The sequence below is a fragment of the Pseudomonas sp. NBRC 111132 genome (genome assembly GCF_001320565.1).
Lineage (GTDB): Bacteria > Pseudomonadota > Gammaproteobacteria > Pseudomonadales > Pseudomonadaceae > Aquipseudomonas > Aquipseudomonas putida_P.
On the sequence record NZ_BCBI01000003.1, the window covers coordinates 56538 to 169656 of the forward strand.

Below are 113119 nucleotides of genomic sequence, written 5' to 3' on the forward strand. Positions count from 1 at the left end.
GCCCTCGCGGAACTCGGCATCGACCAACACCGGGACGCCCGCTTCGTCATGGCGTTGCAGCCAGCGCACGGAGTAAGAACCGTCGCCCGCCGCGCTGGCAATATTGCTGCGCTGCGCTGCGGGCGCGGCATCGAGGATGCGAGTCACCGCTGCTACTTTCTCGATCACGCCACTCTCCAGCAGTGGCGGTTGCGCCCACACGCTCAGCAGCAGGCTGAACAGCATCTTGAGTAGCAGCAGGAACAACATCGCCGTCAAGGTGGTCAGGGCAATCCAGCGGGCAATGGTGATTCTTGGCTGCGGCACAGCCTGGCGCAGCCGGGCGAACAGGCTCATCGCCTGGCGACCACGGGTGTGAACAGGTAGCCGACGTTGCGCAGGGTGCGGATCAACGGCTCATTGCCGCTGTCGGTTTCAAGCTTGCGGCGCAACCGGCTCACTTGCACGTCAACGCTGCGGTCATAGGCGTCGTAGGCTTCGCCACGGGCCAGGTCCAGCAACTGCTGGCGGCTGAGCACCCGGCGCGGATGTTCGGCAAACACCAGCAACAGCTCGAATTCACCGTTGGACAAGGGAATCATGACGTTTTCCGGCGAGCGCAGCTCGCGCCGCACCACATCCAGTTGCCAGCCGGCAAATTCGAGGGCCGAGGCATGGCTGGTTGCACCTCCCGCCCCCTCGCCGGCCCTGCGCAGCACTGCCCTCACCCGTGCCAGCAGTTCACGGGCGGCAAACGGTTTGGTCAGGTAGTCGTCCGCCCCCAGCTCCAGGCCCACCACCCGGTCACTCAGCTCACCCATGGCGGTCAGCATGATCACCGCCACCTTGTAATCGGCCAGCAGCCGCTGGCACAGCACCAGGCCACTGTCACCAGGCAACATCACATCGAGGATGACCAGGTCCGGCACGCGCCGCTCAAGCGCCTGCCAGAGCGCATTGCCATCACAGGCCACATCTACCTCGTAGCCATGCTGGCGAAGAAACTTCTGTAACAGGTCGAGCACCTCGACATCATCGTCGACTATCAGCAAATGGCTCACAAAAAAGCACCGCAAACAAAGTAACCAAGCGGTACTTTACGGCCATCGCCACGCGGCCGTCATATATTTCAACCCTGTAACAATGTGTCCGAGCAGAGACAATCCAGACATTCCCAGGCAAGAAAAACCGGGCAGCATCGCCGCCAGTTCTTGCCAGGAATGCACCTATGTCCCGTTCATCCTCCACCTCCCGCTCCGCGCGCTCTGCCGCGCTGGCATTGTCGCTGCTCATGGCCGCAGGCTGCAGCCAGCGCGCCCCGGCCAGCATGGCCTGCGGCCCTGTTGCCTATCAGGTCAGTGACCCGGCGGAGCCCGCAAACCGTGTGGTGTTTGCCTTCAATCGCACGGTCGATGACTACCTACTGACCCCTGTCGCCCGGGGCTACTCTGCGCTGCCAGATTTTGCCCAGCAGGGCGTGCACAACTTTGCCAGTAACTTCGGGGAGCCCAAGGTGTTCGCCAACGACCTGCTGCAAGGCAATGGCGAACGGGCAATGACCAGCCTTACCCGCTTCATCTTCAACACCACGCTCGGTGTGGCGGGGTTGGTCGATGTGTCCGGCAAGATGGGGCTGAGCCAACACCGCTCGGACTTCGGCCAGACCTTCGGCGTTTGGGGCATCGGCAATGGCCCCATCGTCGAGCTGCCGCTGCTGGGCTCGCACAATCTGCGTGACGCCACCGGCACGGTCTTGAGCATGGCGGTGGACCCGTTCGGCGATCACAGCGATACAGTCGATACACTCACTACCGTGGCCACTGCCGGGCACGTCGTGGACGGCCGCGCTGCCGCGCTACCGGTGACCGACTTGCTGCACACCTGGCCCGATTACTACCTGGCAATGCGCGATTACACCGCGCAACAGCGCAGTAACCTGGTGGCGCAAGGCAAGGCAGGCGAACCTGGTACGTGGCAAGCCAAGTGCCCGCAGGTACCCGGCCATGAATGATGCCCACGCCGCCATGCTGCTGTTCCGGCGCCTGGAGGGTGCCGCCCGGCAACCGCTGTTGCTGCACGAACTGGAGGCCCGGGTGTCTGCCGATGGCCGCAATCTGGTCCTCAGCCGCTATCGCGAACGCTATACCGCCGAGGGTGAGCCCTACCGGCACGAGGCTCACCGCAGCGTACCGATCGCTGCGTTGCTGCGCTGGATGGCAAGGCACGAACGGTAAAAAGGCCTTACGGGCACGGATGCCGCACGGATGCCCGAAACGCGGCAGTGGCTGCCTGTTCGGCGTGAGACAGGCAACCCAGGCACTGGCTAACCTGCGGCGGCAATGCCTTGCTCCCTTGCCACAGAAGAACCTTGCCCATGACAACCTCTACCGCCTCCATGGCCACCGCCACGCCTGCCGACCAGCCTCAGGGCTTCGCGGTCCGTATCGTCGGTGCCGCCGCATTCGCCCACTTGCTCAACGACTTGATCCAGGCCGTACTGCCGTCGATCTACCCGATGCTGAAAAGCGATTTCGCGCTGAGCTTCGCCCAGATCGGCTGGATCGCCTTGATCTACCAGGTGACCGCCTCGCTGCTGCAACCTTGGGTCGGCATGTTCACCGACAAGCACCCACAACCCTACCTGCTGCCGGCCGGCATGTTGGTGACACTGGTGGGCATCGCCCTGCTCGCCTTTGCCGGCAGCTATGAAATGCTGCTGGTGGCGGCCGCCGTGGTCGGCGTGGGCTCGGCGACCTTCCACCCCGAAGCCTCGAGGGTGGCCAGGATGGCCTCCGGCGGGCGCTTCGGCACCGCGCAATCCGCCTTTCAGGTCGGCGGCAATACCGGCTCGGCCCTCGGCCCGCTGCTCACCGCCGCCGTCGTCATTCCGCACGGCCAGCCAGCCATTGCCTGGTTCATGCTCGCAGCCGCGCTGGCGGTAATGGTGCTGCTGCGGGTGACCGGCTGGAGCGTGCGTCACGGCCAGGCCCGGCTCAAGACCTTCGCCAGCCAGCAGGCGCCCGGGTTGTCGCGCAACGCCATGTGGCGCGCGGTGGTGGTGATCGCCGTGCTGATGTTCGCCAAGTTCGTCTACATCGCTTCGTTCACCAACTTCTTCACCTTCTACCTCATCGAGCATTTCGGCCTGAGCGTGCAACACAGCCAGCTGTACCTGTTCGTGTTCCTCGCAGCCGTGGCGCTGGGCACCTTTGCCGGCGGCCCGGTGGGTGACCGTATCGGGCGCAAGGCAGTGATCTGGGTCTCGTTCCTCGGCGTGGCGCCCTTCGCACTCGCCCTGCCCCATGCCAACCTGGCCTGGACAGCGGTACTGGCAGTGGCCATCGGTCTGGTGATGTCCTCGGCTTTCGCAGCGCTGGTGGTGTATGCCCAGGAGGCAGTGCCAGGCCGGGTCGGCATGGTCTCGGGAGTGATGTTCGGGCTGATGTTCGGCATCAGCGGTATCGGTGCCGCCGGCCTCGGCGAGCTGGCCGACCGGTATGGCATCGAGTGGGTGTACCAGGCCATCGCCTTCCTGCCGCTGCTGGGGCTGGCCACCGCACTGCTGCCGGCTACCCGCTCACAAGCCCGGCCCAGCCGTTGCTGCTAAAGTGGCGCTGCCAGGCTGCATCTAGACGAGGACACGATGGTAAAGCCGCAGCGTGAATTGCTGGTGGAGGTCGATGGGTGGACCTGGGAAGTGGGTAGCCGCGCGACGGACTACCCGAGCGACTGGTTCATCGAGCCCCATCACCATGCCAAGCATCAACTGATCTATGCCATCAAAGGCCTGATGATCGTCGAGTCCGGCAACGAATGCTGGACTGTGCCGCCCAGCCGCGGTGTATGGATGCCTTGCGGCCAGGTGCACGCCATCCGCTGTGTCGGTGATGTGAAAATGCGCAGCGTGTTCGTGCGCACCGACGCGGCGGCGGGCCTGCCCCTGCAGAGCAAGGCCATCAGCATTTCGCCGCTGCTCAGTGAGCTGATCAAGGCCTCGGTGGGCTTTACCGCGCCGTTTGCCGAGGACTCGCGCGAAGCCCGGGTGATGCGCCTGATCCTCGACGAAATCTGCGTACTGCCCACCTTGCCGCTGAAGCTGTCGCAGCCCAGCGACAAACGCTTGCGGGTGATCTGCTCGGCGTTGCATGAACGGCCCGACGATAATGCCACCGTAGCCGACTGGGGCCTGTATCTGGGGGTGGACGAAAAGACCATCCAACGGTTATTCCGCAAGGAAACCGGCATGACCTTCGGCCAGTGGCGCCAACAGGCGCGACTGATGCAGGCGCTGGAACGGATTGCCCTGGGCGAGCGGATCATCGATGTGGCGGGCGCACTGGGGTATGACAGCCCCAGTGCCTTTGCCAGCATGTTCAAGCGCCAGTTCGGCACTACGCCGAGCCAGTTCTTCAAATAGCCTGCAGGCTATAAAGCCATCCTCAGTCAACAGCCTGGGGCTCGAACACAGTCACCGCCCGCGCATCCACCGGTTTGGGCAGCAGCCCTTCACGGTAGAAGGCATCGGCAATACGCTGCTGCTCACCCAGGTTGTCCAGTTGCACCGGCTGCACGTCATAGCTGCGCCGGCCATTGGCCTGCTGCACCGTGGCGCTGTCCAGGTTGCCCCACAACGGTCCCAGCACCCGGGCCGCCGCTGCAGGGTTGGCCTTGGTCCAGGTACCGATCTCGCGCAGCGCCTGATACACCTGCTGAAGCACTTCAGGGTGCGCCGTGGCGTAGTCGCTGCCGGCCAGATAGTAACGCTGGTAACTCGCCAGCTCGCTGCCATCGGCCAGAATGCGTGCATTCTGCTGACGCTGGGCACTGGCCACGTAAGGGTCCCAGGTGACCCAGGCATCAACCTTGCCATTCTCGAAGGCCGCGCGGCCATCGGCAGGGATCAGGTACGCCGGGGTGATGTCCTTGAAACTCAAGCCGGCCTTGGCCAGGGCCTGGATCAACAGGTAGTGGCTACCCGCCGCCTTGGTCACCGCCACGCGCTTGCCCTTGAGATCGGCCAGTGTCCTGAGCGGCGAGTCGGCCGGAACCAGGATGGCCTGGGCCGAAGGGGACGGTGCCTCACGGGCAAAATAGGTGAGCTTGGCGCCGGCTGCCTGGGTGAACACCGGCACTGTATCGGCCACGTCCGCCGACAGGTCGACATTGCCCAGGTTCAGTGCCTCCAGCAACGGCAAACCACTGGGGAACTCGTGCCAGCTGACGCGAATGCCTTCGGCTTGCAGGCGCTGCTCCAGCGTGCCGCGTGCCTTGAGCAAGGTCAGCAGGGTGGAGGATTTCTGGTAACCGATGCGCAGGGTCTGCTCGGCGCTGGCAAGCGACGGCAGCAGGCCACCGAGCAGCAGGCCCAGGGCCAGGTGGCGCAGGCGTTTGCGGTGCAGCATGGGGTGTCTCCAGGTCAATGTTGGGCCAGTGAGTCAGTGGCGGGCACGGTAAAGCCAGTGGCGAAGGTCGGGCCAACGTCCAGGCGCTGATTCATAAGGCCGTGGGCGTGGTAGAAGTCGGCGGTTTCCTGTTGTTCACTGATGGTCTTGGCGTCGATGACCTGCCAGTGCAACTGACGGCGTTCAAACTGCAGCCGCGCGGCGCCCTCCGGGAAACCAATGATCGCCGCCAGGGTTTTCGAGTAGCTGTCCAGGTGTTGGTAGGCCCACACCTGGGCACCCGCCAGGCGGGCCAGGTAGTCCTGCAGTGCAGCGTGCCGAGCCGGGTCGTCCAGCGCCTTGTCGGTAGCGGCCAGGAAACTGTTGCCGCTGGACAGCCCACGGCCGTTGACCAGCACCCTGCCCTGGCCGCTCAGCTCGGCCAGAGCGGTGTAAGGCTCCCAGGTTGACCAGGCATCCACCGAGCCGTTGGCCAGGGCGATCTTGGCGTCGACCGGGCCGAGAAAGCGGAACTCCACGTCTTTTTCGCTAAGGCCGACCTGATCCAGTGCCTTCAGCGCCAGGTGATGGCCAATAGAGCCGCGGCCGGTGGCGATGCGCTTGCCCTTGAGCTCGGCGGCGCTTTGCAAGGCTGCATCGGGGCGCACCAGCAGCGCTGTGCCGTAGGGGTCGGACTTGTCCACGGCAATGGCCTTGACCGGCGCCCCGGAGGCCAGCACGAACAGCAATGGTGCGTCACCGATGATGCCGGCATCGATCGCCCCGGCGTTCAGTGCCTCGGCCAGGGGGGCGGCTGCGGGGAATTCGGCCCAACGGATATCGTAAGGCAAGTCGCGCAAGGCATCGGCCGCCTCCAGCTGGGCACGCATGTTTCCTTTCTGGTCGCCGATGCGCAGGGTCAGGCGTTCGCTGGCGAAAGCCTGGGTGGTCAGCAGCGTAGCGGCTGCGAACAGCAGCAGGCGAGATCGAATGGACATCCGCAGTTCCTTGCAGGTAAGAGAACGCTGAATGTAACGGGCAAAATCAGATAAATGAAATTGATTTTAGAGCTAAGCTAATATGCAAAAAATATAGATACTTATCTGACCAACGCTGGCCGCGGCAGCTCGATCACAGCCTGCCCGACAAAAGCGCGCACGAACTTGTCCCGTCACATTCCGATACCGCCATGTCATGCAAACAGACGCAACAACCCTGCCAAGCCGTGTACAGTACCCTTACAACAATACCCGCAAAGGAGCCCGGCACATGACCGTGACGCTGTCCCCCCTGCAGATCGACTGCGACTTCGATTCCGGCAACATCCAGGTGCTGGATGCCAGCAACCCGGCCCAGGTACACCTGGCCATCCGCCCGGACACCCACAGCGGCCACTACCAATGGTTCCATTTCAAGGTCAGCGGGCTCACCCCGGGGCAGGTGCATCGCTTCAGCCTCGACAACGCGTCTGGCTCCTCGTACAAGAACGCGTGGAGCGGCTACAACGCGGTGGCCAGCTACGACCAGCAGAGCTGGTTCCGCGTGCCCAGCCAGTTCGACGGTACGGCGCTGTCGTTCGAGGTAAAGGCTGAACAGGAACATATCTGGTTCGCCTACTTCGAGCCCTTCTCTCGCGCCCGACACAACCAGCTGATCGAACGTGCACGGCAACTGCCGGGGGTCGAGTTGCTGGCCAGCGGCCGCAGTGTCCAAGGCCGCGATATCCCGCTGCTGCGTGCCGGTGACGGTGCAGATGGCAAGCGCAAGCTGTGGCTGATTGCCCAGCAACACCCAGGCGAGCACATGGCCGAATGGTTCATGGAAGGCGTGATCGACCGCCTGCAGGCCAACGATGCAGTGGTTAAGCAATTGCTGGCCAAGGCTGACCTTTACCTGATCCCCAACATGAACCCCGACGGCGCCTTCCTCGGCCACCTGCGTACCAACTTCAAGGGCAAGGACCTCAACCGCGCCTGGCAGGACGCCAGCATCGAACTGAGCCCAGAGGTGTTCTTTGCTCAGGCGCAGATGAAGCAGTACGGCGTGGACGCGTTCATCGACGTGCATGGTGACGAAGAGATTCCGCACGTGTTCACCGCCGCGTGCGAGGGCAACCCAGGCTACACCCCGCGACTGGAAAAACTCGAAGCGCAGTTTCGCAATACCTTGTGCAGCGTGACCCGCGACTTTCAGACCGTGCACGGCTATACCCGCGACGAGCCTGGCCAGGCGAATACGACGCTGGCCTGCAATGCCGTGGGCATGGCACATGACTGCCTGTCGCTAACGCTGGAGATGCCATTCAAGGACCATGACGACGCGCCCGATGCGGTAACCGGCTGGTCGGGGGCACGCTCGAAGGCCCTGGCCGGGGCGGTGCTGGAGACCCTGGCAAAAATGGTGGGCGATTTGCGCTGAGCCAAGGCTGACGCGGCCCTACAGGGGCCGTGTCAGCGGCAGGCATCAGGCTCCGTCAGAGCTGCATCAGAACTGCACATCCAGTATCACACTGTCGGTATAGGTCGCTGCAGGCGGTGTCGCCTGGTCGGTATAGACCTTGGCGTTGTAGTTGAACACCTGGCTACCCGTACCAGTCCCCACACCGGGGTTGACGTCGGCATCGGTGCTGGAGCGCCTGGCAGCCCCGGTCGCGCCCCAGCGCACCGTCCCAGCACTTTTGAAAATGTCATAGGCCAGGTAGTTGTTGGCCGCCGACTTCATCCGCCGCCGCCCAGCGGACACGTTCTGCCCGTCATCCAGCCCCACCGTGTAGCTGCTGCCCTTGGTGCACGACACGTTTATACCCTGGCTCACAGTGCCGAACCCTGCCACCACCGGCGCACTGGCGAAGCTGATGTTGGGGGTGGTGATCTGGCAGTCGTTGGTCACCGTCAGGCTCACGTTCAAGGTCTGGCTACCTGAACCGATGTCACGCCCAAGGCATATCCCTAACGCGCCAATCCCCGAACAATAGTTCCAGCTCCAGGCCACGGTCAGGTTCTCTTGGTACACCCCTGCCGCGACATTGCTGCCAATCTGGGTACGCATGTAGATAGGCACCGCTTTGGGCGTGGTGCCGCCGAGCAGCCCTAGCAGGTCGATGATACCGTTGCGAGCGAAGTCGTAGGCCAGACCGCGGGTGATCGGGTAGTTGGTGCTGTTGTCGGCATACAGTGTGTAAGAGATGACATCGCCTGTCGGGCCGACCAGCCCGCCCGAGGCGGGCGTGATGGTTGCGTAGAAATGATCATTGCTGCTGAGCAAGGTGAGTAGCGAGCCGGTGCACTGCAAACCGGAGTTAAGGGTGGAAGCCGTCTGTACCGTGGTGCGAACCTGCGTTGAATTGAGGCTGCCAAACGCCGCCGGCAACGTGGCTACCGACGAACAAACCGCCCAGGCCGTACCCGTCGGCAACAGCAGCACGCTCGCCCACAGACCACGCACCCAGGCATTCATCGGCACACCAGCGGGCCAATCAAGGGCACCGAGCCTTGTGACTCAGGCAGGTCGAATGCCACCTCGCAATGCCCGCCGCCTTCAATTTCCACCTGCAAGCGGTTATGCGGCGACAAGTTCTCCAGGTACACCAACCCGTCCCAACCCACCACCGCCTGGCCGCCACTTTCTGTGTGGGTCACACGGCTACCCAATTTGAGCACCTGCTGGTTGCCATCCACCAGCTCGACGCTGGCCGCCATGACCCGCTTGAGCGGGAACTCCAGCAAGTAACCGCTGCCCCGTCTTACCGCCACACGCTGCTCCACGTCTGGCGCCAGCACATCCGGCGGCAGGTCCATGGGGTCGATTTCGTACTTGCCACGGTAGTAACCGCTGCTGTACGGCACCAGTAAGTGCCCCTTGGCATCGGTGCGGCCAACGTCCTGGTTTTCGTAGCGCACCGGCACATCGGCGTAGCCCGCGGTACTGACCACTACGAAGGCATCATCGATGCGGTTGGCTGCGAACACCCCGGCATCCATCCACACCAGAGAACCACTGGCGTCAGCCCAACGGGTCATTTCACCGCTACTGCCATACACACCCGCCTGCAACTGCACCGATTGCAGGCGCCAAGTGACGTCGGCCTGGCGATAGGCATCCCGGTCGCTGCCTGCGGCATAGCCTAGGTTGTAACCAACGCCGACACCCGCTGGCACCGCGTGGCTGTAGTTGACCCGCTGCAGTGTCTCACCTTCTTTACTTCGCTCCATGCCCAGCGCCAGGGTGCCGTGCAGGTCGAACGGAATCACCAACTGCGCCTGCACCGCCCACTGGCTGTCACCCACTTCGCGGTTGGCCGACAAGTACACGCTGCTGCTGCCCCACAGCGGCTTGCTGTAGCTCAGGTTGATCAGCCGAGTACGCGTGCCGTCACCGGCGCGTACATCGAAGTAGCCGGCGCCAATGCTGCCGTACTCGTTCAGGTTCAGGCTGAGGGTGACCTGTTCGCTGCGCTTGCTCAACTGCATGTCCGGAAGGTCGACCCGGGTCAGGTCGGCATAGTCACCATGGCGTTGCAGGCGCTGGTAACTGAAGCCGATGCGCTGGCTGTTGTACTGGTACCCAAGGGCGACCTGGTGGCCCTTCTCGCCATCGAACTGGCTTTGCGCCAGGGCGGCATTGAGCACGCCGAAGTTGCCCAGCCGCATGTTGCCACCCAACCCGCCCAGCATCAGCGACTCGGCAGTTTCGGCGTGGGTTTCGAGGGTGAAGAAGTCACTGAGCCCATAGCGCAGGCTGCCCGAGGCCACACCCGGCCCATAGCTGAAATCGCGCACGCCGTAATCACGGCGCAGGCTGCCGGCGGCCACCGAGTAGTCCGTCAGGCCCTTCTGCAGCAGGCTGCTGGTGACATAGAACGGCAAGGTCGTCGACACCTGCCGGCCAAGCGCATCGGTGGTGACCACCACCGCCTCCCCGGCGCCGTTGATGAACGGCACGTTGGTCAGGGTGTACGGGCCTGGCTGCAGCTCGGTAGTGCTGGACTTGAAACCGTTTATGAACAGGTCGAGCGACGTCGGCACCGCCGCTTCGCCTGCGAACGCCGGTAACGGGTAAGTGACCAGGTCGGGGCGCGCAGCGAAGTCACGCGACAGCTGCACGCCGCCCACCCGCACCGAGCTGCTCCAGGGCAAAGCGCCAGTCACGAAGTCACCGGCTTCATAAGACAGCAGACGCTGCTCGTCAGTGAAGCGCCAAGTAGTGTCATAACGCATGAAGCCTTGGCGCGTATCATCCGCCTGTGCGCCGTTGAATGACTGGCGCCACTGCCCGGTACTGGAGAAAGTGCCCCAGCTGTCAAACAGGCGCAGCTCGTTCCAGGCGGCCAGGTAGGTACCGCCTTCATCGGTGTCATTGAGGTACAGGTCGTAGTTGAACAAAGCGCCGAAACTGCTGCGCGCATCACTGGCCGGGTACAGGTTGCGGTCACCCACTTGCTGGTCTGGCAACCAGGCCGGCGGCACCTGCAGCAGCAGGCGCTGGTTCTGGCTGTCGTAGTCGGCATGCAACCCCGCGATGCTTTCCAGGGCCACCTCGCCCTGGGGGCTGCCAGGCAACGAAATACCGGCTGACCGCAAGATGTCGCTGTCCAGGTACAGCTGCCCGGCCCGCTGCTGCACCGGGACCAGTTCAGCCCTGGGCATCTGGTTCACTACCAGGTCGAGGTACAGGGTGGCTTCGGCGATGGCGGACATCTCCGTGGGCGGTGGGGGCAGGTCGTCGGCCAACGCCAGCCCTGGGCTGACCATGACCAGCCCCAGGCACCAACGGCGAGTCGTCGCCGAAAGCTTTTTCACACACGGTTTCCGACCATTGCCGGGTACTCCCTGACCCCTGCACTGCATTCATTTGCTGGCTCATTGGCCTTGGCGAATAGCGTCCGCCGTACCCTGCCCATTGACCCTGCCCTTGAGCACGCTACCGCTGCTGGACACCTCGGGAGCAGGCCAGCGCATGCTGGCGCCCGGCAGCACATAGCCCAGCAGCCCCTCGGCCAGTGGTTTGCTCTGGCTGCCTTGCTGCACCACTACATCGGTCAAGCGCGCATGCACGGGGCCAGTGTTGCGCAGTTCAACGTAAGGCTTGCCCTGCACGGTAACCGGGCGCCAGCTGAGCTGCGGCTTGCCCACACCCTCGGCATTGCGCTTGCCGTCAGGGTCGGCCTTGCCCCACAGCCCTTCGCCATAGACGAACAGCGGCACCGAATAACGCATTTGCAAACGAATGGCCGCGGTAGCGCCGGGGTCGGCTTTATCGACCGGGATGGCGGGCGGGATCTCGTCGATGATGATGCGGTAGGCCTGCTCCTGGCCGGCGGGTGATGAGCCAGTACGGGTCAGGCGAATCAGCTGCTTCTGCCCTGGGGCAATGTTGGCGACCGGCGGGCTGCCGATGATTTCACGCTGCGCCTGGAACTGTTCCTGGTAATCACCCTGGCGCCAGGCGAATACCCGCACCTGCAAGTTGGCCGGCGCAGTACCGCGGTTTTCCAGCCACAGGGCGCCCGCCTTCTGGTCGGCCTCCAGCACCGGGTCGATCGGCCAGATCAACACCGAGGTGGCCGCCCCGGCTGGCAAGCTTGCCAGCCACCACAACCCAATCAATCCTCGCGCCCACTTCGCGCCTACCCGCATGCAGCTCTCCTTAGACACTTGTCGTTGGTGGCGCTGGTGTTCACCAGGTCACCGTCACTTGCACCACATCGGTGTAGGTCCCTGCCGGCAGCGTGCCGGTCAGCTGAACCCGCCCGTACACCGGCAGCTTGATCGCCGTCGGGTCGGCATAGCTCACGGCCACGCTCTGGCCGATTCCCAGGCTCTGGCTGTAGGCCGCGTCCCGGTACAACTGGTAGGCCAGCACTTGCGTGCCGTTCGATCGTTTCAGGTTGCGTGTGCCGCTGGCACTGTTCTGCCCACCATCCAGGCTCATGCTCATGGCCACGCCTGGCGTGCACTGGAAGGTCACGGTAGAGCCACCCAACGACGTGCTGAGCAAGCCCGTGGACAGCGCGGACTGCGAGCCATAATCGAGCGTGCCGTAGCTGGTGACACCCCCCACCACCAGGCAACCGGCGACAATCTGCGCCGTCACCGTGAATGTACTGGTGGTCACCGCCCCCAGCGGGGCCGCCAACAGCATGCCGATTCCGCTCAGGCCACTTGCCAGCCAACCGCGCATGGTTCAGAACGACAGCTCGACCGAAATCGTGTCGCTGTAGACCCCTGCGGGCAGGCCCGCCTTGCCCACGGCCTTGCCGTAAAGGTTGACGGTCTGGGCCGCGCCAGTACTGGTTGGCAGGGTGATGGTGCCGTCAATGGCCAGCAACGTCGTACGGCCGGAGTCGGTATAGAGGTCGTACGGCACGAAGTTGCCAGCGCCATCGGCGAGCGCACGCGTGCCACCGCTCGACTGGCCGTCATGTAGCCCTGCGCGCACTTTGATGGCAGGCACCGTACCCGCCGAGCACAGGATGCTCATGGCACCGCCCCCACCACCCAGCACCTGGGCATTGGCAGTGGTGAACAGGGCATCCTGAGTGCCAAAGTTCAGAGCGCCGAAGTTCAACCCCGAAGTGCCCGAACTGCCGTTGACCTGGCACGCGGCAATCAGGGTCAGCGTCGAGGTGATGTTCCCGGTCACCGTGGCGGCCTGGGCCTGGGAAGCCAGTGCCAGGCCAAGGCCTGCGAGCATGCAGCATGAAAGGTTCGTTCGCATCGGAGTCTCCTTGCGTGGTTACCAGTCCAGGGTCACTCTGAGGGTGTCGCGGTAAAGCCCGGCGGGCAGCGCGCGCGGCTGCGCCACCACCACGCCGTAGATGGGAATCGGCACTTGCTGGCTGCTGCGAATGGTGAAGGCGCGCGCCTGGCCGATGCCGTAGCGGCTGTTGCCGCCAGGGTCGACTGCCAGCTGATAAGGGATCAGTTCACGGCCATTGCTCAGACGCCGTATACCGTCGTCGCCATTCAGGCCACCATTGATGCGCACATTGAAAGCCCGGACTTCGGGCGTGCAACTGATCTGCAGGCTACCCTCGCCGCCCACTTCGTCCACCCGGCTGCGCAGTGGCTGGTCCCAGCTCGGGCCGCGCTCGCCAAAATCCAGCACCCCCGGGTTGCCCAGCACGGCCGGTTGTGTCTCGTTGCTGCTGATCTGGCAGGCCGCGCTGATCACCAGCCGCGCCTGGATGAAACCTGTGGTGCTGCCATGCGCCTCACCACCAGGTACCAGCAGCGGGCCGAGGGTAAGCAACAGGATCGAAGTGCGGTTCATGGCATGGCGTCCTTGTGCATGGTGGCGTCCCTACCAGGTGACTGTGACTTTGAGCAGGTCGGCATACAGCCCTGCATTCGGTACCCAGGCCAGTTTGTCGATACGTGCGTACAGAGGCAGCTCAACCGAGCCACTGTCCGGCACCCGCGCCGACTGGGCCACCCCCACCGCCAGAGGCTCGCGCCAGGCAGCATCGCGGTACAAGCGATAAGGAATGGGCCGGGCCGCGCGGTCGCTGCTGGCCAGGTAGCGCAATTCGCCGACGCCACCATGCTGGCCGCCATCGACGCGTACCTGGTAGGGGGTGCCAGGGTTGCACTCAAGTCGCGGTGGGCGCTGGCTCAGCAGTACCCCGCTCAAGGGCGCGCCAGGGCCATCGAGGCGTGCCGACACACCCAGGTCGATCCTCCCCAGGGCTTGGGCTCCCGCGTCGCGTGTCTGGTTGACCAGCATGCAGCCACGCTGCACCAGTACCCGCACTTCCACGAGAAAATCCGCTGCCACGGTACTGCCGCTGAACAACAGGCCCAACAGCGCGGCCAGATAGCGCTCCGTCACCTTGTTATCCTTGTCGAAACGTCTTGGTTTGAGCGTAGCAGCGAGGCAGCGCAACCGTGGTGGCATCAAGCCATTTTTTTGTATTAGCGATAAAGCGATAGCGCCCCATCAAAAAAAGCCTGAACGGCACAGAACCCCAGGGCACCGGCGTGCCTCCAATGGCGAGAGCCGGTAAATGTGCCGGGTTTCTGTTAGGGTGAACCAGTCTCATCCTGCCCCAGGCACCTATGCCATACATGGACGGACATGACAGGAGCGCTTTCATCGATGACTGCAGACAACACGCTGGCAGACGCCATGGAGCGCTGTGCCCAAGAACCGATCCACCTGCCGAGCAGCATCCAGCCTCATGGCTTTCTGCTGGTACTGGACGCCACCGACCTGCGCGTGCTGCAGGCCAGTGAAAACGTCGAGCACTGGCTGGGCTTGCCGGCCCAGGAGCTGATCGGTTGCCCCTTCGCCAATCTGGTCAGCGACGGTTTCGACCTGCACGCGCACCTCGCACGGCTGCCCGAAGATGAAATTTTCCCCTTTCACATCGGCGACGTGCGCTTGCGCCAAGGCGCGCCCCACAGTGAGCCGCTGCACTTGCTGGCCCACTGTCACGACGAAGTACTGATTGCCGAGTTCGAACCCCCGCGCCTGCCACCGGAGCTGGCCGGGCAAGGCGACTACTACCCATTGGTGCGCAACTTCGTCGGTAGCCTGCAACTGGCCACAAGCCTTGAGGATCTGCTGCAACAAACGGTGGTGCAGCTCAAACGCATCACCGGCTTTGGGCGGGTCAAGGCGTACCGGTTCGATGCCGATGGCAACGGTCAGGTGCTGGCGGAGGTGGCCGACCCTGGCTACCCCAGCTATCTGGGCCTGTGTTTCCCGGCCGCGGACATCCCGCGCCAGGCGCGCGAGCTGTACCGGATCAACCGCATCCGCGTGATCGAGGATGCCAACTATCAGTCCTCCCCCCTGTTACCGGCCGCCAACCCTCGCACCGGCAAGGCACTGGACATGAGCTTCGCTGCACTGCGCAGCGTGTCGCCGATACACCTGCAGTACATGCGCAACATGGGCACGCTGGCCTCGATGTCGCTGTCGATCGTGGTCGATGGCGAGCTGTGGGGGCTGGTGTCGTGCCACCACCATCAGCCACGCCCGGTGGACTTGCGTACCCGCACAGCCTGCGAGTTGCTGGCCAGCGTGCTGTCGTTGCAGATCGAGTCCCGCGAGGCCCATGCCAGCACGCGCAAGTTGCTGGCACTGCGTCAACACATCGTGCGCATGATCTCGTCCATGGCTGACCACGACAGCGTCAGCGACGGCCTGCGCGAACTGCCTCAGGTTTTGTTGGCCTTTGCCGGTGCCCAAGGTGCGGCGGTAATCTCGGCCGAACGCTGTGATCTGATCGGCCAGACCCCACCCGAAGCCCAGGTGACCGCGCTGGTGCACTGGCTTGGCCAGCGTGGCGAAGACAGCGTGTTCCAAAGTGACAACCTGCGCCGCGACATCACAGACCTGCCCGAACTGGCAACCCATGCCGGTGGTGTGCTGGCGGTGGCCATCTCGCAAATCCACTCGCACTACCTGCTGTGGTTCCGCCCCGAGCAAGTGCGTACGGTAAACTGGGCCGGCCAGCCGACCAAGCAGGTGGGGCCACAGGGCAACCTCCACCCACGACACAGTTTTGAACGCTGGCAGGAAGAACTGCGCGGCTATTGCGAGCCCTGGGACCCGCTGGTGATCGAGGGCGTGATGGAACTGCGCACCGCGGTGCTGGGCATCGTCCTGCGCAAGGCCGAAGAGCTGGCGCAACTGGCGGGCGAGTTGCGCCGCTCGAACAAAGAGCTCGAGGCGTTCTCCTACAGTGTTTCCCATGACTTGCGCGCGCCCCTACGGCACATCGCCGGCTATACCGAGCTGCTTGGCGAAATCGAAGGCCAAGGCCTGAGCGAGCGCGGCAAACGCTTTTTGCAGCACATCGGCGAAGCGGCGCACTTTGCCGGCAGCCTGGTCGACAACCTGCTCAACTTCTCGCAGATGGGCCGCTCGGCCTTGCGCTTGTCCGACGTCGACCTCAACGCACTGGTCGAGGCCATTCGCAGCGAATTGACCCCAGATTACGAAGGCCGCGCAATCGTTTGGGACATCGCCCCGCTGCCCAAGGTGATCGGCGACCCGGCGTTCATCAACATGGCATTGCACAACCTTATCGCCAATGCCATCAAGTACACGCGCGGGCGTAACCCAGCCCGCATCGGGATCAGTGCCGTACAGCACCCTGGCGAAACCGAGGTCTGCATCCGCGACAATGGCGTGGGCTTCGACATGGCCTATGCCAACAAGCTGTTCGGCGTATTCCAGCGCCTGCACCGCATGGAAGACTTCGAAGGCACAGGGATTGGCCTGGCGAGCGTGCGCCGTATCATCGAGCGCCATGATGGCAGGGTCTGGGCCACTGGCCAGATCGAGCAAGGCGCCAGCTTCCACTTCACCCTACCCCGAAACACTGCTACCTGAGGCATCGCTACCATCATGCTCAAGCCCATCCTGCTGGTCGAAGACAACCCCCGGGACCTGGAACTGACCCTGCTGGCCCTGGAGCGCAGCCAATTGGCCAACGAGGTCATCGTGCTGCGCGACGGTGCCGACGCGCTCGACTACCTGCTACGCCGCAACGCCTATGCCGAGCGCGATGACGGCAACCCTGCCGTGCTGTTACTGGACCTGAAACTGCCCAAGGTCGATGGCCTGGAAGTGCTCAAGGCTGTGCGCGCCACCGCCGAACTGCGCAGCATACCCACCGTGATGTTGACCTCCTCGCGCGAAGAACCCGACCTGCTGCGCGCCTATGAGCTGGGGGTGAACGCCTATGTGGTCAAGCCAGTGGAATTCAAGGAATTCGTCGCCGCCATCTCGGACCTCGGGGTATTCTGGGCCGTGCTCAACGAACCACCACCCGGCTCACTGCGGCTAAACCGTCGCGGTAGTAACTGAGGCCGCCGCAACGATGCAACAAACGCCGTTGAAACTACTGATGGTCGAAGACAGCTCGATGGATGCCGAGCTTACCCTGTTGCGCCTGGAACGCAGCGGGTTGCAAGTGCAATCACAGCTGGTGTTCGACCATGCGGGCGTCGAACATGCCCTGCGCGAAGCCCACTACGACCTGATCCTGTGCGACTGTGTGCTGCCAGGCTCGTCCGGCACCGAGGTGCTGGCCATCGCCCAGCGCCTGGCACCGGACATCCCGTTCATCTTCCTGTCCGGTATTTACGGCGAAGAACACGCGGTGGAAATGATCCGCCTGGGCGCCACCGACTATGTGCTGAAAAAAAACCTGCCACTGCTGCCCAAGGCCGTGCGCAGGGCGCTGACCGAAGTACAGGAGCGCCAGCGCCGGCGCCGCGCCGAAGAAGCATTGGCGGACGTTGAGGCGCGTGCTCGGATCGCCATCGACGCTGCCGGCATGGGCACTTGGGACCTGCGCCCGCAGGAAGGCCTGCTGGTTTGGGATGACCGCTGCAAGACGTTGTTCGGCCTGCCTACCAGCACCGAAATGAGCCTTGAGGTGTTCCTCGGTGGCATATACCCCGATGACCTGGCAATGGTGCGTGACGCGGTGGAATATGCCATGCGCCCCGAAAGCGGTGGCCAGTACCGGGTAGAGTTTCGTATCGCGCCAGTCGATGGCCAGGAGCCGCGCTGGTTGCTCAGCAGTGGCCAGAGCCAGTTCGTCGACGGCCAATGCGTGCGTTTTTCCGGTGTGCTGCAGGACATCCACACGCAACGCCTGGCCACCCAGGCACTGCGCCAGCTGAACGAGATGCTCGGTGAACGGGTCGAGCGACGCACGCGCGAACGCGATCGCGCCTGGGAGCTGTCGCAAGACTTGCTGGCCGTACTGAACAAGGACCTGACCCCGGTCGCGCTGAACCCCGCGTGGGAGGCCAGCCTGGGTTTCTCCCGCGAGCGCCTGAGCCAGTCGTCCCTGCTGCACCTGCTGCCCGAGCCCGATCAGGAACTGCTACTCACCGAACTGGCCGCCCTCGCCCATGGCCGCACCAGCGCCCGCTTTGTCGGCCGCATCCTGCATGCCGGCGGCCAGCAGCGCTGGCTGTCGTGGGTGGTGGTGCCGGAAGACACCCTGCTGTACGTGGTGGCACGCGACATCACCAGCGAACGTGAAGCCGCCCTGGGCCTGGCTGAAGCCAACGCCCGCCTGCGCGAGCAGATCAACGAACGCGAGCGCATCGAGGCTGCCTTGCAACAGATGCAGAGGCTGGAGGCGGTTGGCCAACTGACCGCAGGCGTGGCCCATGACTTCAACAACTTGCTCACGGTGATCCTCACCGGTGCAAGCTTTCTTGAGCGTGACCTGGCCAAGGCCGACCTGGACAAGGCCCGCACACGCCTCACGCATATCCGCGAAGCGGGCGAGCGTGGCGCCAAGCTGACCTCGCAGTTGCTGGCTTTCTCCCGTCGCCAGCGTCTGGAGCCGGTAGCGCTTAACCTCAACCGCACCTTGGCCGGCCTGGAAGAGCTGCTGCGCCGTACCCTGGGTGGCAACGTCTCGGTGCGCCTGGACCTGGACCAGGCCCTGTGGCAGGCAATGACCGACCCGACCCAGACCGAGATGATCATCCTCAACCTGGCGATCAATGCCCGCGATGCCATGCCCGAGGGCGGACAGCTGACCCTTACCACCCGCAACACCCGTATCAACGGGCGCCCGCATCGCCCAGAAGACCCGGACCCCGGCGAGTACGTGATGCTGAGCATCCGCGATACCGGCTGCGGCATGAGCGACGACGTGTTGGCCAAGGTGTTCGAGCCGTTCTTCACCACCAAGGACATCGGCAAAGGTTCGGGCCTGGGCCTGGCCCAGGTGTTCGGCTTCGCCAAGCAGTCCGGGGGTGGCGTGCGCATCGATACCACACCGGGGCGCGGCACCGAGGTGGCGGTGTACCTGCCCGCAGTAAAGGAGGAAGTGGTGGACGAACCTGCCGCAGCGGTGCTCAGCCAGTCGAGCAGCGAGAGCGGCCGTAACCGCACGGTGCTGCTGGTGGACGATGACCACCTGGTGCGCGACATGCTTGGCGATGTATTGCGCCAGTACGGCTATCAGGTGCGCCAGGCGCACAGCGGCGAGCAAGCATTGGCATTGCTGGATGACGAGATCGACCTGCTGCTGACGGATTTCGCCATGCCCGAGTTCAACGGTGCGCAACTGGCGCTGGCGGCGCGTGAGCGGTACCCGCGCCTGCCCGTGGTGTTCCTTACTGGGTATGCCGAGCTGCAGGGGCTGGAGCTGCCGGGCAGCCTGGTGATTCAGAAGCCGGTGCAGGCCGATGAACTGGCCAGGGTACTGAACGAAATGCTGGGCATTGCCGGGTAACTTGAGACGACGCAAAACCCGTGCAGGAGCGGCCCATCGCGACACAAGGCCGCTTCTACAGGCATCGCATTACGAAATTAAATACGGAAACGACAAAACCCAGCGCTCATCTTTCGAAGCACCGGGTTATAGACGTTTGAAACTGGAAAATGGCAGGGGCGGCTGGATTCGAACCAACGCATGGCAGGATCAAAACCTGCTGCCTTACCGCTTGGCGACGCCCCTGTATCGGATGCAGTGTTTGCTGCTCTGACAATTCCAACTGAGTGACAACTGGGTTGTTGTCTTGGAATGCGCGGCACTTTAACAACAAACTTTCGGTCTGTGAACCCCCTGATGAAAAAAAATTGCTAAAAAACAGCGGGTTAGTCATTTCGGCGTTGGCCCATCGACCATCCGTCGCTTTCCTCCCGCTTCGCTTCAACAGAATCGCATTCCTTCCTTCCAATCAGATGAGCCCACTGCATCGACCAAGGAGGACCTCATGCCTGTCTCCCACGACCTCTACCAGGACCTGCACTACCCGCGCGAAATCGTCCAGCAACGCCGCCAGCAGGACAAGGCGCTGGACCGCCTGCTGGACGAGTACATGGACATCGACAACCAGGTGCTGGCTGCCGAGTCGATCTCGGCCGGCAACTTCGTTGACGAAGACCTGCGCCACCTCAAGGAGCGCCGCCTGGCGGTGAAGTACATGATCGAGCGCCAGCTGGAGCGCAAAGCCTAGGCAATGCAGGTGCGCGGCCAGACGTATCGCATGAAGTGATCATTGCCGGTCACTTTCTGTATTAGTCAAAATGGCCGCCCTCGGGCAAGCTGCACGCTGACCCGCCATCGCCCAAGGAGCGTTGCTTTTGTCTGCCTGGATCCCTGCCCCATTGCGCCAGCTTGGCCAGCGCCTGCGCGGCACTGCCGCCAACGAGAGCGAACTGCTCGATTGGTTCGAGGACAAAGCCCGAAGCCGGGGTTATCAGCTTAGTGACGGCCAGCGACGGGTGATCCACTGCATGGCCGAACAACTGGCACTGCTCGAACAAGGGCAGCCACGCAGCCTGTACCTCTACGGGTCGGTGGGACGCGGCAAGAGCTGGCTGCTGGACGGTTTCTTCCAGGCGGTACCGGTCGAGGCCAAGCGCCGCCTGCATTTTCATGACTTCTTTGCTCGCCTCCACCGAGGCATGCACCACCACCGGGCGCTGGACGATGCGCTGGGCGCAACCCTCGACGAGCTGGTGGGTGGCTGCCAAGTGCTGTGCTTCGACGAATTCCACGTGCATGACATCGGCGATGCCATGCTGCTGACACGCCTGTTCAACGCCCTGTTCGCACGCGGCGTGTTCCTGCTGGTGACGTCCAACTACGCGCCCGAAGGGTTGTTGCCCAACCCGCTGTACCACGAGCGCTTCCTCCCGGTAATCCGCCTGATCAACAGCTCGATGCAAGTGCTCGAAGTGGACGGCGACACCGACTTTCGCAGCTTGCCGGCCAACCGTGAGCATCAACGTTTTACCCAGGGCCATTATGTCTGGCCGGGGAATGCAGCGCAGCGCCAGGCGCTGAACGTGCCGAACGAACAGCCGGTGATGCTGGAAGTGAACAAGCGCCCGCTGCGTGCGCTGGCCATCGATGGCCGGCGGGTGGTGCTTGGCTTCGATGACTTGTGCGAGAAGGCCACGGCGGTCATTGACTACCTGGTGCTGGCGGCGCAATACGATGAATGGATCATCGACGGGCTGGGTGACCTGGCGGAGTGCTCGCTGGCGGCTCAGCAGCGTTTCGTCAACCTGGTGGATGTGTTGTATGACCAGGATCGGCAGGTGGTGGTGATAGGTAAACGGCCACTGGAAGAAAGCCTGGGCGGGCCGCTTGCCGACCTGATGCGTACCCGCAGCCGCTTGGGGCAATTGCACCAGATAGCCCCTTGAAACTGCATCGCCTCGACAGGCCTCTTCGCCGGTAAACCTGCGAAGAGGCCTGTAATGTCAAAGCATCAACCGGCTCTGGGTAAATCCGCCAGCACCGCCTCGATCTCCCCCAGCACCGCCGGGTCATCCAGGGTCGAAGGCGGCGCATAGTCCTGCCCGTCGGCGATCTTGCGCAGCACCGCACGCAAAATTTTCCCCGAGCGGGTCTTGGGGAGCCGCTTCACCAACCGAACCCGGTTGAAACAGGCCAGCGGGCCAATCGCCTCGCGCACACTGCCCACCAGGTCCACCAGCAGTTGCGCCTCGGCAATGCCCTCGCCGTCCTTGAGCACAACAAGTGCCAACGGCACTTGCCCCTTGATTTCATCGTGCACGCCAACCACCGCACACTCGGCCACCGCCGGGTGGCAGGCCACCAGGTCCTCCATTTCGCCGGTAGACAACCGGTGCCCCGACACATTGATCACGTCATCGGTGCGCCCCATGATGTAGACGAAACCGTCATCGTCCAGGTAGCCGCCGTCACCGGTGTGGTAATACCCCGGGTAGGTGCGCAGGTACGCCTGCAGGTAGCGCTCGTGGTCGCCCCACAGTGTCTGGCTACAACCAGGTGGCAATGGCAGGGCGATCACGATCGAACCCTGATGGTTGGGCCCGAGCAAGCGGCCTTCGTCGTCCAGCACGCGAACGTTGTAGCCGGGTACCGCCCGGTTGCTCGATCCCGGCTTCGCGGCGCTCCCCTCCAGCCCGACACACGGCGCAGTGACCGGCCAGCCGGTCTCGGTCTGCCACCAGTGGTCGTGCACAGGCTTGCCACTGACCCGTTCCAGCCATTCGTGGGTGCTGGAATCGAGCTTCTCACCCGCCAGGAACAATTGGCGCAGCGAGCTGAGGTCATGTTTGCGGATCAGCTCGCCTTCCGGGTCTTCCTTGCGGATGGCACGCATGGCGGTGGGCGCACAGAACAACGCATTGACCTTGTATTGCTCCACCACCCGCCAGTAGGCCGAGGCATCCGGGGTGCGGATCGGCTTGCCTTCGTAGAACACAGTGGTACAGCCGCTCATCAACGGCCCGTAAACGATCAGCGAATGGCCGACCACCCAGCCCACATCAGATATGCCCCACCACACATCGCCGGCCTGCATGCCATAGATATGGCGCATGGCATAGCACAGCGCCACGGCATTGCCACCGTTCTCCCGCACGATGCCTTTGGGTTTGCCGGTGGTACCCGAGGTATACATGATGTACAGCGGGTCGCCGGCATCCAACTCGACTGGGGCCACCGGCTCGGCGCCGGTCAAGGCCGCCTGCCAGTCCAGGTCGCGGCCTGGCTGCAGGTCGGCCTGCACCTGTGGCCGTTGCAGCACCAGCACATTGCGCGGTTGGTGCCGGGCCAGTTGCAGGGCGCGGTCGACCAGCGGCTTGTACGCAATCACGCGATCGAACTCCAGCCCGCAGGAGGCCGTCAGCAGCAGCGTGGGCCGGGCATCATCGATGCGCAAAGCCAGTTCGTTGGCGGCAAAGCCACCGAACACCACCGAATGCACCGCACCAATCCGCGCACAGGCCAGCATGGCCATGGCTGCCTGCGGCACCATGGGCATGTAGATGATCACGCCATCGCCCTTGCTCACCCCCAGCTGGCGCAGCAAGCCAGCCAGGCGCGCCACTTCATCGCGCAACTGGTTGTAGGTATACGCCTGCTGCACGCCCGTCACCGGCGAATCGTAGATCAGCGCCAATTGCTCGCCACGGCCTTGCTCGATCTGGTAATCGAGGGCCAGGTAGCAGCTGTTAAGGCGGCCGTCTGCGAACCAACTATGGGTACCGTCGGCGTGGTCTTGCAAAGTCAGGGCAGGCTTGCGGTGCCAGGCCAGGTGTGCGGCCTGTTCCGCCCAGAAAGCGGCAGGGTCGGAAATGGAATGGGCGTAGCTGTGCTGGTAGCTCATATCGAAAGAAACCCGGTACTTGTTGTTATTGAAGGGCGAAACCTGAGTATGGACCGCTACACCCACGCCGCCATGGGACTAAAGTCACAACCGACCTGCAAATTTGCAGACAACGCAAAAACGCCCCATAACGGTGCAAAGCCTCTAGAATAGGCCACCCCTCAGCCACCGAGCAGCCCATGGATATCGATCAGGCCCGAACCTTCCTGGAAATCGTGCGTTGCGGCAGCCTGGTCGCCGCCGCCGAGCGCCTGTTCGTGTCACAGACCGCGATCACCGCGCGGGTACAGCGCCTGGAGCAGCAACTGGGTTGCCAGCTGTTCGTACGCAGCCGCAACGGCGCCAGTTTGACCAGCGATGGCGAAGCGTTCGTCAGTTATGCCAACCAGCTGGTACAAACCTGGGAAGCAGCGCGCCGCGACCTGCCGCTGCCTGAAGGCTGCCAGCAGGTGCTGCATGTGGGCGGTGAGGTGAGTTTGGGCAACCCGATGCTGCTCGACTGGGTCAGCGCCCTGCACCGTGAACTGCCCAGCCATGCCATCCGCAGCGAGGTCAGCGACGGTGAGTCACTGCTGCGCAAGGTCGAGATGGGCCTGCTGGACGCCGCGCTGGTCTATCAGCCGACCTACGGCCCCGGCCTGCAGGTGGAGCAATTGATGGAAGAAAAGCTGATCCGTGTGCGCCGGGTCGCCCAGCCCGAACCGTATATCTACATTGACTGGGGCGAGGCCTTCCGCCGCCAGCACGATGCGGCCCTGCCCGACTGCGCACGCCCGGCACTGAGCTTCAACCTCGGCCCATTGGCCCTGCAGTTCATTCTTGACCAGGGGGGCAGCGGCTACTTCCGCACACGCGTGGTGCAGGCCTACCTGGACAGCGGGGTGTTCGAGCGGGTACCGCAGGCGCCTGAGTTCACTTACCCAACCTTCCTGGTGTACCCGCGCAAACGCGACAGCGAAGCCCTGCAACAGGCCTTCGCCATCCTGCGCCGGCTGGTGGCTGCCGGCGCAAGCGATTGGTCACAACGCTGGGACCCGGTTATCTGATGCCTCGGCCTTGCTAAGCAGCTGACGTTTGAGGCCGGCGATCAAGTCGGTCTGGGTGATCACCCCTACCAGCTTCTCGGCATCGAGCACCGGCAGGCAGTGCAGGCCCTGTTCGCACAACAACGGCAGCAGCCGCTCCAGCGGGTGCTGGCTGCTGACACTGACTACCCGCCGACTCATCACTTGCTCCATGCGTACCGCTTTGCGGCCAAACAAACCGCGCCAGCTGAAACGGCCACGCTGCATGGCCGGGCCGACCAGGTCGCTGAGGCTGACGATGCCCACCAGCTTGCCGTGCTGCAGTACCGGCAGGGTTTTCAGGTGATGGCTGGCGAGCATTTTCCAGGCCTGTTCCAGCGTGGTATCAGGCGTGGCGAACTGTACATCGCGGGACATCACCGAGGCCGCGGTGATACCGCCCAGGCTACGCTGCAGGGCGTGCTGCTCGGTGGCGAGGATGATGCGCTCCAGTTCGTCACGGGTAACGTCGACGAACTCACCAAGCTCCTCCAGCGCCTGGTCCAGATCTTCACTGCGAATGCCGACGCGCTCGCCGGGCAGCGGGTCATGGGTGTGGTGCAGGTCTTTGCGCGGCACCGCGCCTTTCGGATAGCGCACGCCGGTCAGGCGGTTGTAGACGATTGCCACGGCCACCAGGATCAACGCATTGAGCAGCACCGGTTCCAACAGGTGATCGCCCATGGCGGTCAACCCGGAGTCGGCCAGCACCGCGCTCACTGCCACCCCGCCACCTGGGGGGTGCAGGCAGCGTAACAGGCACATGATCAGGATCGAAATGCCCAGAGCCGCAGCCGCCACCCACAGCTCGGCACCGAAACCTTCGCGCATGGCAAGGCCAACTGCGCCAGCCAAGGCGTAGCTGCCCAGCACCGGCCAAGGTTGGGCCAATGGGCCGGAATGTACGGCGAAAACCAGGACCGCCGAGGCCGCCAGCGGGCCCAGCAGGTGCAGGGCAATGCCAGGGCCATAGGCCATGCTGGTCAGCCAGCCAGCGAGGAACAAGCCGAGCAACGCACCGATACCGGCACGCAACCATTCTTTGGGAGGGATATTCAGGGGCGCCGGCAACAGGCGCTGCAGACGGCTTTCGGAACGCGAGGCAGACATTGGTATTCGGGGTCTTTGGTTTTTCTGATTAAAAAGAAAGCCCAGCCGAGCTGGCCTGGGCCTTGTATTGCGCGTGCAATACCACAAGGGGCTCCGTCCATGGAGAGATGGAAACCGCAGGGTTTCGTGAGGGGGATTTTGCCGGGTGGGGTGCGATTGGGCTAATTCAAAAAACTGCGCCTGTACTGCATTTTTTTTGCAGTACTGACATTGCCATGGGGGCTCGCTGCCACAGAGGGTTTCGGCGCCTGCATCATCGGGCCTTGCGCGGCAGGTCGATGCTCACCCGCAATCCGCCCAGCGGGCTCTCCAGCAAGGCCAGTCGCCCGCCCCATGCCTCGACGATATCGCGCACGATGCCCAACCCCAGCCCATGCCCGTCCACCTGTTCGTCCAACCGCGAACCACGCTCCAGCACCTGCTGCCGCCGGCCTTCAGGGATACCGGGGCCATCGTCATCGACCCACAGCCGGTAGCCCTCGCCGTTCGGCGCTATTCCCAGGCGCACCTCGCTGTCAGCCCACTTGCAGGCGTTGTCCAGCAGGTTGCCCAGCAGCTCCAGGAAGTCCTCGCGGTCCCAGGGCAACAACAGCCCAGGCGGCACATCACTTGCCAATTGCAAGCCCTCGCCATGGATCATGCCCAAGGTCTCCAGCAACCCCGGCAGCTCGGCATCACAATCGAACTGCGCGCCCGGCAAGGCATCCCCTGCCAGCCGTGCACGGTTCAGCTCGCGCGCCAGGCGTTGCTGAATCTGCTCCAACTGCTCGCGCATCTGCGCGCGGACTTCGGGCAGATCTTTCAGGCGTTCGCTGGAGGCCAGGCTCAGCAGCACCGCCAGTGGCGTCTTCAGTGCATGGCCGAGGTTGCCGAGGGCATTGCGCGAACGGCGCAGGCTGTCTTCGGTATGGCTGAGCAAGTGGTTGATCTGCCCCACCAGCGGCGCCAACTCGCTGGGCACCTCGGCATCCAGTTGCGAGCGCTTGCCCTGCTGCAACTGGGCAATCTGCTGTCGCGCCCGCTCCAGCGGCCGCAACGAGCGGGTAACGGTGATGCGCTGCAGCACCAAAACCACAATCAGTGCCACCAACCCCATGCCCAGGCCGATCTGCTGCAAGCGCCGGAAACCTTCGCGCACCGGCGAATAATCTTGCGCCACGCTGATCGAAATATCCTGGCCCAGGCGCCGGTAGTCGGCACGCAGGGCCAGCAGTTGCTGGCCTTCCGGGCCGAGTTCATGGCTATCGGAAAGCCCAGGCGCGGCGGGCTTGGGCATGTCCAGGTCCCACAGCGAACGGGACCGCCAGGTACCTTGGTCGAAATCGATGCGGAAGTAGTAACCGGAAAACGGCCGTTGATAAGCAGCCGAAATACGCCGCTCGTCCAGCTGCAGGCCGGAAGGCCCACGCACCAATGCCACCAACAGGTTCTCGCTTTCCTTGCGCAGGCCGTTTTCCAGGTACCGTTGCAGGCCGGCTTCGAACAGCCACAAGGTCAATTGTGCCAGCACCACGCCGACCACCACCAGCACGGCCACCAGGCCCAGACTCAGGCGCGCCTGTATCGACTTCACTCGCCGCTCCCGGCATAGATGTAGCCTTGGCCGCGGCGGGTTTCGATGACACTGCGGCCCAGCTTGCGGCGCAAATGGTTGACGTGCACTTCCAGCACGTTCGAGTCGCGCTCGGTTTCACCGTCGTAAAGGTGCTCGGCCAAATGGCTTTTGGACAGTATCTGCTGCGGGTGCAGCATGAAATACCGCAGCAGGCGGAACTCGGCGGCGGTCAGTTGGATGTCCACACCATCACGGCTCACGCACTGGCGGCTTTCGTCCAGGTGCAGGCCGGCCGCTTCCAGCTTCGGTTGGTTGGCCAGCCCACGGGCGCGGCGCAACAAGGCCTGGATGCGCAGTTGCAGCTCTTCGGGGTGAAAGGGCTTGCTCAGGTAGTCGTCGGCCCCGGCCTTCAGCCCTTCGATACGCTCGGCCCAGGAGCCGCGCGCGGTCAGGATCAGTACCGGCGTGGCCAGGCCGGCGGCGCGCCATTGGGCCAGCACGTCCAGGCCCGGCAAGCCAGGCAGGCCAAGGTCCAGGATGATCAGGTCGTACGGTTCGCTTTGCCCCTGGTACACCGCATCACGGCCATCAGCCAACCAATCCACGGCATAACCCTGGCGCTGCAGGCCGGCGGTCAGTTCATCCGCCAGCGGCACATTGTCCTCGACAAGCAACAGGCGCATTCAGTCGTCTTCCTCGTCTTTGAGCAGGGCGCCGGTGCTGGCATCGAGCTTGATCTCGCGCACCACACCTTCAGTCGTCAGCAACTCGACTTCATATTCGTAGCGATCGTCGTCCTCTTCCAGCTCGGCCTCCAGCAAACGCGCCCCGGGGTAACGCCCCAAGGCGGTTTCCAGCAAGTGCTCGAGTGGCAGGATAATGCCCTTCTGCCGCAGCTTCAGGGCTTCGTCCTGATCGAGGTCGCGGGCAGCGGCCAGCGAACACACGGCCAGCAGCGCCAGCGCGAGGTAACGCGCCGGCCGCGGTAAGTGGATCATCAGTTGTCCCGCTCGTCCTTCAGCACTTCACCGGTCTTGGCGTCCAGCGCCACGTCCCATTCGACGTTCTGCGTGTCGCGCAGCTCGACCTTGTAGATGTAGCGGCCGTATTCGTCTTCAAGTTCCGAATCGGTGACGGTGGAGCCTGGGTGCTTGGCCACGGCGGCAGCCTTGAGTTCGTCCAGCGACTTGATGGTCTTGGCGTTGACCAGTTTGACCACTTCGTCGGGTTGAACATCCTTGGCGAAAGCGGCATTGGCGCCCAGAGCGAGGGCAGCGGCGGTGAACAGGGCAGTCAAGGTTTTCATCGTTCTTCTCTCCTGAGAACTGTGCAAGTTGTCTACGGGGTTAAGATTAACCACTGGTCCTTAATTCAACCTGAAAACAGCTGGCGGCATGATAGCGCAAGTCAAGACCGGGCCATCCTCAAACCCTTTATAGTGAACCGCGTACTGCCCAAGAGATCCCCCGCATGAGCGCCATCCACATCAAATACCCCGCCCTCACCTTCAAGGCTGGCCAACGGGCCCTGCGACATATCCGCGAGCGTGGCCTGCAGGCCGCCGATGTCGGGGTCTTGCCGGGCGCGGCGGGTGGGCCGAAGCCGCTGGGCATTCAAGGCCTGGACCTGGCGCTGTTCGGTGAGTGGCTGCCCTCGGCACCGCGCCCGCGGGCGCTGATCGGTGCCTCGATTGGTGCCTGGCGCTTCGCCAGCGCCTGCCTCGACGACCCGGTCGCAGGTATCCGCCGCCTGGGCGAGCTGTACACCGAGCAGGATTTCGCCAAGGGCGTGACCCCGGCCGAAATCAGCCGCAGTTGCCAAAAAATGCTCGATGACCTGTTGCAGGACCGTGACGGCCAGCTGCTGGCCAACCCGCACTATCACCTGAACATTCTGGTGGTGAAGAGCCATGGCCAGCTTGCCCACGACCATCGCGGGCGCCTGGGCTTGGGCCTGGGCTCGGTGGTCGCCAGCAACCTGCTCGGCCGTTCGCGCCTGGCCCGCCACTTCGAGCGCGTCATCCTGCACGATGAGCGCGCCGCCCCACCGCTCGAAGCGCTTACCGATTTCCCCTCGCGCTACTTGCCACTGGGCCTGGCCAACCTGCGCCACGCCCTGCTCGCCTCGGGCTCGATCCCCATGGTCATGCAGGGCGTGAAAGACATCCCCGGCGCTGGCGCCGGCACTTACCGCGACGGCGGCCTGCTCGACTACCACCTCGACCTGCCCTATCGCGGCGACGACCTGGTGCTGTACCCGCACTTCACCGACAAGGTGGTACCCGGCTGGTTCGACAAGGCCTTGCCCTGGCGCAAGGGTGATGCCACTCGCCTGCAGAATGTGCTGCTGATGACCCCTTCCCCGCAGTACCTGGCCGCCCTGCCCTACGGCAAGCTGCCCGATCGCAACGACTTCAAACGCTTCATGGGTGATGCGCCTGGCCGCAAACGCTATTGGTACAAGGCCATTGCCGAAAGCCAGCGGCTAGGTGACGAATTGCTGGAGCTGATTGCCACCGGGCAGCTGTGTGAACGCCTGCAAGCCTTGTAGCGGCCATGCCTGCGCGACTACCGTTCCGACCCCTCCGCGGCGTTAATATGTCGTTTTGCCAGCATCAGGGGATCTGAGGGATGAAAGCGGTATTGGGCATCGGCGCTGCGATAGCGATTGCGGTGGCGGGTTGGTTCGGATGGAACCATTACGAAAGTGGCAAAGAACATGATGTAGCGGCAGCAGCTGTGCAGGTATCCGTCACCCAAGCTGAACGACAGATGAAAGCGCAGTCAGAGGATGGAATCACTTTCGCGGAGTACTTCAAGCGAAGCGATACCGTGATTGACAATCTGGACAAGGAAATTGCCAACCTCGAGGGCCGAACCTGGAAACACAGGCTTGCCGAAAAGGATGCAGCCATCGCATTTATTGATCAATGCAAGGCTATTTTACGTGCGGATCAAACGGAAACCAGACTCCTGATGAAGGAGGGCAGCGCCCGAGAAGCGAATGACGAAGCCAAAAAGGAACTGAATGAGGCGGATTCGTCCGTTGCCAGAGAATGGGCATACAAAAGGTACAAGCGCACCAGCGATGCGCTGATTGATGTACTTGGGAAACTCATCAGCAATGCGGAAGAAAGCAAAGGTAAAATTGAGCGTATGCTGGCTGCGGATAACGCCGTGAAATCGACGTTTGGGGAGGGTCATGGACTCTCTCAGGGCACCGCAGAGCACTTGAAGAATCTGCTGAAACCGGCCGCCCCGGAAAAACCAGCGCAGAGCTGATTACAGCATCTTCAAAAGCCCGCCAGCAAGCGGGCTTTTTCATTGTATTTACAATGGCACAAGCTCTTCCACTTACTACCCAGGATCCTACCCCGCAACCGCGAAAATGCGACCGGCCGGAATACCTTCTATCGCAGATTCCGTGAAGCCCCCCCTAAAAAACAGGTTAAGATAGCGCCCAATTTGGTTGCCTGGCGCCAGCCGGCCATCACTCAGTGAATGACCTCTTTCACCCCAGCGACGACCAATCAGTACATTGAGCAGTACATTGAAATACCAATTTCCGCTCAAGCCCTTACCCCACCAGCTATACAGGTCCACCAGTGGAAATCTTCAAGGAATTCACATTCGAATCGGCCCACCGCCTGCCCCACGTCCCTGAAGGGCACAAATGCGGCCGCCTGCATGGTCACTCGTTCAAGGTCGGCCTGCACCTGACCGGCCCGCTCGACCCGCACACTGGCTGGATCCGCGACTTCGCCGAGGTCAAGGCGATCTTCAAGCCGATCTACGAGCAGCTGGACCACAACTACCTGAACGACATCCCTGGCCTGGAAAACCCTACCAGCGAAGTAATCGCCAAGTGGATCTGGGACCAGGTCAAGCCGTTGATGCCAGAGCTGTCGAAGGTACGCATCCACGAAACCTGCACCAGCGGTTGCGAGTATACCGGCGACTGATTCAGGCTCTACGTCGGCCCCTTCGCGGGTAACCCCGCGAAGGGGCCGGTAGCTTCACCCACTCAGCGTCAACCTTGCCCCGTCGCCAAGGCATCTCGCAGGAAGCTGGGGGCGATGTAGCGCTGATAATGCGCCTCTGAAAGCAGGAAAAACTCGCGATCGATGGCATCGCGCAACTGCGGCAGTTCCCAGTCGCGAAATTCCGGCAACAGCACCATACCGTAGGCCTCCAGGTCACGGATCATCCGCGCCCCGCGGGCGATAAGCTGGTAAGCCCAGCAATATTCCGACTGCTGCTCGACAAAGCGGATCGAGCGCTGCTCCAGTTGCTGGCGCAGCAGGCTTTTGTCGAACACCTCAAGCTTGGCCATCATCACCTGCACCAGCAGTTGCTCAAGGCGCAACCACACGGCGCGCTTCTGCGTGTCGTCGTAACCGTTCCAGTTGATCACTTCGTGGTGAAAACGCTTGCAGCCACGGCACACCGTGTCTCCGTACACCGTGGAGCACAGGCCGACGCAAGGGGTTTTGATGGACTTGTTGGACATGAAAAACAACAGCTTGGCGGTGGAACACAGGCCCATGTTAGCCCTTTGTCTAACCAGGGTCACTCGTTAAAGTCATGTTCACCGCCTTACCTTCGGGCTTTTTTTGCCGTAGAATCATCCGGCCTTTTCAAAGGCAACAATGTCCGTTGGAAGCTGTTTTCAAAGCGTCACGAGCACAGTTAATCCGGTAGAACGGCGTTGGCCCGGGTCATGCTTCCCTCGCATGCCCGCGCCAACCCTCATCAGCCCCCGTTCTGCAGGCGTAAAACTTTGAAAGCAGCTTCTGTAAGGATTCTTTGCGACTCTGGCTGGGCGGCCCACAAAGCCGTGGCAGCGCATGGGTGCATTGAATGCTGGATAAGCGTCCCGGACCCCCTTTAGGGACCACTGATGAGGGAAATAACTGTGCTTGAAGCCTACCGCAAACACATCGAAGAGCGTGCCGCCCTGGGCATCGTGCCCCAGCCGCTGAACGCCGAACAAACTGCAGGCCTGGTCGAGCTGCTGAAAAACCCGCCGGCCGGCGAAGAAGCCTTCCTCGTAGACCTGATCACCAACCGCGTACCGCCAGGGGTCGACGAAGCTGCCTACGTCAAGGCCGCTTTCCTCTCCGCCGTCGCCAAGGGCGAAGCCAAGTCGCCACTGATCGACCGCAAGCACGCCACCGAACTGCTGGGCACCATGCAGGGCGGCTACAACATCGAAACGCTGGTCGCACTGCTGGATGACGCCGAACTGGGCGCCGTCGCGGCCGAGCAGCTCAAGCACACCCTGCTGATGTTCGATGCCTTCCACGACGTGGCCGAAAAAGCCAAGGCCGGCAACGCGCATGCCAAGGCCGTGCTGGAATCCTGGGCTGCCGGCGAGTGGTTCACCTCGCGTCCGGCCATCGCCGACAAGTACACCCTGACCGTGTTCAAGGTACCTGGCGAAACCAACACCGACGACCTGTCCCCAGCCCCGGACGCCTGGTCGCGCCCAGACATCCCGCTGCACGCCCTGGCCATGCTGAAAATGGCCCGCGACGGCATCGAACCGTCGCAGCCTGGTTCGGTCGGCCCGCTGGCCCAGATCGAAGCCGTCAAGGCCAAGGGTTTCCCGGTTGCCTATGTGGGTGACGTGGTCGGTACCGGCTCCTCGCGTAAATCCGCTACCAACTCGGTACTGTGGTTCTTCGGCGACGACATCCCGTACGTGCCGAACAAACGCGCCGGTGGCTTCTGCTTCGGCACCAAGATCGCCCCGATCTTCTACAACACCATGGAAGACGCCGGCGCCCTGCCGATCGAATTCGACTGCACCAACCTGGGCATGGGCGACGTCATCGACGTTTACCCGTACAAAGGTGAAGTACGCCGTCACGGCAGCGACGAACTGGTCACCAACTTCGAGCTGAAAACCGAAGTGCTGCTGGATGAAGTCCGCGCTGGCGGCCGTATTCCGCTGATCGTCGGCCGTGGCTTGACCGAAAAAGCCCGCGCCGAACTGGGCCTGGGTGCTTCCGACCTGTTCAAGAAACCAGAGCAGCCTGCCGATTCCGGCAAGGGCTTCACCCTGGCGCAGAAAATGGTCGGCCGTGCCTGCGGCCTGCCAGAAGGCCAGGGCGTGCGCCCAGGTGCCTACTGCGAGCCGAAGATGACCACCGTCGGCTCCCAGGACACCACGGGCCCGATGACCCGCGACGAGCTGAAAGACCTGGCGTGCCTGGGCTTCTCCGCTGACCTGGTGATGCAGTCGTTCTGCCACACCGCGGCCTATCCGAAGCCGATCGACGTCACCACCCACCACACCCTGCCAGACTTCATCCGCACCCGTGGTGGCGTGTCGCTGCGCCCAGGCGACGGCATCATCCACAGCTGGCTGAACCGCATGCTGATGCCTGACACCGTGGGTACCGGTGGCGACTCGCACACCCGCTTCCCGATCGGTATCTCGTTCCCGGCCGGTTCCGGCCTGGTGGCTTTCGCCGCCGCCACCGGCGTCATGCCGCTGGACATGCCAGAGTCGATCCTGGTGCGCTTCAAGGGCAAACTGCAGCCAGGCATCACCCTGCGTGACCTGGTGCATGCCATCCCTTACTACGCCATCCAGAAGGGCCTGCTGACCGTCGAGAAGAAGGGCAAGAAAAACGCCTTCTCCGGCCGCATCCTGGAAATCGAAGGCCTGGACGAACTGACCGTCGAGCAAGCCTTCGAGCTGTCCGACGCCTCGGCCGAGCGTTCCGCTGCCGGTTGCACCATCAAGCTGCCAGAGAAGGCCATCGCCGAGTACCTGACCTCCAACATCACCCTGCTGCGCTGGATGATCGGTGAAGGCTACGGCGATGCCCGCACCCTGGAGCGTCGCGCCCAGGCCATGGAAGCCTGGCTGGCCAAGCCTGAGCTGCTGTCGGCCGACGCCGATGCCGAGTACGCCGAAATCATCGAAATCGACCTGGCCGACGTCAAGGAGCCTGTGCTCTGCGCGCCGAACGACCCGGATGATGCCCGCCTGCTGTCCTCGGTACAGGGCGAGAAGATCGACGAAGTGTTCATCGGTTCGTGCATGACCAACATCGGTCACTTCCGCGCTGCCGGCAAGCTGCTGGACAAGGTCAAGGGTGGCATCCCAACCCGTCTGTGGCTGGCTCCGCCAACCAAGATGGACGCTCACCAGCTGACCGAAGAAGGCTACTACGGCATCTACGGCAAGGCCGGCGCACGCATGGAAATGCCAGGCTGCTCGCTGTGCATGGGTAACCAGGCACGTGTGCAGACCGGTTCGACCGTGGTTTCCACCTCGACCCGTAACTTCCCGAACCGTCTGGGCGACGCTACCAACGTGTACCTGGCATCGGCCGAGCTGGCTGCTGTTGCTTCGATCATCGGCAAGCTGCCGACCGTCGAAGAGTACATGCAGTACGCGAAAGACATCGACAGCATGGCTGCCGACGTTTACCGCTACCTGAGCTTCGACCAGATCGCCGAGTTCCGCGAAGCGGCAGCCAACGCCAAGATCCCGGTGGTGCAGGCGTAAGCTGAGTCACAGGTTGTAAAGAAAGCCCTGGCAGTGATGCCAGGGCTTTCTTGTTTCAACCCCACTCCGGCCTCAGATCACGAACAAATCCACGAACCCGTGCACCGCTGTGCGCTCCAGCCGCTGCTGGTCCTTGCACAGCTCTCCAATCTCGCCACACCGCTGCCGCGCGAAACGGGTCGCCAGGTTGGCCCTGAACTTGGCCTCCAGCAACGGTATGCCTTCTCCACGCCGCCGCCGATGCCCGATCGGATACTCCACCAGCACTTGCTCGGTGCTGCTGCCATCCTTGAAGAATACCTGCAGCGCGTTAGCGATCGAACGCTTGTCCGGTTCCAGGTACTCGCGGCTGAAGCGCGGGTCTTCCACCACCTCCATCTTCTCGCGCAAACGATCGATGCTCGGGTGGTTGGCATGGAAGGCATCCTCATAATGCTCGGCCACCAAATGGCCGAAGATCAGCGGCACCGCCACCATATACTGCAGGCAATGGTCGCGGTCGGCGGCGTTGGCCAGCGGGCCGCTTTTGGAAATGATGCGGATCGCCGACTCCTGGGTGGTGATGACGATGCGGTCGATTTCGTGCAGGCGGTTTCGTACACGCGGATGCAGGGTGACGGCCGCCTCACAGGCGGTCTGAGCATGAAACTCGGCAGGAAAGCTGACCTTGAACAGCACGTTTTCCATCACATAGCTGCCCAAGGCCTGGGGCAGACGCAGCTCGTACTGCCCAGCAGGCTTGAGCGCCAGGTCCTTGTTGGTATGGCTGAACGATACGTCGTAGAAGCCCCATTGCGGCGCCGTAAGCACACCCGGCACGCCCATCTCGCCACGCAAGGCGATATCGGCCAGGCGCACGCCCCGGCTGGACGCATCACCCGCGGCCCAAGACTTGCGTGAGCCCGCGTTGGGCGCATGGCGGTATGTGCGCAGGGCCTGGCCGTCGACGAAGGCGTGGGACAAGGCCGAGAGCATCTGCTCGCGGTTGGCCCCCATCAGCCTGGCGCACACGGCGGTCGAGGCTACCTTCACCAGAATCACGTGGTCGAGCCCAACACGGTTGAACGAGTTTTCCAGCGCCAGCACACCCTGAATCTCGTGGGCCATGACCATGGCTTCGAGCACATCACGCATCAGCAACGGCGCTTCACCAGCGGCCACGCGCTTTTGTGACAGGTGATCAGCAACGGCCAGGATGCCGCCAAGGTTGTCTGAAGGGTGAGCCCATTCGGCGGCCAGCCAGGTGTCGTTATAGTCCAGCCAGCGCACGGCACAACCGATATCCCAGGCAGCCTTGACCGGATCGAGGCGGTAGGCGGTGCCAGGAACGCGAGCCCCATGGGGCACCACGGTACCTTCCACCAATGGCCCCAGCAGCTTGGTGCACTCAGGGAAGCGCAAGGCGAGAAGACCGCAGCCCAGGGTGTCCATCAGGCAGTTGCGCGCGGTGTCCAGGGCTTCAGCAGAATCGACCCGATAACCGAGGGCGTAGTCGGCCAGGGTTTGCAGCACCCGGTCGTAGTCCGGGCGGTCATTGAGGTCTACGTTGGCGCTCATATCCAGCTCCCTTCAGAATTGCCGGGGCTGCACAGCAGCCCCAACTGACTAAAGCCGAGCGCCGCTGGTGCGTTAGAAGCTGTCGCCAGGCACGCGAACCCAGCCCTCCATCAGCACGCGAGCACTGCGGCTCATGATTGCCTTGGTCACCGTCCACTCACCCTTCTCCTGACGCGCCTCGGCGCCGACCCGCAGGGTGCCCGAGGGATGACCGAAACGCACGGCGCTGCGCTCGCCCCCGCCAGCGGCGAGGTTGACCAGCGTGCCCGGAATGGCCGCTGCGGTGCCGATTGCCACCGCCGCCGTACCCATCATGGCATGGTGCAGCTTGCCCATCGACAGGGCCCGTACCAGCAGGTCGATATCGCCTGCCTGCACCGGCTTGCCACTGGACGCAGTGTAGGTGCTCGGTGGCGCAACGAACGCCACTTTTGGTGTGTGCTGACGCCCGGCAGCCTGGTCGACATTGTCGATCAGGCCCATGCGCAAGGCGCCATAGGCGCGAATGGTCTCAAAACGCAGCAGTGCCTGCGGGTCGCCATTGATAGCGTCCTGCAGTTCGGTACCGGTGTAGCCGATATCGGCAGCATTGACAAAAATGGTCGGGATGCCGGCATTGATCAAGGTCGCCTTGAAGGTGCCCACACCCGGCACTTCCAGGTCATCGACCAGCTTGCCGGTAGGGAACATGGCACCCCCGTCGCCGTCCTCGTCGGCGGCCGGGTCAAGAAACTCCAGCTGCACCTCGGCCGCCGGGAAGGTCACTCCGTCCAGCTCGAAATCGCCGGTTTCCTGCACCTCGCCTTCGGTGACCGGCACATGGGCGATGATGGTCTTGCCGATGTTCGCCTGCCAGATGCGCACGGTGGCGATACCGTTGCGCGGTATGCGCGCCGGGTCGACCAGGCCGCTGCTGATGGCGAACGAACCGACCGCAGCGGACAGGTTGCCGCAATTGCCGCTCCAGTCGACGAAGGCCTTGTCGATGCTGACTTGGCCGAACAGGTAATCGACATCGTGTTCGGGCTTGATGCTTCGCGACAGGATCACGGTCTTGCTGGTGCTGGACGTCGCACCGCCCATGCCGTCGATCTGCTTGCCGTAGGGGTCGGGGCTGCCGATTACCCGCAGCAGCAGTGCATCGCGGGCGGGGCCGGGGATTTGCGCCTGCTCGGGCAGGTCTTGCAGGCGGAAGAACACGCCTTTGCTGGTGCCGCCGCGGATGTAGGTGGCGGGGATTTTTACTTGCGGTACATGTGCCATTGTCTTGGGCATCCTGATAGTCCGGTGAAATACCCTGGGGCCGCAAAGCGGCCCCGCTTCATACTCAGGCGGTCGCTTCGAGGAAGTCCTGGGCAAAGCGCTGCAGCACACCGCCCGCTTCGTAGATCGACACTTCCTCGGCGGTGTCCAGGCGGCAGGTCACCGGCACGTCAAGGCGCTCGCCATTGCTGCGGGTAACCACTAACGTCAGGGTCGCCCGTGGCGTACGCGCGCCCAGCACGTCATAGGTCTCGCTGCCGTCCAGGCCCAGGGTCTTGCGGTCGGTGCCCGGTTTGAACTCCAGCGGTAACACGCCCATGCCCACCAGGTTGGTGCGGTGAATGCGCTCGAAGCCTTCGGCGACGATTGCCTCGACACCCGCCAGGCGCACACCTTTGGCCGCCCAGTCACGGGACGAGCCCTGGCCGTAGTCCGCACCGGCAACGATGATCAGCGGCTGCTTGCGCTGCATGTAGGTTTCGATCGCCTCCCACATGCGGGTGACCTTGCCTTCCGGCTCGATACGCGCCAGCGAGCCCTGCTTCACGCTGCCATCTTCCTTGCGCACCATTTCGTTGAACAGCTTGGGGTTGGCAAAGGTGGCGCGCTGGGCGGTGAGGTGGTCGCCACGGTGGGTAGCGTAGGAGTTGAAGTCCTCTTCCGGCAGGCCCATTTTTGCCAGGTACTCACCGGCGGCGCTATCGAGCATGATGGCGTTCGATGGCGACAGGTGGTCGGTGGTGATGTTGTCCGGCAGTACCGCCAGCGGGCGCATGCCACGCAACGTGCGCTCGCCGGCCAGGGCGCCTTCCCAGTAGGGTGGGCGGCGGATGTAGGTACTCATCGGGCGCCAGTCGTACAGCGGCGCTACTTTCGGCCCACGGTCCTCCTCGATGGCGAACATCGGGATATACACCTTGCGGAACTGCTCCGGCTTGACCGCGGCACGCACCACGGCATCGATTTCTTCATCGCTGGGCCAGATATCCTTCAGGCGGATTTCCTTGCCATCGACCACACCCAGTACATCCTTCTCGATGTCGAAGCGGATGGTACCGGCGATGGCGTAGGCCACCACCAGCGGCGGTGAAGCCAGGAAAGCCTGTTTGGCATACGGATGGATACGCCCGTCGAAGTTGCGGTTACCCGACAGCACGGCGGTGGCGTACAGGTCGCGGTCGATGATCTCTTGCTGGATCACCGGGTCGAGGGCGCCGGACATACCGTTGCAAGTGGTGCAGGCGAAGGCGACGATGCCAAAGCCGAGTTGCTCCAGTTCCTTCTCCAGGCCGGCCTCTTCCAGATACAACTGCACGGCCTTGGAGCCTGGCGCCAGCGATGACTTGACCCACGGCTTGCGGGCCAGCCCCAGCCGGTTGGCATTGCGTGCAATCAAGCCTGCGGCAATCACGTTGCGCGGGTTACTGGTGTTGGTGCAACTGGTAATGGCGGCGATGATCACCGCGCCATCAGGCATTTGCCCCGGCACCTCCTCCCAGCTGCCGGCAATGCCTTTGGCCGCCAGGTCGCTGGTGGCCACGCGAGCATGCGGGTTGGACGGGCCGGCCATGTTGCGCACCACGCTCGACAGGTCGAAGCTCAGGGTACGCTCATAGACGGCAGCGCCCAGGCTGTCGGCCCACAGGCCGGCGGCCTTGGCGTAGGTCTCCACCAGCTTGACCTGCTGCTCTTCACGGCCGGTCAGGCGCAGGTAGTCGATGGTCTGCTGGTCGATGGCGAACATCGCTGCAGTGGCGCCGTATTCCGGGGCCATGTTGGAAATGGTGGCGCGATCGCCCAGGGTCAGGGCGCGGGCACCCTCACCGTGAAACTCCAGATATGCGCCGACCACCTTCTGCTTGCGCAGGAACTCGGTCAGAGCCAGCACCAGGTCGGTGGCGGTGATGTTCGGCGCCAGCTTGCCGGTCAGCTCGACACCGACGATTTCCGGCAGGCGCATCCAGGAGGCGCGCCCGAGCATCACGTTCTCGGCCTCCAGGCCGCCCACGCCGATGGCGATCACGCCCAGGGCATCGACATGCGGGGTGTGGCTGTCGGTGCCGACGCAGGTGTCCGGGTAGGCCACGCCACGGTCGTTATGGATCACCGGCGACATCTTCTCCAGATTGATCTGGTGCATGATGCCGTTGCCCGGCTGGATCACGTCGACGTTCTTGAACGCCTTCTTGGTCCAGTTGATGAAGTGGAAGCGGTCTTCGTTGCGGCGGTCTTCGATGGCGCGGTTCTTCTCGAAAGCCTGCGGGTCGAAACCACCGCACTCCACGGCCAGCGAGTGGTCGACGATCAGTTGCACCGGCACCACCGGGTTGACGGCAGCCGGGTCACCACCTTTATCGGCGATGGCATCACGCAGGCCGGCGAGATCGACCAGCGCGGTTTGGCCGAGAATGTCGTGGCACACCACGCGGGCCGGGAACCACGGGAAGTCGAGGTCGCGCTTGCGCTCGATCAGCTGGCTCAGCGAGGCGTCGAGCGTGGCCGGGTCGCAGCGACGCACCAGGTTTTCGGCGAGCACGCGGGAGGTGTATGGCAGGCCGTCGTAGGCGCCGGGCTTGATCGCCTCGACCGCCGCACGGGCATCGAAGTAGTCCAGGTCGGTGCCTGGCAGGTGCTTGCGGAATGCTGTGTTCATATCGTTATCAGGCTCGGTCACGGTATTCGGGGGCAGGTGCGGCTCAGGCCTCGGGAGCGCTACGCGCCCCTTTCGCGACACAAAGCCGCCCCCACAGGTACTGCGCCGTCCCTGTGGGATCGGCCTTGTGTCGCGAAAGGGCTGCGCAGCAGCCCCAGCAATCTCTGACTCAGCGCTGCTCGATCGGCACGAACTGGCGCTGCTCGACGCCGACATACTCGGCGCTCGGGCGGATGATGCGGTTGTTGGCGCGCTGCTCGAAGACGTGCGCCGCCCAGCCGGTCAGGCGCGAGCAGACGAAGATCGGGGTGAACAGCTTGGTCGGGATGCCCATGAAGTGGTAAGCCGAAGCATGGTAGAAGTCGGCGTTCGGGAACAGGCGCTTCTGCTCCCACATGGTCTTGTCGATGGCTTCGGAAACCGGGTACAGCACCTTGTCGCCCACTTCGTCGGCCAACTGCTTCGACCAGCCCTTGATCACCTCGTTGCGCGGGTCGGACTCTTTGTAGATGGCATGGCCAAAGCCCATGATCTTGTCCTTGCGCTCGAGCATGCGCAGCAGCTCGGCAGTGGCTTCCTGCGGGCTCTGGAAGCGCTCGATCAGCTCCATCGCGGCCTCGTTGGCGCCGCCATGCAGCGGGCCGCGCAGCGAGCCAATGGCAGCAGTAACGCAAGAGTACAGATCGGACAGGGTCGACGCGCAGACACGGGCAGTGAAGGTCGAGGCATTGAACTCGTGCTCGGCGTAGAGAATCAACGACACGTTCATGACCTTGACGTGCAGCTCGCTTGGCTTCTTGCCGTGCAGCAGGTGCAGGAAGTGGCCACCGAGGGTGTCTTCATCGCTGGTGCAGTCAATGCGTACGCCATGGTGGGTGAAGCGGTACCAGTAGCACATCACGGCCGGGAAAAGCGCCAGCAGGCGGTCGGTCTTGTCGCGCTGGGCCTCGAAGGTCAGTTCGGGTTCGAGGGTTCCCAGCACCGAACAGCCAGTGCGCATCACGTCCATCGGGTGGGCGTCGCGCGGGATGCGCTCCAGCACCTCCTTCAATGCTTGCGGCAGGTCACGCAGGCCCTTGAGCTTGCGTTTGTAGTCGGCAAGCTCGGCTTGGGTTGGCAGCTCGCCGTACAGCAGCAGGTAGGCGACTTCTTCAAATTCGGCACCGGCCGCCAGGTCACGTACATCGTAACCCCGATAGGTCAGCCCGGCACCGGCCTGGCCCACGGTTGACAGTGCAGTCTGGCCGGCCACCTGGCCACGCAGGCCTGCGCCACTGAGTACTTTTGCTTCGGCCATGGTGTTTCTCCTTTCTTGAATTTGTTATGGATGCTTTCTGGCTAATTCGGGAGATGTCGCTCAGCCCTTCTTCTGGGCAAACAACGCATCGAGGCTCTGCTCGAAGGCGTGATAGCCGATGGCATCGTAGAGCTCCATGCGGGTTTGCATGGTGTCGATCACGTTTTTCTGCGTGCCGTCACGACGCAGCGCGGTGTACACGTTCTCGGCCGCCTTGTTCATGGCGCGGAACGCCGACAGTGGGTACAGCACCAGCGACACGTCGACCGAAGCCAGTTCTTCGGTGGTGTACAGCGGCGTGGCGCCGAACTCGGTGATGTTGGCCAGAATCGGTGCCTTCACCCGATCGGCGAAAGTCTTGTACATCTGCAGTTCGGTGATGGCTTCCGGGAAGATCATGTCGGCGCCGGCCTCGATGCAGGCCTCGGCACGGTCCAGGGCAGCGTTCAGGCCTTCGACGGCCAACGCGTCGGTACGCGCCATGATCACGAAGCTGTCATCGCTGCGGGCATCCACGGCAGCCTTGATGCGGTCGACCATTTCCTGCTGGGTGACAATTTCCTTGTTCGGGCGATGGCCGCAACGCTTGGCGCCAACCTGGTCCTCGATATGGATCGCGGCAGCGCCGAACTTGCTCATCGAGCGCACGGTACGGGCAACGTTGAAGGCCGAGGCACCGAAGCCAGTGTCGACATCCACCAACAGCGGCACGTCGCAGACATCGGTGATACGGCGCACGTCGGTGAGCACGTCGTCCAGGCCACTGATGCCCAGGTCCGGCAGGCCCAGGGAACCTGCGGCCACGCCTCCACCGGACAGGTAGATGGCCTTGAAGCCGGCACGCTTGGCCAACAGGGCATGGTTGGCATTGATGGCGCCAACCACCTGCAGCGGATGTTCAGCGGCAACGGCATCGCGGAAACGCTGACCGGGGGTGCTCTTCACAGTCATTTCTCACCTCGTGGGCTGTTGTTGTGGGCGTCCAGATAGTGGCGCTCGATATTGCGTTTGGATGCACCGATATGGCGGCGCATCAGGAGCTCGGCCAGTTCGCCGTCACGGTCGGCGATGGCATCGAGAATGCGGTGGTGCTCGGCAAAGGCCTGACGCGGCCGGTTGGGCGTGGCGGAGAACTGGATGCGGTACATGCGCACCAGCTGGTACAGCTCGCCGCAGAGCATCTTGACCAGGGTCTGGTTACCGCTACCCTGAATAATCCGGTAGTGGAAGTCGTAGTCGCCTTCCTGCTGGTAGTAACCCAGGCCGGCCTGGAACGCAGCGTCGCGCTCGTGGGTGTCGAGCACCCGGCGCAACTCGTCGATGTCGGCCTGGCTCATGCGTTCGGCCGCCAGCCGGCAGGCCATGCCTTCCAGGGACTCGCGAATTTCGTACAGTTCGATCAGCTCGGCGTGGTTGAGCGACACTACCCTCGCCCCTACATGCGGCACGCGCACCAGCAGGCGCTGGCCTTCAAGGCGGTGGATAGCCTCGCGCAGCGGCCCACGGCTGATGCCATAGGTGCGCGCCAGTTCCGGCTCGGAAATCTTGCTGCCGGGGGCGATTTCACCCTTGACGATGGCCGCCTGGATGCGCCGGAAGACGTTTTCGGAAAGTGTTTCCGTTTCGTCTGCCAGCACTGGGCCAGGGGTGGAAAGGTCCTGCATATTGTCGACACCTTGAAAAACTCTTCGCCAGAAATTAACCAACAGAGCCCATCAAGTCAAAGACAAAATGAATATTGTCGACAATCGTCTAAGAACGAACTATCACCGCCTTGATGCTGTCAGATCGCGCACCGCTGGCGTCAAGACGTCGGCGTGATAGAATGCCGCGCCTCCAATGGGGTATGGATAGCCTGTCTGTCATACATTCATGCTTGTTGACAGATACACGAGGAAGCTTGCGCAGCCGTTGCCAGTCGCCTTGACCCGAACCTTGCCTAGAACCTTGCACTGCACCGCGCCAGGATTATGAGACTTACACCCGTTTTATTGCTGCTATGCCTCACCCTGCTGCCGGCCCTTGGCCAGGCTGCGGGCAAGACCGTGTATGGTCTCAACGAATACGCACAGCTGGGCGACCTGAACCTGGAAGTGGCCGCCAAGCTCGACACCGGTGCCAAGACCGCGTCGCTCAGCGCCCGCGACATCAAGCGGTTCAAGCGCAACGGCGAAAGCTGGGTACGCTTCTACCTCGCCATCGATGCGGCCCATTCGCACCCGATCGAACGCCCACTGGCACGCGTAAGCAAGATCAAGCGCCGGGCTGGCGACTATGATGCCGAATCGGGCAAGGCCTACACGGCCCGCCCGGTCATCGAACTCGAAATCTGCATGGGCCAGGCCATGCGCACCATCGAAGTGAACCTCACCGACCGCAGCGCCTTCCAGTTCCCGCTGCTGATCGGCTCCGAGGCGCTCAAGCACTTCGACGCGCTGGTTGACCCAAGCCTTAAATATGCGGCCGGCAAACCTGCCTGTGCCACCGACGCTCCCAAAGCAGAGTAATCCCGATGCGCTCTCTTACCCTCCATCTGAAAGTCCTGATCACCGTACTGGTGCTATTGGGCGTGGCGGTCACGGCTTATCAGATCTTCTTCCTCGGCATCCCGGTGACCGAGGATGAAACCGACGACCTGTGGAACATCGACGCCAAGGTCGAGTTCGTGGCCAGCACCAAGGACCCGGTCAAGGTGCAGATGTTCGTGCCGCCGCTGAACCGCGACTACGTCAGCCTGAACGAGAGCTTCATCTCCAACAACTACGGGGTCAGCGTCAACCGCGCCGACGGCAACCGCAAGGTCACCTGGTCGGCCCGCCGCGCCAGTGGCAACCAGACCCTCTACTACCGCCTGGTGCTGACCAAGCGCTACAGCAACGAGAAGACCACGGTCAAAGGCCCGACCTTCCGTGACAGCCTGGCCGTCGAAGGCCCCGAGAAGATCGCCGCTGAAGCCCTGATGGCACCGATCCGCCAGCACTCGGCCGACGTCGAAACCTTCGTCAGCGAGACCATCAAGCGGGTCAACAACCTCAACGATGACAACGTCAAGCTGCTGCTGGCCGGCGACACTTCGGCCATGAAGAAGGCCCAGATCATCGACCTGCTGCTGTCGATCGCCCACGTGCCGATGGAAAAGGTGCACACCATCCGCCTGGTCGCCGACACCCCGCAAACCCCGGAACTGTGGCTGCGCAGCTTCAACGGCAACGACTGGCTGTACTTCAACCCGGACACCGGCGAGCAAGGCCTGCCGAGCGACCGCCTGCTGTGGTGGACGGGTGACGACAACCTGATCACCGTCGATGGCGGCAAGAAGGCCAACGTCACCTTCAGCATGAACAACAGCGAGATGAACGCCATCCGCCTGGCCAAGCTGACCGACGAGAACACCGACGCCGACTTCCTCGAGTACTCGTTGTACGGCCTGCCGCTGCAAACCCAGCAAACCTTCATGATCATGGTCATGATCCCGATCGGCGTGCTGGTGATCCTGGTGTTGCGCAACCTCATTGGCCTGCAGACCCTGGGTACCTTCACACCGGTACTGATTGCCCTGGCCTTCCGCGAGACCCAGCTAGGCTTTGGCATCGTGCTGTTCACGGTGATCACCGCCCTGGGCCTGTCACTGCGCTCGTACCTGGAACACCTCAAGCTGCAGATGCTGCCACGCCTGTCGGTGGTGCTGACCTTCGTCGTGGTACTGATCGCCGCCATCAGCCTGTTCAGCCATAAACTGGGCCTGGAGCGCGGGCTGTCGGTGGCGCTGTTCCCGATGGTGATCCTGACCATGACCATCGAACGCCTGTCGATCACCTGGGAAGAGCGTGGCGGCGGCCATGCCATGAAAGTGGCCATCGGCACCCTGTTCGCCGCCTCGGTGGCACACCTGCTGATGATGGTGCCGGAACTGGTGTACTTTGTATTCACCTTCCCGGCCGTACTGCTGATCCTGGTGGGCTTCATGCTGGCGATGGGCCGTTATCGCGGCTACCGCCTGACCGAGCTCGTGCGTTTCAAGGCTTTTCTGAAGAAGGCTGACGCCTGATGTTTGGCCTGATCAAGACGTGGAAAGCCCTGGAGGCCCGGGGCATCATGGGTATCAACCGGCGCAACGCGGACTACGTGTTGAAGTACAACAAGCGCCACCTGTACCCGATCGTCGACGACAAGATCATCACCAAGGAGCGTGCCCTGGCGGCCGGCATCCATGTGCCGGAAATGTACGGCATCATCGAGACCGAAAAAGAGATCGAGAAGCTCGACCAGATCATTGGCGGACGCAACGATTTCGTCATCAAGCCGGCACAGGGCGCCGGCGGTGACGGCATCCTGGTGATCGCCGACCGCTTCGAAGACCGCTACCGCACGGTGTCGGGCAAGATCATCAGCCATGAGGAAATCGAGCACCAGATTTCCAGCATCCTCACTGGCCTGTACTCGCTCGGCGGGCACCGCGACCGCGCGCTGATCGAGTACCGGGTGACCCCGGACCAGATCTTCAAGAGCATCAGCTACGAAGGCGTGCCGGATATCCGCATCATCGTGCTGATGGGCTACCCGGTAATGGCCATGCTGCGCCTGCCAACCCGCCAGTCCGGTGGCAAGGCCAACCTGCACCAGGGCGCCATTGGTGTGGGTGTGGACCTGGCCACCGGCGTGACCCTGCGTGGCACCTGGCTGAACAACATCATCAGCAAACACCCGGACACCACCAATGCGGTGGACGGCGTGCAGCTGCCGAACTGGGACGGTTTCATGAAGCTGGCCGCCGGCTGTTACGAGCTGTGCGGCTTGGGCTACATTGGCGTGGACATGGTGCTGGACCAGGAAAAGGGGCCGTTGATTCTGGAGCTCAATGCCCGCCCGGGGCTGAACATCCAGATTGCCAACGACTGCGGTTTGACCCAGCGTACCCATGCCATCGAGGCGCATATCGAAGCGCTGGCCAAGGACGGCGTGACCGAGGATGCCGAGCAGCGGGTACGGGTCGCGCAAGAGCTGTTTGGGCACGTACCCAACCGCTGAGATACCGGGGGCTGCATTGCAGCCCCTAATGCAGGATCAGCCTTGTGCTGCGAATGGGCCAAACACAATGTTGAATGTCGCGCCCAGTGCTAGGCGCTTTTCCTACACAGGTCTACAATCGCCCTCCTCGCTTTTACATCGCCGTCCACACTGATGCCGACCTGTACGCTTTACCCCCTGCCCTACCAGCCCGACCCTGCCGCCTATTTCGCCCGCCTGCGCCAGGCCCCCGGCGCAATTCTGCTCGACAGCGCCCGCCCTGGCGCCGAACGCGGCCGCTTCGACCTGCTCAGCGCCTGGCCGCTGCAACAGTTGCGAGCGCACCCGCACGAAGAAGGCCGCGCCTTCCTTCAGCGCCTGCGGGTCGGCCTGGCTCAACTGGGTTACGCCGACTTGCCCGACGGTGTAGAACTGCCCTTCGCCGGCGGCCTGATCGGCTACCTGAGCTATGACTTCGGACGCCGCCTGGAACACCTGCCAAGCCAGGCCGTGGACGACCTCGGCCTGCCAGACGCCCAACTGGGCCTGTACGCTTGGGCATTGGTCAGCGACCATCTGCTCGGCACCAGCCAACTGGTGTTTCACCCAAACCTGGCAGCTGACGAACGCCAACGCCTGATCAGCCTGTTCCAAGGCGCAATCAACGCCGAAGCCGGCGAGTTCCAGCTGCTCGCGCCGATGGCCGGCGACCTGCAGCCCGAGCAGTACAAAGCAGCCTTTGACCAGGTACAACGCTACATCCAGGCCGGTGACTGCTACCAGATCAACCTCACCCAACGCTTCCGCGCCCCCTGCCAGGGCGACCCGTGGCGCGCCTACCAGGCCCTGCGCCAGGCCTGCCCAACGCCGTTCTCCGGCTACCAGCAACTGGCCGACGGCAGCGCCTTGCTGAGCTTTTCGCCTGAACGCTTCATTCGCGTCAACCAGGGCCAGGTGGAAACCCGCCCCATCAAGGGCACCCGCCCACGCGCCAGCGACCCGACCGAAGACACGCGCAATGCCGAAGAGTTGCTGCACAGCCCCAAGGACCGCTCGGAAAACCTGATGATCGTCGACCTGCTGCGCAACGATTTGGGGCGCACCTGCAAAATCGGTTCAGTGCAGGTACCGGAGCTGTTCAGCCTGGAGAGCTACCCCAACGTCCACCACCTGGTCAGCAGCATCACCGGCCAGCTGGCCAGCGACAAGGACGCGCTGGACCTGATCGGCGACAGCTTCCCCGGCGGCTCGATCACCGGTGCACCGAAAATCCGCGCCATGCAGATCATCGACGAGCTGGAGCCATCGCGCCGTGCGCTGTACTGCGGCTCTCTGCTGTATGTGGATGTGCGCGGCGAGATGGACAGCTCCATTGCCATTCGCAGCCTGCTGGTCAAGGACGGCCAGGTCAGTTGCTGGGGCGGCGGCGCGGTGGTAGCCGACTCCGAGTGGCAGGCCGAATATGAAGAGTCGATCGCCAAAGTGCGGGTGCTGATGCAAACCTTGCAGGGCTTGTGAGTCCGTCTAGCCCGCGTTTTTTTGTTACCATCACCTCATTACGAGCGCACAGCGCCACAGCCAAGATGGAAACCGCCTGATGAGCCAACCCTTCGACGTCGCCGCCCTGGCCGCGACCTACGCCAACAAGTCCCCACAGGACATTCTCAAGCTCGCGTTCGAGCATTTTGGTGATGACCTGTGGATCTCCTTCAGCGGCGCCGAGGACGTGGTGCTGGTCGACATGGCCTGGAAGCTGAACAAGCAAGTCAAGGTGTTCAGCCTCGACACCGGTCGCCTGCACCCGGAGACCTACCGGTTCATCGACCAGGTACGCGAGCAGTACAACCTGCCGATCGAAATCCTCAGCCCTGATCGGGCCAAGCTCGACCCGTTCGTCAAGGAAAAGGGCCTGTTCAGCTTCTACAAGGATGGCCATGGGGAGTGCTGCGGCATTCGCAAGATCGAGCCGTTGCGCCGCAAGTTGGCCACCGTCAGCGCTTGGGCTACCGGCCAGCGCCGCGACCAGAGCCCAGGCACCCGCAGCCAGGTGGCGGCACTGGAAATCGACAGTGCCTTCTCCACCCCTGAACGTACGCTGTACAAGTTCAACCCGCTGGCGCAGATGAGCAGTGAAGAGGTGTGGGGCTATATCCGCATGCTTGAACTGCCTTACAACAGCCTGCATGAGCGCGGCTTCATCAGCATTGGTTGCGAGCCGTGCACCCGGCCGGTGCTGCCGAACCAGCATGAGCGTGAAGGGCGTTGGTGGTGGGAAGAGTCGACGCAGAAGGAATGCGGGTTGCACGCGGGCAACCTGATCAGCAAGGCTTGAAATAGCCGGGGCTGCTATGCAGCCCCAGCATTCTTGAATCAGTGCACTGGCAGTTCGACGCCTTCGAAAAGTTCTTCCAGCTCCTGCTTGTTATGGCACTGAATCGCCTTGGCCATCACTTCGCGGGTCAGGTGCGGGGCGAACTTCTCGATGAAGTCGCACATGAAGCCACGCAGGAAGGTGCCACGGCGGAAGCCGATCTTGGTAATGCTGGCTTCGAACAGCTCGCTGGCGTCCAGGGCCACCAGGTCACTGTCGAGCTTGGCATCCACGGCCATGCCAGCAACGATGCCCACGCCCAACCCCAAGCGTACATAGGTCTTGATCACGTCGGCGTCAGCCGCGGTGAATACAACTTTCGGCGTGAGGCCTCGGTGGTTGAAGGCTTCGTCCAGCTTCGAACGCCCGGTGAAACCGAACACGTAGGTAACGATCGGGTATTCGGCAACGGCTTCCAGGGTCAGCTTCGGCAGCTTGGCCAGTGGGTGACCTTGCGGCACCACCACGCAACGGTTCCACTTGTAGCACGGCATCATGATCAGGTCGCCGAACAGTTCCAGCGCCTCGGTAGCGATAGCGAAGTCGACCGTACCGTCCGCAGCCATCTCGGCAATCTGCATGGGTGAGCCCTGATGCATGTGCAGGGACACTTCCGGGTATTGCTTGATGAAACTGCTGATTACCGGCGGCAGTGCATAACGCGCCTGGGTATGGGTAGTGGCAATGGACAGCGTGCCCTTCTTCTCGTTGGAGAACTCCTGGGCGATCTGCTTGATGCTCTCGACCTTGCGCAGGATTTCGCCTGCGGTATTGATGATGCGCTCACCGGCCGGAGTAACGCGGGTCAGATGCTTGCCACTGCGGGCAAAGACTTCAACACCCAGTTCGTCTTCGAGCAGGCGGATCTGCTTGCTGATACCTGGCTGGGAGGTATACAGGCTCTGCGCCGTCGCGGAGACGTTGAGGTCATGGTGCGCCACTTCCCAGATGTAGCGCAGTTGTTGAAGCTTCATAGGTTCCCCTCGGTTCAGCGATGAGTCCGCGGCAGCAGGCAGCGACGATATATAACTATATTAGTGGTTCTGGAAATAAATCTAGAACTATTTTGTTACGCGCTAGTCGGAAATGGCCTACAGCCATCTTCATGTTTTCCTACGCCCCAGGTGCTGCGCCAAAGGCACCATGTACACCGGCACCGGCGACAATTGCAGCAGCCGCACCGCCGTGCGCCCCAGCGGTACGTCCACCCCGGCACCGGCGCTGTGGCTACCGAATATCAACAGGTCGACGCTTAGCCGCTGCGCCTGGTCGAGAATCACTTGGGCCGGGTCGCCCTGCCGTACCCGCACGGCTTTGATCACCGCCAGATCGGCTTCTTCACCTAGCTCGTCGCGAAAGCTTTCCAGTACCCGCTGCTCTATATTCGCCATCACCGTGTTCACGCCTTGGCTATGCAACTGGTCGAGCGTCTGCTCATCGAGGTAGCTTTGCAGGAGGGATTCGGCGAACTGGCCCATCGGCTCTACCGCGTGAATCACATACAATTCGGCGTTGAACGTGCGCGCCAACGCCAGCGCGTGCTGCATCACGAAAGGGGCGTAGACACCGAGGTCGGTGGCGTACAGCATGGAGCGGATCATTCGACCTCCTCGACTGCCGCAGCGGCAGAGCAAGCTTCAGCTTAGCAGCGCGCCGGATGCACGCTTTGCCGTCCGGCGCGCTGCTGGCGTGGGCTGGAGCGACCCACAGCGAGTGCCGCCAAGGCCGAAGCCGCCTTCAGTGGGGCCGATCACTGCTGTCGATGAAACTCAGCGCCTGATACAGCATCTCCATGCGTGGCAGGCTGCACCCCGCCGCCCGAGCGTGTGCCAGCGGCTCGGCATAGATAGCCTGCAGTTCAAGGGGGCGCTGGTGGGCATGGTCGTGGTACATGCTCGGCCAGTAGTCGGGCATGCGCTCGGTCACCTGGAACAAGTGCTCGGCGTAGCCCTCCGGTAACACATGGCCACAGGCTTCCGCCCCCTGCACCACCTCGGCCATCAAGGCCTGGATCAGCTCGCGACTATGGCGCTCGGCCATCAGCGGCGTGGTGCTCGCCCCCAGCAGCACCGACAGGCCGTTGTAAGGCACGTTCCACACCAACTTCTGCCAGCGAGCCAGGGCCAGGTTCGGCATAGCCTGCGAATCGATGCCCGCGGCCTGGAACAACCCGGCGCCTTCCGCGACCAGCGCGGCGCCACCATCAATGGCCGGCCCGCTGTGGTACCCCAGATTGACCGCACCTAGAGCCTGGTGACGGATTACACCCGGTGCCTGGCGATTGACACAGATGAAGCACAGGCCGCCGAGCAGATGCATGTCGCTGCGCAAGGCCGAGCGCAACTGCTCCTCCACACCCAGGCCATTCTGCAACAGCACCACCTTGGCGCCGGGCGCAGCGGCCTGGACGATCAACGGCGCAAGCTGCGCGTTGCTGGTGGCCTTGGCGCCGATCAGCAGCCAGTCACACGGCGGCATGTCGGCGGCATTGACGTAAGCCTGCACCTTCATTTGCAGCGTGCCATGCACGGCACTGTCCAGGCTAAGCCCCTGCTCGCGAACGGCCTGATACTCGCTGCGCAGCAGAAAATGCACATCGAAACCGGCCCGGGCCAGCATCAACCCATAAAAGCCGCCAATGGCGCCACTGCCGATGATGCCGATGCGCGGGGTGTTCGAATGCATGCCAATCTCCAGCTATAGGGTCAGCCCTCTTTTTACACAGGTTGAGACGCGCTGGGCAGCCCATTCGCGCGCAACCCCCTCGAACAGGGAAAAACCCCACAATGACTGGGCTTAGCCCATTGTCGCGCCACCTGTAACGCGCTAAGGTTCGGCTCCCCGCTGCGATTATTCTTGCTGCTGGGCCGCACGGGGATTGTTGGCGGCCGGCACCCGTGACCTGACGAGTAACACGATGGCTGATTTACCGATCGATGACTTGAACGTTGCCTCCAACGAGACCCTGATCACCCCTGATCAGCTCAAGAAGGAAATCCCCCTCAGCGCCAAGGCCCTGCAGACCGTGACTGCCGGCCGTGAAGTGGTGCGCAATATTCTCGACGGCAAGGACCATCGCCTGTTCGTCGTGGTCGGCCCTTGCTCGATCCACGACATCAAGGCCGCCCACGAGTATGCCGAGCGCCTGAAAGTGCTGGCCGAAGAAGTGTCCGATACGCTGTACCTGGTCATGCGCGTGTACTTCGAAAAGCCACGCACCACCGTCGGCTGGAAAGGCCTGATCAACGACCCATACCTGGATGACTCGTTCAAGATCCAGGACGGCCTGCACATCGGCCGCCAGCTGCTGCTGGACCTGGCTGAAATGGGCCTGCCGACTGCCACCGAGGCGCTCGACCCGATTTCCCCGCAGTACCTGCAAGACCTTATCAGCTGGTCGGCCATTGGTGCCCGCACCACCGAGTCGCAAACCCACCGCGAGATGGCCTCGGGCTTGTCCTCGGCGGTCGGCTTCAAGAACGGCACCGACGGCGGCCTGACCGTTGCCATCAACGCTTTGCAGTCGGTGTCCAAGCCGCATCGCTTCCTGGGTATCAACCAGGAAGGCGGTGTATCGATCGTTACCACCAAGGGCAACCCTTACGGCCACGTGGTACTGCGCGGCGGCAACGGCAAGCCGAACTACGACTCGGTCAGCGTTGCCCTGTGCGAACAGGACCTGGCCAAGGCCAAGATCAAGGCCAACATCATGGTCGACTGCAGCCATGCCAATTCCAACAAGGACCCGGCCCTGCAACCGCTGGTCATGGAAAACGTTGCCAACCAGATCCTCGAAGGCAACCAGTCGATCATCGGGCTGATGGTCGAAAGCCACCTGAACTGGGGCTGCCAGTCGATACCGAAAAACCTGGACGAGCTGCAGTATGGTGTGTCGATCACCGACGCCTGCATCGACTGGTCGGCTACCGAGAAGACCCTGCGCAGCATGCGTACCAAGCTGAAAGATGTGCTGCCGCAGCGCAAGCGCGGCTAAGCATTGCAACAACGAAAAACGCCGGGCAATGCCCGGCGTTTTGGTGTCTGGTGCCTGCTCAGGCTTTGCTCGAATGCCGCTGCTGGCGCTCCATGTAGCGCTCCACATACGAGCAGGACGGAATCACCGTGTAGCCCATCTGCTCGGCGTACTCCAGGGCTCGTTCGGTCAAAGCGGCAGCGATCCCGCGGCCGCGCAGGGCGTTGGGCACGAAGGTGCGATAGATGTCCAGCGTCTGCTTGCCCAAATCCATGTACGTCAGATAGGCACGATGACCGTCCACGTTGGTCTCGAACTGATGACCCGCCTGGTCATGGTGGATGGTCAGCGCTTCGCTCATCACTACTCCTTGCAGGTCTTCTCGGCAGACCCATACCTTAACCGATGGTTGTTTATCCGGCACAGAATCTCTACGCCACCTGTTGCCCCTTCGACCACTGGACGATTGTAATCGTTCGGATCCTCTGGCACTCACAAGATAGTAGGCGCCGCGAGCGTGATTGCTCAAGGTGGCGGCGGTTAAAAATGGCCAAAATGGCATCAGGGCGACTTTCCCCATCCCACCCAACAGCCGCCGGATGTTCTAGGGCTTAAGACGCTGAGGGACAGTTAAAGTCACCCTTAGTTCAACAAAAAAGTTCCTGTACTACAATCGCTTGCGAACCCTGCACGTTTTTTTCACAGAAGCGTCGCAAATCTTGTCGGCGCAGGGTCAAGCAACATTTTTTTTGCAGTTCTTGCGCTCTGTCAGTTTACTTACTACAAGTAATGGGTACTATGTACGCCGGCCAGTTTCTCTTTCCTGAGAGATGGCTATTTAATAGAAAGTCCTTGAAGGGGAACACGATGAACAACGTTCTGAAATTCTCTGCTCTGGCTCTGGCCGCAGTTCTGGCTACCGGTTGCAGCAGCGTATCCAAAGAAACCGAAGCTCGTCTGACTGCGACTGAAGACGCAGCAGCTCGCGCTCAAGCTCGTGCTGACGAAGCCTACCGTAAGGCTGACGACGCACTGGCAGCCGCTCAGAAGGCTCAGCAGACCGCTGACGAAGCCAACGAGCGCGCTCTGCGTATGCTGGACAAAGCCAGCCGCAAGTAATAATCCTCACGGATTGTTAAGAAGCCGACCCACTTGTGGGTCGGCTTTTTTATTGCCTGTGAAACGGGCAAACACGTCAGGCGGGTACGAAAAGGCCTGCACTAAGGCAGGCCCGGGTGTGTCGCGATTACCTTACTGCAGTTCGGGCGGAATGCTCGTAACCATTGGTGTGCCACCCTGGTTTTCCACGGGCACGGCAATTTCTACCGGCATGCCATCTTCTGCAGCCACCACGTCTCGCACCATGTCCCAGTTCATGCGCAGGTTATTGGCCAGGTCTTCGCGCTTGAGCAAGGCATTGATAACGGCGGTGTGTTTGTCCACCACTGACGGGTTACCCTGATCATCCAGCGGCGTGTGTGCCTCAAGATAGACCTTGCCGCCACTGATACCAAACTTGTACGGTTCGTTGATGATGCGTACCGGAGTACCCACCGGCACCATCTTCGACAGTTCCAGCACGTTGTTGTTGAGCATGCGGAAGCAACCGTGGCTGGTACGCATGCCAATGCCGAACTTCTTGTTCGAACCGTGGATCAGGTAGCCCGGCACGCCCAAGGTGAACTTGAACGGCCCCAGCGGGTTGTCCGGGCCAGCCGGCACCACGGCGGGCAGGATGTCACCATCCGCTGCGTGCTCTTTGCGAATCGAGGCAGGCGGCGTCCAGGTCGGGTTTGGCGTCTTGGCAGTGATCTTGGTGTTGGCGATCGGCGAACCCCAACCCTCCCGGCCAATACCCAGCGGGAAGGTATGTACCACGTTCTGCCCTTTCGGGAAGTAATACAGGCGGTACTCGGCCAGGTTGATGACGATGCCTTCACGCGGGCCCGGCGGCAAGACGTAACGGGTCGGCAGGATGATTTCGGTGCCGGCGCCCGGCAGCCAGGGGTCGACGCCCGGGTTGGCGGCAATCATTTCCAGGTAGCCGAGGTCGTTGGCGGTGCCGATATCGGCGAACGTGTCCTCGTACTTTGCCTTGATCACATGCACCTGGCCGACGATGTCTTCACCGGGCGGTGGCAGTGGCAGCTCCAGCGCAGCAGCGGGGCCCGCTACCAGCAGGGCGGCCAGGGACAGGCTACGGGTGACGGCAGGAAAGCGCGGCAACATCCGGTAAATCCTTCGAAAGGTGGGTCAAGAGGATCGATTGTACACCCGCGCCAGTGCAAGCGGGAGGCATTGGCGTCATGCAAGCGTTTCAGATGATGAAAGGTGCTTGCCGTTCAGCTGCCATGCAGCTCAGGCCACACCGGGCGCATGCCGCGTCGCTGGGCATCGAGGATGGCACGGCATAGGTCACACAGGCGGCCATCGCGGTAGATCGAGCGCGGCACCCCCGACCAGCGCGGCTGCGCAGGTAGCAGACCACCGCACAAGGTACGGTCGACTGGCACACCCAGCTCAAGCTGGCGGGCCACGAGGTGAACACGGATTTCCTGGCAGGCGAACAAGTCGAGCTGCTCGTCAGGCTCGATCAGTTGGTAGGCAAACAGGGACCAGGCAGGGCGCGGCATTGGGGGCACTCGAAACGGGGGGCGCAACATTAGCCGAAAGGCGCCCTCGTTTAAAGCTTCACAGCAAGGGTTTTATCGCTGGCCAGGCATTTTCCAGCAGGCGCTGCTGGGCACCCTGCGCCGGATGGATGCCGTCGGCCTGCATTAGCTCAGGCACGCCCCCTACCCCTTCAAGGAAAAACGGCACCAAGGGCACCTGCTTGTCCGCTGCCAGCTGTTCATACACGTTGGCAAATGCGGTGGTGTAGCGCACACCATAATTGGGCGGTAGGCGCATGCCCAACAAAAGTACCTTGGCACCGGCCTGGCGCGAACGCTCGATCATCGACGCAAGATTTTGTTGCAATTGCGCGGGCGGCTGCCCGCGCAGGCCATCGTTACCGCCCAGCTCCAACACCACCAGGCTGGGTTTATGGGCTGCAAGCAGCGCCGGCAGCCGTGCCTGGCCGCCTGCGCTGGTGTCGCCGCTGATCGATGCATTGACCACTTTGTCATCGAAACCTTCGTCCTTGAGGCGGGTCTGCAAGAGAGACACCCAACCCTGGCGGGTATCCAGGCCAAAACCGGCGCTGATACTATCGCCAACAATCAGCAGCGTTCCCGCCGCCGCGCTCTGGGCCAGGCAATACAGGGCCAGACCGGCACTCAACCACCACACTCGCATCGGATTCTCCATGAGCCCCAGCATTCTCGTTGCGCAGAACCTTAGCAAAGTGGTCCCCAGCGCGGAAGGCGACCTGACCATCCTCCACGCACTTTCCCTTGATCTCACCCAGGGTGACAGCTTGGCCATCGTCGGCGCCTCGGGCTCTGGCAAGTCGACCCTGCTCGGCCTGCTCGCGGGCCTCGACCAGCCCAGCGCTGGCAAGGTCATTCTCGCCGGCCATGACCTGGGGCCACTGGATGAAGACCAGCGCGCCCGTGTGCGCGCCGAACATGTGGGCTTCGTGTTCCAGTCGTTCCAACTGCTCGACAGCCTCAATGCGCTGGAAAACGTCATGCTGCCACTGGAGCTGGACGGCCGCCGCGATGCACGCGAACAGGCGCGCACCCTGCTGGAACGGGTCGGCCTCGGCAAGCGCCTGAGCCACACCCCACGCCAACTGTCGGGCGGCGAGCAGCAGCGGGTGGCCATCGCCCGCGCCTTCGCCGCACAGCCTGCGGTGTTGTTTGCCGACGAACCCACCGGCAACCTCGACAGCCACACGGGTGAGCGCATCAGCGACTTGCTGTTTGAATTGAACAAGGAGCGCGGCACCACCCTGGTGCTGGTCACCCATGACGAACGCCTGGCCCGGCGCTGCCGCCGCCAGATCCGCCTGGACGCGGGGCGCCTGGTGACCTCGGTGGAAGCCTGATGAACCACATGCCGTTATCCCGCCTGTGCGGCCTGGCCCTGCGCCAGTTGCTGCGCGACATTCGCGCCAGCGAAGTACGCGTGCTGTTCTTCGCCCTGCTGGTGGCGGTGGCAGCCAGCACCGCCATCGGCTATTTCGGCGCCCGCCTTAACGGTGCCATGCAACTGCGCGCCAGCGAATTCCTGGGTGCCGACCTGGTGCTGCAGGGCAGTGCCCCCGCCCGCGAGCAACAGATCGATACCGGCACGGCACTTGGCTTGCGCCACGCGCAGGTGGTCGAGTTCACCAGTGTGGTGGGCGGCGATAACGGCATCCAACTGTCCAGCGTCAAGGCCGCCGACGGCACCTACCCATTGCGCGGGCAAGTACGCAGCGCGCCGGCACCTTACGCCGAGGAAACGCCTGGCGGCGGCCCTGCTCCTGGCGAGGCGTGGGTCGAACCACGCCTGCTGGCGGCACTGGGGCTGGCGATTGGTGACAGCATCGACGTAGGCATGAAAACCCTGCGCATGAGCCGCGTGCTGACCTACGAGCCAGACCGCGCCAACAACTTCTACAGCCTTACCCCGCGCGTGATGATGAACCTGGCCGACCTGGGGGCAACCGGCGTGATCCAGCCGGGCAGCCGGGTCACCTACCGCGACCTGTGGCGCGGTGATGCCGAGGCACTGGCCCGGTACCGCCAAGCCGTGGAAAAAGACCTGGCCGCCAACCAGCGCCTGCGCGACACCCGCGATGGCAACCAACAGATCGGCGGCGCGCTGGGCAAGGCCGAACGCTACCTGAACATGGCCAGCCTGGTGGCCGTGCTGCTGGCCGGCGTGGCTGTGGCCCTCTCGGCCAGCCGCTACGCCGCACGCCGCCTGGACGCCAGCGCCCTGCTGCGCTGCCTGGGGCTCTCACGCCGCCAGGCTCTGGGCTTGTATTGCCTGCAGTTGGCCATGCTCGGCCTCGTCGCCGCCTTTGCCGGCGCCCTGCTCGGCTGGCTGGCTCAGTTGGGCCTGTTCCGCTTGCTGCACGGCCTGCTGCCAAGCGTGGTACCGGCCGGTGGCATCATCCCGGCGCTGGCCGGTATCGGTACCGGGCTGGTTGCACTGGCCGGCTTCGCCCTGCCGCCAATTGCCGCCCTGGGCCAAGTTCCGCCACTGCGGGTACTGCGCCGTGATCTGTTACCGATACCACCCAGCAGCTGGTTGGTGTACGGCGCCGCTCTGTTTGCCCTGGGCCTGATCATGTGGCGCCTGAGCCTCGACTTGCTGCTCACTTTCGCCCTGCTCGGCGGCGGCCTGGTCGCTGCACTATTGCTCGGTGGCCTGCTGTTACTCGGATTGCGCAGCCTGCGCCAGCTGCTGGCCGGCGCGCCACTCACCTGGCGCCTGGGGCTCGGCCAGCTGTTACGCCACCCCATGGCTGCCGCCGGCCAGGCCCTGGCCTTCGGCTTGATTTTGCTGGCCATGGCCCTGGTCGCCCTGCTACGCGCAGAACTGCTCGACACCTGGCAAGCGCAGTTGCCCAAGGATGCGCCGAACCATTTCGCCCTGAACATCCTGCCGGATGACCGCGAACCGTTCGCTCAACGCCTGCACCAGGTCAACGCCACTTCAGCGCCGCTGTACCCGGTGACGCCCGGGCGCCTGGTGCAGATCAACGAGCAGCCGGTACAGCAGATCGTCAGCAAGGACTCGGCAGGCGAGCGCGCCGTACAGCGCGACCTCAGCCTGACCTGGGCCGCCGAATTGCCCGAAGGCAACGCGCTGACCGCCGGCAGCTGGTGGCAAGCCTTGCCAGCCGACAACGAAATCCCCGGGGTATCGGTGGAAGCGGAACTGGCCAGCAGCCTGAAACTGCACATGGGCGACCTGCTGACCTTCGACATCGGCGGCCAGCAGCGCCAGGCCCGCGTCAGCAGCCTGCGTAGCGTGCACTGGGACAGCTTCCAGCCGAATTTCTACATGATCTTCCAGCCCGGCACGCTACAAGGGCTGCCGACCACCTACCTGACCAGCTTCTACCTGGCACCGGGGCATGACCTGGATGTGGTGGCACTGTCACGGGCGTTTCCGGCAGTGACCATCCTGCAGGTGGATGCCTTGCTCGACCAGCTGCGCAGCATCCTCGCCCAGGTGACCCTGGCGGTGGAGTATGTGCTGCTGTTCGTACTGGCGGCCGGGCTGGCGGTGCTGTTCGCAGGCTTGCAGGCCACACTGGACGAACGCATTCGCCAGGGCGCCTTGCTGCGCGCCCTGGGGGCGGCGCGGCCGTTGCTGGTCAAGGCTCGGCGTATCGAATTCGGTTTGCTGGGAGCGGCCAGCGGGCTGTTGGCTGCAGTGGGCTGCGAACTGATTACCCTGGTGCTGTACCGCTACGCCTTTGACCTGCAATGGAGCCCACATCCGTGGTTGCTGGTGTTGCCGCTTGCGGGGGCGTTGCTGGTGGGGGGTGCGGGGGTACTGGGGACGCGACGGGCCTTGAATACTAGCCCGCTGGCGGTTCTACGCGACACTTGATGGCTGCCTGTGCCCGCGAAGAGGCGGGCACAGGTAACGTCAACTCATCACCCGTAGCTGATGCTGTTCACATACCAGGTCGCTTCACCAGTAGGTGTATGCACCACCACCTCATCGCCCTCCTCCTTCTTCAACAAGGCGCGGGCCATGGGCGAGTCGATCGAAATGTAATCGTTGCGCCCGTAGATCTCGTCATAGCCGACAATGCGAAACTTCATGGTCTCGCCCTCATCGTTCTCGATTTCGACCCAGGCACCGAAAAACACTTTGCCCTCCTGCTGCGGCGAGTACGCCACCACCTTCACATCTTCAAGGCGCTTGCGCAGGTAACGCACTCGGCGGTCGATTTCGCGCAGTAGCTTCTTGTTGTACTGATAGTCGGCGTTCTCGCTACGGTCTCCCAGCGACGCCGCCCAGGCGACTTTCTGGGTGATTTCCGGCCGATACACCCGCCACAGGTGGTCCAGCTCCTTCTTCAGCGCCTCATGGCCTTCCGTGGTGATGATGTTGGTGCTCAACAGCGCACTCCTCAGCGGCGGGTAATCAGGCCTTGGCGCGCGATGCGGGTGAGGTGGCCGATGACTTCGGCAGCCTCCTCCAGCGCTGGCGCCTGGATCACGGCCAGGTCGAAACGGTCAGTGCCATACTGCGCGAGGTAGCAGCCGCTATCGGCGAACTGAATCAGAAAGGCACGCGCCTGGCCCTTGCGCCGTGACAGGCCTTCGAGATGACGCAAAAGGGTGGGCTGATGCTGGCCGCCGAGCAGGATGCGCGGTGTGCGGGACGCCTGGTTGGCAGGCAAAGGGCTCAAACAGACACTGGTACGTGGGCAACTCATGGAGCTTCTCTCCGCCTCGCGAATCCCGCTGGGCAGCGGTGGGAGGCGTCACCGAACCAGCGCTTTAGCGGTATTTCGGATGGCCCGGAGGTGGGGCTTTCCTGCGCCCCGCAAGTAGCTGTTTAAATCGGCGCAGGCGGTATGCTAGAGCTACAAGCGGCAAGATACAAGCCTCAAACCGATCACTTTCGGCTTGAGGCTTGCATCTTGCCGCTTGCGCAGTATCAGCGGGCGATCAGGCGGTCGAGCGAGAAGCGGCCTGCGCCTTCGATCATGACGGCAACGGTACCGGCCAGCAGCGCCAAGGCGAACTCATAGCCGTTGTTGGACATGAACAGGCCATTGCCGATGTGCACCGAGAAGATCGCCACCACCAAGGTCACGGTCAGCGCCAGCGCCGCTGGACGAGCCAGCAGGCCAACCACCAGGGCCAGGCCGCCGAAGAACTCGGCACTACCGGACAGCAGGGCCATCAGGTAACCCGGGGCCAGGCCGATGCTTTCCATCCATTGGCCGGTGCCTTCCAGGCCATAGCCACCGAACAGGCCGAAGAGTTTTTGCGCACCATGCGCCATGAAAATGATGCCGACCAGGATGCGGATAACGCTGAGGCCAGCGCCAGCACGGGTAGAGAACAGGGCGTTGAGGGTAGTGTTGTTCATGTCGAAGCGTCCTTGAAGCGAGGAAGTTGTGTTGGGATGGGCGCCATCATAATCAATTCTACTGATATGAAAATCGCAAAAAGCCCAACATAACAATCTACAAATTCGATACATCAACGCTTCGCTACGCGCTCCAGCGCGACCCGTTCGCGGTTGAACGCCAGGTAGTATTTGTTGACGCTGTTGACGAAATTGACTGGCCCCATACCCACCTGCTCCATGGCGATGCGTTCGGTCTGGAAAAACCACTGGTTACCGTTGAGCCCACGCCGCCGAGCCTCGGCGCGCATGGCCTGGACCCGCTCGGGGCCAAGATTGTAGGCTGCCAGCACAAAGGCCATGCGCTCACGCTCGTTGATCTTGGCACTGGCGAAGAACTTGCGCCGGATAAGCGCCAGGTATCGAGCACTGGCCTGGACATTGCCATCCACCGTCGCGGTGTTGCTCACCCCCACGCGCTGGGCGGCCGAAGGGGTGATCTGCATCAGGCCATGGGCACCACCGGTGCCGCGTGCGGCCGGGTTGAGCGTCGACTCCTTGAAGGCCAGCGCAGCCAGGTTGAGCCAGTCGATCTGCTGCGCCTGGCCATGCTTCTGCAGCACCGCCCGCACCGAGGCCAGGCGCTGGCGGTCCTTGCTGGCCAACGGGTTGTGCACCCGATACTGACGGCGGTAGATGCGCTCGAACGCGGCATCCTGGTTGTCAGGCGCGCGGTAACCTTGCAGGAAGTGATCGACCGTCGCCAACAATTGCGGCGCATCACGCCCCACATACCAGCGCATGGCTTGCGGCGCCCCCAGGTGCACCCGGCTGTCCAGGCGCAGGCGCGGCATAACCCGCGCCCATCGGCGGGCAATTGGCTGCTCGACTACGGTCAGGTGGTAGATGCCAGCCTGCACCATCTCCAGCACGTCCTCCACCGCCAGCGTCGAATCGACCCACTCCACCTTGATTGGCGGCCGCTTGCGCAGCGCCAGTTGCTGGTTGACCTGCTGGATCATTGGCCCGGCGGCGCTGGCGCTGGTTAAGGCCACGGTACGCCCGGACAACTGCTCGACCTTGCTGAAGCTTCGCTCGCCTTTACGCCCGACCAGCATCAACGGCACCTGGTCGAGTATCGGCGCACTGCTGCTGACGCCGCGCACCGTGCTGGGGTCGAGCAGTTCGCCAGGCGCAGCCAGGTCACCCTCGCCACGGGCCAAGGCGCCCAGCAACTGCTCCTTGGCCCTTGGGATGAGCTTTAGCTGGATCTGCTGGTCGTCGGCGGTACGAGCATTGAGGTAATGCTCCAGGGCACGCAGGCGATAATACTCAATGCCGACCGGCTCGCCCTTGACCTCACCCGAGCTGTTGCGGCTCTGGTTGACCAGCACCCGCAGCACTTTGCTGGTGCGAATTTGCTGCAGGTCACGCACCTTGGCTGGCGGAATATTCTGCTGCGGCCCCGGCGCGCGCGCCTGTGCCGGACCGGCAAGGACCAGCCCGAGCGTCAGCAGGAAAACAAGCCAGCATCGCAGCATGCGCAAACGTGTCCGTGGTCGGTGGGCGGCATCCATGGGTTGCACCGCCAAGTGATAAATGACGGTAAAAGACCACGGCAACAGCATGAAGTTCTTGGTTTTTTCAGAAAAACGCGGTTTTTGCTATGCTGGCCGCCCCGCGGCACGAGATAGCACCATGCAACTGATCGATATCGGCGTCAACCTGACCAACAGCAGTTTCCACGACCAACAGGCAGCAATCGTCGAGCGCGCACTTGAGGCCGGGGTTACGCAAATGGTGCTGACAGGCACCAGCCTGGCCGTCAGCGAACAGGCGTTGGCGCTGTGCCAGCAGCTGGACCCGAGCAGTGCGCACCTGTTCGCCACGGCCGGCGTGCACCCTCATGACGCCAAAGCCTGGGATGCCGACAGCGAGCGCCAGCTGCGCCTGTTGCTGAATGAACCGCGCGTGCGCGCCGTGGGCGAATGCGGCCTGGATTTCAACCGCGACTTCTCCCCTCGCCCGCTGCAGGAAAAAGCCCTGGAAGCCCAGCTGGCCTTGGCTGTGGAGCTGCGCCTGCCGGTGTTCCTGCACGAGCGTGATGCCAGCGAACGCTTGCTGGCAATCCTCAAGGATTACCGCGACCACCTGACCGGCGCGGTGGTGCACTGCTTTACCGGTGAGCGCGAGGCATTGTTCGCCTACCTGGACATGGACCTGCATATCGGCATTACCGGTTGGATCTGCGACGAACGCCGCGGCACCCACCTGCACCCTCTGGTGGGCAACATTGCGCAAGGCCGGCTGATGCTGGAAAGCGACGCGCCCTACCTGCTGCCGCGCAGCTTGCGGCCCAAGCCGAAAAACGGCCGTAACGAGCCGGCGTTTCTGCCGGAGGTCTTGCGCGAAGTGGCCCTGCATCGAGGTGAGTCGGCCGAGCAGACCGCGGCGCATACCACAGCGACGGCGCGGGCATTTTTCCAAATCTGAATTTGACGCATATCAACAACGGACCTGAGTGATACAGGCACAATGATGGCACCTTGCCAATATTGTTTCCGCTCAACTCAGAGAAGACCTGCCCATGGGTGCCTGGCTTAGCAACGTTTCCTTGAAGTACAAATTCTGGGCCGTCAACGCGGTGGCCTTTGTGACCACCTTGCTGCTGGTGCTGTATGCCGTGCACCTGGAGCAACGCGCACGCGCCGAGGCAGCGCAGGAGCAAGCGGCCGCGCAAGCCCAGTTGTTGGCTGCCTGGCCGGCCGGGCAAGCACTGCCGCGCCCGGCCAACGTCATCAGCTGGTCGGCCGGGCAAACGCCAACCTTCGCCGGTGAGGCCCTTGAAGCCCTGCGCAACGCCCAGGGCTGGGTTGCACTGCCCAGCGCCTGGATCCTCGGTGACAACCCGCTGCGCGGCGCACAGGTACTGCGCAACGGCGACCAGCAGGTTGCCGTGCTGGCCCAGTCGCCCAGCCTGCGCCAGGTATTCTTCGATCGCTTCAGCAATTACGCGGTGTGCGTGCTGATATTGATGCTGGCCATGCTCGGCGCCTCACAACTGCTGATCCGCTTCCTGCTCAGCCAGCTCAATACCCTCAAGGACGTGATGCTGCACGTGGAAAAAACCGGCGACCTGGCGGCTCGGGTACCGCTAGCCTGTGGCGACGAGGTCGGCCAGATGGCCGGGGCCTTCAACGCCATGCAGGCAACCTATCACCGCGTGGTCAGCACCGTCGCCCATACCGCTGCACAGTTGGACTCAGGTGCCGCACGCCTGGCCGCCAGCATGAGCGACGTGCGCCACGGCATGCTTGGCCAACAGAGCGAGACCGATCAAGCGGCCACCGCCATCAACGAAATGTCGGCGACGGTGCACCACATTGCCCAGCACGCCGGCGCCACCCGCGACTTGTCACAATCCGCCGACACCCTGGCCGGCAGTGGCAAAGAGGTGGTCAGCCGGGTGCAGGATTCGATTTCCGGGCTTTCCAGCGGCGTGCAGCAAACTGCCGAGATGATTCGTCAGCTGGCTGAAGACAGCCAGAAAATCAACGGCGTGGTCAGTGTGATCCACAGTATTGCCGAACAGACCAACCTGCTGGCGCTCAACGCCGCCATCGAAGCAGCGCGCGCCGGTGACTTGGGGCGCGGCTTTGCCGTGGTGGCCGATGAAGTGCGCAACCTGGCCAAACGCGTGCAATCCTCCACAGACGAGATCACCACCATGGTTTCGGCCCTGCAGTCGGGCACCCGCGATGCAGTGGAGTTCATGCAGGAAAGCTCGTACAAGGCCGACGACTGCGTGCGCCAGGCACAGGAAGCCGGTGAGGCGCTGGCCGAAATCACCGGTGCCGTGGCGCAAATGCGCGAAAGCAATACCCAGATTGCTGTGGCGGCCGAGCAGCAAAGCCAGGTGGCCGAGGAAATGAACCGCGCGGTGGTGAGCATCCGCGATGTCACCGAGCAGACTGTGCAGCAGACAGTGAGCTCGGCGACCACCAGCAGCGAACTGGCGACCCTGGCAGGCGAACTGAGCAAAGCCATTGGCCAGCTCAAGCTATAGCCACCATAGCCAGCCTCGATTGGCCCCCGCTCGGGGGCCGCACTAAGCTTTGGGCATGACCGAGAGGAATTACCCATGAGCAAACGCCTGCCCAACCTGCCCGCCTGGCAATGGCGCGGCTACCACCATAACCACCGCCACCCGACCAATCTGGTGCTGCACCTGATTGCCGTGCCGTTGTTCATCCTGGGGGCTCTACTGGTGCTGTCCGGCCTCTTCGGTCTCGACCTGGGCCAGATCGCGGTGGGTATCATTGCCTTGATCGCCGGCCTCGGCCTGCAGCGCCATGGCCACCGCCTGGAAGCCGAACAGCCCGAGCCATTCGCCAACCGCCAGGATGCCATGCAACGCTTACTGACCGAGCAGTTCATCACCTTCCCGCGCTTTGTACTCAGCGGGGCTTGGTGGAAGGCCTGGCGGGAGCGGCACAAGCACCGCCATTGACGTGACGATCATGCGCGCAATCGCTGTGGTTACGGGTTAGGCAAACACGGTGACGGTCTGGCGGCTCAAGGCCAGCAATTCACCCCCTGCGGTCCACAACGCCGCAGCAGCATGCCCATAACCATCCCGCGCATGCTCGGTCTCTACGCAATACCGGCACCAGTCCAGGGTCGATAGCTTCGCCGTGGGCTGAATGAATTCGATGGTCCAGGTCAGCGTGCTGCCCGCTGCGGGCTGCTTGAGAAACGGCATCAGGCTCGGTGGCCAGGCATCGACCAACGCCAGCAGGTGCGTTTCGTTGACCTGTTCTTCAGCCACATCCCGCAACCGTACCCAGCCCCCCATCTTGCGCGACTGATTGCCACTAAACGGCAACCCGCCCACTGCCCAGCGCAATGCCACGTGCCGCATGAACTCCGGGGTAACGCCTTTGATGTACGGTAACTCGGGAGCTGCATCATCGAGTGCCGGCATTTCCATCGCCGGTAATGCTGGCACTTCGACCACCGAAGGCCGGCCTGCACCGAAATTGCCCTGTACCAGCGTCACCACCTGGCCATCCTGAACGGCGCGGCCCAGCAAGGTGCTGACTGCCTTGCCTTCACGCAGCACCTCCACCTCGAAGCGGATCGGCACATCTGCCGCCGCTGGCGCCACAAAGCTGATGGCCAGCGAGCGTACCGGGCGGCTGTCGCTGAGTTTCAGGCGCATGGTTTCATAGACCAATGCCGCCATCAGCCCGCCAAAGGCAGCGCGGCCCTGGGCCCAGCTGGGCGGGATACTGACGGAGTTCGGGTTGGCCCGCACGGCGTCGAGCAGTTGGTTGAAATTCATTGGCCGGCTCCTGCCTGCAGCGAAAAAGGTCTGCCCATCCTAGCCAGCAAACCTCGGGGGATCAGCCCGCATTTCGGTCATTTTTCGGGCTGGCGCCGCGCCAGCGCCCGTTGCAGGGCATCGAGGGTCACATCCGATTGGCGCTCAGCCTCGTGCAGCTCATGCTCCCAAGCCGCCTTGCAGGGGGCCAGGTCGGCATGATCGCGCACTTGCAGCAGCCATTGCAGGCGGTCGTGCCAGTTGCCAAGGTCGCCCTGCGCCTGCTTCAGCAAACGCTGCAGTTTCTTGCCTGCATGGTTGAGCTGCGGGTATGCCTCATCGCCATAGCGCGCACGCTTGATCAGCAAACGCAGCCGGTGACGATCGTGGGCCGGGTCCTGCAGCGCTTCGTTCAACCTGCGCCATTGCTTGACCAGGCGTTTGTCGATGCGCTTGCCCAGCGACTTGACCAAACCCTCACGGCCTGCCGCACGCAGAAACAGTGGAAACGCGTCGACAATCGCCAGCACCCTTGCCAGCTGTGGGCTAGCAGCGACACTGGCGAAGGTTCTGTCACGCCCCTGAAGGCGCCGCTGGCCGGCCGCGGTTTGGCCGCGCCCGATCAGCTCAGCCGCCAGCACCTCGCGATCACGCAGCGGCGTGGTCAGGGTACCCAGCGCGCTGGCGGCATCTTCCAGTTGCTCCACGCCAGGCAGGCCGCGCAGCGGCCGCAGCAGGCTGCGCAGCCGGCGCAAGGTGATACGCAGGTCGTGCAAGGCCTCGCTGTCGGTATTGGCAGCCAAGCGCTCGCGACAGGCCAGCAGGCGCACCTGCACGGCCAGAATCTGAGCTACGACATGATCGAGCATGGCAGACATTGGACGCTCCTTGGTCAACGCCCGGCGCGCGATTCACGAATGTAGAAGCGCGCCTTTTCAGCTTTGCGGGTACAGCTTTCGTAACCTTCGAACTGCTGCTGGGTCTTGGCCCCGGTGAGCAGCGACAAAGCCTTGGAATAGCTCACGGCACCGGCAAAGCCTTCGGCCTTGGCCAGGTCCAGTTCCTTCCAGGCGGCATCCAGCTGGGTCGCGCAGCTGTCACGGTAGGCCGTCTTGCCCGCACAGCCGGCAAGGGCCAAGGCAATCAGTGGAAGGCAGATCCAGGCTTTCATCAGTAATACCTCAATGGAAAATTCGGTGGCTGTTCGACGCCCCGGCAGCTGAAAAGTGCCCTGCCCGGCCAGCGGGCTCCGGCCGGTTTTAATACAGTAGCTCAGCGCGATCTACATTGAAGCACAGGCAGCGATGGGTGCATTGTAGGACCATGGTGGCAATGGCCGGGGAATGTTCATGAGTAAACGCGTAGCGCTGGTACTGGGATCGGGCGGAGCCCGGGGGTATGCACACATCGGCGTCATCGAGGAAATCGAGCGCCGCGGCTACGACATCGCCTGTATCGCCGGCTGCTCCATGGGCGCGGTGATTGGCGGCATCTACTCCGCCGGCAAATTGGACGACTACCGCAACTGGATCGAAAGCCTGGATTATCTGGATGTATTGCGCCTAGTCGACGTCAGCTTTCGACTGGGTGCCATTCGCGGCGACAAGGTGTTTGGGCAGATCCGCAAGATCGTCGGCGAAATCAACATCGAGCAACTGCGTATTCCTTACACAGCAGTGGCCACCGACCTCACCAACCAGCAGGAAATCTGGTTCCAGGAGGGCTGCCTGCATCAGGCCATGCGCGCCTCGGCAGCCATCCCCAGCCTGTTCACACCGGTGATGCAAGGCAACCGCATGCTGGTCGACGGAGGCATCCTCAACCCCTTGCCAATCGTCCCGGTGGTGTCCAGCCATTGCGACCTGATCATCGCGGTCAACCTCAACGCCACCAACCAGAAGCACTATCAGTTGCCGGTGATCGAACGCCCGGCGGCATTCAAGATGCGTTTTGATGCTTTGTTGAGTTCACTGGGTTCACGCTTGCCGTTTCGGCGCAAGCCGGCCGAGGAGCTGATACGCATCGAGCAGGAGATCGTCGCCGAAGGGCTGGCTCCACCCAGCCCATGGCTGAACGATGCCGCCGACCCGGAAAGCCAGCAACCGGCGGCGGCACCGGAGCGCGAGGGTGCACCGAAGTCGGCTACCGGTTCGTTCATCATCGATAACGTGGGGCCTGCTTCGCTGCTGGACCTGATCAACCAGAGCTTCGAGGTCATGCAGACCTCGTTGGCACAGTACAAAATCGCCGGCTATCCGCCGGACGTGCTGATCAACGTGCCTAAACGGGTCTGCCGGTTTTTCGAGTTCTACAAGGCGCCGGAGCTGATTGCTCTAGGGCGGGAGATTGCGCGGGATACGCTGGATAACTATGAAGGGGTGAAGCGCTAACACGATGACCGTGCATGCCTTCACGTGAACCGAAATGAAACAGGCCGCACGAGGCGGCCTGTTTGTTCATGCAGCGATCACCTTAGTAACGGGTGATATCCGCATTGGCTTCCAGCTGCTTGCGGTAGGCCGCGAAGTCCTGCTGGCCAGCACGCGACGCAAGGTAGCGGCGGATCTGCTGCTTCTCTTCGTCGGTGGCAGTTGCGCCTTCGTTGACGCCCTTGAGCTGCAGTACTACCAGGCTACCGTCGCGCAGCACTACGCTGCCATAAACCGGCTTGTCCTTGGCTTGCGGCTTGCCCAGGCGGAACAGCGCCTGCAGCTCGGCCGGGTCAATGCCGTCCTCACCACGGGTAACTGCTTCATAAGCTTTCCAGCCTTGCCCTTCATGCACGCTACCTGCTGCGATGGAACCATCACGCAGGCCGGCAATCAGCTTGTCCGCCTTGGCCTTGAGCTCGGCAGTCGCCTTCTCTTTGGCCAGGTGTTCGCTGATGTTCTTGGCCACAGCTTCCAGCGGCAATTGCTCTGGCTTGCGGTGCTCCTTGACACGCAGCACTACAGTGGTTTCCGGGTCGAGTTCGATGGCGGTGCTGTTGGCACCCTCATCCAGCACTTCTTCGGAGAACGCGGCCTGCACCACTGAACGGTTGGCCGTGATGCCCTCACCGCCTTCGCGGCCAAACGCTGCAGAGGTGTGCACCTTGAGGTTCAGGTCCTGGGCCGGCTGGGCCAGGTCGGAAGCCTCGTAGGCTGCATCCTGCAGTTGCTTGCTGGCGTCGACATAACGCTGCTCGACCAACGGAATCTTCAGGTCGCGGGTCAGCTTGTCCTTCAGGCTGGCGAAGCTCGGTACTTCTGGCGCCTGCACGCCCAGCAGCTTGATCAGGTGGTAGCCAAACTCGGTACGCACCGGCGTCGATACCTGGCCATCCTGCAGCTTGTAGAGCGCGTCTTCGAAGGCTGGGTCGTATACACCCGGGCCGGCAAAGCCGAGGTCGCCGCCGTTGTTGGCCGAGCCTGGGTCCTGGGAGAACTCCTTGGCCAGCGCGGCGAAGTCTTCACCCTTGGCCAGGCGCTGCTCGATCTCTTCGGCGCGGGCCTTGGCCTGGGCTTCGGTGACCTTGTCGTTGACCTCGATGAGGATGTGCGCGGCATGGCGCTGCTCGGCGAGGTTGGCGATTTCCTTCTCGTACTGGGCCTTGAGTTCTTCGTCGGTGACCTTGACCTGGTCGAAGAACGCCGACTTCTTCAGCTCGATGTAGTCGATCACTACTTGGTCAGGCGACATGAACTCCTTGGCGTGCTGGTCGTAGTGCGCCTTCACCTCTTCTTCGCTGACCTTGACCGCGGCCGGGTCGGCCTTGAAGGTCAGGGAGGCGAAGTCGCGCGTCTGCTTCTCGAGGCGAGCAAAGGCGTCAACCTGCTGATCGGTCACGAAGCTGCTGCCAGCCAGGCCGGTGCGCAGCTGGCCGATGAGCATTTCCTCGGCGAGCATCTCGCGGAACTGCATGCGACCGTAGCCCATCTGGCGGATGACCTGGTCGAAACGGTCGGCACTGAACTTGCCGTCCACCTGAAACTCCGGCGTCTGCAGGATCACCTGATCAAGCGCGGCCTCGGAGAAGGCGAACTTGGCATCTTCGGCGCCTTGCAGCAGCAGCTTGCGGCTGATCAAGCCCTTGAGGGCCTCTTCACGCAGCAATTTGTCATCCAGCAGCGCTGGGTCGAAATCCTTGCCCAACTGTTGCATCAGCTGACGGCGCTGCATGTCGGCCGCCTGGCTCAGCTCGTTCTGGCTGATGGTCTGGCCGTTCACCTTGGCGGCGTCCTGGCTATGGGTGGCGGCCTGAAAAATGGCTTCGAAGCCGGTCAACGCCATCAACACGACGATAAGGCCGATGATGGTCTTGGCAATCCAACCTTGTGAATTGTCCCTGATATTTTGCAGCATGCGTCCCCCAGAAACGGCTGTACCACTGCGTCGACAACCGCGGAGCGTGGGTAGAATCCTGATAAAAGAAAGGCGCATCCGAGGATGCGCCTTTTCTTAGCAAACGTGTCAGGCGGGAACGTTTGCGCCCCGCCGTCACCGTGCTCGGACCAGGCCAGGCCGGGTCCGGCTGAAAGACGACTTAGTTGACGGCGTCTTTCAGGCCTTTGCCTGCCTTGAAACCTGGAACCTTGGCGGCTTCGATCTTGATCGCCTTGCCGGTTTGCGGGTTGCGGCCGGTACGCTCGGCGCGATCCTTGACCGAGAAGGTACCGAAGCCAACCAGTACTACATCGTCACCTTGCTTCAGGGCGCCGGTGACGGATTCGATGACTGCATCCAGCGCACGGCCGGCTACAGCTTTCGGGATGTCTGCAGATGCGGCGATAGCGTCAATCAGTTCCGACTTGTTCACTCTAAGTCCCCTTATTTCTCTATTGAGTTTGTTTCTAAGTATGTAATGAAAAGCTTATGAAACGTGCGCTGGGTGGCCTGTTGACAATAGCGTGCCGCTTTATAGCAAGGCCCCGAAAAAACTGTCAAGGAAAGCCCCCCAGCCAAAAACTACTAATGCGTGCTGATTCTTTCCTTAGCATCGCCGTCGCGCTTTTCATCTTTCGCGACAATCTCAGGAGCCACATCTGGCAAGGGCTCCGGGGCGTATTGCAGCGCAATTTGCAGGACTTCGTCAATCCATTTGACCGGTTTGATCTGAAGATCCTGTTTGATATTTTCCGGAATCTCCTTCAGATCGCGCACATTTTCCTCTGGAATGATCACCGTCTTGATCCCGCCACGGTGTGCCGCCAGCAGTTTTTCCTTCAGCCCGCCAATGGCCAACACCTGGCCACGCAGGGTGATTTCGCCGGTCATGGCCACGTCGGCACGTACCGGAATCTGCGTCAGTGCCGACACCAGCGCGGTGCACATGCCGATACCGGCACTTGGGCCGTCCTTCGGCGTGGCGCCTTCAGGCATGTGGATGTGCACGTCGTGCTTCTCGTGGAAGTCGGCTGCAATCCCCAGGCTGCGGGCGCGGCTGCGAACCACGGTCTGCGCGGCGGTGATCGACTCGACCATGACATCGCCCAGCGAGCCGGTCTTGATCAGTTGGCCTTTGCCGGGGATGACCACGGCCTCGATGGTCAGCAGTTCGCCGCCAACCTGAGTCCAGGCCAGGCCGGTCACCTGGCCGATCTGGTCCTGCTGCTCGGCCAGGCCGTAGCGGAACTTGCGCACGCCCAGCAGATGCTCCAGCTGCTCGCTGGCCACCTTGACCTTGACCTGCTTCTGCCCGGTATGTTCCTTGACCACCTTGCGGCAGACCTTGGCGATTTGCCGCTCGAGGCCCCGCACACCGGCTTCGCGGGTGTAGTAGCGGATGATGTCGCGGATCGCCGAGACGTCGACTTCCAGCTCTTCCTTCTTCAAGCCGTTGGCCTTGACCTGCTTGGGTACCAGGTACTTGACCGCGATGTTGATCTTCTCGTCCTCGGTGTAACCCGGCAGGCGGATGACTTCCATCCGGTCGAGCAGCGCCGGCGGGATGTTCATCGAGTTCGAGGTGCACAGGAACATCACGTCCGAAAGGTCGTAGTCGACCTCCAGGTAGTGGTCGTTGAAGTTGTGGTTCTGCTCCGGGTCGAGCACTTCAAGCAGCGCCGAGGCCGGGTCGCCGCGCATGTCGCTGCCCATCTTGTCGATTTCATCGAGCAGGAACAGCGGGTTGCGCACCCCCACCTTGGTCATCTTCTGGATCAGACGGCCCGGCATGGAGCCGATGTAGGTACGGCGGTGGCCGCGAATTTCGGCCTCGTCACGCACACCACCCAGGGCCATACGCACGAACTTGCGGTTGGTGGCGGCAGCGATCGACTCGGCCAACGAGGTCTTGCCGACGCCGGGTGGGCCGACCAGGCACAGCACCGGGCCGCGGATTTTCTTGACGCGTTTCTGTACGGCAAGGTACTCGAGGATACGTTCCTTGACCTCTTCCAGACCATAATGGTCGGCGTCGAGGATTTCCTCGGCCTTGGTCAGGTCCAGGCGCACCTTGCTCTGCGCCTTCCACGGCACCTGCACCAGCCAGTCGAGGTACGAACGTACCACGGTGGCCTCGGCCGACATCGGCGACATCTGCTTGAGCTTGTTCAGCTCTGCCTGGGCCTTGGCCAGGGCATCTTTGGGCAGGCCAGCGGCTTCGATACGCTTTTTCAGCTCTTCGACTTCGTTGTGGCCTTCGTCGCCATCGCCCAGCTCTTTCTGAATGGCCTTCATCTGCTCATTCAGGTAGTACTCGCGCTGGCTGCGCTCCATCTGCTTCTTGACCCGGCCGCGAATGCGCTTTTCGACCTGCAGCAGGTCGATTTCGGCGTCCAACAGCGCAAGCACGTGTTCGACACGGGTAGTCAGGTCGACGATTTCGAGAATTTCCTGCTTCTGCTCGATCTTCAGGGCCATGTGCGCGGCCATGGTGTCGACCAGGCGCCCAGGCTCTTCGATGCTGTTCAGCGAAGACAGCACTTCGGCAGGGACTTTCTTGCCCAACTGAACGTACTGCTCGAACTGCGACAGCAGCGTGCGCACGAACACTTCCGACTCGCGCTCGGCGGCATCGGTTTCGTCGATCAGGGAGACTTCGGCACGGATGTGCCCTTCTACTTCGGTGAAACGCTCGACGGCGCCACGCTGCTCGCCTTCGACCAACACCTTCACGGTGCCATCAGGCAGCTTCAGCAGTTGCAGCACAGTGGCAACGGTACCGACGCGGTACAGGGCGTCCTCACCCGGGTCGTCGTCGGCTGGATTCTTCTGGGCCAGCAGGAGGATCTGCTTTTCGCCCGTCATCGCTGCCTCGAGGGCTTCGATGGACTTTTCACGCCCCACGAACAGCGGGATAACCATGTGCGGGTAAACAACGACATCGCGCAATGGCAAAAGAGGCAAGTCGAGGGTGGTCTTCATGATTTCGCCTCTACAGCGGCCTTATGGCCGGAAACCGGTGGAAATGATGCTTGGACCTAATGTGGGGGCACGCCTGGGAAATTACAAGCGCTTGCGCAGGAAAAGCAGAAAGGGGCCCGTAGGCCCCCTTCTTGCTTGCAACCGAGAACCGGCCATTACCTGAATCAGGCGTCTGGCGCGGCCTTGGCTTGCGGCTCGCTGTTCTCGTAGATCATCAGCGGCTGCGAGGTGCCCTCGATGACGCTCTCGTCAATCACCACCTTGCTGACCTCCTTCTTCGAAGGAATCTCGTACATGGTGTCGAGCAGCACGCCTTCGAGGATCGAACGCAGGCCACGGGCGCCGGTTTTACGCTCCAGGGCTTTGCGCGCTACGGCCTTGAGCGCATCACTGCGGAACTCGAGGTCGACGCTTTCCATCTCGAACAACTTGGCATACTGCTTGGTCAGGGCGTTCTTCGGCTCGGTGAGGATCTGCATCAACGCAGCCTCGTCCAGCTCGTCGAGTGTAGCCAATACCGGCAGACGGCCGACAAACTCCGGGATCAGGCCAAACTTGACCAGATCGTCCGGCTCGACCTCACGCAGGGATTCGCCAACCTTCTTGCCCTCTTCCTTGCTACGCACTTCGGCGCCAAAACCGATGCCACCCTTGGTGGAACGGTTCTGGATGACCTTTTCCAGGCCCGAGAACGCACCACCGCAAATGAACAGGATGTTGCGGGTATCAACCTGCAGGAATTCCTGTTGCGGGTGTTTGCGGCCACCTTGCGGCGGAACCGAGGCCACGGTGCCCTCGATCAATTTCAGCAACGCCTGCTGCACACCCTCGCCCGAAACATCACGGGTGATGGATGGGTTGTCCGACTTACGCGAGATCTTGTCGATTTCGTCGATGTAGACAATGCCCATCTGGGCCTTTTCCACGTCGTAGTCGCACTTCTGCAACAGCTTCTGGATGATGTTCTCGACGTCCTCACCCACATAACCGGCCTCGGTCAGGGTGGTGGCGTCAGCAATGGTGAACGGTACGTTCAACAGGCGTGCCAGGGTTTCGGCGAGCAGGGTCTTGCCCGAGCCAGTCGGCCCGATGAGCAGGATGTTGCTCTTGCCCAGTTCGACTTCGTCACCCTTCTTGTCACGCTGGTTCAGGCGCTTGTAGTGGTTGTACACCGCTACGGCCAGCACCTTCTTCGCGCGCTCCTGACCAATGACGTACTGGTCCAGGATGCCGCTGATTTCTTTCGGCGAAGGCAATTTGTGCGCGCTGCTTTCGGCCTGGGCTTCCTGCACCTCCTCACGGATGATGTCATTGCACAGGTCGACGCACTCGTCGCAGATAAATACCGAGGGCCCGGCAATCAATTTGCGCACTTCGTGCTGGCTTTTGCCGCAGAAGGAGCAATAGAGCAATTTGCCGCTGTCCTCGCCGTTACGGGTGTCAGTCATTCGATCGATCCAATCCGGTAGGCTTGCAACACAAGATGAAGGCAATTGCGGGCTTTTTCAAGTCCGCAGGTAGGCGCTTTCGGCGCCTACCTGCTCTGGCACCCCGGTTCAGGAGGCCAGTTGCCGCTTGTCGTAGACCGAGTCGATCAGGCCGTACTCGGCCGCGCGCGAGGCGCTCATGAAGTTGTCACGCTCAGTATCGCGCTGAATGGTCTCGAGGTCCTGGCCGGTGTGGTAGGCCAGCAGCTCGTTGAGACGCGCCTTGATGCTGAGGATTTCCTGGGCGTGGATCTGGATGTCGGTAGCCTGGCCCTGGAAGCCGCCCAGCGGCTGGTGAATCATCACCCGCGAGTTAGGCAGGCAGTGACGCTTGCCCTTGGCGCCAGCGGTCAACAGGAAGGCACCCATGCTGCAGGCTTGGCCGATGCAGATGGTCGAGACATCCGGCTTGATGAACTGCATGGTGTCGTAGATCGACATGCCAGCCGTCACCGAACCGCCTGGGGAGTTGATGTAAAGATGGATATCCTTGTCCGGGTTTTCCGCCTCAAGGAACAGCATCTGCGCCACTACCAGGTTGGCCATGTAGTCTTCTACAGGGCCCACCAGGAAGATCACTCGCTCCTTCAACAGGCGCGAGTAGATGTCGTAGGCGCGTTCGCCACGGGCGGACTGCTCGATAACCATCGGGACCAGACCGCCTGCGGCCTGGATGTCAGAGCTCTGCTGAATATAAGAATTGCGGGACATGTCCTGCGCTCACTCCCAAATAGTCATGGCTTGAATACGCACAAGCCAGCTCGAAGGCTGGCTTGTGGGGGTTTCCTACGAGAGAAGCCCGTTACTCAGCAGCGGCAGGAGCCTCAGCTGGCTTAACGGCATCTTCGTACGAGACCGACTTGTCGGTCACAGTCGCTTTCTGCAGAACAGTATCTACAACTTGCTCTTCCAGCACAACCGAACGCACTTCGTTCAGTTGCTGATCGTTCTTGTAGTACCAGGCGATGACCTGCTCAGGCTCTTGGTAAGCCGAAGCCATTTCTTCGATCATCTCGCGAACCTTGGCGTCATCTGGCTTCAGCTCGAACTGCTTGACCACTTCGGCCACGATCAGGCCCAGCACTACGCGGCGCTTGGCTTGCTCTTCGAACAGCTCGACTGGCAGCTGCTCAGGCTTGATGTTGCCACCGAACTGCTGAACAGCCTGCACGCGCAGACGATTGACTTCGTTTTCCAGCAGGGCTTTCGGCACTTCGATCGGGTTGGCAGCCAGCAGACCGTCCATGACCTGGTTTTTCACCTTGGTCTTGATCGCCTGACGCAGCTCACGCTCCATGTTCTTGCGAACTTCGGCGCGGAAGCCTTCCAGGGTCGATTCCTTGATGCCGAACTGGGCGAAGAACTCTTCGTTCAGCTCTGGCAGCACAGGTGCCGAAACGCTGTTGACGGTGATGGTGAACTCGGCGGCTTTGCCAGCCAGGTCCAGGTTCTGGTAATCCTCTGGGAAGGTCACGTTCACAACGCGCTCTTCACCCGCCTTGGCGCCAACCAGACCATCTTCGAAGCCTGGGATCATGCGGCCGGAGCCCAGTACCAGCTGGGTGCCCTTGGCCGAACCACCGGCGAATACTTCACCGTCGACCTTGCCGACGAAGTCGATGTTGACCTGGTCGTCGTTCTGCGCAGCGCGCTCGACGGCCTCGAAACGGGTGTTCTGCTTGCGCAGCACTTCCAGCATGTTGTCCAGGTCGGCGTCAGCCACTTCGGCGCTCAGGCGCTCGACGTTGATCGACTCGAGGCCGGAAACAGTGAACTCTGGGAACACTTCGAAGATGGCGACGAATTCCAGGTCCTTGCCCTTTTCGAAGGACTTCGGCTCTACAGCCGGGGCACCAGCCGGGTTCAGCTTCTGCTCGACGATGGCTTCGTAGAAGGAAGCCTGGACCAGGTCACCGAAAGCCTCTTGACGGGCGTCAGCTTCGAAACGCTGACGGATCACGTTCATCGGCACTTTACCAGGACGGAAGCCCGCAATCTTGGCGCGCTTGGCAGTCTGCTGCAGACGCTTGTTGACTTCGTTCTCGACGCGCTCGGCCGGAACGGCGATGGTCATGCGGCGCTCGAGAGCGGAAGTGTTTTCAACAGAAACTTGCATGGATATTCCTCGTTGCACAGACGTTAGCCGGCGTTAGCCCGACTCCAAGAATCAAGGGCAAGCATTCTAGTGAGTCACGCAGCAGAAGTCACCCCACTCGGGACGACGGGAAACAACGCCGGTCGATTAACTTTCAAGGCCCGCACGGCACACCGCCGGGCCTGCTTCAATAAGGGCTGCACGACACCCGAGGCGACGTGCAGCCGAAATACCTTGTCAAACAACTGCCTGTGGCGAATTCGCTTCCTTTATTCAGGATCGATTTCGTTGAACTGGCAGTACTCTTCCCATTCCAGCCCCAGCGCCTCGGCCACCTCACGGTGCGTCTCCAGACGCATGGCGTTCAGCTGCTCCGGGGTTTCGGCAATCAATTGCAGCGCCAGCTCCCAGGGCTGAATACCCTGCTCGTCGGCTGCATCCTCGAACGCCCACTCGATCTGCTGAGCCTGCTCACGCGCGTCCAGCTCACGGATCTCCTCGAGCAACTGCGGATTGGCTTCGGCAAAGCGCTGCAGCGCCAGGGCCTGACGGGCTTCTTTTGCAATCATCGTGGTGTCCTCTGCCAGCCAAACGGGCCGGTGTTTCAACCGGCTGAAATCTAACAGCTTTTATTGGGGTGTCACCAGTGGATTGCAAGGGCGAGGGATGCGATTTGGCGGGAAGGGGCTCGCCACGACATTTTCGGCGCCTCTGAGATCGAGCGCCGACGCACCCAAGGCATACAACCACAGCCACGCAGAACCCAAAACAAAAAGGCGCCCGATCTCACGATCAAGGCGCCTTTCAAGAATATGGGGTGGACGATGGGAATCGAACCCACGACAACTGGAATCACAATCCAGCGCTCTACCAACTGAGCTACGCCCACCATATTGCGGTCTTGCGATGTTGCGGTACAACCTTACAGAAGCATGGTGCGGACGAAGAGACTCGAACTCTTACAGCTTGCGCCGCTGGAACCTAAATCCAGTGTGTCTACCAATTTCACCACGTCCGCGTAACGCTTAAAACAAAGGCGCCAGATGCTATCGAGGCGCCCTTGAAGAATATGGGGTGGACGATGGGAATCGAACCCACGACAACTGGAATCACAATCCAGCGCTCTACCAACTGAGCTACGCCCACCATATTGCATTACTGCCTACTTGCTTGCCAAAGCTGCCTAATGGCGCACCCGGCAGGACTCGAACCTGCGACCATCCGCTTAGAAGGCGGATGCTCTATCCAGCTGAGCTACGGGCGCTTAAGCTTGAAGCCTAACCGAACAAGACGTTAACAAGTAATTGTTAAACCACTCATTCTGCCCGACTTAGCCAACCAGTGCTAGGCTGTGCCCGACAAGTGCGGCGAATCTTATAGGCGACCCCGAAAGTCGTCAACACCTTTTTAAAAAAAATTTAAATTATTTAAGGGCTTAGGGGATTTGCCCGACCACCCGCCTTTGCCCTTGGCCCATGTCGTGCGAGAATGCGCGTTCTTAATTGTTTCCTTCTCGATGGTTAATCACGCGTCTATGACTGCACACCTAATCGATGGCAAGGCGATCGCCGCCAGCCTGCGCCAGCAGATCGCTCAACGTGTCGTGGAGCGTCGCCAGCAAGGCCTGCGTACGCCGGGCCTGGCGGTGATCCTGGTCGGCACCGACCCCGCCTCCCAAGTCTATGTTTCGCACAAGCGCAAGGACTGCGAAGAGGTCGGCTTCATTTCGCAGGCATTCGACCTGCCCAGCGAGACCACGCAACAAGCCCTGACCGAGCTGATCGACCGCCTCAATGATGACCCGGCCGTCGATGGCATCCTGCTGCAGCTGCCACTTCCGGCGCACCTGGACGCCTCGCTGCTGCTCGAGCGCATTCGCCCGGACAAGGATGTGGACGGCTTCCATCCGTACAACATTGGCCGCCTGGCCCAGCGTATTCCGCTGCTGCGCCCGTGCACGCCAAAAGGCATCATGACCCTGCTGGAAAGCACCGGTCAGGACCTGTACGGCATGAACGCCGTGATCGTCGGCGCGTCCAACATCGTTGGCCGCCCGATGGCCATGGAATTGCTGCTGGCCGGCTGCACCGTGACTGTCTGCCACCGCTTCACCAAGGACCTGGCCGGCCATGTAGGCCGTGCCGACCTGGTGGTGGTGGCCGCCGGCAAGCCGGGCTTGGTCAAGGGTGAGTGGGTCAAGGAAGGCGCCATCGTCATCGACGTGGGCATCAACCGCCAGGAAGACGGCAAACTGGTTGGCGACGTGGTCTACGAGACCGCCCTGCCGCGCGCCGGCTGGATCACGCCGGTGCCGGGTGGCGTCGGGCCGATGACCCGGGCGTGCCTACTGGAAAACACGCTGTATGCGGCAGAAGAGCTGCATAAGTAATACCGCGTGATGTGAAAACGGCACCTCTGGCAGGTGCCGTTTTTTTTGCCTGTGATTTTTCGGTGGCTGCACCGCCTCTTCGCGATGTTCAGCCACTCACTTCCTGGCCGCCTCCCACGACTTCAACAGTTCGTTGTAGCTGACCGTCTCGCCTTTGGGCTTTTCGTTGGCCAGCTTGGGCTTCGGTGCACCCGGCTGGTCGAACCAGTACTGTGCGTCCTTCTCTGGGTTCAGCTTCGGTGCACAGGTCGCCTGGGCATTGGAGCGTTGCAAGCGTTCCATCATGCGATCCTGGTCGCGGGCCAGGCCATCCAGCGCCTCCTGCGGGGTCTTCTCGCCACTGGCCACTTCGGCAATATGGCTCCACCACAACTGCGCCAAGCGCGGATAGTCCGGCACGTTGGTGCCGGTTGGCGTCCACTGCACCCGCGCCGGGCTGCGATAGAACTCGACCAGCCCACCGAGCTTGGGCGCCAGCTCGGTCATGGCCTGGGAGTTGATGTCCGACTCACGAATCGGCGTCAGGCCGACGATGGTCTTTTTCAGCGACACGGTCTTGGAGGTGACGAATTGGGCATACAACCATGCCGCCAGCCGTTGCTTCTCGGGGGTGGACTTGAAGAACGTCCACGAGCCGGTGTCCTGGTAGCCCAGTTTCATCCCCTCCTCCCAATACGGCCCCTTCGGCGAGGGCGCCATGCGCCACTTCGGTGTGCCGTCGGCATTCACCACCGGCAAGCCGGGCTTGGTCATGTCGGCGGTGAACGCGGTGTACCAGAAGATCTGCTGGGCGATGTTGCCCTGCGCCGGCACCGGGCCGGCTTCGGAGAAGGTCATGCCCTGGGCTTCCTTGGGCGCGTAGGCGCGCATCCAGTCCACATACTTCTGCGTGGCATAGACGGCGGCCGGTCCATTGGTGTCGCCGCCACGGGTCACGCTGGAGCCCACCGGGTGGCAGTCCTCCACACGAATGCCCCATTCATCCACCGGCAAACCGTTGGGAAGCCCCTTGTCGCCGCCGCCGGCCATGGAGAACCACGCATCGGTAAAGCGCCAGCCCAGCGATGGGTCTTTCTTGCCGTAGTCCATATGGCCATAGACGCGCTTGCCGTCGATCTCCTTGACGTCTTCGGTGAAGAACTTGGCAATGTCCTCGTAGGCCGACCAGTTCACCGGCACACCCAGCTCGTAGCCGTACTTCTCCTTGAACTTGGCTTTCAGCTCAGGCCGTTCGAACCAGTCGGCACGGAACCAGTACAGGTTGGCGAACTGCTGATCGGGCAACTGATAGACCTTGCCATCAGGCGCGGTGGTGAACGAAATACCGATGAAGTCCTTCAGGTCGAGGGTCGGCGAGGTGTAGTCCTTGCCCTCGTTAGCCATCAGGTCGGTGATCGATTCGACCTTGCCGTAGCGAAAGTGCGTACCGATCAGGTCGGAGTCATTGACCCAGCCGTCGTAGATGTTCTTGTCCGACTGCATCTGTGTCTGCAGCTTTTCCACCACGTCGCCTTCCTGCAGCAGGTCGTGGGTCAGCTGGATGCCGGTGATCTCGCTGAAAGCCTTGGCCAGCACCTTGGACTCGTATTCATGGGTGGTGATGGTTTCCGACACCACATTGATCTTCATCCCACGGAACGGCTCGGCGGCCTTGATAAACCACTGCAGTTCAGCCAACTGCTGCTCTGGGGTAAGGGTCGAAGGCTTGAACTCGCTGCCGATCCATTTTTTGGCCGCATCTTCGTACTGGTCGGCCCAGGCTGAGCCTTGCACGCTGGCCAGTACCAGCAATGCGGCCAGGGTCAAATGTCGCCTGTTGTGCTTGTTATCGAACATTGTGATCTCCCGTTTCAGTTATCCCACAGGGCCGCTCGCTCAGCCCCAGCGCAGTACCACCACCAGCCACGCCAGCGACAGCAGCGAGGCCACCCACAATGGCCAGTCGCTGACGCCGACCACCAGCAGGTGCAGGTAGGCGCTGGCCAGCAGGCCGATGAACAAGCGGTCACCACGGCTGGTGACCAGCGGCAAGAAGCCCCGTCGCTCCACGCACGGGCGACGCAGTTCAAGCAGGGTCATGCTCAGCAGCAGCAAGCCTATGGCGACGAAAAACAGCGCCGTCGGCAAGGTCCAGGCCATCCACTCCATGCGTCGCCCTCCTCACACCCGGCCCAGGGCAAAGCCCTTGGCCACATGGTTGCGCACGAACCAGATCACCAGCATGCCCGGCAAGATGGTCAGTACCCCCGCCGCCGCCAGCACGCCCCAGTCGATACCTGATGCCGACACGGTGCGGGTCATCACTGCGGCAATCGGTTTGGCATTCACCGACGTCAGGGTGCGCGCCAACAGCAGTTCGACCCAGGAGAACATGAAGCAGAAAAACGCCGTGACGCCGATACCGGAGCCAATCAGCGGAATGAAAATCTTCACGAAAAAGCGCGCAAAGCTGTAGCCGTCGATGTAGGCCGTTTCGTCGATCTCCTTCGGCACCCCCGACATGAACCCCTCCAGAATCCACACCGCCAGCGGTACGTTGAACAGGCAATGGGCCAGGGCCACGGCGATATGGGTATCGAACAGGCCAATTGACGAGTACAGCTGGAAGAACGGCAGCAGGAACACCGCAGGTGGCGCCATGCGGTTGGTCAGCAGCCAGAAGAACAGGTGCCGGTCGCCAAGGAAGCGGTAGCGCGAGAAGGCATAGGCCGCCGGCAACGCCACCAGCAAGGAAATCAGTGTGTTCAGGCACACGTAGTACAGCGAGTTGATGTAGCCGCTGTACCAGCTGGCATCGGTGAAGATCACCCGGTAGTTGTCGAGGGTGAACGCCTGCGGCCACAGGGTCAGGCCACCCAGGATCTCGGTGTTGCTCTTGAACGACATGTTCAGCAGCCAGTAGATCGGCACCAGCAGAAAGAAGAAGTACAGCAGCAGGGCCAGCGATTTGCGCGTGCTCATGGCCTAGTCCTTGTCGGCATGGGTCATGGCTGTGTAGAACAGCCACGACACCAGCAGGATGATCAGGAAGTACACCAGCGAGAACGCCGCTGCCGGGCCCAGGTCGAACTGCCCCACGGCCATGCGTGTGAGGGTCTGGCTGAGGAACGTGGTCGCGTTGCCAGGCCCACCACCGGTCAGCACGAATGGCTCGGTGTAGATCATGAAGCTGTCCATGAAGCGCAGCATCACCGCGATCAGCAGCACGTTCTTCAGCTTGGGCAGTTGGATATGGCGGAACACGGCCCAGCCCGAGGCACGGTCGATGCGCGCGGCCTGGTAGTACACGTCGGGGATGGCACGCAGCCCCGAATAGCACAGCAACGCCACCAACGAGGTCCAGTGCCACACATCCATCACCAGCACGGTGAGCCAGGCGTCGAACGGGTCGCCGGCGTAGTTGTAGCTGACCCCAAGCTTGGCCAGGGTGGCGCCGAGCAGGCCGATGTCGGCACGGCCGAAAATCTGCCAGATAGTGCCAACCACGTTCCACGGAATCAGCAACGGAATAGCCATGATGATCAGGCACACCGAGGCCATACGGCCTTTGGTTGGCATGGTCAGGGCAATGCCGATACCCAGCGGGATCTCGATCAGCAGCACGCAGGCGGAGTAGATGAACTGGCGCAGCAACGCATCGTGCAGCGCCGGGTCGCGCAGCACCTGGCGGTACCAGTCGGCGCCGACGAAGTAGCGGTTGGACTGGTCGAAGATGTCCTGCACCGAATAGTTGACCACCGTCATCATCGGCACCACCGCACTGAATGCCACCAGCAGAAACACCGGCAGCACCAGCCACCACGCCTTGTTGTTCGGCACCTTGTTGATCATGGCCCGGCCTCCAGCAGCACATCGTCGACGTACAGCATCAGCCACTGCGCGGGCAGGCTGACCCAGGCCAGCTCCACGGGCAACGGGCGATCCTCGCTCAGCCGCGCCTTGAGCGCGACACCGCCCAGTTCGAGGGTGACGATGCGGTAGGTACCCAGGTCTTCGACATCCAGCACCCGCGCCGGGTGGGCATCATCGAACGGGCCGTCCCACAGCTGCACGAACTCCGGGCGAATACCCACTTGCAATCGCCCACTCGCCATCGCCGCCAGGCGCTCGCGCAGGCCATCGGGCAGCGCCAGGCGGACATCACCGAACACCACTGCATCTGTCTCGGCGCGCACGTCAATCAGGTTCATCCCGGGGCTGCCGATGAAGTAGCCGACAAACGTATGTCGCGGTCGCTCGAACAGCTCGCGCGGGGTGCCGAACTGGACGATGCGCCCGCCGTGCATCACTGCGATCTTGTCGGCGAAGGTAGAGGCCTCCAGCTGGTCATGGGTGACGTAGATCATGGTGATGTTGAACTGCTCATGGATCTGCTTCAGCTTGCGCCGCAGCTTCCATTTCAGGTGCGGGTCGATCACCGTCAGCGGCTCGTCGAACAGGATTGCCGATACGTCATCGCGCACCAGGCCACGCCCCATCGAGACCTTCTGCTTTTCGTCGGCACTGAGGTTGCGTGCCTTCTTGCGCAGCACGCCAGCCAGGTCGAGCACCTCGGCAATTTCTTCCACCCGGGCACGCACACGCGCTTCGTCCAGCCCCTGGTTGCGCAGGGGAAAAGCCAGGTTGTCGAACACCGTCATGGTGTCGTACACCACCGGAAACTGGAACACCTGAGCGATGTTGCGCGCCTGCGGTGACAACTGGTTGACCGGTTTGCCGTCGAACAGCACCTCGCCATGGGACGGCGTCAGCAGCCCGGAAATGATATTGAGCAACGTCGACTTGCCGCAGCCCGATGGCCCGAGCAAGGCATAAGCACCGCCCTGCTCCCACACATGTTCCAGCGCGTGCAGGGCATAGTCTGCCTCGCTGGCGGGCTGGCGACTGTAACTGTGCGCCAGTTGGCGCAGGCGAATTTCGGCCATTACCCTCTCCTTGCCTGGCGCAGCCCCGGGGCCTGCACCAACACCCCGGCGCTGTCGAAGACGAACAGCTTGTGCGTGGGGATGAACACCCGGATCGGCGTATCCACCTGGTATTCGTGCACCCCAGGCAGGTGCAGGACCATGCGCCAGAATTCGTTGCGCACATGCAGAAAGGTTTCTGAACCACTGATCTCTGCCAGTTCCACCAGCACCGCCAATTCCAGGTCATCGTCATGGGCCGGCACCAGGGTGATATGGCTGGGGCGCACGCCAAAGCGGTAGTCGCCCTCGGCCAACGGCTGCAAATCGGCATTGCGGGCAAAGTGCACGGCCTGGGCCAGGCTCACCTCGTTGCCACTGATACGGCCGGGCACCAGGTTGATCGGCGGCTCGGAAAACAACTCGGCAGCCAGCACGCTGCACGGGCGCTGATACACCTCGGCGGTGGGCCCGCTTTGCACGATGCGGCCTTCGTGCACCAGGGTAGTGGTGCCGCCCAGCGCCAGCGCCTCGTTGGGCTCGGTGGTAGCGTACACAGCAATGCAATGGCGGGCCGCGAACAGCTCACGCAGCTCTTGGCGCAGGCCCTCGCGCAACTTGTAGTCGAGGTTGACCAATGGCTCGTCGAACAGGATCAACGAGGCGTCCTTGACCAACGCCCTGGCCATCGCCGTGCGCTGCTGCTGGCCACCGGAAAGCTCAAGCGGCAGGCGCTGCAGGTAGGTTTCGATGCGCAGCATCTCGGCGGTTTCCTGCACCCGGCGGCGGATCTGGTCCTCGGCCATGCGCGCCTGGCGCAGCGGCGAGGCGATGTTCTCGTACACGCTCAAGGTAGGGTAATTGATGAACTGCTGATACACCATCGACACATTGCGCTGGCGCACCGGCACGCCGGTGACGTCCTGGCCGTCCATCAGCACCCGCCCCCGGTCCGGGCGGTCGAGCCCGGCCATCAGGCGCATCAAGCTGGTCTTGCCCGCCAGGGTACGGCCCAACAGCACGTTGAACGAACCGGGCTCGAAACGCAGTGAGGCATCGACGACCCAGGGCTGGTTGTCGACACTGCGGCTGACCTGCTCCAGCACCAGGGACATGGCGTGGCCTTTTTGTGAGGGTTGTCCGCCGAGCACAGCCAGTTTCGTGCCAGTCATTCCCCGGTGCTCTGGTCCGGGGCCTGGATGGCAGAACGGGCAAATCGCGGGTTCACAAGTGAACACAATCACTGAACAACTGAACACTTGCCGGTTTGACAATGAACAGCGGTGAACAACACTGAACAGCGGTCCGCCCATAACAACAACCACTTAGGACAGGCCCATGGCCGCATCCGCGTCGACCCACACCCAACTGATCCAGGCGTCCTGGGCCCGCTGCCGCGATCACGGCCTGCAACCACAGCACGCACCGGACTTCGACTGCCTGACCCGTACCGAGCTAAGCGCCCTGCTGGAGCGGCGCCAGGCGCTGCTACGCCTGACCCGCGAGGAAGTGCTGCCGCAATACGCGCACCTGCTGGGCAATGCCAGCTACCTGGTGATGCTGGCCGATGCCGGTGGCTGCCTGCTCGACAGCTGGGGCTCGCGACGCTTCATCGAACCGCACCAACAGCACGGCTTCAGCGCAGGCGCCCATTGGCACGAGCGTGGCGTGGGCACCAATGCCCTGGGCACCGCACTGATTTGCGCCGAGGCGATTCACGTCGGCCAGGACGAGCACTTCCTGCGGCAGAACCGCTACATGTCCAGCGCCGCCGCCCCCCTGTTCGACGCCGCACGACAACTGGTCGGGGTGCTCGACGTAGCGAGCGACGGCTACTTGCCGGCCAGCCAGACGCTTGGCTTGGTGCGCATGATGGGCCAAAGCCTGGAAAACCGCCTGATCCTCGCCGAACATGCCGACCAGCATGCACAGCTGATCTTCAACAGCGCCTCTGACAACCTCGACAGCCCCTGGGCCGGCCTGCTGGTATTCGATGAGCGCGGGCAGGTCATGGCTGCCAATCACCGGGCCGACAGCCTGCTCGGCGGCAACCCGCTGCAACAGAACATCGAGCAACTGTTCCAGTTGCCCCTGCAGCAGCTGCTCAGCCATCCCCAGCAACAGCCCTTCGCCCTGCAGGCCACGGGGCGCAACCGCTTCCATTGCCAGTGGCACCCTGCGCGCGAAGCCACACGCCGCCGCGAGGCTGGCAGTGGCGAGGCGCGCCTGGATAAAGCGTTGCAACAGGCCGGCCTGTTGCTGGAAAAGGACATCCCGGTGTTGGTGCAGGGTGAAACCGGCGTAGGCAAGGAAGTGTTCGTCGAAACCTTGCACCGGGCCAGCAGCCGCGCCAATCAGCCGCTGATTGCCGTCAACTGTGCGGCGATCCCAGCCGAACTGGTGGAGTCGGAACTGTTTGGCTACGACAAAGGCGCGTTCACCGGCGCCCACCACAAGGGCAACCTGGGGCTGATCCGAAAAGCCGACCACGGCATCCTGTTTCTCGACGAAATAGGCGACATGCCACTGCCCACTCAAGCCCGCCTGCTGCGTGTGCTGCAGTCACGCACTATCCAGCCACTGGGTAGCGGCGAGCCGGTAGCGGTAGATATCCGCGTGGTGTCGGCGAGCAACCGCGACCTGGCCGAAGAAGTGCGCGCCGGGCGCTTTCGCCAGGACCTGTACTACCGCATCGCCGGGCTGGCCGTGGTATTGCCTGCGCTGCGCGAGCGCAGTGACCGGCGTCAGTTGATTGAGCAGCTACATGCCCGCTACCGCGACCCCGGGCAACCTGCGCGGCTGCCCCCGGCCATTATCGACCTGCTCGATCAACACCCATGGCCAGGCAACCTGCGCGAGCTGGTGAGTGTGCTGCAGGTGGCACTGGCGCTGGCGGGCAACGGACCGGTCGGCATCGAGCACCTGCCTGCGGGCTTTCTGGCCGAGTCGCAGCTACCGGTACGGGTGACGACCGAAGAGACGGACCTGCAGACCCTGGTCGAGCAAGCCAATGGCAACCTGTCGGCGGTGGCGCGGGGGCTGGGTATCAGCCGCACTACGCTGTACAAGCGTTTGCGGGCGCACTGAATCCATTGGCAGGTTTAGGCTCCCCACAGCCGTTTCGGCTGTCAGTGTCTCCAAATCAGCCGCAGCCGCTGCCGCCAGGGCCCATTACAGCCAGCTTTACCTCCCTGCACACCGCACAATGAACCCAGTGCCCACTCTGGAAGCGTCGCCGCAGGGAGACCCCTCATGACCCGCTTTATCGATGTGCAAGACCTGGCCCGCCTGGTCAACCGCAAAGGCCTGCCTACCTGCCTGCTGGAAATGGCCGAATACATCCGCCAGGACTACCTGCGCTGGCCCGCCTTCGAGAAATGCGCCCGGGTTGCCAACCATTGCGCGGACGGGGTGATCGAGCTGATGCCGGTTGCCGATGCCAGTCGCTACGCCTTCAAGTACGTCAACGGCCACCCGAAGAACACCCGCCACGGCCTGCCCACGGTGATGGCCTTCGGCGCACTGGCCAGCATCGATACCGGCGCACCGTTGCTGCTCAGCGAGATGACCCTGACCACGGCCATTCGCACGGCGGCCACCTCGGCCCTGGCCGCCCGCTACCTGGCGCGAGAGGACAGCCGCAGCATGGCGCTGATCGGCAATGGCTCGCAAAGCGAGTTTCAGGCCATCGCCTTCAATACCCTGCTGGGCATTGACGAAATACGCCTGTTCGACATCGACCCCGCCGCCTCGGCCAAGCTGGTCGCCAACCTGGCCAACCGCCCCGGCCTCAAGCTGACCATCGCACGCTCCGTGGCCGATGCGGTGCGCGGTGCCGATATCGTCACCACGGTGACCGCCGACAAAGCCTACGCCACCATCCTCACCCCCGAGATGATCGAGCCGGGCATGCACCTGAACGCCGTGGGCGGTGACTGCCCAGGCAAGACCGAACTGCACCGGGCAATAGTCGAGCGGGCTCGGGTGATTGTCGAGTACGAGCCGCAAAGCCGGGTTGAAGGCGAGATTCAGCAGATGCCGGCGGATTCGCCGGTGACCGAGTTCTGGCGGGTGGTGGCGGGTGAGGCCAAGGGCCGCGAGCACGCCGAGCAGGTGACGCTGTTCGACTCGGTCGGGTTTGCCTTGGAGGATTTTTCGGCGCTGCGTTATGTGCTGGATACGGCGCAGGCGCTGGGTATCGGCAAGGACATCGGGCTGGTGCCGGTGCTGGAGGATCCGAAGGATCTGTATGCGCTTTTACAGCCGCGCAAGGTTGAGTTGCGAGCGGTGCCCAAGGCTGATTCCGTATGCGCCTGACAGACCTGGGGGCTGCTGTGCAGCAGCGCCCTTTACCGCCTAACCTGTCCATGCCCACTTCTGAAAGAAGCCCACGCGCATGGACACCAATGCCCACCCCCTCGACCGCATCGACGAAGCGATCATCGACATCCTGCGCCACGACGGTCGTATCACGTTCGAAAAACTCTCCACCCTCGTCCACCTCACCCCGCGCCCCTGCCTGGAGCGCGTGCGCAAGCTGGAGCGACGTGGCGTGATTCGTGGCTATGGGGCAATCATCGACCAGCACAAGGTGGCGCCCGGGGTGTCACTGCTGGTGCTGGCGGCCCTGTCCAACCAAAGCGGGCGCGCGGCACAGAAGGCCTTCGAAGCCACCTTGCACAACTGCCCGGAGGTGCATGAATGCCAGCTGATCAGTGGCCACTTCGACTACAGCCTGCGCCTGCACTGCCGCGACATGGAACACTACCGACTGCTCAGCGAACGCTGGATGAACGACGACACCTTGCACATCGACAAGCTGGTGGCGCACCCCGTGCTGGCCGAGGTCAAGACCATGGCCCGCTAATGGGCGTTCACGTGGCCCGCCATTGCTCCGGCTGCCGGTAGGCCTGTGCCCAGGCTTGCACCTCATTGACCGGCATCGGCCGAGCAATGCAGTAACCCTGCGCCAGCTCACAGCCCAGGCCCATCAGCACCCGGCCGTGCTCGACACTCTCCAGCCCCTCGGCAATCACCTCGCGGCCAAACGCCCGGGCCAGGCCGATCACCGCCGCCGTCAGCGCCAGGTCATCCTGGTCGTGAAGGATGTCACGCACGAACGACTGGTCGATCTTGATCGTCTGGGTCGGCAAGCGTTTCAGGTAACTCAACGACGAATAACCGGTGCCGAAATCGTCCAGCGAGAAACGCACGCCCAGTGCACGGCAGGCGTCCAGGCAGCGGCTGACGTGCTGCAGGTTGTCGATGGCAACCGACTCGACGATTTCCAGGTCCAGCCGCGCCGGGTCCACCTCCGGGTACGCTGCCAGTAGCTGCTGCAGGCGCTCGGCGAAGTCATTGCGCTGCAAATGCCGTGCGGCGATATTCACACTCAACGACCAGGGCTGCCCTTGGCGCTGCCAGGCCTGCAGCTGGCTCAGCGCCTGGCCGACCACCCACTCGCCGATTTCGACGATCAGGTCGGTCTGCTCTACCCAAGGCAGGAAGTCGCCGGGCGGCACCACGCCACGGCCTGGCCGTTGCCAGCGCAACAACCCTTCGAAGCCCAGCACCTGGCCGCTGCGCAGGTTGACCTTGGGTTGGTAGTAAAGGCACAGCTCACTGTTGTGCAGTGCCCGGCGCACGCGCGCTACAGTCTGGTGAGTGGCCTTGAGCTCCTGCTCCTGCGACACGTCGAACAGGTGATAGCGGTTGCGCCCGCGCTGCTTGGCCACATACATGGCCTGGTCGGCGTGGCGCACCAAGGTGTCGGCATCTTCGTCATCCTGCGGGTACAGGGTCACGCCGATACTGGCGCTGAGCGAAAGCCTGTGTTCACGCACCACACAGGGCGCCGCCAATGCCCGCAACACCCGCCGCAGAGCTGCATGCAACTGCTGCTCATCATCGACATCGCGCAGGATCAGCACGAATTCGTCGCCCGAAAGCCGGGCCACGGCATCGCCACCACGCAGGATGCTCTTCAAGCGCTGCGCCACTTCCACCAGCAGCAAGTCGCCCACGGCATGCCCATAGCCGTCATTGACCGCCTTGAACCCATCCAGGTCGAGCATGCACACCGCCAGCGGAATGTCCTCGCGGCGCGAGTAGGCCAGGGCCTGATTCAGCAGGTCGGACAGGTAGGCGCGGTTGGGCAGGCCGGTGAGCACATCGTGGCCTACCCGCCACTGCAGGGTATGCAGCAGCTGGCGTTTCTCGGTGACGTCAAAGCGGATCGACACATACTTGCGCACCTGGCCGGTCAGCGGGTCGATCAATGGCACCATGGTGCTGTCGACCCAATACAGCGAACCGTCCTTGGCCCGGTTGCAGATCTCGCCCTTCCATACCCGCCCGGCAGCCAGGGCACGCCACATGCCAACGAAGAACGCCGGTTCGTGCAGGCCCGAGTTGAGGATGCGGTGGTTGGCGCCCAGCAGCTCCTCACGGCTGTAGCCCGAGATGCTGCAGAACTGCTGGTTGACGTAAGTGATGTTCCCACGCAGGTCGGTTTCGGAAAAGATCGCGGCCGCGTCCACGGCCGCGCGATAGTTGTCATCCATAAAGCATCCTGCCTTAGCGGTTGAAGCGCTCCACCAGGGCGCGCAATCCGGCGCACACCTGTTCCAGTTCGGCGCCGCGCGAGGCGGCGGCGTTGGCGCTGTGGGCGCTGTGCTGGGCAATACCGGCTACGCCGTTGATCTGCCGCGAAACGTCTTCGGCCACCGCCGACTGCTGCTGCGAGGCGGTGGCCATCTGTTGGCTCATGTCACTGATGCGCTGCACCGCGTCACGAATGCCGTGCAGCGCCTGCCGGGCTTCCTGTACCTGGGCAACGCCCTGCTCGGCGCCATCGATGCCTTGGCTGGCGATCGCCACGGCCTCCTCGGCGCCACTGCGCAGGGCATCGATGATCGCCTGAATGTGCAGGGTCGACTGGCGAGTCTTGTCGGCCAATGCCCGCACCTCATCGGCGACCACGGCAAAACCGCGGCCCTGCTCGCCTGCACGCGCCGCCTCGATGGCGGCGTTGAGGGCCAGCAGGTTGGTCTGCTCAGCAATGCCGCGAATCATCCCAGCAGCCTCGGCGATGGCACCGGTCTGACCAGCGAGGTGGCTGACCGCCTGGTTGATCTGCGTCACGGTGCTGGCCAGGGTCCGAATGGCCGCGCCGCTGGCATCGGCCACCTGGCTACCCTGCTCGGCCAGCAGGTGTGCGGTGTGTGCCTCGGCGGCGGTCAACTGGACGTGATTGGCCACTTCGCCGATAGAGGCGGCCATCTGATTCATTGCCGTGGCGCTCAGGTCAGTTTCGGCACGCTGCTTGAGCAAGGCCGCCTCGGTGCTGCGCGACAACTGCCCGGCATCGTGGGCGGCTACCGCCATTTGCCCGGCCAGGTCACTTAGCCGCGTCAATGCGGTTTTCAGGCGTGCCTCTTCGCTGATCAGCATCAGTTGCAACTGCCCGGCGGCACCCGGCAGGTCGCTGTAGGTCAAGGCGGCGACCGGGTCGGCAAACGTGCCTTGCGCGCCCTGCACAACCTGCTGAAGCTGTCGCCCAAGGGCGTTGCGCACCCACAAGCCATAGGCCACGAACAGCCCCACCGTCAGCCCCTGCCCCACCAGGCCAGGCCACAGCTGATGGGCGCCAACTGCCAGCACTCCCCCGGCCAGTGGCAAGGCCAGGGCCTGCGCCAGCAAGCTCAACCGGCGCGGCGCCGACAATGCCGCCTGACCGTTGCGCAGCCGCGCATACAAAGCCTCGGCACGGGCCACCTGCTCGCGGGTGGGGCACACCCGCACCGACTCGTAGCCCACTACCCGCCCGCCTTCGAGGATGGGCGTGACGTAGGCGTTGACCCAGTAGTAGTCGCCGTTACGGCAGCGGTTCTTGACGATACCCATCCAGCTCTTGCCGGCTTTCAGGTAGCGCCACATCAGCTCGTACACCGCCGGCGGCATGTCCGGGTGGCGCACCAGGTTGTGCGGGCTGCCGATCAGTTCGGCCTCGCTATAGCCGCTGATGGCAGCGAATTCAGGGTTGCAGTAGGTGATCAGGCTGGCGGTATCGGTAGCAGAAATCAGCCGCTGATCTGAGGGGAAACGTTGCTCGACCGGGGTTACCGGCAAGTTGAGGCGCACGATGAGACTCCATTCACTGACGAACCGGTACCCAGCTCATCGACAGCCGCCGGAACCGATCCATGGCGATCCGCTCCAATTGGCAAATGCGCTTCCCGCCGTTGGGGCACGAGGCCGACCGAAGCAAGGAAGTTGACGATGACTGGCCAGTCAAGCCGTGAATTCTACGAAATTCATCACATAAATAAAACAAAGGTGATCAATCATGGCGTTGCGCCATGCCGATAGATATCGTTAAGTTCTTGATTCTAAATGGGAATTAAGTGATGACGAGATCAGCTTTGGGTTTCGCCCTGCGCCGCTACCGCAAGCTGGCGGGCCTGACCCAGGCACAACTGGCCGAACGGACCGGCTTCGACCCCAAGACCATCAGCCGCTTCGAAACCAGCACCTATACCCCCAGCATTGATGCACTGATGGAGTTCGCTCAGGTGCTGGGTGTAAAACCCAAGGACTTCTTCGCCGAACCGGACGACGAAGAGGAGCAGCGCGCCTACCTGTTCGGTGTCATTCACAACGCCCCGCCCAAGGATCTTGGCAAGCTGATTGCAGCAGTGGAGCAGGCACTGGCCAAGCCCTGACCTGTTCACGCGCCCCCCCTCTACGGTACGCACCGAACTAGAGCCTGGCAGGCCGGATTGCCCCATAACTGGTCAGACCGGTAAGGCCAAAAAACCTTGCACTCAGGGTTTTTTCGCGCTTTTATGGCTTCGCGCTGAACAAACCGGTAAGACCACAATAATTAAGTCCTGCGCTCTTTCGCCCCGTGCGGCTACCGAAGCAAGGACACCGATCAGAGACTCCTCCCATGCTCAAATGGTGCTCGCGTTCGATTTTCCTGCAAGTCGTACTCGGCCTTGCCCTCGGCATCGCCTGCGGTCTGAGCTTCCCCGACCTCTCCCTGCAACTCAAACCTCTTGGCGACGGCTTCATCAAGCTGATCAAGATGCTCATCGGCCTGATCGTGTTCTGCGTGGTGGTCAGCGGCATCTCGGGGGCGGGCGACCTGAAAAAGGTCGGGCGCATCGGCCTGAAATCGGTGATCTACTTCGAAGTGCTGACCACCCTGGCGCTGGTGATCGGCCTGGTGTTCGCCTTCAGCAGTGGCATTGGTAGCGGTGCCAACATTCACCTGGACCAGCTGTCCACCGCTGATGCCAACGGCTTGGCCGAGCGCGGCCAGCACATTCACGGCGCCACGGCGTTCTTCATGGACCTGATCCCCACTTCGGTGATCGGCGCCTTCGCCGACAACAACATTCTCCAGGTGCTGTTGTTCTCGGTACTGTTCGGCAGCGCGCTGAACCTGGTGGGTGACTCGGCCGCCGGCATTTCGCGGCTGATCAACGAACTGAGCCATGTAATCTTCCGCATCATGGGCATGATCGTGCGCCTGGCGCCGATCGGCGTGTTCGGCGCCATTGCCTTCACCACCAGCAAATACGGCCTGGAATCGCTGCAGCACCTGGGCGGCCTGGTCGCGCTGTTCTACCTGACCTGCGCCGGCTTCGTACTGATCGTGCTGGGCACCGTCATGCGCCTGTCGGGCCTCAAACTGCTGCCGTTGATCAAGTACCTGCGTGAGGAGCTGACCATCGTTCTCGGCACCGCTTCTTCCGACGCCGTACTGCCACAAATCATGCGCAAGCTGGAGCACCTGGGCATTGGCAGTTCCACGGTCGGCCTGGTGATTCCGACCGGCTACTCGTTCAACCTCGATGGTTTCTCCATCTACCTGACCCTGGCCATCGTGTTCATCGCCAACGCCACCGGCACACCGCTGGAAATGACCGACCTGCTGACCATCCTGCTGGTGTCGCTGGTGACTTCCAAAGGCGCTCACGGCATCCCAGGCTCGGCGTTGGTGATTCTCGCTGCCACCCTGACCGCCGTACCGGCCATTCCGGTGGTCGGGCTGGTATTGGTACTGGCGGTGGACTGGTTCATGGGTATTGGCCGGGCGCTGACCAACCTGATCGGCAACTGCGTGGCTACCGTGGCCATCGCCCGCTGGGAAAAAGACATTGACCTGGAACGCGCGCAGAACGTGCTCGATGGCAAACTTGGTTTTAACCCCACGCAGCGCAAACAGCCCAACACACACCATCAACAGGAATTTTGACCGAAAGTGGCCGGCGAAGACGCCGGCCCTAGCAGGAGCGAACCGTGATCAGCTCATCGACCGTCGTCAACTCAGTGGTGGAAAAACTGCGCCAGGCCCTGGCCCGCGGCCAATGGCGCACCGGCGACATGCTGCCAGGCCAGCGCGAGCTGGCCGAACAACTGGGTATCAGCCGCCCGAGCCTGCGCGAAGCGGTGACCGTGCTGGAAACCCTGGGCCTTGTGCGCTCAATGCCGGGCAAAGGCGTGCTGGTGCTGGATGCCGATGCCATTAGCCATGAAGCAGGCGTGGACACCAGCGCCGCGGCCAGCCTGGCCGACGTGCTGGAACTGCGCTACACCCTCGAACCCTTCATCGTCGGCCTGGTGGCGCAATCGGCCAACAGCCAGGACATTGGCCAACTGCGGCTGACCCTGATGGACATGCGTGAAGCGCTGGAGGCCGATGACAGCGAAGCCGGGGTCAAGGCCTACATCGCCTTCCATGAGGCGCTGTTCGCCCTGACCACCAACCCGATCTTCCAGAGTGTGGTGCAGCAAACCGGCAATGCCCTGAAGCAGAGCGCCGACATGCTGCGCAACTCGCCAGAGCACCTGGCCGCGCGGCTGAAGGAGAACGAAGCGGTGGTACGCGCCATTCGCGAGCGCAGCAGTGCAAAGGCCAGTGCCCAGATGCGTCAGCATATCGTGGCCGAAGGGCTGCGCATGGGTATTGCGCTGAATATCCCGGACGAACATCCGCATCCATGACTTCAGGAGAGCGACCATGAACGCCGCCCACCACTTGCCTGCCCTGCTCGCGGCCGGTGAAACCCGCCTGTCGGCCGAGCAGATCTACCCGCGCCTGTTCGATGCCATCCTGGAACAGCGCCTGCCACCCGGCAGCCTGCTGCCCGAGGAGGCCCTGGGCCATGCCTTTGGTGTCAGCCGCACGGTGATCCGCCGCGTGCTCGGGCGCCTGTCCGACCAGCAAGTGGTGGTGCAGCGCCCCAGCCACACCGCACACCTGGCCGCGCCCGACCCAGACCAGGCACGCCAGGTACTCAGCGCCCGGCGCCTGGCCGAGACCACGCTGATTACCCTGGCCGCGCAACGCGCCCGGCCGGCGCAGGTTCGCCAGCTGCGGCAACTGGTGGAGCGCGAGCGCCAGCACCATGAAAGTGGCGAACGCTGTTCGGCGATCCGCCTGGGCGGCGAGTTCCACCTGAAACTGGCGCAAGTGGCGGCCAACGCACCACTGGCACGCTTTCTCAATGGGCTGGTGCCGATGACCTCGCTGATCATCGCCCGCTACGAGTCGCCGTGCTGTGACCACTGCGCGTGGCAAGAACATGCAGCAATCATCGATGCCGTCGAGCAAGGTGATGCCGAGGCGGCCTTGGGGCTGATGCACAAACACCTCGACCGCCTGGAAGAAAAGCTCGTCCTGAAGTGATTACGCGGGTTCCTTTGGGAGCGCGTTGGGCAGGCGATTGGCGATGGGCTGCACGGCAGCAGCTCGCACCCCACCCTATACTGCGAGAACCACCCCAGCCTCTAACAGGGAGGCGGTCGCGTGAGCTCTCGAATGCTTTTGTTGCTGTGCCTTCTGCTGGCCCTCGGCGGTTGTGCCAGCAAGCGCCCACCTGCCCCGCCGCCACCTGCAGTACTCACCCCCGCTGCCTGGCAACGCATCGACCAGGAGTTGATCGATGCCTCGGTGGGCGCCGCCGGCTCGGCTAATGACTATGCCCGGCGCTCCATGCGGGTGTGGAAAGAACAGGTACAGCAACGTACCGAAAGCGACTTCATCCCCTGGTTCACTGGCTACTGGACCCAGCAGTGGCTCACCCTCAAGGTGGCCTGGTACAAGCTCGACAGTGGTGAGGGCCGGGAACCGGCAGAAAAGCGCCTGGCGCTATACCTGCAGGAGCAGTATCACGCACGGGTGATCGAGCCGGTGGCCGAGCAGATCAACCCCGAGGGCATTCGCGACCGGGCCTGCGAGCTGTACCTGCAACTGCTCGGCCAGCAACTGCCGGCCATCATCAGCCGCTACAACGCGCCGCCCGAGCAGTTCAGCCAGCGCCTGAACCGTATTCCCGTCATCGCCCTGGGGCCACCGGATGCGCGCAATGCCAGCCTTTATCAGCTGCTGCGGGCCAAGTCGCTGGACCAGCAACCGGCATGGCAAGCCATGCGCCAGCACTTGCATCAGCAAGCCAGCAAAGGCCCCGGCAAGACCGATGTCGGGCTGAACTCGGTGGCCACCCAGGCAAGCGAAAAACTCGGCGCCACCCTGGCCCCACGCGGTATTGCCAGTGCCGTGGCATCGGCAGTGGGCAAGGTGGCAGGGGCGATGATTTCGATTGCAGCGGCCGGTTACGGGATGATGACCCATGACCGTGAACAACCACAGATGGTCGAGCAGCTGCGGGTGATCCTCAACGTGGCGTTGAACCAGGAGTGGCAGGAGTTGATGGAGAACCGCCAGAGCGGGGCCATGGCGGGGGTGTACTACCTGTCGGGGCAGGTTGAGGACAGCTTGCTGGCCAGTGCGCCGCGACCGGTGGAACAACCGGTGCAGCAGGTGAAACAACAGCAGGCGCCATTGATCATTCGCCTGCCGCCGTAGCAGCCTTGTGCCGCGTAGAGGCCAGTACCCGCTAGATCAAGCTGTAGCCATGGCCGAGTTGGGCAACCCAAACACCCGATCAAACGCCCAGTTATAGGCAAAGGTGTAGCACGGCACCAGAATGATGAACGCCATGTCCACCAGCAGCGCTTCCAGCAACGTCATGTCCAGCCACCAGGCAATCAGCGGGATCAGGTACACCACCAGGGTCAACTGGAAGCCGATGGCGTGCGCCACCCGCCGCGCCACGCTGCGACCACGCTTGGCCTGGCGGCTCTCCCAATACTCGAACAGGCTGTTGTAGACCAGGTTCCAGAGCATGGCGATGGTGGTGATCATCACCGCCAGCGGCCCGGTGTGCGACGCCTGCGTGTCCGACAGGTAAGCCAGCCCTAGGGTCGACATGCACAGCCCGATGAGTTCATAGAACGTCACGTAGACCAGTTTGCGTTTCAGTCCCTGCACGCGGGATTACCTCCAATGAGAAAAGCGATGGGGGCGATCATGCTTCAATACACTTGACAGCAAAAGTAAGCAGCTGTCAGATCTACTGACAGGAGGCTGCCATGAATTTTTCCAGCGACAACATCCAGCTGTTTCTTGCCGTGCTCGACCGCGGTTCCTTTTCCGCCGCTGCGCGCGCGCTCAAACGCGTGCCGTCGGCCGTGAGCATGGCCATCGGCAACCTTGAGGCGGAACTTGGCTACAACCTATTCGAACGCGGCCCGCGTGAAGTTCGTCCAACTGCACAAGCTTTGGCCCTGGAGCCACACGCCAGGCTGATTGCCGAGCAGTTGGGGCTGCTTCAGGTGCATGCCCTGGAGCTTTCCCAGGGGCTGGAGAGCAGCCTGACGCTGGCGGTGGCACCCGACATCGATCACCGCCCGTTGCTGGCGGCCATCGCCAACCTCGGCGAGCGCCACCCTCTGCTGGACATCGCCCTGCTGAGCGCCCCGCAGGAGGAAGCCCTGCAGTTGCTGGACAGCGGCCGCGCCGACCTCTGCGTGGCCTTTGCCGGCCTGCAGGTCGATGCCCGGCGCGGCTTCCAGCACATCGGCATGGAGACGCTGGTGGCTACGCTGTCACCGGCCCACCCGGCCTTGCGTGAGGGGCGTATCCACTACCTTGAGGACCTGACCCAAGTGCGTCAGATTCTGGTGCGCAGCCGCGACCTGCCACTGGCTGACCCTCGCCCTCTGATCGGCGCCACCCACTGGTTCACCGACAGCTTCGACCTGGCTTTGCAGATGGTGGAAACCGGCCTGGGCTGGGGCGACTTGCCGCTGTCGCGGGTCGCGCCGCTGCTGGCCAGCGGGCGCCTGGTACGCCTGGATTTTCGCAATACCCGCAACGAATTGCAGTTGCCGGTGCATATCCTGTGGCGCAAACAACAGCCGCTGCAGCAGGCCGCACGGCTGCTGATCGAGCAGTTGGCTGAGCAGTGACTGCCGTCTGTCGAAACGACCGTAAGAAATTTCTGTAAGCGCTTCAATCTTTTACCCCTTGAGCCGATATCTCGGTCGATAGGCCCCGCAGTGCGTCATGAGCGCGCTGCGCCCTCCCCTCATTGGCTCAAGGTCTCGAAACATGAACCTGAAATTTCGCCACAAGATCCTGCTCAGCGCCTGCGGCGTCGTGGTCCTGGCATTTGCCCTGTTCACGCTTTACAACGACTACCTGCAACGCAACACCATCCGCCAGAACATCGAAGCCTCGGTACAGCAGTCCGGTGCACTGACTGCCAGCAGCGTGCAGAACTGGATGAGCGGGCGCATCCTGGTGCTGGAAAACCTGGCCCAGGACATCGGCCAGCAAGGCGCCGGCGACACCCTGGCCGGGCTGATCGAGCAGCCGTCCTACACGCGTAATTTCCTGTTCACCTACCTGGGCCAGGCCAACGGCGTATTCACCCAGCGCCCGGATACCCAGATGCCCGCCGGTTACGACCCGCGCCAGCGCCCCTGGTATGGCGCCGCCGCCAGCGCCGGGCAAACCGTGCTGACCGCCCCATACCAGGGTGCGGTCGGTGGCCTGATGGTAACCATCGCCACCCCGGTGAAGAGCAAGAGCAATGGCGAACTGATCGGCGTGGTCGGCGGTGACGTGACCCTCGATACCCTGGTAGAAATCATCAACTCGGTCGACTTCGGTGGCATCGGTCACGCCTTCCTGGCCGACGCCAACGGCCAGGTGATCGTCAGCCCCAACAAAGACCAGGTGATGAAGAACCTCAAGGACATCTACCCAGGCAGCAACCTGCGGGTTGCCGCCGGCATGCAGGATGTCACCCTCAACGGCCAGGACCGCATCATTTCGTTCGCCCCGGTGAACGGCCTGCCGTCGGCGCAGTGGTACATCGGCCTGTCCATCGACAAGGACAAAGCCTACGCCGCGCTCAGCCAGTTCCGCACCTCGGCGATCATTGCCATGCTGATTGCCGTGGCCGCCATTGCCGGCCTGCTCGGCCTGCTGATCCCTGTGCTGATGAGCCCGCTGACCACCATGGGCCGCGCCATGCGTGACATCGCCGAAGGCGAAGGTGACCTTACCCGCCGCCTGGCCGTGCAGAACAAGGATGAGTTCGGCGAACTGGCCACCTCGTTCAACCGCTTTGTCGAGCGTATCCATGCCTCGATCAGCGAAGTGTCCTCGGCCACCCGCCTGGTGCATGACCTGTCGGAGAAAGTGGTCAGTGCGTCCAATGCGTCTATCAGCGGCTCTGAAGAACAGAGCATGCGCACCAACAGTGTGGCTGCGGCCATCAACGAACTGGGCGCAGCCACCCAGGAAATCGCCCGCAATGCCGCCGATGCTTCGCAACATGCCAGCGGTGCCAGCGAACAGGCGCACGGTGGCCGTGAAGTGGTTGAAGAAGCCATCAGCGCCATGACGGCCCTGTCGCAGCGCATCAGCGAGTCGTGCGCGCAGATCGAAACGCTCAACGCCAGCACCGACGAAATCGGCAAGATACTCGACGTGATCAAGGGCATCTCGCAGCAGACCAACCTGCTGGCGCTGAACGCCGCCATCGAAGCGGCCCGTGCCGGTGAAGCCGGCCGTGGTTTTGCCGTGGTGGCCGACGAAGTGCGTAACCTGGCGCACCGGACCCAGGAATCGGCGGAAGAAATCCACCGCATGATCACCAGCCTGCAGGTGGGCTCGCGCGAAGCGGTGCACACCATGAACACCAGCCAGGTTTCCAGCGAGCAGACCGTGCAGGTGGCCAACCAGGCCGGCGAACGCCTGGCCAGCGTGACCCAGCGTATTGGCGAAATCGATGGCATGAACCAGTCGGTGGCCACGGCTACTGAAGAGCAGACCGCCGTGGTCGAGAGCCTTAACCTGGACATTACCCAGATCAACGCCCTGAACCAGCAAGGGGTGGAGAACCTCAACGACACCCTGCGCCATTGCGATCAGCTGGCCCAGCAGGCCGGGCGCTTGAAACAGCTGGTAGGCAGCTTCAGGATCTAAATCGGAACACACCCTGTAGGAGCGGCCTTGTGTCGCGAAAGGGCCGCAGAGCGGCCCCGGCAATTTCTGCGGCTTAGCTGAAAGTCCGGGGCCGCAACGCGCCCCTTTCGCGACACAAGGCCGCTCCTACAGGGGATCGCGTCAGCAGCAAATCATGCGTCAGCAGTGAGCGCCGCTTTAACGGCCCTACCCCGCCGCACCCACGCCAGCAACACCGCTGCCATCAGTACAAAGCCCAAATAACCGAAAAGCGGGTACACCTGGCCCACCAGGCTGATGAACCCCACCAGGCTGCAGCCGAACGCCACCACCCCGGTCACTACCGAGCCCCAACGGAACTTCGCCGTGCCTGCCGGCAACAGCCGCGAGAGGAACGAAAACAGCGTGCCCACTGCAGTGTTGACGATCATGCCGAAGATGATCAGGCACATCACCAGCCCCAGCAGCGGTGACACTTCGTTGGCAATCGACAGCATCGGCATGGGCAGGTCGGCCACACTGTCCAGCCGCGACAACAGCCCGGCACTCATCACCAGCATCAGGCCACCCAGTGCCGCACCACCCAGCAGGCCACCCCATATTGCAGTTTTCTCGCCCTTGGCCGAACCGCCCAGAATGGCCAGGATCGGCGCACCGGCCACGATGTTGTACGACACATACAGGAACGCACCCAGCAACCAGTGGCGGGTGCCGGCCTGTTGCTGGCTGGCCAGCTGGTCGAGCGCCGCGAAGCTCTGTTCACGGGTGAACACGGCGTACAAGGCAATTGCCGAGGCCACCAGAATCAGCAGCGGGGTAATGGCGCCAATCGCCAGGATCACCTTGCGCACGTCCAGGCACACGATGGCCACCACCACCAGCGTCACCATTACACTGCCGGTCAGCGCCGGAATACCGAACTGCTGCTCCAGCAACGCACCACCGCCGGCCAGCATGACCACGGTGACCGCGAACATGAAAAAGGTGATCAGCCAGTCGACGAACAGGCCCAGGTGACGGCCACAGATGGCCTGGATTACGTCCTTGTGCGAAGTGGCCTGCTGGCGGTTGCCCAAGCCGGCCAAGGCCATGCCAAGGAAGGTGAACAAGGCGGCGCTGACCAACGCGCCAACCAGCCCCCACACGCCGAAATCGACAAAGAACAACAACAGTTCCCGCCCCGAAGCGAACCCCGCCCCCACGATCACGCCGACAAATGCGCCGGCAATCTTCAGCTGCTCTTGCATGTGAACCTCTGGATTTATTGTTGTTGTGTCATTGGCGCCGCCTATCTCTTGTTGGCGCAGCCTTGCGCTGCGCCTACAAAAGCGCTTTGTTCGGTCACAGGTCGCCGACGAACGCCTGCACTTCAATCTCTACATCCACCCCAAGCGCCAACGCCGAGGCTACGGTAGAACGCACCGGCAGCGCCGCGCCGAAGAACTCCTTGTACACCTCGTTGAAACCGGCGAAATGGCTCATGTCCGACAGCCACACCGTGGCCTTGACCACCTGGTCGAAACGCGCCCCGCAAGCGGCCAGGCTTTCGGCAATGCGCTCGCAGGCTGCGCGGGTCTGGGCCTGGATATCACCGCGTACCACTTCACCGCTGGCGCTCATCGGCACCTGGCCAGAGAGGAACAGAAAGCCACCGGCCTTTACCGCGCGGGAGAAAGGGAACGGCAGGCTGCTGGGGAAACGCTGGATGTCATTGCTCATGGGGTACTCCTTCAAGGGTGTTGGAAACGGGCCGGGGACAGGCGCTCGGGCGCCACGCCCTGGCTGACAAGGCTAGGACACAAGGGCTGGCCAAGCAGCAGGTCGGCGGCCAGGCGCGAAGCGCCCGCTGCCGACTGGATGCCATAGCCACCTTGCGCCGCCAGCCAGAAAAACGCGGGAGCGTGTGCATCGAAACCGATCACCAGGTCGCCATCGGCAACGAACGAGCGCAACCCGGCCCAGGTGTGGCTGGGGCGGCGGATCGCCAAGGTGGTCATGGCTTCGATGTTGTAGATACCCAAGGCCACGTCGAGCTCCTCGGGCGCGGCGTCCTGCGGTTCGACCGGGTCGGCATTGGCAGGCGACCCAAGCAACTGGCCGGCATCAGGCTTGAAGTAGAAGCTTTCGTCGACGCCGATCACCGCTGGCCAGCGGGCGAAGTCCTGGTCCGCAGGGCCTGGGAAGGTAAAGGCGCTACGTCGGCACGGTTGCAGGCCGATGCGCGCCACACCGCACTGCTCGGCCACGCGGTCGGCCCAGGCACCTGCGGCATTGACCAGTTGGCGTGCCTGCACGCGGCTGCCATCAGCCAGTTCCACCTGCCACAGGCCGTCCAGGTACCAGGCCTGGATCAGCTCGGCGTTGCAGCGCAGCTCACCGCCGGCCGCGCGATAACCGCGCAAGAAGCCCTGGTGCAGGGCGTGCACATCCAGGTCCATCGCGCCCGGCTCAAGTACTGCGCCGGCCAGGGTTTCGCCACGCAGGCTGGGCACCAGGGCCAGGGCGGCGTCACGGTCCAGCAGGCTGACTTCGGTGCCATTGGCCAGGTTCTGCGCGTGGGTCTGCTCCAGCAGCGCGTGCTGCTCCAGGCTGGCCACATATAGGCAGCCACGCGGTTCCAGCAGCGGGTGCTCGCAGAAGCCCTGCGGCGGCGCTTCGTAAAAGGCCCGGCTGGCGCGGGTCAACGCCTGTATCTGTGGCGTGCCGTAGGCTTCCATGAACATGGCCGCCGAACGCCCGGTGGAATGGTAGCCAGGCTGCGACTCGCGTTCGAGCAACAGCACATGCTGCTGGCCGGCCAAGCGATAGCCCAGCGAGGCGCCGGCAATGCCGGCACCGATGATCAGGGTGTCGTAGGTCGGGGTCATGCACGCTCCTGTCAGGCAAATTATCATTTATGAGAATTCTAATATATGAGAATTTAGAAATGCGCAAGGGTCCAAGGTAAGATGCCCGACCAACGCCGTATACCGAGAACCCTGAATGCCCGCTGCCCTACCCCTGCTCGACCGCGCCGTAGTCGGTCAGCGCCTGCGCCAGGTGCGCAAGGCGCGCCAGATGACCCTAAAGCAATTGTCCGAAGCCAGTGGCGTGCCGGTATCCACCTTGTCGAAGATGGAACTGGCGCAGGTGTCGGTCAGCTATGAAAAGCTCGCCGCCGCAGCGCGGGCGTTGAATGTCGACATCGCCCAGTTGTTTCGCGCCAGCGGCACGGTCAGCGCCCCGGTGCCGGTGACCGTAGTGGTCGATTCATTGCCGGCGGCGGCGGGCTATTCGACCGGTACCTATGACTATCACCCGATTGCCGGTGACTTCCCCGAACGGCGCATGACACCGGCCTATGCCCGCATCATTGCCCGCGAACGCGGCCAGTTCGACGATTTTATCCGCCACCCAGGGCAAGAGTTCGCCCTGGTACTGAGCGGGCGTGTGCGCATCGAGTTCGAAACCGGAGAAGCGGTGAGCATCGGGCCGCAGGAGACCGCTTATTTTGACAGCCAGGTAGGGCACATCTACCTGTCGGAAAGCGATGACGGGGGTGATGCGCATGTCATGGTGGTGATGACCGATCGGTGATTGGGTGCACCCAGTTATAACCTAATAACGAACAAGTCTATTTGGCTATAAAAAAATCTATATGCTGGCTTGCATCCGATAACGGGCAAAGTTGGGCAGTCGAGTAGCGTATGGATGTAGGTTCTTTCGGTTTCACCATTGCTGGCCTGGTCGTGGGTTTCATCGTCGGTATGACCGGCGTCGGTGGCGGCTCGCTGATGACCCCGATCCTGTTGTGGTTTGGCATCAACCCGGCGACAGCAGTCGGCACCGACCTACTCTATGCGGCCATCACCAAGGCCAGTGGCGTCTGGGTGCATGCGCGCCAAAAGAACATCGACTGGAAGATCACCGGCCTGCTCAGCCTGGGCAGCGTGCCCGCTGCGGCGCTGACCTTGTGGTTCCTCAGCACCCTGCACACCGACACCTCGGCGCTAAATGCGATCATCAAGCAAGGCCTGGCGGTGGTGCTGATCCTCACTGCGCTGGCCATCCTGTTCAAATCGCGCCTGCAGGCCTTCGCCAGCCGCCATGCCGGTGACCACTACCACCTCAGTGACCGCAGCCTCAATATCCTCACTGTGCTGACCGGTGTGGTGCTGGGCGTGATGGTTACCCTCACGTCCATCGGTGCTGGCGCATTGGGCACCGTGGCGCTGTTCCTGCTTTACCCGTTCCTGGTCACCCGCCGGCTGGTCGGCACCGAAATTGCCCACGCCGTACCGTTGACACTGGTAGCAGGCCTGGGCCACGCGGGCATGGGCAACATGGACTGGTCGTTGCTGGGCTACCTGCTGTTGGGCTCGCTGCCGGGTATCTACCTGGGCAGCCACCTCACCGGACGCATCTCCGACCGCGTGCTGCGCCCGTGCCTGGCCGCCATGCTGTTACTGATCGGTTACAAGCTCGCGTTCTGAGCCTTAGCCCAGGCGCAGTCGCCACTGCCCGGTGAAACTCAACACCAGGCGTGACAGTGGCAGCACATCGATACGCTGACCAGCAGTCAACGGGCACCCTAGCAACTGCACCAGTACCGCGCGCATGACCATCGGGTGGGTCACCGCCAACCATTCACCCGGCCTGTCGAAGGCCGCCAGCCAGGCGGCCAGGCGCTGGCACAGCGCAGCGAACGACTCCCCACCATGCACCGCACTGGCCGGGTCGTGCAGCCATTCGGCCAACGCCTGCGGTTGCTCGGCTTGCAACTGTTTCAACGACAACCCTTGCCAGCGCCCCAGGTCGCAATCGGCCAATGCCGGCTCGATTTGCACCTGCCCCGACAACCACGCCGCCGTCTCGCAGGCTCGCCGTTCTGGCGCAGTCAGCACGCGCATGCCGGGCAGAAGAACGTCGGCTTTCTGGGTCAACGGCAAGATGCCATCATCTGCACAGTGCAGGCTTCCGGTTTTCTGAGCCTGGGTCAGGGCATGGCAGATAAAGGTAAGGCGAATGGCTTTCACCGGGGCTCTCTCGCAGCAGGCTGGGGCCAATGGTTTAGCATGCTGCGAGGCTTTTGGCTGCAACAATGTCGTCGACTGAACAAACGCGTACCCCTTGCAGGAGCGTTCAGTTCACAGCGAAGAAACCCCTTGCACCAATCCCCATACCGGCAGCGCCCCCACCAGCCCCACTGCCAGCCGCGGCCAGTACGGCAGTAGCATCACCAGCAACAAGCCCGCCAGCGACAGCACGCCGAACCATGCCACCGGCCCCATGGCCCAGCCCCAGGCCTGGGCGCACAGCGTCAGGCTAGCCAGCAACGCCAACCAACCTGCACTGCGCAGACCGATACGCAACACGCGTGGGCAGGTGCGATTCCACACCTGCTTGTAGTGCCGCTCCAGCCCTTGGCACAGCCCGAGCATGCCGGCGTAGGCGAACAGCACGCCGCCTATGACCCACATCGTCATGCCTCGGCCTCCATGCGCCGCCCCGCCCTGGCCTTCTGTGGCACCGGTTGCGCCTGCCGCACCCGCCAGGCCGCCAGCCCAAGCATTACCCCCAGCACCAGCGCACATGTCGCAACCCCCTGGCGCATCGAGTCTTCAAAGCCGCCAAACGCACCCAGGCCAATGCACAGCGTTGCCGCCAGCAGTAGTTGCTCGGCCCAGGCCCGGCGTGCCGGCCTGACGCCGGCATGCAACAGCGCCAGTAGCCAGATGCCAAAGAACGCACGCACCTCCCAGCTTTCCCGCTGTATCAGGTCAACCGGCAGCAACCGGCTGGCCCACAGCAGCCCTACGCACGCCAGCAACAGGCCGCTGATGAAGCCGACGTTGCACACCTCGGCCACCCGGTACCATCGTCGCGCCGAAGCATCGGCCGTGGTGCTGGTGTACTTGCGCCCGCGCTTCACGCAGAACAGCACCAGACCACTGGCGATCATCAGGCAGCTGACCAGCCCGCAAACGAAGTACAACCAACGCATCGGGTAACCGCCGAACTGGGCGAAGTGCAGGCCGACCATGACTCGCTGGGTCAAAGGCACCGCGCGCCACTGCGGCACGTCGCTGAGCAACTGCCCGCTGACGCCATCGAAGACCATCGCCTGCCCCTTGGCCAGGGCAATGCGGTTGCCCAACTCGGGGCGGATTTCGATACGCGCTGCCGCAGTGTTGGGGTTACGAATATTCAAGCCAGCAATCGGCCCCAAGCGCGCTTCGGCCTGGGCCAGCAACGGCACCACATCGACCAGCGGCGCTGGCTGCCTTGTCGCGCCACGGGGCTGTTCCAGGCGTGCATTGCCCTGGGCCTGGAAGTAGGCGCGCGTGTCGCCGGCGAACAATGCATCGACCCCGGCAGGGATATAGATGAGCATGAAAATCACCAGGCCGGTGTAGGTGATCATCAAGTGGAACGGCAGCAACAGCACAGCGCTGGCATTGTGAAAGTCCAGCCACGAACGCTGGCCCTTGTTTGGCCGGAAAGTGAAGAACTCCTTGAAGATCTTCTTGTGAATGACAATACCGGTGACCAACGCAGCAAGCATCACCAGCGCCAGCGCACCGACCACGAAGATGCCCCAGTTGCGTGGCAGGTCGAGGGTAAAGTGGAAGCGGAAGAAGAAGTTGCCGCCCACGCTGTCGCGCACCTCGATGGCCTCGCCAGTGCTCGGGTCAAGCTGCACGCCACCGCCGTGGCGCCGCTCACCGGTGGATACGCGCAACCCAGGCGATCGCTCGCTCGGCAGGCTGATACCCCAGTTGCCCGCCTGCGGCTCATGGGCCTGCAGGTAGGTGATGGCGCGCCGGGCGGCGTCGGCCTGGGACACCTGGGTGGCCGGGATTTCCGGCTGCATCCAGTGGTTGAGCTCCTTGTCGAACACCGCCAGGGTGCCGGTGACGAAGATGGCGAACAGCAGCCAGCCGAAGATCAGCCCGGCCCAGGTGTGCAGCCAGGCCATCGATTGGGTGAAGGTGTTCTTCATGCCAGCCACCCCAGCACTTGCGGCCAGAAGCCGATCAGGTTGAGGGGCACTGCCAGCGCCAGCGGCGCCCAGGCGCGCAGGGCATCACGGCAGGCAAACGCCCAGAGGATGGCGGCGGTGTAGAAGATGAAGGCCGGCAGTGTTGCGACGATGACCGCGTCGGTGGCGGACAGCGGCAGGGTACGAGCCAGGCACGCACTGGCGGCGTAGCTGAGGGCATAGCCGCCGAGCAGCGCGGCGCCGCTGCGGGAGAGGATTTGTAGCCAGGCGGGAAATTTAAACATTTGGCTTCCTGGAAAAACGTGTCCGCCGCGAATGGGCCGCAAAGCGGCCCGGGTCTCAGAAATTGATGTTCAGCGCAGCGAACACCGCCCTGCCCGGCTGGTTGTAAGTGTTTGCCCCCGAGCTGCTGGCATTGCCACCCCGCAGGATCTGCTTGTCGAACACGTTGTTCACCCCCACGCGCACGTCGTAGTTGGCGTTGAACTTGTACCCGGCACTCACGTCCACCAGGCCATAGGCCTCGACGTCCTGCTGTGCGGTCTTGTCGTAGTCTTGCTGGGTGCGGTAGTTGTAGGTCGGCGATTTCTGCTTGCCGAAATAGGTACCTGCCACCTGGAACGACAGCTGCTCGGTGGCACGCCAGTCGAGGGTGGTGTTGACGGTGTATTCCGGGATCACCGACAGCGGCTCGCCCGTCTCGCGGTTGTCGTTGTCGAGCATCCAGGTCAGGTTGGTGTTCCAGTCCAGGGTCGGGGTCAGCTCGATGAAGAGGTTGCCTTCGATACCTTCGACCCGCGCCTTGCCGGCGTTGTCCCACTGGGTCACGCGACTGCCGGTACCGATGGTGTAAAGCACATCGGTATCACCGATGATTTTGTTCTTGTAGTCGTTGCGGAAGTAGGTGGCACTGGTGCGCCAGGTACCACGGTCGTACTGCAGGCCGATCTCCTTGTTGACGCTGATCTCGGGCTTGAGGTCGGCGTTGCCCTGCAGGTAGCAGCCACCGTTGTTGGTCTGCTGCACACTACAACCGTTACCGCGGCTGTACAGCAAGTAGTTGGGGTTGGATTGGTACAGGTTCGGAACCTTATAGGCACGGGCAATGCCGCCTTTTACCGACAGCGCTTCGGTCAGCTTGTGGGACAGGTTGAGGCTGGGGCTGAAGTTGTCGCCGAAGGTTTCGTGGTGGTCGAAGCGCAAGCCAGGGGTAATGGTGGTGTCGCCAACAATGATGTTGTCTTCGACGAACAGCGCATAGCTGCGTGCGGTCATCTTCGAGCTGCTGCGATCGAAGCCGACAAGCCCGCCATTGCTGGTGGGGTCGGAACTTTGCGGGCGCAACGAACCCTGGTCGTTGAGGGCTTCATACAGGTACTCGCCGCCCAAAGTGAGCACGTGCTCGGTGCTACCCATGGCGAACGGCAGGTTAACTTCACTGCTCAGGCGCGTGTTGCGCAAGCGTGACATGGCTCCACCCTCGTCGCTTGGCGCACCTTCGGTGCGGCCTGCCAGGCCCTCGTTGAGCCGCCAGTTGCGCACGTACTCGTAGGCCAGCGTGGTCTTGCTGGTGCCCCAGGTGAAATCACCGAGGTGGGTCAGGTCGTAGGTGCTGCGCTGCATGACGTTGGTTTCGTGGCCGTACAGACTGGAGACGAAATCGACGTCGCCGCCGCCATTGCTGTTCATGGTGTCGCCGGCAAAAATGTTGCCCTGGCGGCTGTAACCGGCGCTGGCTTCGAGGCGATGCTCGTCGTTCAGTTTCCAGCTCAGCAGCCCGTTGATGTCCTTGTTGCGCACCCCTTCACGCCCCGCCACCAGTGCACTGGTGGCATGCCCGGCGTTGATGTCCAGGTCGTCGGCATCCGTCTTGGCCAGGCCGCCATACAGGCGGAAGCCGAGGTTATCGGTAAGCCCACCGCCGAGGTTGAAGTTGGCCCGGCGGCTGGCGCCTTCGGCGCTGTCTTCGGGCAGTTGGGTGTATAGGCTGACGCTGCCTTTCAGCTCGTCAGAAGGGCGCTTGGTGATGATGTTGACCACCCCGCCCATAGCGCCGGAGCCGTATCGTGCGGCGGCCGGGCCCCGCAGGATCTCGATGCGCTCGACCGCTTCGGCCGGCACCCAATTGGTTTCACCCCGGGTATCTCGGTCACCGTTCCAGCCATAGCGCACGGCGTTGCGCGCGCTGGACGGCTTGCCGTCGATGAGGATCAGGGTGTTTTCCGGGCCCATGCCGCGCAGGTCGATCTGGCGGTTGTTGCCGCGTGCGCCACTGGCGCTGTTGCCGGTCAGGTTGACGCCGGGCTCGCGGCGAATAATGTCGGACAGGTCATTGGCCGGCGGGTGGCGCTTGATGTCTTCGGCGGTGATGATCGACGTACCCAGGGCCTGTCGCGCTTCGCGCTCGGCAGTGATCAGGGTGTCCTGGATCACCAACGCATTGTCGGCAACCGGCACTTCCAGCACCTCACCCGCACGCTGCTCCTCGGCTTCTGCCGCGGTGGCCATCATGGCCGGCGACGCCAGCGCGACGAACGCCAGGGCCAGGCTGTTGGGTGAAGTTCTGCACTGCATGGGTACATCTCCTGCGATTCATGAGCAAAAAGGCACATCCCTGTCGGAAACCGGGAGCCCTCGCCCACCGGCCCCGCAAACACAGTTTGGCGGCCAACAGGGGTGGTAAATATAGGGAATCGCAAATGCGAGTAAATCTTATTTACGAACTTTACATGTTTGTAACGGAACTTTGCTGAACCGCGGAATAGAGCGCCGCTTTAGGCTCGCGGCGGACTCGGCAACGCCGAGCTCGCTATTTGTCACCGAGCCCTCTGGTGACCTTGGCGGAAAAAATAGCGCTACCATTTTCGGTCATTACTGAAAAAGTCTTCAATAGCAACCGCCTCACTATTGAATAGATTTTCAGTATGCCATAGGATCTCCGAGCCTAAACAAAAACAACATGAGGAGATGCGCATGCCGCAACTCAGAGATGCCGTCTATTGGCGTGGACGAAGCACCGACCTGGTGGTGGAGGCGCGTGCGTTCATCGCCGGTGCCTATGTGGGGGCCAGCGAAGGCGAGACGCTTGCTGTGTGCAGCCCGATTGATGGCCGCGAGCTGGCGCAGGTTGCGTTGTGCCGTGGGACTGACGTAGAACGCGCCGTGGCTGCCGCCCGCGGGGCATTCGAGCGCGGTGGCTGGGCCGACCTGGTACCACGCCAGCGCAAGGCCGTTCTGCTGCGCTGGGCTGCGTTGATGAGGGAGCACGCCGAGGAGCTGGCGCTGCTGGAAACCCTGGACACTGGCAAACCCATCGCCGATACCACGGCGGTGGATATTCCCAGTTCCATCTACTGCCTGGAATGGTTCGCCGAGCTGGTCGACAAGGTCACCGGCGAGGTGCCCGCCTGCGATCCGCAGTTCCTCGGCACCGTGACCCGCGAGCCGGTCGGCGTGGTGGCGGCAATAGTGCCCTGGAACTACCCGCTGCTGATGGCGACCTGGAAGTTCGCCCCAGCCCTGGCCGCCGGCAACAGCCTAATCCTCAAGCCTTCGGAGAAGAGCCCGCTGAGCGCCTTGCGCATTGCCGGCCTTGCCCGCGAGGCGGGTATTCCCGAGGGCGTTTTCAACGTGGTGCCGGGCGATGGCGAGACCGGTCGCCTGCTCAGCCTGCACCCGCAGATCGACTGCCTGGCCTTCACCGGCTCCGGCGCTGTTGGCCGGCAGATCAGCCGCAATGCGGCGGACAGCAATCTCAAGCGCGTCTGGCTGGAGCTGGGCGGCAAATCGGCGAACATCGTCATGGCCGACTGCCCGGACCTGCACCGTGCGGCTGAGGCTGCCGCGGCTGCGGTGTTCAGCAACATGGGCCAGGTGTGCAGCGCAGGTTCGCGCCTGTTGGTGCAACGCCCTATCGCCGGGGCCTTCATCGCCGAACTGCTGGAGGCCGCGCGCGCCTACCTGCCCGGCGACCCGTTGGACCCGACCAGCGTCACCGGCAGCCTGATCGATGAAGCCCAGTACCAGCGTGTACGCCAATACATCGAGCTGGGCAAGCGTGAAGCGCGCCTGCTGCTGGGGGGCGAGGACTGCGCGGCGGTCCCCGGCGGCCACTATCTGCAACCGACCATCTTCGCCACTGACGCCACCTCGCGCATCGCCCGCGAAGAGGTCTTCGGGCCGGTGCTGAGCGTCATCGAATTCGATGGGCTGGACGACGCCATCGCTGTCGCCAATGCCAGCGAATACGGCCTGGCGGCGGCCTTCTGGTCGGCCGACCTCGGCGCCATCCGCCGTGCCTCGCGACGCCTGCGTGCCGGCACCGTGTGGGTGAACTGCTACGACGAGCTGCTCGACATGAACTTCCCGTTCGGTGGCTTCAAGGAGTCCGGCAATGGCCGGGACAACTCCGTGCACGCCCTGGACAAGTACAGCGAACTCAAGTCGACCATCATCCGCTGCTGAAGGTGCAATACCGTGATTGACAATCTTTCCCCCCTGTCGCGGCAGAGCTGGAGCCTGCCACTTCCCATCGAGTACGGCCCTGGCGCGCGGACCGCGCTGGTCGAGCTGTGCAAACGGCATGGCATTTCCCGGCCGTTGATCGTGACCGACCAGGGCTCGATGCGCCTGCCCTTCGTGGCCGAGCTGCAGGACTTGCTGAACGATGCGGGCCTGGCATGCGGGCTGTTCGGCGAGGTCGAGCCCAACCCCAGTGATCGCGCCGTGCTCAAAGGCGCCGCGGCGTTTCGCGAGTGGCGCGCCGACGGCATCATCGCCCTCGGTGGCGGTAGTGGCCTGGACGGCGGCAAGGCCGTGGCCCTGGTGGCCCGGCAGACACGTCTGCCGTTGTGGGCGTTCGATTTCGACAAGCCGGTACCCGAAGGCCTGGTCGCCAACGATTTCCCGCCGGTGATCTGCATCCCGACCACCGCCGGCACCGGTGCCGAGACCGAGAGCACGGCGATGCTCACCGACAGCGAGCGCGCTATCAAAGGCTGCGTCTGGCATCCGCTGGCGCGTCCCCAGGCGGTGATCCTCGACCCCGAACTGACCCTCAGCCTGCCGGCGCACCTGACGGCCTGGACCGGCCTGGATGCGGTCATCCATGCCCTGGAAGCCTACTTCGTGCCAACCTTCAATCCGCTCTGCGACGGCGCCGCGCTGCAGGCGCTGGAGCTGCTCTGGGGTTCCCTGGAGCAAGCTGTGGAACAGGGCGACGATCTCGAAGCACGCGGACGCATGCTGATCGGTTCGTGCCTGGCGGGCGTGGCCTTCCTCAAAGGGCTTGGCCTGGTCCATGCGCTCAGCCACATGGTCGGTGCCACCTACAACAGCCATCATGGTTTGACCAACGCCATGATTCTGCCCAGGGTGCTGCGCTTCAACCGCGCGGCCATCGAGCCGCGCCTGGGGCCGGTGTGTCGCGCCATGGGGTTGGCGGGCGAAGA

104 protein-coding genes, 5 tRNA genes and 3 pseudogenes (2 of these 112 only partly in view) are annotated in these 113119 nt (G+C 62.8%); 44 read left to right on the top strand and 68 right to left on the bottom strand.

What is annotated here, in order from left to right; genetic code table 11:
- Together APH35_RS02305 and APH35_RS02310 are read right to left on the bottom strand one after the other, a co-directional pair.
- Nucleotides 1-336, bottom strand: partial view of an ATP-binding protein gene (locus APH35_RS02305; RefSeq protein WP_060514140.1) — the 5' end (the start) only. The gene continues 1020 nt to the left of window position 1, outside the view; the window shows 336 of its 1356 coding nt (coding positions 1-336); the start codon lies at nt 334-336; its stop codon lies beyond the left edge, outside the window.
- Entirely contained in the window at nt 333-1040 is a 708-nt protein-coding gene (locus APH35_RS02310; protein ID WP_041166455.1) for a response regulator, read from the bottom strand. Before APH35_RS02310 ends, APH35_RS02305 begins: the two co-directional genes overlap by 4 nt.
- Nucleotides 1041-1207: 167 nt before the next feature.
- Between APH35_RS02310 and APH35_RS02315 the strand changes: the two genes are divergently transcribed.
- The 4 genes from APH35_RS02315 to APH35_RS02330 all read left to right on the top strand — a co-directional run bounded on the left by APH35_RS02315 (nt 1208) and on the right by APH35_RS02330 (nt 4396).
- Nucleotides 1208-1990 (top strand): MlaA family lipoprotein, encoded by a 783-nt coding sequence (locus tag APH35_RS02315; protein WP_060514141.1) that lies wholly within the window; start codon nt 1208-1210, stop codon nt 1988-1990.
- Nucleotides 1983-2213, top strand: a complete 231-nt coding sequence (locus tag APH35_RS02320; protein ID WP_012271625.1) for a hypothetical protein — start codon at nt 1983-1985, stop codon at nt 2211-2213. The genes APH35_RS02315 and APH35_RS02320 overlap by 8 nt, the downstream gene beginning before the upstream one ends.
- 140 nt (nt 2214-2353) lie before the next feature.
- The gene (locus APH35_RS02325) at nt 2354-3586 is read left to right on the top strand and encodes an MFS transporter (protein WP_012271624.1); all 1233 of its coding nucleotides are present in this window, start codon (nt 2354-2356) and stop codon (nt 3584-3586) included.
- A gap of 36 nt (nt 3587-3622) precedes the next feature.
- A complete protein-coding gene (locus APH35_RS02330) occupies nt 3623-4396 on the top strand; it encodes an AraC family transcriptional regulator (protein WP_012271623.1) in 774 nt (257 codons plus the stop codon).
- 22 nt (nt 4397-4418) lie between these two features.
- On the opposite strand, the gene APH35_RS02335 is transcribed toward APH35_RS02330, so the two are convergent.
- Together APH35_RS02335 and APH35_RS02340 are read right to left on the bottom strand one after the other, a co-directional pair.
- Nucleotides 4419-5381 carry an aliphatic sulfonate ABC transporter substrate-binding protein gene (locus tag APH35_RS02335; protein WP_012271622.1) on the bottom strand — a complete coding sequence of 321 codons (963 nt, stop codon included), beginning with the start codon at nt 5379-5381 and terminating at the stop codon, nt 4419-4421.
- A 14-nt stretch (nt 5382-5395) separates the two neighbouring features.
- Nucleotides 5396-6352, bottom strand: a complete 957-nt coding sequence (locus tag APH35_RS02340) for an ABC transporter substrate-binding protein (RefSeq protein ID WP_370739332.1) — start codon at nt 6350-6352, stop codon at nt 5396-5398.
- A gap of 277 nt (nt 6353-6629) precedes the next feature.
- On the opposite strand from APH35_RS02340, the gene APH35_RS02345 reads away from it, so the two are divergent.
- Entirely contained in the window at nt 6630-7778 is a 1149-nt protein-coding gene (locus tag APH35_RS02345; RefSeq protein WP_060514142.1) for a M14 family metallopeptidase, read from the top strand.
- A 66-nt stretch (nt 7779-7844) separates the two neighbouring features.
- Here APH35_RS02345 and APH35_RS02350 read toward each other — a convergent pair whose 3' ends face one another.
- The 7 genes from APH35_RS02350 to APH35_RS02380 form a co-directional block, all read right to left on the bottom strand.
- Nucleotides 7845-8816 (bottom strand): Csu type fimbrial protein, encoded by a 972-nt coding sequence (locus APH35_RS02350; protein ID WP_012271619.1) that lies wholly within the window; start codon nt 8814-8816, stop codon nt 7845-7847.
- Nucleotides 8813-11110, bottom strand: coding sequence for a fimbria/pilus outer membrane usher protein (locus APH35_RS02355; RefSeq protein ID WP_060514143.1), 2298 nt, complete (start codon nt 11108-11110; stop codon nt 8813-8815). The genes APH35_RS02350 and APH35_RS02355 overlap by 4 nt, the downstream gene beginning before the upstream one ends.
- A 108-nt stretch (nt 11111-11218) precedes the next feature.
- Entirely contained in the window at nt 11219-11995 is a 777-nt protein-coding gene (locus APH35_RS02360; protein ID WP_060514144.1) for a fimbrial biogenesis chaperone, read from the bottom strand.
- Nucleotides 11996-12035: 40 nt separating this feature from the next.
- Nucleotides 12036-12539: a Csu type fimbrial protein gene (locus APH35_RS02365; RefSeq protein WP_012271616.1), complete on the bottom strand. Its 504-nt coding sequence runs from the start codon at nt 12537-12539 to the stop codon at nt 12036-12038.
- A gap of 3 nt (nt 12540-12542) precedes the next feature.
- A complete protein-coding gene (locus tag APH35_RS02370) occupies nt 12543-13076 on the bottom strand; it encodes a Csu type fimbrial protein (RefSeq protein ID WP_012271615.1) in 534 nt (177 codons plus the stop codon).
- Nucleotides 13077-13094: 18 nt separating this feature from the next.
- Entirely contained in the window at nt 13095-13631 is a 537-nt protein-coding gene (locus APH35_RS02375; protein WP_060492834.1) for a Csu type fimbrial protein, read from the bottom strand.
- A 30-nt stretch (nt 13632-13661) separates the two neighbouring features.
- The gene (locus APH35_RS02380) at nt 13662-14189 is read right to left on the bottom strand and encodes a Csu type fimbrial protein (protein WP_012271613.1); all 528 of its coding nucleotides are present in this window, start codon (nt 14187-14189) and stop codon (nt 13662-13664) included.
- A gap of 267 nt (nt 14190-14456) precedes the next feature.
- On the opposite strand from APH35_RS02380, the gene APH35_RS02385 reads away from it, so the two are divergent.
- Genes APH35_RS02385 through APH35_RS02395 form a run of 3 tightly spaced genes read left to right on the top strand, consistent with a single transcriptional unit; the run spans nt 14457 to nt 19581 of the window.
- Complete coding sequence (locus APH35_RS02385) at nt 14457-16703, top strand: ATP-binding protein (RefSeq protein WP_060514145.1); 2247 nt, start codon at nt 14457-14459, stop codon at nt 16701-16703.
- A 15-nt stretch (nt 16704-16718) separates the two neighbouring features.
- Nucleotides 16719-17180 carry a response regulator gene (locus APH35_RS02390; RefSeq protein ID WP_012271611.1) on the top strand — a complete coding sequence of 154 codons (462 nt, stop codon included), beginning with the start codon at nt 16719-16721 and terminating at the stop codon, nt 17178-17180.
- 13 nt (nt 17181-17193) lie between these two features.
- Nucleotides 17194-19581 (top strand): hybrid sensor histidine kinase/response regulator, encoded by a 2388-nt coding sequence (locus APH35_RS02395; RefSeq protein ID WP_060514146.1) that lies wholly within the window; start codon nt 17194-17196, stop codon nt 19579-19581.
- 150 nt (nt 19582-19731) lie between these two features.
- Here the strand turns inward: APH35_RS02395 and APH35_RS02400 are convergent.
- Nucleotides 19732-19806: transfer RNA gene (locus tag APH35_RS02400), tRNA-Gln, on the bottom strand.
- Nucleotides 19807-20065: 259 nt separating this feature from the next.
- On the opposite strand from APH35_RS02400, the gene APH35_RS02405 reads away from it, so the two are divergent.
- Both APH35_RS02405 and zapE read left to right on the top strand, forming a co-directional pair.
- Nucleotides 20066-20308 carry a hypothetical protein gene (locus APH35_RS02405; RefSeq protein WP_012271609.1) on the top strand — a complete coding sequence of 81 codons (243 nt, stop codon included), beginning with the start codon at nt 20066-20068 and terminating at the stop codon, nt 20306-20308.
- Nucleotides 20309-20435: 127 nt separating this feature from the next.
- Entirely contained in the window at nt 20436-21506 is a 1071-nt protein-coding gene (zapE, locus tag APH35_RS02410; protein ID WP_060514147.1) for a cell division protein ZapE, read from the top strand.
- 65 nt (nt 21507-21571) lie between these two features.
- Here the strand turns inward: zapE and APH35_RS02415 are convergent, their stop codons facing one another.
- Nucleotides 21572-23461, bottom strand: a complete 1890-nt coding sequence (locus tag APH35_RS02415; RefSeq protein ID WP_012271607.1) for a propionyl-CoA synthetase — start codon at nt 23459-23461, stop codon at nt 21572-21574.
- A gap of 179 nt (nt 23462-23640) precedes the next feature.
- On the opposite strand from APH35_RS02415, the gene APH35_RS02420 reads away from it, so the two are divergent.
- Nucleotides 23641-24507 carry a LysR family transcriptional regulator gene (locus APH35_RS02420; protein WP_012271606.1) on the top strand — a complete coding sequence of 289 codons (867 nt, stop codon included), beginning with the start codon at nt 23641-23643 and terminating at the stop codon, nt 24505-24507.
- Here the strand turns inward: APH35_RS02420 and APH35_RS02425 are convergent.
- From APH35_RS02425 to APH35_RS02445, 5 genes are all read right to left on the bottom strand, one after another.
- Nucleotides 24481-25635 (bottom strand): HPP family protein, encoded by a 1155-nt coding sequence (locus APH35_RS02425; RefSeq protein ID WP_012271605.1) that lies wholly within the window; start codon nt 25633-25635, stop codon nt 24481-24483. The two genes, APH35_RS02420 and APH35_RS02425, sit on opposite strands and share 27 nt — an antisense overlap.
- 253 nt (nt 25636-25888) lie before the next feature.
- Nucleotides 25889-27208: an ATP-binding protein gene (locus APH35_RS02430; RefSeq protein ID WP_060492839.1), complete on the bottom strand. Its 1320-nt coding sequence runs from the start codon at nt 27206-27208 to the stop codon at nt 25889-25891.
- On the bottom strand, nt 27205-27873 hold the full coding sequence (locus APH35_RS02435) for a response regulator transcription factor (protein WP_060514148.1): 669 nt from the start codon (nt 27871-27873) through the stop codon (nt 27205-27207). The genes APH35_RS02430 and APH35_RS02435 overlap by 4 nt, the downstream gene beginning before the upstream one ends.
- Nucleotides 27874-28188 carry a PepSY domain-containing protein gene (locus tag APH35_RS02440; RefSeq protein WP_012271602.1) on the bottom strand — a complete coding sequence of 105 codons (315 nt, stop codon included), beginning with the start codon at nt 28186-28188 and terminating at the stop codon, nt 27874-27876. It abuts the gene before it with no gap.
- The gene (locus tag APH35_RS02445) at nt 28188-28496 is read right to left on the bottom strand and encodes a PepSY domain-containing protein (RefSeq protein WP_012271601.1); all 309 of its coding nucleotides are present in this window, start codon (nt 28494-28496) and stop codon (nt 28188-28190) included. The genes APH35_RS02440 and APH35_RS02445 overlap by 1 nt, the downstream gene beginning before the upstream one ends.
- Before the next feature lie 164 nt (nt 28497-28660).
- Here APH35_RS02445 and APH35_RS02450 point away from each other — a divergent pair, with 164 nt between their 5' ends.
- From APH35_RS02450 to queD, 3 genes are all read left to right on the top strand, one after another.
- Nucleotides 28661-29740: a patatin-like phospholipase family protein gene (locus tag APH35_RS02450; protein WP_012271600.1), complete on the top strand. Its 1080-nt coding sequence runs from the start codon at nt 28661-28663 to the stop codon at nt 29738-29740.
- Nucleotides 29741-29820: 80 nt separating this feature from the next.
- The gene (locus APH35_RS02455) at nt 29821-30471 is read left to right on the top strand and encodes a hypothetical protein (protein WP_012271599.1); all 651 of its coding nucleotides are present in this window, start codon (nt 29821-29823) and stop codon (nt 30469-30471) included.
- A gap of 323 nt (nt 30472-30794) precedes the next feature.
- Nucleotides 30795-31151 carry a 6-carboxytetrahydropterin synthase QueD gene (gene queD / locus APH35_RS02460; RefSeq protein WP_012271598.1) on the top strand — a complete coding sequence of 119 codons (357 nt, stop codon included), beginning with the start codon at nt 30795-30797 and terminating at the stop codon, nt 31149-31151.
- 68 nt (nt 31152-31219) lie between these two features.
- On the opposite strand, the gene APH35_RS02465 is transcribed toward queD, so the two are convergent.
- Nucleotides 31220-31699 (bottom strand): DUF1289 domain-containing protein, encoded by a 480-nt coding sequence (locus APH35_RS02465; protein WP_171577252.1) that lies wholly within the window; start codon nt 31697-31699, stop codon nt 31220-31222.
- 405 nt (nt 31700-32104) lie between these two features.
- On the opposite strand from APH35_RS02465, the gene acnB reads away from it, so the two are divergent.
- Entirely contained in the window at nt 32105-34714 is a 2610-nt protein-coding gene (acnB, locus tag APH35_RS02470; RefSeq protein WP_041166454.1) for a bifunctional aconitate hydratase 2/2-methylisocitrate dehydratase, read from the top strand.
- A gap of 72 nt (nt 34715-34786) precedes the next feature.
- On the opposite strand, the gene prpD is transcribed toward acnB, so the two are convergent.
- The 6 genes from prpD to APH35_RS02500 all read right to left on the bottom strand — a co-directional run bounded on the left by prpD (nt 34787) and on the right by APH35_RS02500 (nt 43148).
- Nucleotides 34787-36271, bottom strand: coding sequence for a 2-methylcitrate dehydratase (gene prpD / locus APH35_RS02475; protein ID WP_012271595.1), 1485 nt, complete (start codon nt 36269-36271; stop codon nt 34787-34789).
- Between the two features lie 72 nt (nt 36272-36343).
- Entirely contained in the window at nt 36344-37534 is a 1191-nt protein-coding gene (prpF, locus tag APH35_RS02480) for a 2-methylaconitate cis-trans isomerase PrpF (protein WP_012271594.1), read from the bottom strand.
- Nucleotides 37535-37598: 64 nt separating this feature from the next.
- Nucleotides 37599-40187 (bottom strand): Fe/S-dependent 2-methylisocitrate dehydratase AcnD, encoded by a 2589-nt coding sequence (gene acnD, locus APH35_RS02485; protein WP_060514149.1) that lies wholly within the window; start codon nt 40185-40187, stop codon nt 37599-37601.
- 169 nt (nt 40188-40356) lie between these two features.
- Nucleotides 40357-41484 (bottom strand): bifunctional 2-methylcitrate synthase/citrate synthase, encoded by a 1128-nt coding sequence (prpC, locus tag APH35_RS02490; protein WP_060514150.1) that lies wholly within the window; start codon nt 41482-41484, stop codon nt 40357-40359.
- Between the two features lie 60 nt (nt 41485-41544).
- Complete coding sequence (gene prpB / locus APH35_RS02495) at nt 41545-42435, bottom strand: methylisocitrate lyase (RefSeq protein ID WP_060493053.1); 891 nt, start codon at nt 42433-42435, stop codon at nt 41545-41547.
- On the bottom strand, nt 42432-43148 hold the full coding sequence (locus APH35_RS02500) for a GntR family transcriptional regulator (protein ID WP_012271590.1): 717 nt from the start codon (nt 43146-43148) through the stop codon (nt 42432-42434). The genes prpB and APH35_RS02500 overlap by 4 nt, the downstream gene beginning before the upstream one ends.
- 306 nt (nt 43149-43454) lie before the next feature.
- On the opposite strand from APH35_RS02500, the gene rloA reads away from it, so the two are divergent.
- The 5 genes from rloA to APH35_RS02525 all read left to right on the top strand — a co-directional run bounded on the left by rloA (nt 43455) and on the right by APH35_RS02525 (nt 48823).
- Nucleotides 43455-43991 carry a retropepsin-like aspartic peptidase RloA gene (gene rloA / locus APH35_RS02505; RefSeq protein ID WP_012271589.1) on the top strand — a complete coding sequence of 179 codons (537 nt, stop codon included), beginning with the start codon at nt 43455-43457 and terminating at the stop codon, nt 43989-43991.
- A gap of 5 nt (nt 43992-43996) precedes the next feature.
- On the top strand, nt 43997-45532 hold the full coding sequence (rloB, locus tag APH35_RS02510; protein ID WP_012271588.1) for an osmotic stress tolerance membrane protein RloB: 1536 nt from the start codon (nt 43997-43999) through the stop codon (nt 45530-45532).
- Nucleotides 45532-46512: an alpha-L-glutamate ligase-like protein gene (locus APH35_RS02515; RefSeq protein WP_060514151.1), complete on the top strand. Its 981-nt coding sequence runs from the start codon at nt 45532-45534 to the stop codon at nt 46510-46512. The genes rloB and APH35_RS02515 overlap by 1 nt, the downstream gene beginning before the upstream one ends.
- Before the next feature lie 153 nt (nt 46513-46665).
- Complete coding sequence (gene pabB / locus APH35_RS02520) at nt 46666-48009, top strand: aminodeoxychorismate synthase component I (protein WP_060514152.1); 1344 nt, start codon at nt 46666-46668, stop codon at nt 48007-48009.
- A gap of 79 nt (nt 48010-48088) precedes the next feature.
- Complete coding sequence (locus APH35_RS02525; RefSeq protein ID WP_003250299.1) at nt 48089-48823, top strand: phosphoadenylyl-sulfate reductase; 735 nt, start codon at nt 48089-48091, stop codon at nt 48821-48823.
- Between the two features lie 38 nt (nt 48824-48861).
- Here the strand turns inward: APH35_RS02525 and cysB are convergent, their stop codons facing one another.
- From cysB to APH35_RS02540, 3 genes are all read right to left on the bottom strand, one after another.
- Entirely contained in the window at nt 48862-49836 is a 975-nt protein-coding gene (gene cysB / locus APH35_RS02530; RefSeq protein WP_010953293.1) for an HTH-type transcriptional regulator CysB, read from the bottom strand.
- Between the two features lie 129 nt (nt 49837-49965).
- Nucleotides 49966-50463: a universal stress protein gene (locus APH35_RS02535; RefSeq protein ID WP_060493055.1), complete on the bottom strand. Its 498-nt coding sequence runs from the start codon at nt 50461-50463 to the stop codon at nt 49966-49968.
- A 136-nt stretch (nt 50464-50599) separates the two neighbouring features.
- A complete protein-coding gene (locus APH35_RS02540) occupies nt 50600-51547 on the bottom strand; it encodes a putative 2-dehydropantoate 2-reductase (RefSeq protein ID WP_060514153.1) in 948 nt (315 codons plus the stop codon).
- A 232-nt stretch (nt 51548-51779) separates the two neighbouring features.
- Here APH35_RS02540 and APH35_RS02545 point away from each other — a divergent pair, with 232 nt between their 5' ends.
- Nucleotides 51780-52856 carry a 3-deoxy-7-phosphoheptulonate synthase gene (locus APH35_RS02545; RefSeq protein WP_012271583.1) on the top strand — a complete coding sequence of 359 codons (1077 nt, stop codon included), beginning with the start codon at nt 51780-51782 and terminating at the stop codon, nt 52854-52856.
- 58 nt (nt 52857-52914) lie between these two features.
- Here the strand turns inward: APH35_RS02545 and APH35_RS02550 are convergent, their stop codons facing one another.
- A complete protein-coding gene (locus tag APH35_RS02550) occupies nt 52915-53196 on the bottom strand; it encodes a GNAT family N-acetyltransferase (RefSeq protein ID WP_003250290.1) in 282 nt (93 codons plus the stop codon).
- 506 nt (nt 53197-53702) lie between these two features.
- Between APH35_RS02550 and oprI the strand changes: the two genes are divergently transcribed.
- On the top strand, nt 53703-53954 hold the full coding sequence (oprI, locus tag APH35_RS02555; RefSeq protein ID WP_003259780.1) for an outer membrane lipoprotei OprI: 252 nt from the start codon (nt 53703-53705) through the stop codon (nt 53952-53954).
- Between the two features lie 132 nt (nt 53955-54086).
- On the opposite strand, the gene APH35_RS02560 is transcribed toward oprI, so the two are convergent.
- The 3 genes from APH35_RS02560 to APH35_RS02570 form a co-directional block, all read right to left on the bottom strand.
- On the bottom strand, nt 54087-55064 hold the full coding sequence (locus tag APH35_RS02560) for a L,D-transpeptidase family protein (RefSeq protein WP_012271581.1): 978 nt from the start codon (nt 55062-55064) through the stop codon (nt 54087-54089).
- 113 nt (nt 55065-55177) lie between these two features.
- Nucleotides 55178-55468 (bottom strand): hypothetical protein, encoded by a 291-nt coding sequence (locus APH35_RS02565; protein WP_012271580.1) that lies wholly within the window; start codon nt 55466-55468, stop codon nt 55178-55180.
- A gap of 58 nt (nt 55469-55526) precedes the next feature.
- Complete coding sequence (locus tag APH35_RS02570) at nt 55527-56132, bottom strand: arylesterase (protein WP_041166452.1); 606 nt, start codon at nt 56130-56132, stop codon at nt 55527-55529.
- Nucleotides 56133-56142: 10 nt separating this feature from the next.
- On the opposite strand from APH35_RS02570, the gene APH35_RS02575 reads away from it, so the two are divergent.
- Nucleotides 56143-56826, top strand: coding sequence for an ABC transporter ATP-binding protein (locus APH35_RS02575; protein WP_012271578.1), 684 nt, complete (start codon nt 56143-56145; stop codon nt 56824-56826).
- Nucleotides 56826-59333, top strand: a complete 2508-nt coding sequence (locus APH35_RS02580; RefSeq protein WP_060514154.1) for an ABC transporter permease — start codon at nt 56826-56828, stop codon at nt 59331-59333. The genes APH35_RS02575 and APH35_RS02580 overlap by 1 nt, the downstream gene beginning before the upstream one ends.
- A gap of 47 nt (nt 59334-59380) precedes the next feature.
- Here the strand turns inward: APH35_RS02580 and greB are convergent, their stop codons facing one another.
- The 4 genes from greB to APH35_RS02600 all read right to left on the bottom strand — a co-directional run bounded on the left by greB (nt 59381) and on the right by APH35_RS02600 (nt 62353).
- Nucleotides 59381-59851 (bottom strand): transcription elongation factor GreB, encoded by a 471-nt coding sequence (gene greB / locus APH35_RS02585; RefSeq protein WP_012271576.1) that lies wholly within the window; start codon nt 59849-59851, stop codon nt 59381-59383.
- An 11-nt stretch (nt 59852-59862) separates the two neighbouring features.
- Entirely contained in the window at nt 59863-60171 is a 309-nt protein-coding gene (locus APH35_RS02590; protein WP_012271575.1) for a hypothetical protein, read from the bottom strand.
- Between the two features lie 224 nt (nt 60172-60395).
- Nucleotides 60396-60833 carry a DoxX family protein gene (locus APH35_RS02595; protein ID WP_012271574.1) on the bottom strand — a complete coding sequence of 146 codons (438 nt, stop codon included), beginning with the start codon at nt 60831-60833 and terminating at the stop codon, nt 60396-60398.
- 113 nt (nt 60834-60946) lie between these two features.
- Complete coding sequence (locus APH35_RS02600; RefSeq protein ID WP_060514155.1) at nt 60947-62353, bottom strand: transglycosylase SLT domain-containing protein; 1407 nt, start codon at nt 62351-62353, stop codon at nt 60947-60949.
- 157 nt (nt 62354-62510) lie between these two features.
- On the opposite strand from APH35_RS02600, the gene APH35_RS02605 reads away from it, so the two are divergent.
- The 3 genes from APH35_RS02605 to APH35_RS02615 all read left to right on the top strand — a co-directional run bounded on the left by APH35_RS02605 (nt 62511) and on the right by APH35_RS02615 (nt 65322).
- On the top strand, nt 62511-63305 hold the full coding sequence (locus APH35_RS02605) for a TatD family hydrolase (protein ID WP_060514156.1): 795 nt from the start codon (nt 62511-62513) through the stop codon (nt 63303-63305).
- Between the two features lie 94 nt (nt 63306-63399).
- Nucleotides 63400-64878, top strand: a complete 1479-nt coding sequence (locus APH35_RS02610; RefSeq protein ID WP_060493058.1) for a methyl-accepting chemotaxis protein — start codon at nt 63400-63402, stop codon at nt 64876-64878.
- Between the two features lie 75 nt (nt 64879-64953).
- Complete coding sequence (locus tag APH35_RS02615) at nt 64954-65322, top strand: Mpo1-like protein (RefSeq protein ID WP_060493059.1); 369 nt, start codon at nt 64954-64956, stop codon at nt 65320-65322.
- Nucleotides 65323-65358: 36 nt separating this feature from the next.
- On the opposite strand, the gene APH35_RS02620 is transcribed toward APH35_RS02615, so the two are convergent.
- The 3 genes from APH35_RS02620 to APH35_RS02630 form a co-directional block, all read right to left on the bottom strand.
- Complete coding sequence (locus tag APH35_RS02620) at nt 65359-66156, bottom strand: acyl-CoA thioesterase (RefSeq protein ID WP_012271569.1); 798 nt, start codon at nt 66154-66156, stop codon at nt 65359-65361.
- A gap of 77 nt (nt 66157-66233) precedes the next feature.
- The gene (locus APH35_RS02625; protein WP_012271568.1) at nt 66234-67013 is read right to left on the bottom strand and encodes a CHAD domain-containing protein; all 780 of its coding nucleotides are present in this window, start codon (nt 67011-67013) and stop codon (nt 66234-66236) included.
- A gap of 14 nt (nt 67014-67027) precedes the next feature.
- Entirely contained in the window at nt 67028-67306 is a 279-nt protein-coding gene (locus APH35_RS02630) for a lipoprotein (protein WP_003250254.1), read from the bottom strand.
- Nucleotides 67307-67484: 178 nt separating this feature from the next.
- On the opposite strand from APH35_RS02630, the gene APH35_RS02635 reads away from it, so the two are divergent.
- A complete protein-coding gene (locus tag APH35_RS02635; protein WP_012271567.1) occupies nt 67485-68525 on the top strand; it encodes a patatin-like phospholipase family protein in 1041 nt (346 codons plus the stop codon).
- A gap of 82 nt (nt 68526-68607) precedes the next feature.
- On the opposite strand, the gene APH35_RS02640 is transcribed toward APH35_RS02635, so the two are convergent.
- The 11 genes from APH35_RS02640 to APH35_RS02690 form a co-directional block, all read right to left on the bottom strand.
- Entirely contained in the window at nt 68608-70479 is a 1872-nt protein-coding gene (locus APH35_RS02640; protein ID WP_060514157.1) for a SurA N-terminal domain-containing protein, read from the bottom strand.
- A 181-nt stretch (nt 70480-70660) separates the two neighbouring features.
- Nucleotides 70661-70933: an HU family DNA-binding protein gene (locus tag APH35_RS02645; protein WP_012271565.1), complete on the bottom strand. Its 273-nt coding sequence runs from the start codon at nt 70931-70933 to the stop codon at nt 70661-70663.
- A gap of 152 nt (nt 70934-71085) precedes the next feature.
- Entirely contained in the window at nt 71086-73482 is a 2397-nt protein-coding gene (gene lon, locus APH35_RS02650; protein ID WP_012271564.1) for an endopeptidase La, read from the bottom strand.
- A 164-nt stretch (nt 73483-73646) separates the two neighbouring features.
- Nucleotides 73647-74930: an ATP-dependent Clp protease ATP-binding subunit ClpX gene (gene clpX, locus APH35_RS02655; RefSeq protein ID WP_012271563.1), complete on the bottom strand. Its 1284-nt coding sequence runs from the start codon at nt 74928-74930 to the stop codon at nt 73647-73649.
- A 108-nt stretch (nt 74931-75038) separates the two neighbouring features.
- Entirely contained in the window at nt 75039-75680 is a 642-nt protein-coding gene (clpP, locus tag APH35_RS02660; protein ID WP_012271562.1) for an ATP-dependent Clp endopeptidase proteolytic subunit ClpP, read from the bottom strand.
- Nucleotides 75681-75771: 91 nt separating this feature from the next.
- Entirely contained in the window at nt 75772-77085 is a 1314-nt protein-coding gene (gene tig / locus APH35_RS02665; RefSeq protein WP_012271561.1) for a trigger factor, read from the bottom strand.
- Between the two features lie 248 nt (nt 77086-77333).
- A complete protein-coding gene (locus APH35_RS02670) occupies nt 77334-77633 on the bottom strand; it encodes a DUF6388 family protein (RefSeq protein ID WP_012271560.1) in 300 nt (99 codons plus the stop codon).
- 244 nt (nt 77634-77877) lie between these two features.
- A tRNA-His gene (locus tag APH35_RS02675) sits at nt 77878-77953 on the bottom strand.
- A 44-nt stretch (nt 77954-77997) separates the two neighbouring features.
- Nucleotides 77998-78082 (bottom strand) — tRNA-Leu (locus tag APH35_RS02680).
- 52 nt (nt 78083-78134) lie between these two features.
- A tRNA-His gene (locus APH35_RS02685) sits at nt 78135-78210 on the bottom strand.
- Nucleotides 78211-78251: 41 nt separating this feature from the next.
- Nucleotides 78252-78328, bottom strand: a tRNA-Arg gene (locus APH35_RS02690).
- Between the two features lie 270 nt (nt 78329-78598).
- On the opposite strand from APH35_RS02690, the gene folD reads away from it, so the two are divergent.
- Nucleotides 78599-79453: a bifunctional methylenetetrahydrofolate dehydrogenase/methenyltetrahydrofolate cyclohydrolase FolD gene (gene folD / locus APH35_RS02695; RefSeq protein WP_003250234.1), complete on the top strand. Its 855-nt coding sequence runs from the start codon at nt 78599-78601 to the stop codon at nt 79451-79453.
- 96 nt (nt 79454-79549) lie between these two features.
- On the opposite strand, the gene APH35_RS02700 is transcribed toward folD, so the two are convergent.
- The 6 genes from APH35_RS02700 to APH35_RS02725 are packed head-to-tail and all read right to left on the bottom strand — an operon-like array spanning nt 79550 to nt 85472.
- A complete protein-coding gene (locus APH35_RS02700; RefSeq protein ID WP_012271558.1) occupies nt 79550-81289 on the bottom strand; it encodes an ABC transporter substrate-binding protein in 1740 nt (579 codons plus the stop codon).
- A 39-nt stretch (nt 81290-81328) separates the two neighbouring features.
- Nucleotides 81329-81601: a DUF2160 domain-containing protein gene (locus APH35_RS02705; protein ID WP_060514158.1), complete on the bottom strand. Its 273-nt coding sequence runs from the start codon at nt 81599-81601 to the stop codon at nt 81329-81331.
- A gap of 12 nt (nt 81602-81613) precedes the next feature.
- Complete coding sequence (locus APH35_RS02710; protein ID WP_012271556.1) at nt 81614-82414, bottom strand: carbohydrate ABC transporter permease; 801 nt, start codon at nt 82412-82414, stop codon at nt 81614-81616.
- A 3-nt stretch (nt 82415-82417) separates the two neighbouring features.
- On the bottom strand, nt 82418-83281 hold the full coding sequence (locus tag APH35_RS02715; protein ID WP_041166682.1) for a carbohydrate ABC transporter permease: 864 nt from the start codon (nt 83279-83281) through the stop codon (nt 82418-82420).
- On the bottom strand, nt 83281-84378 hold the full coding sequence (locus tag APH35_RS02720) for an ABC transporter ATP-binding protein (RefSeq protein ID WP_060514159.1): 1098 nt from the start codon (nt 84376-84378) through the stop codon (nt 83281-83283). The genes APH35_RS02715 and APH35_RS02720 overlap by 1 nt, the downstream gene beginning before the upstream one ends.
- Nucleotides 84378-85472 (bottom strand): ABC transporter ATP-binding protein, encoded by a 1095-nt coding sequence (locus tag APH35_RS02725; RefSeq protein WP_060514160.1) that lies wholly within the window; start codon nt 85470-85472, stop codon nt 84378-84380. The genes APH35_RS02720 and APH35_RS02725 overlap by 1 nt, the downstream gene beginning before the upstream one ends.
- A gap of 223 nt (nt 85473-85695) precedes the next feature.
- On the opposite strand from APH35_RS02725, the gene APH35_RS02730 reads away from it, so the two are divergent.
- The 3 genes from APH35_RS02730 (at nt 85696) to APH35_RS02740 (ending at nt 89224) form a co-directional block, all read left to right on the top strand.
- Nucleotides 85696-87444, top strand: a complete 1749-nt coding sequence (locus APH35_RS02730) for a sigma-54-dependent Fis family transcriptional regulator (protein ID WP_060493066.1) — start codon at nt 85696-85698, stop codon at nt 87442-87444.
- Nucleotides 87445-87609: 165 nt separating this feature from the next.
- Complete coding sequence (locus tag APH35_RS02735) at nt 87610-88674, top strand: ornithine cyclodeaminase (protein ID WP_012271551.1); 1065 nt, start codon at nt 87610-87612, stop codon at nt 88672-88674.
- A gap of 79 nt (nt 88675-88753) precedes the next feature.
- Nucleotides 88754-89224, top strand: coding sequence for an Lrp/AsnC family transcriptional regulator (locus tag APH35_RS02740; RefSeq protein WP_060493067.1), 471 nt, complete (start codon nt 88754-88756; stop codon nt 89222-89224).
- Between the two features lie 7 nt (nt 89225-89231).
- On the opposite strand, the gene APH35_RS02745 is transcribed toward APH35_RS02740, so the two are convergent.
- The 3 genes and pseudogenes from APH35_RS02745 to APH35_RS29645 form a co-directional block, all read right to left on the bottom strand.
- Nucleotides 89232-90920, bottom strand: a complete 1689-nt coding sequence (locus tag APH35_RS02745) for a putative bifunctional diguanylate cyclase/phosphodiesterase (protein WP_060493068.1) — start codon at nt 90918-90920, stop codon at nt 89232-89234.
- 13 nt (nt 90921-90933) lie between these two features.
- Entirely contained in the window at nt 90934-91809 is an 876-nt protein-coding gene (locus APH35_RS29640; RefSeq protein WP_370739333.1) for a methyl-accepting chemotaxis protein, read from the bottom strand.
- Between the two features lie 408 nt (nt 91810-92217).
- Nucleotides 92218-92499, bottom strand: a pseudogene (locus APH35_RS29645) (PAS domain-containing protein); the annotation flags it as partial.
- 266 nt (nt 92500-92765) lie between these two features.
- Here APH35_RS29645 and APH35_RS02755 point away from each other — a divergent pair.
- From APH35_RS02755 to APH35_RS02775, 5 genes are all read left to right on the top strand, one after another.
- Nucleotides 92766-93080 carry a helix-turn-helix domain-containing protein gene (locus APH35_RS02755; RefSeq protein ID WP_012271547.1) on the top strand — a complete coding sequence of 105 codons (315 nt, stop codon included), beginning with the start codon at nt 92766-92768 and terminating at the stop codon, nt 93078-93080.
- A gap of 227 nt (nt 93081-93307) precedes the next feature.
- Nucleotides 93308-94621: a C4-dicarboxylate transporter DctA gene (locus APH35_RS02760; protein ID WP_012271546.1), complete on the top strand. Its 1314-nt coding sequence runs from the start codon at nt 93308-93310 to the stop codon at nt 94619-94621.
- Nucleotides 94622-94665: 44 nt separating this feature from the next.
- Nucleotides 94666-95370 (top strand): FadR/GntR family transcriptional regulator, encoded by a 705-nt coding sequence (locus APH35_RS02765; RefSeq protein ID WP_012271545.1) that lies wholly within the window; start codon nt 94666-94668, stop codon nt 95368-95370.
- Nucleotides 95371-95386: 16 nt separating this feature from the next.
- Nucleotides 95387-96055 (top strand): GntR family transcriptional regulator, encoded by a 669-nt coding sequence (locus tag APH35_RS02770; protein WP_012271544.1) that lies wholly within the window; start codon nt 95387-95389, stop codon nt 96053-96055.
- 120 nt (nt 96056-96175) lie between these two features.
- Nucleotides 96176-97234 carry a hypothetical protein gene (locus APH35_RS02775; RefSeq protein WP_060493071.1) on the top strand — a complete coding sequence of 353 codons (1059 nt, stop codon included), beginning with the start codon at nt 96176-96178 and terminating at the stop codon, nt 97232-97234.
- A gap of 36 nt (nt 97235-97270) precedes the next feature.
- On the opposite strand, the gene APH35_RS02780 is transcribed toward APH35_RS02775, so the two are convergent.
- Complete coding sequence (locus APH35_RS02780) at nt 97271-97699, bottom strand: PACE efflux transporter (RefSeq protein ID WP_012271542.1); 429 nt, start codon at nt 97697-97699, stop codon at nt 97271-97273.
- 101 nt (nt 97700-97800) lie between these two features.
- On the opposite strand from APH35_RS02780, the gene APH35_RS02785 reads away from it, so the two are divergent.
- From APH35_RS02785 to mcpA (APH35_RS29655), 3 genes and pseudogenes are all read left to right on the top strand, one after another.
- The gene (locus APH35_RS02785) at nt 97801-98679 is read left to right on the top strand and encodes a LysR family transcriptional regulator (protein WP_012271541.1); all 879 of its coding nucleotides are present in this window, start codon (nt 97801-97803) and stop codon (nt 98677-98679) included.
- A 142-nt stretch (nt 98680-98821) separates the two neighbouring features.
- A pseudogene (gene mcpA, locus APH35_RS29650) lies at nt 98822-99853 on the top strand (methyl-accepting chemotaxis protein McpA); the annotation flags it as partial.
- 258 nt (nt 99854-100111) lie between these two features.
- Nucleotides 100112-100708: pseudogene (gene mcpA, locus APH35_RS29655) on the top strand (methyl-accepting chemotaxis protein McpA); the annotation flags it as partial.
- Nucleotides 100709-100860: 152 nt separating this feature from the next.
- Here the strand turns inward: mcpA (APH35_RS29655) and APH35_RS02795 are convergent.
- The 3 genes from APH35_RS02795 to APH35_RS02805 form a co-directional block, all read right to left on the bottom strand.
- Entirely contained in the window at nt 100861-101934 is a 1074-nt protein-coding gene (locus APH35_RS02795) for a YkvI family membrane protein (RefSeq protein ID WP_060514161.1), read from the bottom strand.
- Between the two features lie 94 nt (nt 101935-102028).
- Complete coding sequence (locus APH35_RS02800; RefSeq protein WP_012271538.1) at nt 102029-102406, bottom strand: RidA family protein; 378 nt, start codon at nt 102404-102406, stop codon at nt 102029-102031.
- Nucleotides 102407-102417: 11 nt separating this feature from the next.
- Nucleotides 102418-103554, bottom strand: coding sequence for an NAD(P)/FAD-dependent oxidoreductase (locus APH35_RS02805; RefSeq protein ID WP_012271537.1), 1137 nt, complete (start codon nt 103552-103554; stop codon nt 102418-102420).
- A 115-nt stretch (nt 103555-103669) separates the two neighbouring features.
- On the opposite strand from APH35_RS02805, the gene APH35_RS02810 reads away from it, so the two are divergent.
- A complete protein-coding gene (locus tag APH35_RS02810) occupies nt 103670-104263 on the top strand; it encodes a helix-turn-helix domain-containing protein (RefSeq protein WP_012271536.1) in 594 nt (197 codons plus the stop codon).
- 110 nt (nt 104264-104373) lie between these two features.
- A complete protein-coding gene (locus APH35_RS02815; RefSeq protein ID WP_012271535.1) occupies nt 104374-105159 on the top strand; it encodes a sulfite exporter TauE/SafE family protein in 786 nt (261 codons plus the stop codon).
- Between the two features lie 3 nt (nt 105160-105162).
- On the opposite strand, the gene APH35_RS02820 is transcribed toward APH35_RS02815, so the two are convergent.
- From APH35_RS02820 to APH35_RS02840, 5 genes are all read right to left on the bottom strand, one after another.
- On the bottom strand, nt 105163-105702 hold the full coding sequence (locus APH35_RS02820) for a histidine phosphatase family protein (protein ID WP_012271534.1): 540 nt from the start codon (nt 105700-105702) through the stop codon (nt 105163-105165).
- Between the two features lie 111 nt (nt 105703-105813).
- Nucleotides 105814-106152 (bottom strand): DUF3325 domain-containing protein, encoded by a 339-nt coding sequence (locus APH35_RS02825; RefSeq protein WP_041166449.1) that lies wholly within the window; start codon nt 106150-106152, stop codon nt 105814-105816.
- Nucleotides 106149-107669: a PepSY-associated TM helix domain-containing protein gene (locus APH35_RS02830; protein WP_060514162.1), complete on the bottom strand. Its 1521-nt coding sequence runs from the start codon at nt 107667-107669 to the stop codon at nt 106149-106151. Before APH35_RS02830 ends, APH35_RS02825 begins: the two co-directional genes overlap by 4 nt.
- Nucleotides 107666-107953 (bottom strand): hypothetical protein, encoded by a 288-nt coding sequence (locus tag APH35_RS02835; protein WP_012271531.1) that lies wholly within the window; start codon nt 107951-107953, stop codon nt 107666-107668. The genes APH35_RS02830 and APH35_RS02835 overlap by 4 nt, the downstream gene beginning before the upstream one ends.
- 55 nt (nt 107954-108008) lie before the next feature.
- The gene (locus tag APH35_RS02840; protein WP_012271530.1) at nt 108009-110243 is read right to left on the bottom strand and encodes a TonB-dependent siderophore receptor; all 2235 of its coding nucleotides are present in this window, start codon (nt 110241-110243) and stop codon (nt 108009-108011) included.
- 399 nt (nt 110244-110642) lie between these two features.
- On the opposite strand from APH35_RS02840, the gene APH35_RS02845 reads away from it, so the two are divergent.
- Together APH35_RS02845 and APH35_RS02850 are read left to right on the top strand one after the other, a co-directional pair.
- Nucleotides 110643-112133 carry an aldehyde dehydrogenase gene (locus tag APH35_RS02845; RefSeq protein ID WP_156341189.1) on the top strand — a complete coding sequence of 497 codons (1491 nt, stop codon included), beginning with the start codon at nt 110643-110645 and terminating at the stop codon, nt 112131-112133.
- A 12-nt stretch (nt 112134-112145) separates the two neighbouring features.
- Nucleotides 112146-113119: the 5' portion of an iron-containing alcohol dehydrogenase gene (locus APH35_RS02850; RefSeq protein ID WP_060514164.1), read on the top strand. The gene runs 211 nt beyond the window's last position; 974 of the gene's 1185 nt are visible here — the first part of the coding sequence; its start codon is at nt 112146-112148; its stop codon lies beyond the right edge, outside the window.

Bases quoted from the DNA above. Each gene is read 5' to 3' on its own strand.
- APH35_RS02375 (WP_060492834.1), bottom strand. From the start codon at position 13,631: ATGAACCGCACTTCGATCCTGTTGCTTACCCTCGGCCCGCTGCTGGTA.
- prpF (WP_012271594.1), bottom strand. From the start codon at position 37,534: ATGGCACATGTACCGCAAGTAAAAATCCCCGCCACCTACATCCGCGGC.
- APH35_RS02835 (WP_012271531.1), bottom strand. From the start codon at position 107,953: ATGTTTAAATTTCCCGCCTGGCTACAAATCCTCTCCCGCAGCGGCGCC.
- APH35_RS02335 (WP_012271622.1), bottom strand. From the start codon at position 5,381: ATGCTGCACCGCAAACGCCTGCGCCACCTGGCCCTGGGCCTGCTGCTC.
- APH35_RS02785 (WP_012271541.1), top strand. From the start codon at position 97,801: ATGAATTTTTCCAGCGACAACATCCAGCTGTTTCTTGCCGTGCTCGAC.
- APH35_RS02435 (WP_060514148.1), bottom strand. From the start codon at position 27,873: ATGCGCCTGTTGCTTGTCGAGGACAATGTGCCGCTGGCGGATGAACTG.
- APH35_RS02465 (WP_171577252.1), bottom strand. From the start codon at position 31,699: ATGTCCAACAAGTCCATCAAAACCCCTTGCGTCGGCCTGTGCTCCACG.
- prpD (WP_012271595.1), bottom strand. From the start codon at position 36,271: ATGAGCGCCAACGTAGACCTCAATGACCGCCCGGACTACGACCGGGTG.
- APH35_RS02560 (WP_012271581.1), bottom strand. From the start codon at position 55,064: ATGTTGCCGCGCTTTCCTGCCGTCACCCGTAGCCTGTCCCTGGCCGCC.
- APH35_RS02565 (WP_012271580.1), bottom strand. From the start codon at position 55,468: ATGCCGCGCCCTGCCTGGTCCCTGTTTGCCTACCAACTGATCGAGCCT.
- APH35_RS02635 (WP_012271567.1), top strand. From the start codon at position 67,485: ATGAGTAAACGCGTAGCGCTGGTACTGGGATCGGGCGGAGCCCGGGGG.
- APH35_RS02455 (WP_012271599.1), top strand. From the start codon at position 29,821: ATGAAAGCGGTATTGGGCATCGGCGCTGCGATAGCGATTGCGGTGGCG.
- APH35_RS02515 (WP_060514151.1), top strand. From the start codon at position 45,532: ATGTTTGGCCTGATCAAGACGTGGAAAGCCCTGGAGGCCCGGGGCATC.
- pabB (WP_060514152.1), top strand. From the start codon at position 46,666: ATGCCGACCTGTACGCTTTACCCCCTGCCCTACCAGCCCGACCCTGCC.
- APH35_RS02365 (WP_012271616.1), bottom strand. From the start codon at position 12,539: ATGCGCGGTTGGCTGGCAAGTGGCCTGAGCGGAATCGGCATGCTGTTG.
- tig (WP_012271561.1), bottom strand. From the start codon at position 77,085: ATGCAAGTTTCTGTTGAAAACACTTCCGCTCTCGAGCGCCGCATGACC.
- APH35_RS02545 (WP_012271583.1), top strand. From the start codon at position 51,780: ATGGCTGATTTACCGATCGATGACTTGAACGTTGCCTCCAACGAGACC.
- APH35_RS02605 (WP_060514156.1), top strand. From the start codon at position 62,511: ATGCAACTGATCGATATCGGCGTCAACCTGACCAACAGCAGTTTCCAC.
- APH35_RS02845 (WP_156341189.1), top strand. From the start codon at position 110,643: ATGCCGCAACTCAGAGATGCCGTCTATTGGCGTGGACGAAGCACCGAC.
- APH35_RS02575 (WP_012271578.1), top strand. From the start codon at position 56,143: ATGAGCCCCAGCATTCTCGTTGCGCAGAACCTTAGCAAAGTGGTCCCC.
- APH35_RS02755 (WP_012271547.1), top strand. From the start codon at position 92,766: ATGACGAGATCAGCTTTGGGTTTCGCCCTGCGCCGCTACCGCAAGCTG.
- APH35_RS02370 (WP_012271615.1), bottom strand. From the start codon at position 13,076: ATGCGAACGAACCTTTCATGCTGCATGCTCGCAGGCCTTGGCCTGGCA.
- rloB (WP_012271588.1), top strand. From the start codon at position 43,997: ATGCGCTCTCTTACCCTCCATCTGAAAGTCCTGATCACCGTACTGGTG.
- APH35_RS02395 (WP_060514146.1), top strand. From the start codon at position 17,194: ATGCAACAAACGCCGTTGAAACTACTGATGGTCGAAGACAGCTCGATG.
- APH35_RS02420 (WP_012271606.1), top strand. From the start codon at position 23,641: ATGGATATCGATCAGGCCCGAACCTTCCTGGAAATCGTGCGTTGCGGC.
- APH35_RS02760 (WP_012271546.1), top strand. From the start codon at position 93,308: ATGCTCAAATGGTGCTCGCGTTCGATTTTCCTGCAAGTCGTACTCGGC.
- APH35_RS02710 (WP_012271556.1), bottom strand. From the start codon at position 82,414: ATGAGCACGCGCAAATCGCTGGCCCTGCTGCTGTACTTCTTCTTTCTG.
- APH35_RS02830 (WP_060514162.1), bottom strand. From the start codon at position 107,669: ATGAAGAACACCTTCACCCAATCGATGGCCTGGCTGCACACCTGGGCC.
- APH35_RS02595 (WP_012271574.1), bottom strand. From the start codon at position 60,833: ATGAACAACACTACCCTCAACGCCCTGTTCTCTACCCGTGCTGGCGCT.
- folD (WP_003250234.1), top strand. From the start codon at position 78,599: ATGACTGCACACCTAATCGATGGCAAGGCGATCGCCGCCAGCCTGCGC.
- APH35_RS02345 (WP_060514142.1), top strand. From the start codon at position 6,630: ATGACCGTGACGCTGTCCCCCCTGCAGATCGACTGCGACTTCGATTCC.
- clpP (WP_012271562.1), bottom strand. From the start codon at position 75,680: ATGTCCCGCAATTCTTATATTCAGCAGAGCTCTGACATCCAGGCCGCA.
- APH35_RS02580 (WP_060514154.1), top strand. From the start codon at position 56,826: ATGAACCACATGCCGTTATCCCGCCTGTGCGGCCTGGCCCTGCGCCAG.
- APH35_RS02540 (WP_060514153.1), bottom strand. From the start codon at position 51,547: ATGCATTCGAACACCCCGCGCATCGGCATCATCGGCAGTGGCGCCATT.
- APH35_RS02725 (WP_060514160.1), bottom strand. From the start codon at position 85,472: ATGTCCCTGGTGCTGGAGCAGGTCAGCCGCAGTGTCGACAACCAGCCC.
- APH35_RS02550 (WP_003250290.1), bottom strand. From the start codon at position 53,196: ATGAGCGAAGCGCTGACCATCCACCATGACCAGGCGGGTCATCAGTTC.
- APH35_RS02450 (WP_012271600.1), top strand. From the start codon at position 28,661: ATGAGCGCCATCCACATCAAATACCCCGCCCTCACCTTCAAGGCTGGC.
- APH35_RS02390 (WP_012271611.1), top strand. From the start codon at position 16,719: ATGCTCAAGCCCATCCTGCTGGTCGAAGACAACCCCCGGGACCTGGAA.
- APH35_RS02825 (WP_041166449.1), bottom strand. From the start codon at position 106,152: ATGACGATGTGGGTCATAGGCGGCGTGCTGTTCGCCTACGCCGGCATG.
- lon (WP_012271564.1), bottom strand. From the start codon at position 73,482: ATGAAGACCACCCTCGACTTGCCTCTTTTGCCATTGCGCGATGTCGTT.
- APH35_RS02770 (WP_012271544.1), top strand. From the start codon at position 95,387: ATGAACGCCGCCCACCACTTGCCTGCCCTGCTCGCGGCCGGTGAAACC.
- APH35_RS02320 (WP_012271625.1), top strand. From the start codon at position 1,983: ATGAATGATGCCCACGCCGCCATGCTGCTGTTCCGGCGCCTGGAGGGT.
- APH35_RS02405 (WP_012271609.1), top strand. From the start codon at position 20,066: ATGCCTGTCTCCCACGACCTCTACCAGGACCTGCACTACCCGCGCGAA.
- APH35_RS02630 (WP_003250254.1), bottom strand. From the start codon at position 67,306: ATGAAAGCCTGGATCTGCCTTCCACTGATTGCCTTGGCCCTTGCCGGC.
- APH35_RS02815 (WP_012271535.1), top strand. From the start codon at position 104,374: ATGGATGTAGGTTCTTTCGGTTTCACCATTGCTGGCCTGGTCGTGGGT.
- APH35_RS02745 (WP_060493068.1), bottom strand. From the start codon at position 90,920: ATGGATGACAACTATCGCGCGGCCGTGGACGCGGCCGCGATCTTTTCC.
- APH35_RS02590 (WP_012271575.1), bottom strand. From the start codon at position 60,171: ATGAGTTGCCCACGTACCAGTGTCTGTTTGAGCCCTTTGCCTGCCAAC.
- APH35_RS02625 (WP_012271568.1), bottom strand. From the start codon at position 67,013: ATGTCTGCCATGCTCGATCATGTCGTAGCTCAGATTCTGGCCGTGCAG.
- APH35_RS02640 (WP_060514157.1), bottom strand. From the start codon at position 70,479: ATGCTGCAAAATATCAGGGACAATTCACAAGGTTGGATTGCCAAGACC.
- APH35_RS02535 (WP_060493055.1), bottom strand. From the start codon at position 50,463: ATGATCCGCTCCATGCTGTACGCCACCGACCTCGGTGTCTACGCCCCT.
- APH35_RS02700 (WP_012271558.1), bottom strand. From the start codon at position 81,289: ATGTTCGATAACAAGCACAACAGGCGACATTTGACCCTGGCCGCATTG.
- acnD (WP_060514149.1), bottom strand. From the start codon at position 40,187: ATGAACACAGCATTCCGCAAGCACCTGCCAGGCACCGACCTGGACTAC.
- APH35_RS02795 (WP_060514161.1), bottom strand. From the start codon at position 101,934: ATGCAAGAGCAGCTGAAGATTGCCGGCGCATTTGTCGGCGTGATCGTG.
- APH35_RS02330 (WP_012271623.1), top strand. From the start codon at position 3,623: ATGGTAAAGCCGCAGCGTGAATTGCTGGTGGAGGTCGATGGGTGGACC.
- APH35_RS29640 (WP_370739333.1), bottom strand. From the start codon at position 91,809: ATGCTGATCAGCGAAGAGGCACGCCTGAAAACCGCATTGACGCGGCTA.
- APH35_RS02425 (WP_012271605.1), bottom strand. From the start codon at position 25,635: ATGTCTGCCTCGCGTTCCGAAAGCCGTCTGCAGCGCCTGTTGCCGGCG.
- APH35_RS02800 (WP_012271538.1), bottom strand. From the start codon at position 102,406: ATGAGCAATGACATCCAGCGTTTCCCCAGCAGCCTGCCGTTCCCTTTC.
- APH35_RS02730 (WP_060493066.1), top strand. From the start codon at position 85,696: ATGGCCGCATCCGCGTCGACCCACACCCAACTGATCCAGGCGTCCTGG.
- APH35_RS02360 (WP_060514144.1), bottom strand. From the start codon at position 11,995: ATGCGGGTAGGCGCGAAGTGGGCGCGAGGATTGATTGGGTTGTGGTGG.
- APH35_RS02350 (WP_012271619.1), bottom strand. From the start codon at position 8,816: ATGAATGCCTGGGTGCGTGGTCTGTGGGCGAGCGTGCTGCTGTTGCCG.
- APH35_RS02415 (WP_012271607.1), bottom strand. From the start codon at position 23,461: ATGAGCTACCAGCACAGCTACGCCCATTCCATTTCCGACCCTGCCGCT.
- APH35_RS02740 (WP_060493067.1), top strand. From the start codon at position 88,754: ATGGACACCAATGCCCACCCCCTCGACCGCATCGACGAAGCGATCATC.
- APH35_RS02500 (WP_012271590.1), bottom strand. From the start codon at position 43,148: ATGCAGGACCTTTCCACCCCTGGCCCAGTGCTGGCAGACGAAACGGAA.
- APH35_RS02620 (WP_012271569.1), bottom strand. From the start codon at position 66,156: ATGAATTTCAACCAACTGCTCGACGCCGTGCGGGCCAACCCGAACTCC.
- APH35_RS02570 (WP_041166452.1), bottom strand. From the start codon at position 56,132: ATGCGAGTGTGGTGGTTGAGTGCCGGTCTGGCCCTGTATTGCCTGGCC.
- APH35_RS02355 (WP_060514143.1), bottom strand. From the start codon at position 11,110: ATGGTCAGCCCAGGGCTGGCGTTGGCCGACGACCTGCCCCCACCGCCC.
- APH35_RS02670 (WP_012271560.1), bottom strand. From the start codon at position 77,633: ATGATTGCAAAAGAAGCCCGTCAGGCCCTGGCGCTGCAGCGCTTTGCC.
- clpX (WP_012271563.1), bottom strand. From the start codon at position 74,930: ATGACTGACACCCGTAACGGCGAGGACAGCGGCAAATTGCTCTATTGC.
- oprI (WP_003259780.1), top strand. From the start codon at position 53,703: ATGAACAACGTTCTGAAATTCTCTGCTCTGGCTCTGGCCGCAGTTCTG.
- APH35_RS02525 (WP_003250299.1), top strand. From the start codon at position 48,089: ATGAGCCAACCCTTCGACGTCGCCGCCCTGGCCGCGACCTACGCCAAC.
- APH35_RS02735 (WP_012271551.1), top strand. From the start codon at position 87,610: ATGACCCGCTTTATCGATGTGCAAGACCTGGCCCGCCTGGTCAACCGC.
- APH35_RS02315 (WP_060514141.1), top strand. From the start codon at position 1,208: ATGTCCCGTTCATCCTCCACCTCCCGCTCCGCGCGCTCTGCCGCGCTG.
- APH35_RS02840 (WP_012271530.1), bottom strand. From the start codon at position 110,243: ATGCAGTGCAGAACTTCACCCAACAGCCTGGCCCTGGCGTTCGTCGCG.
- prpC (WP_060514150.1), bottom strand. From the start codon at position 41,484: ATGGCCGAAGCAAAAGTACTCAGTGGCGCAGGCCTGCGTGGCCAGGTG.
- APH35_RS02325 (WP_012271624.1), top strand. From the start codon at position 2,354: ATGACAACCTCTACCGCCTCCATGGCCACCGCCACGCCTGCCGACCAG.
- APH35_RS02385 (WP_060514145.1), top strand. From the start codon at position 14,457: ATGACTGCAGACAACACGCTGGCAGACGCCATGGAGCGCTGTGCCCAA.
- APH35_RS02720 (WP_060514159.1), bottom strand. From the start codon at position 84,378: ATGGCCGAAATTCGCCTGCGCCAACTGGCGCACAGTTACAGTCGCCAG.
- APH35_RS02440 (WP_012271602.1), bottom strand. From the start codon at position 28,188: ATGATCCACTTACCGCGGCCGGCGCGTTACCTCGCGCTGGCGCTGCTG.
- prpB (WP_060493053.1), bottom strand. From the start codon at position 42,435: ATGACTGTGAAGAGCACCCCCGGTCAGCGTTTCCGCGATGCCGTTGCC.
- APH35_RS02445 (WP_012271601.1), bottom strand. From the start codon at position 28,496: ATGAAAACCTTGACTGCCCTGTTCACCGCCGCTGCCCTCGCTCTGGGC.
- APH35_RS02705 (WP_060514158.1), bottom strand. From the start codon at position 81,601: ATGGAGTGGATGGCCTGGACCTTGCCGACGGCGCTGTTTTTCGTCGCC.
- cysB (WP_010953293.1), bottom strand. From the start codon at position 49,836: ATGAAGCTTCAACAACTGCGCTACATCTGGGAAGTGGCGCACCATGAC.
- rloA (WP_012271589.1), top strand. From the start codon at position 43,455: ATGAGACTTACACCCGTTTTATTGCTGCTATGCCTCACCCTGCTGCCG.
- APH35_RS02600 (WP_060514155.1), bottom strand. From the start codon at position 62,353: ATGCTGCGATGCTGGCTTGTTTTCCTGCTGACGCTCGGGCTGGTCCTT.
- APH35_RS02615 (WP_060493059.1), top strand. From the start codon at position 64,954: ATGAGCAAACGCCTGCCCAACCTGCCCGCCTGGCAATGGCGCGGCTAC.
- APH35_RS02805 (WP_012271537.1), bottom strand. From the start codon at position 103,554: ATGACCCCGACCTACGACACCCTGATCATCGGTGCCGGCATTGCCGGC.
- APH35_RS02610 (WP_060493058.1), top strand. From the start codon at position 63,400: ATGGGTGCCTGGCTTAGCAACGTTTCCTTGAAGTACAAATTCTGGGCC.
- APH35_RS02810 (WP_012271536.1), top strand. From the start codon at position 103,670: ATGCCCGCTGCCCTACCCCTGCTCGACCGCGCCGTAGTCGGTCAGCGC.